The organism is Peptoniphilus faecalis (genome assembly GCF_012976305.1).
GTDB lineage: Bacteria > Bacillota > Clostridia > Tissierellales > Peptoniphilaceae > Peptoniphilus_A > Peptoniphilus_A faecalis.
On sequence record NZ_JABDSR010000009.1, the window covers coordinates 1 to 101,572 of the forward strand.

Consider the following 101,572-nt stretch of genomic DNA (forward strand, 5'->3'; position numbering starts at 1 on the left):
TAGGCGCCTTGTCCTAAATTTATTCTATTTAAGTAAGCTTCTAAAATTTCATTTTTATCTAGCACATCTTCCACTCTTAAGGACAAATAAGCTTCTTGAATTTTTCTGCCAAGAGTTTTTTGATTTGTTAAATAAACTGAACGAACGAGTTGTTGTGTAATAGTAGAGCCACCACGCATAAGGGACCTTGACTTTATATTTGCGGCAATAGAAGATGCAATGCCAATTGGGTCTAGACCTTTGTGTTTATAAAACCTGTGGTCTTCAATTGCTATAAAGGCATTCTTTACATTGTCGGGGATGTCATCTATATCCACGAGAGTTCTATATTCAAGTGATTCAATTTTTTCAATTAAATTTCCATCCTTAGAATAAATATAGGAGCTCTGATTAAAGGAAGAACTCAAATTATTTAAATTTGTGGTAGGAGTTTTTGAAATTATTGAAACAATAAGTGCTGAAAAAAGTGAAATAAATAAAACAAAAACTAAAAGCAGGATTAGAAGTGCAATTTTAATTTTTTGAGTTTTATTTAAAGTTTTAAAATTATATTTTAAGATTGCAAAATTTTTCATAATTACTCCTTTTTTTAATTATATCATTTTAGCGAGCCAAATACTATTATGGGAGTTTTTTAATCTTAGCATTATGTAGTATAATATAACTATGGATAATGTTTATTTAGAGAATTTAAATTCAAATAAAAAATTAGAGAGAGTAATTATTGTGGGTACTAATATTGGCGCTTACCCTCACAGCTTAGAGACGTCAATGAAGGAGTTGTCCGATCTTGTCTTTGCAGATGGTGCAGAGGTCGTAGGTGAAGTTACGCAAAATATTTATAAATTTAATCCAAAATATTTAATTGGATCTGGAAAGGTTGACGAGATAAAGGAAATGGTTAAACTCTTGGAAGTCGATGCCGTTGTTTTTAACGATGAACTCTCTGGGATTCAAGTAAGAAATTTGGAAAAGAGAATAAAAAAGAAGGTAATCGACAGGACAAATCTAATATTAGATATTTTTGGACTTCGAGCTACAACTTACGAGGCAAAGCTTCAAGTTGAACTTGCAATGCTAGAGTATCAACTACCTAGACTTCTTGGCATCGACGGATGGTCAAGAACTGGTGGTGGAATTGGTACAAGAGGTCCTGGTGAGCAAATTATTGAAACCGATAGAAGAAGGTTAAGAAGAGAAATCGACAAGATTAAGGAAAAACTTGATAAGGCAAAAAAGACTAGAGATACTACTAGAACTAGAAGACTTAATAGCAATACTCCAATTGTATCACTTGTTGGCTATACAAATGCAGGAAAGTCCACGATCTTAAATAGATTAAAGGAAGAAGACTCTGGAGAGGTTTCTGTAAGAAATATGCTTTTTGAAACTCTAGATCCATCTTCAAGAAAGGCGAGACTTTTGTCTGGACGTGAATTTATAATATCTGATACCGTTGGTTTTGTTTCAAAACTTCCGACAAAACTCGTTGAAGCTTTTAAATCAACTCTTGAAGAAATAAAATATTCGGATTTAATTCTTCATGTCATTGACGCATCAAGTGAAGATTTAGAAATTCAGTACAAAACTACTATGGATATATTAAAGGATATTGACGTATTGGATAAAAATATAATCACGGTTTTTAACAAGGTGGACAAGGTAAATGTATATGACATAAATTTACCTCTTCGAGTTCTTCCAGATAAAAAAGTGTATATTTCTGCAAAAAAAGATGAAAACATGGATGAACTGCTAAAAATTATAGAAAAAAATCTCGAGGAAAAATATTTTGATGTAAAATTAAAATTTACTTATGGCGATACAGGTCTTTTATATAAGCTAGTAGAAAAATTTGATGCAAAGCCTATCTATGAAGAGGATGCTATTTATTTGGAATTAAGGCTTAATAAAGGCGAATATGAAAAAGTAAAGGATTATGTTGCAAATGTATAATTCGATTTTAAAAAATGGCAAAGCTGAAATAGAAATAAAAAAATCTATTTTCATTGGACGAGCTTTTTTTGTAAAAAGTGAAGATGAAGCCCTTGAAATTTTAAAAGATATTAAAGAATTAGAGAGATCTGCAACGCATAATTGCCACGCTTACATTATTGGAGAAGATGGACTTACACAGAGATACTCTGACAACGGTGAGCCTAGTGGCACAGCAGGCATTCCTATGCTTGAAGTATTAAAAAAAGAAGAAATGAAAAATGTACTTGTAATTGTAACTCGTTACTTTGGCGGAACAAAACTTGGTGCAGGTGGACTTGTCCGTGCCTACACTGATGCAGTTGTAAAGGCACTTGATGAATCGAAAAGAGTTGTGAGAAAAATTTTCACAAGGACAAAAATAATTTACGACTATACTTTTCACGGTGCTATAATAAATTTACTTGCCAATGAAAACTATAAAATCATTGAAGAAAATTATATAGATAAAGTTGAAATTACAATTGACATTGGAGAAGATAAAAGTATTTTAGATAAGATAAGAGATATGACAAGTGCAAACTTTAAAATTGAAATCTTAAAAGAAATAGAACTCCCAACAATTGGTGGAAAAATTATTTATTAGGAGAAACTATGGATTATAAAAAAGTTACAAAAGATTTAGTAAAGTGGACAGAAAATTATGCAAAAAAAGTTGGCGCAAAGGGATTTGTCTTTGGGCTTTCAGGTGGAATTGACTCGGCAGTTGTGGCGGCAATAGCAAAAAGAGTTTTCCCAGAAAATTCTCTTGGACTGATTATGCCCTGCGATAGCATTGATAAGGATAGAGAAGACGCCCTAAAAGTTGCAAAGGCAATTGATCTTGAAACAAAGACAATTGATCTTACAAGCACTTTTTATGAACTAATGAAGGCATCCTTCACATCAGAAAACAAGATGGCAAGATCAAATATTAAGCCAAGACTTAGGATGACAACATTATATTATTATGCACAAGACCTTGGATATTTAGTCCTTGGGCCATCAAATGCAAGTGAATGGTATCTGGGCTATTCGACAAAATACGGAGACTCTGGTGCAGACATCATGCCTATTGCAAATATTTTAAAGACAGATATTTTTGAAATCGCAAAGGAACTTGGACTTCCTGATTTTATAATAAATAAAAAACCATCAGCAGGACTTTGGGTGGGACAAACTGACGAAGATGAAATGGGTTTTACTTATGAAGTTCTCGATTCCTATATAAGGGGAGAAAAAGTTCCAGAAAAAGAAATCAAAGAAAAAATCGATAGAATGCACGAAAATTCAGCTCACAAAAGATCTATGGCTCCAAGTTTTAAATTTTAAAAATTTTATAAGAGAGATTATTTATGGGAAATCATCAACTTAGAAATTTGTCAATTTTATTAATTATAATGGCAATTTTTGATATTTATAAATATTTTACTTCTGGAATAGCGGTTTCAGATTTAATTTACAAGTATATTTTTGTCATAGGAGTATTCTTAATCACTTGCTTTATCATTTATGTAATTTCAAGGAGAAATGGTTAATTTAAAAGATTACATCAAAGGTTTCTTAGTTTTTTTGTTTAATTAATTCTAGTTAGGAAATTTTATATTTATAAATTTGGTACTTATGATGGACAAAAACTTGTAGTTACCCTAATAGTCTTTGCCTTGTACCTTTTAACCTACTTTGGAGTAGAAAAATAAAAAAGAAATTTAAAATTTTTCTTAATAGTATTAACTGCTAAGAGATTTGAATTATTAAAATTTACAAAAAATTTACTACTATTTAAATGCGATTTGACTTAAATATTATATTATTTAATAAATAAGTATGATATTATGTAAAAAATTTCGTTGGGAGCAGCTACAGGTAGCACAATGGCTGCAGGGATAGCGTATGTAGCAGAAAGAATAGTTATGGAACATTGGCCGAGAGTTTATTGGACTCAAAAATTATGGACATTTAATTTTAGAGATACCAGTCCTATCTATCCAAGTTGGATTTCAGGTGATAAATATAGGTATAAAACATACTTTTATTCAGATTCAAATAGAAAGGAATTAATAGGCGTAACAGATTATTGTGATTGTTAATGAGAAAAATACTTAAAACTTTTAGCCTTTTAGCTTTATTAATGTTTATATTTAATATTTATTACTTTTATAGAAATGATTTTTTGAATATAAGCCTAATAAAACATGATATTTTTATACTGTTAGTATACGTTATATTCTCACTATTTTTATATAAATTTAAGAGGTAGATTCTGAAAATAATGTAATATTTATTAATTTGATAAAAAACACTTGACTTTAAATTTTTGTATAGCTATAATAGCATTTATAAAATAATAAATGCCATGAAAGAGAAAAAGATATTTAATGAGTCTTAAAGAGAGTGGGGATGGTGAGAGCCCACAGATAAGTTAGTATCATATATTCACTCTTAAGCATGAAGATTGAACACGAGTAGATCTTTACGGCAGTCACCGTTATCATAGACTAGAGATTGTTAGATCTTTAAAGAGGAAATATTTTTATTTCGAATTTAGGTGGTACCGCGAATCCTTCGCCCTATGTTGGGCGAGGGATTTTTTTATTATTTTAAATAATTTTTTTTGGAGGATAAAAATGAAGAATTTAAAGAAAATGGTTAAAATTGTTTTGGTAGGTGCCCTTGCTGCATCTCTTGTTGCTTGCAGTACAGATAAAAAGGCGGAAAAAAATGATGAAAAAATAAAAATTGGAGCTATCCAATATATTGAACACGTGTCTCTTGACAATGCACTTAAGGGTTTTGAAGATAGACTAAAAGAAGAGGGAATTGATGCAGAAGTTGAAGTGGAGAATTTGCAAGGAGACCAAGCTTTAACAACTACTGCGCCAAAAAAATTTGAAAAGGACGAATACAAATTAGTTTATGCGATTTCAACACCAGCTGCACAGGGAGCAAAGACAGCTCTTCCAAATAAAAATATTATTTATTCTGCAGTTACGGACCCAGTGGAAGCTGGTTTAATTGAAGCGCCAGATAAAATTACAAATATCACGGGAGTAAATGATGCAGTTTCTGCAAAGAATCAAATCGAATCCTTCCTAAGGATTTATCCAAATATAAAAACTATTGGTACAATTTTTTCTACTAACGAAGCAAATTCAAAGGTACAAGTTGAAGCTTTAGAAAGTGCTTGCAATGAGCTTGGGCTTAAACTTGAAAGTGTTGGAATAAATAATATTAACGACATTGGTCAAGCTCTTTCAACTTTAACTGGAAAGATCGATGTTTATTATGCACTTACTGATAATACTGTTGCTTCAGCTGGACCAATAGTTGCTGAAAACTTATTAAAGGTTAAAATTCCATCAATTTCTGCGGAAGAAGGACAAGTTTCAAAGGGACTTTTAATGAGTGAAGGCGTGGACTACTATGAGCATGGAAGACAAGCAGCGGATCTTGCAATAAGAATTTTAAAGGGAGAAGACATTAAAGGTGTTCACGCGGAAGACAATAAGACTGCAAAGAAAAAAGTAAATGAAAAAACTGCTAAGGCACTAGGACTTGACCTTAATAATGAAAATTTAAAGGATGCAGAGATTATAAAATAATTTTCATAACAGAAAAATTTAAAACTAAATAAAAATTTTGGGATAAAAATAAAAAAAGGCTTGACTTTGTTGTGCTACTAAATTATAATCATATTAATTTAAAAAAAGCGTTGAAAGAGAAAAAAGAATTTTTGATGATTTAAGAGAGTTGCCGCTTGGTGCGAGGCAATACACAGAAGTTTAATATACACTCTAAAGCTTATTTGTTGAATTTAGTAGGCAAGTACGGAAGCCACCGTTAACTGAGGCTAGAGGTTGTTAGACCTTAAAATGAGGTAATCTTTTTAGATTATAAAATCGGGTGGTACCGCGAAGTCAGTCTTTCGTCCCAATGTGGATGAAAGATTTTTTTTATTTTATGGAGGTTTTTATGAAATTTAGAAGAGTATTTGTTTTAGTTTTATTGTCACTATTTTTGGTTTCTTGCTCAGGTGCGAAAAATGGAAAGCCAGCAGAAGAAACTACGACAGAAAGTGCAGAAGGTGCAAAAAAAGTTGGAATAATTCAAATTGCCGACCACATTGCCCTTGAAAGAGCAAGAGAGGGATTTGTTGATGAACTTGAGAAGACAAATCCAGATGTGGAAATTATTTCTAAAAATGCAAATGGAGATCTTACAGTTGTTCCGTCAATTATAAAGTCTTTTCAAGATAAAAAAGTTGATTTGATTTATGCAATAGCAACTCCAGCAGCACAAGGTGCAAAAAATGGCGAAAAGGAAATTCCAATTATTTTTAACGCTGTAACTGATCCAGAAAGTGCAGATTTGCTAAAAAATCTTGAAACGCCAGAGGGAAATGTAACGGGAGTAAGCGATTATTTTTCAATCTCAGCACAACTTGAAGAAATGATTAGTATCTTCCCAGATATAAAAAATATTGGAGTAATGTTTTCTACTAACGAAGCAAATTCAAAATTCCAAATTGAAGAGCTAAAGAAATCTGCAGAAGGTTTTGGACTAAATGTAGTTGAAGTTGGAGTAAATAATATTAATGACGTATCAACGGCAATAAAGACAATTGAGCCAAAGATAGACATATTTATGGCTATTACAGATAACACAGTTTCATCTGCATCAACTATTATTGCAGAAAGCTTAAGGGAAGCAAAAATTCCTTCCTTTGCATCAGAAGAAGGACCGGTTGAAAATGGAATTTTAATTAGCTCAGGTGTGGACTATGCAGACCTTGGGAAGAAAGCAGCTGGTATGGCAAGTGAAATACTTGGCGGTAAAAAAGTAAGTGAAGTTCCAGTTTTATTTTCAACAGACACTAGAAAAGTTGTAAACAAAAAAACTGCTGAGGATTTAGGACTTAGCAAAGATGAAAAGTTGATGAAGGATGCAAAGGTAGTAGAATAGATTTAAAATTAGGAGGAAGAAAGTTGAATTCAGTAATAATGGAATCCATTGTTATGGGACTTATATTTTCCATATTGACAATAGGAGTAGTAATAACATTTAAAATTTTAGATTTTCCAGATATGTCTGTTGAAGGAACCTTTCCACTAGGAGCTTTTTCTTTTGCGAAGATGCTAACTCTAGGGATAAACCCAATACTTGCGATGGCAGTTTCATTAATTGCAGGAGGTATTGGCGGGTATATAACTTATATATTATTTAGAAAATTTAAAATTCAAGCAATACTTGCTGGAATCCTTACAATGACATTTTTATATTCAGTGAATTTAAGAATTACTGGCACGCCAAATGTTACTTTCTTTGATTTCAAAACTGTTTTTCAACTTTTTGAATCTGTGCCAAAGATTTTAATTCTAATAATTATTACAATAATTATAAAAATTGTTCTAGATTGGTTTTTAAAAACAGAAAAGGGATATTTGCTTTTAGCAACAGGAGACAATGAAACTCTAGTAAAAGCCCTTGGCAAAAATCCTGACAAGTACATTGCTATAGGTCTTATAATTTCAAATGCACTTGCAGCATTAGCAGGAGCACTTATGGCACAATCAAATGGATACGCAGACATTACAATGGGTCAATCCATAATAGTATCAGCACTTGCATCAGTAATTATTGGCGATGCCTTTTTAAAGAATTCAAACTTTTTAAATAGAACTACAAGAGCGATAATTGGCGCTATAATTTATAGAATTATATATGGAATTGCACTATACATTGGACTTGCTCCAAGCGATTTAAAGGGAATAACTGCAATAATAGTAGTATTCTTCATAGTTTATAACAATGTTTCATCAAAGGGACTATCTGTATTAAAGGAAAAGAGGGAAGAAAATGCTAGAAATTAAAAATATATCAAAAACTTTTTACAAGGGAATGGATGAAGAAAATCAAGTATTTGACAACTTTTCCCTTGAAATCGAAGAAAATAAATGTGTTGCTATCTTGGGACCAAATGGATGTGGCAAGTCCACACTATTTAATATGATTAGTGGATCACTAAATCCAGACTCAGGAGAAATTTTATTAGACGATGTCGACATTGCAAAATTATCTGAAGACAAGAGAGCAATTGACATTGGAAAGGTAAACCAAGATCCCTCAAAGGGAGTTTGTCAAAGCTTAAATATTTTAGAAAATATGTCAATGGCATTTAAGAAAGGTCATAAATTTACTTTTAAAAAATTGATTGACAAAAATAATAATGAAAAGATAATTGAAAAATTAAAGAGCATTGACCTTGGACTTGAAAATAAATTAAAGACGCAAGTAAAATTCCTATCAGGTGGTCAAAGACAATCACTTTCACTTTTAATGGCAACAGTAAAAAAACCAAAGATACTTTTACTTGACGAACACACGGCGGCTCTCGATCCAAAGACATCTAAGATAATAATGAATAAGACCAATGACCTTATTAAAAAAGAAAAAATCACAACACTTATGATTACTCACAACTTGAAAAATGCAATTGAGTATTCTGATAGAATTATTATGTTAAATAAGGGAAAAGTTGTACTCGACATACTCCCAAGTGAAGTTACGGAAGAAGAATTAAATAGAATTTACAATGAAAAAATCGAAGAATCAAATAATTTAGAATCAGAAAAATCAGAAAAATTAGAAAATTTAAAACAAATAAAAAAATTTGCTTAAGTATAGTATTCATAAGAATGATTACATTAAAAATCCTACCCGACAAAAGGTAGGACTTTTTCCATAATATAAATTTTTATTTTAAAGTGAGAGTAAACTCGTCACCAATTGCTTGTTCTCCAATAGGCATTTCTTTGTTGTCATAGCTGTTGACTGTCACTCTGTATAATTGGCATTTTAGTGTTTTGATTTCATTTAAAAGTTCATCGGCAGTGACCTTGCTAATGACTGGAGAGAAGTAAAGGTTGGATTTATTTTTCTCTGCTTCGCGAGTTTCAAAATAAACAAATCTGTTCTTGGAATCTCTTGCTTTTATTGAATAAAGATATCCATCTTCGCTGTCAGGATAGGTTAATAGGATTTTTTGTGAGGCTGGGCTTGTAGCAAGGCTTTCAATGACAATGTTATTTGTATCTGGAATAGTAAAGTCCTTTGCTATAAGATTTTTCTTCATTTTCATTTGTGACATATCTATATTTGTTGAGAGACTAATTTTTTTCTTGTTTCCTAAAAACTCATCAAAGAAAAATTCTAAATTAACTTTGCCTTCTTTTGGCAAAGATTCTTCTAAATCATATTTAAGAGTATAGACATTTACTTTTTCATCTTCAGGTAAAGTATATCCAGAGGCACTGGAGCTAAGAATTTGATTTTTCTTGCCATTAACTTTAAGTTCAGTTAAGGAAACTTCTCCAGAGAGCATTTTTTCTGAGTCATTTAGACTCAAAATTACAGTGTATAAATTATTATCTTCAACAACAAATTTATCAAAAATATATTTTTTGCCATTTATTTCAAAAGCTTCATTTAAATTTACGCTGTATTTATCAACTTCCCTTGAAAGACCCATGGCATCAGATAAAGTAATTTTAAAATTACTTGCTAGTTCTCTTGTCTTAGCTAAGACATAGCCACCGGATTTGTAGTTTGTTATTCCAAAAATCAATATAAGAGATGCTGCTATTGCCACCACTTTTTTATTAAACTTATTTTTCTTATTTTTTATTTTTAATGATCTCACAGTTTTTTTAAGATTTTCTATTTCAAAATCATTAAGAGGAACTTCTTCATATTCTATTTCCATGTCGTTTAATTCATCATAAATATTATTTTTCATAAAAACTTTCCCTCCATTTTTTTAAAAAATTTCTTCCTCTGCTAACTTTTTTATAGGCATTTGCTGTGGAAATATTTTGTTTAGATGCTGCCTCTTTATATGAAAGACCATTGATAAAAATATTTTCAAAAAGTTTTTTGTCTTCGTCATTTAAAAGTGAAAGGATTTCTTTTATTTCTAGATTTGAAGATAAATCTGAATCCACAATTTTCGAATCTTCATCTAATCTAAGGCTTTCAAATTTAATTTCTTTTCTAAGAATATCTATGGCTCTATACTTTGCAACAAGGGCACACCAATTTTTAAAAGTGGACCTACTTGGGTCAAAGTATTTAATATTTTGCCATATACTTAAGAGGGCATCATTCATGGCTTCTTCCCAAAGGTTTGGATATTTCCAAAGCGTTTTTGAAATAACTCCCTTTAATATTTTTCCGTAATCTTCAATAAATATATAAAGGGCATCTTCATCTTTCTTTTTTAGCCTTTCTATCAAGTCTTTATTATCCATATTTCCTCCTTCACTAATATATTCGTGATAGAGATAATAATTCTGACAAATTTTTAAAATTAGAATTTATGAAAAATAATTTTGAGCACAAAAAAACTACCTCGTTTTACAAGGTAGTTTCTAAAATTAATATTTAAGTTCTTTACTTGAATAAATTGAATAAGTCAATACTATCATTAGCACGAAGATAATTGCATTTGCAATTAAACCAATTAGGTTTAGATCTGCACTCACGAAGCTATATGGGCCAAAGACCTCATTAGGGAAGTAAGATATAACTAGTTCAAAGGAATCTCCAATAACTTTTCCTACTATTGTAAGTAATACAATTAGAAATACAAAAAGTGCGGCAATTGCATCTTGGTGTAGAGAAGATTTTGACATTGCAGAGAAGAAGAAACCAATGGACATAAACACAAGACCGGCGCCAAGTAGTCCAATAAAGACTTTTATAACTGCTTCAAAAATTTCAAAACTTGTTATTTGTATAGCTCCATCTCCAACAATTCCTATTGAAGAAATTCCAAGGACAAGCCCAACTGTTGCAAGTGCCATTATTATTAAAAATAAAATATAAATTAACAAGTTGGCAGCAATTTTACCAGTTACAATTTCTGACTTTGAAATTGGATTTGAATAAATGTATTCAATGTTACCAGAACTTTGTTCCTTTGCAAGAGAATTTGCTCCAAGTTGCATTGCAAATATAAAAATTAAAACTGCAAGATAATGATAAACAAGTGCAATGTAGTCGCCAATGTTTACTATATCAATTCCATCGTAAAGCCCTAAAATATTTCTAGCAGGCTCGTTAAAACCTTCTAACACTGAGTTAAACAGTGAGTTCATTTGAGATTCTGCAAGGAAGGGATAAAAGGCAAGCATAAGTCCAAGTAAAATTATTAGGACGATTGCCCAAGATATCATCTTTGCAAAATTTGATTTAAATTCCATATTAAATATCATTTTTATCCTCCTTTATCTTTGTCTCTTCTGTTACATTGAATACGTCATCAGAGGTTTTAAAAACAATTGTTTCATCAGATTTATTTTCATCTAAATTTTCTTTAGTTGATTCAACTTCATCATTCATTTCATTAGGCACAACTTTATTGTAGTCGTCATCTACAAAGAGATTTGTCTTTGTATTGTGGATTATATCTTTTTCAGAGTTTTCTAATTTTACGCCTTCCACTTCAGTGAAATTATTTTCTCCTTCATTAACTTTTATCGTGCCTTCTGTTACTCCATTGATATTAGAAGTTTCAACTGAATTTGCAGAAATTTTTTCTGTTGAATTTTCAGCTACTCCTTTATTTGGTGCTTCAGTTTTTTTCCTAGGAAGTTTTGCATTTTCTCCCTTGTAGTAGGCATTTATTTTATCGCTTAATTTTGCATCTTCAAGCACATAATTTTCAAGAGCTTCCTCGTAAATCACCCTTGAAAGTTCAGGAAGTGCTCCGTCAAAGTATAGCACAGTTTCCTCTTCATCCTTAATAACTCTTGCACCTATTGAAGTAAAGTAATTTAAATTTCCCCTATAAGAGTCAATTTTTAAAACTTTATCTTCAGCAGCTTTTACATTATTGTATTCAATATCTTGAATTTTACCATCAGATAGGTAAGCGATGCGTTGAGAATATTTTTTTGCTTCTCTTAGTGAATTAGATAGAAGTAAAACAGTTAAACTTTCTGTTTCATTTAATTTCTTAACATGAGAGAAAAGCCTATCAACATCCTTTTCTTCCAAAAATTTAGAAGGACTATCTAATATTAAAAGCCTTGGTTTAACAACAAGAGCATTAATAATAGCAAATAGTTTTCTATCTCTATCTCTTAAATCACAAATTCTTAGATTTGAATTAAATTCAAAATAATCACAGAGGGCATCAATATCTTCTGTGTTAGACATACTACGTGTACTAAGTGTCTTTTTTAATAAAGTATAAGATTTTATCTTTGAATCGAAAATCATATCTTCAGGTACGAAGGACACAGTTTCTTTTATTTCTTTTGATTCTTTAAAGGAATCCATATCATAAACCCTAATAGATCCGCTACCGGGTTTTAAGTATCCCATAATAATTCTTGCAAGAGTTGTTTTTCCGGATTTTTCTGTTCCAAGAAGAGAGAAAAATTCGCCATCTAAAATTTCTAAATTTAAATTAGATAAAATTTTTTCTTTGCCCTTGCGTTTTGTCAGGTCATTTATGACGATGGCACTCATACTGTTCACCTCTTTAATAATTGATAAACTCATTATACAATAAAAAACAGCTAATTAAAAGGATATAAAATTATAGTAAAGTGCATTATTTTTATTTAATCTAGTGATATAATAATAGTAGATGAATTATATATTTAGCAAAAAGAATCGATAAATCTTAAGGAGTTTTTTAAGAAAAAGAAAATTATACCTTTAATATTTTTAGTAAGTTCTTATTTGGGAATATTTACACTACTTGCAATGTTAACAAGTGTTTTGCCAGGAATGGCAAAAGGAGAGATTTTAATAGATAATGATACTGTAATGCGATTTTTTGTATTATTTCTAGCTTTATTAATTCTGGGCTATATTTTTGTTTTATACATATAATAATAAAGAAAAAATATTTTTCTAAAAAAATATATATCAGGTTTTGTTTATACAATCTTTATATTTTATTTAGAAGAATAAATAATTCTTATCCAAGGATTAATATTATTCCATTTAAATCTATTGTAAATTATCCTTACGATTTCATAACTATGACAGATGAATTAAGCTATTTTTCTTTTTTTAAATTTATAATATTGCCAATAGTTTACTTAATTCCAATTTTTATTTTAATTTTAAAAAAGAACAGTAAAAATTATTTTAAAATAACTTTTATCATTGTTGTTTTATTAGAAGTAATTAAGTTTTTATTATATAAAAATTTTAACGTAGACAATATATTGTTTGGAATATTATCATCTATACTAACCTTTGAAATATTTCAAAAGTTTTGTTTTAATAGCAATAATGCTATTAGTATGTTCTTTTAGTATATTTGCTTTAGAGAATGAAGTTGATAATGAAAAGAAAGTGACGATGGTATTTTTAATTGGACTAGTAGAGAAGAGAGGATGAACTCTGATGGTTCATTAGACTATTCCTTCTATTAAGAATTAAGATATGAAAAGATGATGCCTTATGGTGGACATAATCAATATGATGCTTATGATGTTTATATAGATACAGAAAAGGGAGCTTTAGTTAGCTTTAAGAAAAAGGGTATAGAGAAAGAGGAAATTTCTTTGAGAAGTTTTAGCCAAACTAGAAATCCAATCCCAAAAGATAAAGTCATAAGAATAGCAAATGAATTCTTGCAAAAATACAATAAAGGGGAAATTCAAGAAGTTAGTGTTGGAACTGCTATTCCCAATAAAGATTTTTTTAGGCTGATGGATGGAAAAGAAGAAACTGAACCTGTTATTATAAGTGAAGAAAACTTAGAAGATCAAATAATTAAGGAAGTTTATATCCTAAAAAATGAAAAAGTAGAAGTGCATGTAGATTTGTATTCTGGAGAGATTGTTGGAGGAGAGTTGTATCTATGATAATGCAGGGGCAGCATCTATAAATGATGACGCTATCCCTTACCCAAGAGAGTCTGTAACAGATGCTCAATCAGGACTAGCTAGAATGGGTTATGACTTAGTAGGGGGATATTTTAGCTATAATTATTTATGGCAATTTTGGAATTCTCCTTCTAGTAGTAAATCAGTACGTCAGGCTGCGCTCGATGCGGCAAATAAAGTACCTGAATACTGCCCAATTAGATTTTTCGGAAATCGAAGTTATAATGGATTTTATTAGAGTTTAGCAGGAGGACGCTATGATAAAACAATCGTTAAAAATTTTATTTATCTTCATACTGGGGGTATTTCTTATCCCCAGTATATCCCAAGCAAAAAGTAAAGAAATTTATGCAGTAAAGTGTGAAATAAATTATTGCGGAGAAGATATCCAAGCTTTTTATATGAAAGATGCCCTATTCATTAAATTAAGGGATTTCCTAGATTTTTTCGACAAACAAAATGATAGTTTTGTGAATTATGATAGTACATCAAATAGCGTAATGTTAAATATCCAACCAAAGATGTTGAAAATGAAGAATTCCATTAAAATTAAGCCTGTAAAATCTGATAAAAAAATAAAGATTTTTAATTCAAGTCATAAATTAATTGCTTATTCAAAAGAAAATAAAGATAATGGAAAGAAACAAGAAATTAAAGGAATGCAGATGTACTTGATTAATGGAGATAACTATGTGCCTTTAAAAGAAATTTGTGAAATTTATAAAATTCCAATGAATCAAAAGAGTGAATATATAACTTTAAACACAAGTGAAATAAGCAAAGTAAATGATAAAAAATTTACACTTGATAACAAGACTATTGGATGTCAATCTATGAATATAGAAGTAATTACAGATGAAGATCTAAATATTAAATCTTTTATTGTAATAGGTAAGTTGAAAGAAGATATTTTGGACACAATCATAAAAAACATTAGTAGTCAAGGACCAGAAGACCCACTAAAAAACGAACCATATAAGGGAACGGTTATAGTAAATATAAAAGCTGATAAGGATGATGATATAACCTTCACATTTATTCCAGAAAATAAAATTGGGAATAAATATTATGTATCATATGGAATAGGTAATGGCAAAACTAAGTACAAGAACCTGAGTGTTAATGTAGGAAAAAAGATATTAGGTCTGATAAATGGTTCTAAATAAAATATAATTTAAGTGTTAATCATAATAGTGTTAGTTGTAAAGACTGACACTATTTTTTTATTAATAGACCTATGCTTTTTAATTATGATATAATTTTAATTTGAATGGAGGTTTTCTAATGAAACTTGGAATCGTAGGACTACCTAATGTAGGTAAGTCAACTTTATTTAATGCTCTTACAAGTGCTGGTGCTGAAGCTGCAAACTATCCCTTTGCAACTATTGAACCAAATATTGGAGTTGTAAATGTGCCTGATGAACGATTAGATGTCCTTGCAAAATTAAGCAATTCACAAAAGATTGTTCACACAAATATAGAATTTTATGATATAGCAGGTCTTGTTAAAGGTGCAAGCAAGGGCGAAGGACTTGGAAATCAATTTTTATCAAATATTCGCGAAGTTGATGCCATTGTTCATGTGGTAAGATGTTTTGATGACGAAAATATTATTCATGTTGATGGATCTATTGACCCTATTCGTGATATTGAAAATATAAACTTGGAATTAATTTTTTCTGACCTTGAACAAGTTGAAAATAGATATTCAAAGGTTGTAAAAAAGGCTAGGGCAGAAAAATCTCTTGCAAAGGAAAGAGATCTTTTGGAAAAAATTAAAAATGCTCTTGAAAAAGGTAAGGCTGCAAGAGAAGTTGAACTTGACGAGGAAGAAGAAAAAATTATAAAAAATTATTCTCTTCTAAGTGCAAAACCTGTAATCTATGTATGCAATGTTTCTGAAGAAGAATTAAACAAAGAAGACAATGAATATGTGAAAAAAGTAAAAGAGTATGCAGAAAAAACTGGCGATGAAGTTGTTGTAATCTCTGCAGAAATTGAAGCTGAAATTGCTACTCTTGAAGATGATGAAAAGAAACTTTTCCTTGAAGAACTTGGTCTTGATTCATCTGGATTAGACAAATTAATTAAGTCGAGTTACAAACTTCTTGGTTTAATTTCTTTTTTAACTACTGGTGAAATGGAAACTAGAGCATGGACTGTTAAAAAAGGTTCAAAGGCGCCAACTGCTGCTGGAAAAATCCACTCTGATATGGAAAGGGGATTTATTAAGGCTGATACAGTTAGCTATAAGGATTTAGTTGAGTCAGGCTCTGTTGCTTCTGCAAGAGAAAAGGGACTCATTAGAAGTGAAGGAAAGGATTATGTCGTTGAAGATGGCGATGTAATTGTATTTAAATTTAATGTATAGGTGATTTATGATTAAAATTGTTTCTATGGATTTAGATGAAACTCTTCTAAGTACAGATAAGGTTATGACAAAGAGTTTTGAACCCTTTGTGGAAAAACTGAAATCTAATAATATTATTCCCGTAGTTGCTACTGGCCGTGAATATTATTCTGCTCACAAATTTGTGGGAAAGAATGTGGACATCGACCTCATATGCAATAATGGAAATGTAATTAGGAATAATCTTACTGGGAAAGTTGAGTATGTAAATCCAATTAGTAAAGAGGATTTAAAAAGAGTAATGAGTTTTGATGATAAAGACAATATCTACACATCACTTCATATTGAAAGAGATGATGGAATAGATCTTGTTTACAAGAAAAAGAATTTTGAAAGCTTTGAAGGTTCCTATGTCGATGCTTTTAAGGGAAGAAATCTTGTAGTAGATGATTTTGAAAGTATAAAGGGGAACCCACTTTCAATTGTATTTGCTGGAAATCATGATGATTTAGTTGCTCTTAGGAATAGAATGAGAGATGAAATTTCTGATAGATTTAATTTTCACATTATGAAAATTAGAAGAGAGCCAAAGTGGATGCTTGAAGTTTTACAAAAAAGCGGCGACAAATTTTTTGGGATAAAAAAATATGCGGAAAATAGAAATGTGGATTTAAAAAATGTTGCTGCTATTGGCGATGATTCCAATGATGTAATGCTAATAGAAAATGTTGGACTTGGAATTGCAATGAAAAATGGAGTAAAGAGACTTATAGAAGTTGCAGATGTAGTTTCCCAATACGACAATGACAATGATGGAGCAGTAAAAATTTTAGACAAGGTTTTATTTGGTGATTAAATGAATATTAACTGGTATCCAGGTCATATGAAAAAGACAATTGAGGATATTGAGAAAAAATTAAAACTCATAGATTTTGTAATAGAGATAATTGATTCTCGTATTCCCTTCTCAAGTAGAAATCCTCTTTTTGACGACCTTTTAAAAAACAAAAAAAGACTTTTAATATTTAATAAGTCAGATTTATCAAATCCAAAATTAAATGAAGATTGGATGAAAAGAATTATTGATGAAAATAATTTTGCAATTTCTTACAATGCAATGAAGCCAAATGTGGCTTTAGTCGTAAAAAGATCTGAGGAATTAATGTCTGAAGAGATAAAAAAATATGAGGATAAGGACCTTAACAAGGGACCACTTCGTGCAATGATTGTGGGCATACCAAATTCTGGAAAGTCAACTTTTATAAACTCAATTTCTGGCACAAAATCTGCAAAAACTGGAAATAGGCCGGGAGTTACAAAGACAAATCAGTGGATAAAAATTCACTCAAAGCTTCACCTATTAGATACGCCAGGAGTTTTGTGGCCAAAGTTTGAAGAAAAAGTTGGACTTAACCTAGCCTTTACTGGTGCGATAAAGGATGAAATTATGGATAGAGAAACCCTCTCTTTAAAATTAATTGAAAAATTAAAAAAGATTGCACCGAAGTCAATAGAAGAGAGATATAAAATTTCTAATGTCGAAAATATGGAGCCAATTGAAATTATGGAGGAAATTGGAAAAAATAGAGGTGCACTTATGCGTGGCGGATTAATAGATTATGAAAAAGTTTCTGGAATTATTTTAGACGAGTTTAGGAAGGGAACTCTTGGAAGAATAACTTTGGAGGAACCAGATGAATTTTTATAAATTTGAAGATGAATACTACGACAAGGGGTACAAAAATATTTGTGGAATTGATGAAGTTGGAAGGGGCTGTCTTTTTGGAGATGTAGTTTCTTGTGCAATTATTATGCCAAAGGACGAGTACATCGAGGGAGTAGATGATTCAAAAAAGTTGACACCTAAAAAAAGAGAGGCACTTTATACAAAAATTTTGGAGTCTTGCATTGCCGTTGGAATTGGAAGGGCAAATGCAGATATTATTGATAAAGTAAATATAAAAATGGCTACTCACATTTCCATGATAAATGCTCTTGAAAATTTGCGCGATAGGGAAAACAAAAAGGTCAATGCAGACTGTGTTTTAATAGATGCCGAAACTATAGAAACTGGGATTTTTCAACATGCAATTGTTAAGGGCGACGAGTCTTGTTATTCCATTGCCTGTGCCTCAATTATTGCAAAAGTTTATCGAGATGACCTTTGCAACAAGTGGGCGGAGAAATATCCTCATTATGGAATCGAAAAACACAAGGGCTATGCTACAAAATATCATAGAGATGCTCTAAAGGCTTATGGTCCAACGGATATGCATAGAAAATCTTTTTTGAAGAATATGAAATTATGGTAGGACACAATTTATTTTTTGGCAATCGTGGAGAAGATATTGCCACAAAATTTTTGGAGAAGAAGGGTTATATAATTTTAGAAAGGAATTATAGAGCCCTTGGTACAGAAATAGACATAATAGCAAGGGATAAAGATGAAATTGTCTTTGTTGAAGTAAAATCTCGAAACTCGAGAAAATATGGTGATGCCTGCGAAGCTGTCACGGAATTTAAAATGCAAAATATAATTCAAACTGCCACGGCGTATATTATGGAAAAAAATCTTTACGACATAATGGTTCGCTTCGATATAATTGAAATTTATTTTAATGAAAAGGAAATCAATCACATAGAGTCGGCATTTATGCTTTCATAAACTAGGTCAATCCTAGTTTTTTTATTTTTAATTATTGTTTAATTATTAAAAGAGTTGTGTTATTATAGTTAATAGAAAAAACATAGTAATTTTGTATGAATTATTTTTTATAAATGGAGGAAGTATGACAGAGTTATTGAGAATTGAAAATTTAAGTGCTGGCGTAGAAGATAAAGAAATTTTAAAAGATATAAATTTAAAAATTAATTACGGCGAGGTGCATGTAATTATGGGGCCAAATGGTTCAGGAAAATCCACACTTGCCAATGTAATCATGGACAACCCAGTTTACAATGTAACTAGTGGAAAAATATTTTTAGATGGAGAAGATATTACAGATCTTACAACTGATAAGAGGGCAAATAAAGGACTTTTTATGTCCTTCCAAACTCCTGAAGAAGTTCCAGGAATTTCGGTGGAGAACTTTATTAGAACGGCAAAATCTTTAAAGGAAGATAAGACAATTTCTATTTTAAAATTTAAAAAGGAAATAAAAAAGGAAATGGAAGAGTTAAAAATGGATTCTTCTTATGCTGAAAGATATCTTAATGTTGGCTTTTCTGGTGGAGAAAAAAAGAAAAATGAAATTCTTCAAATGCTTATGCTAAATCCAAAACTTGCAATTTTAGATGAAACTGATTCAGGGCTTGATGTCGACGCAACGAGAATTGTATCAAGAGGAATTGAAAAGTTCTTAAATAAAGATAATGCAGTTTTAATTATCACTCACCACAAAGAATTAATAGACAACATTAAACCAGACTTTGTTCACGTAGTTTTAGATGGACAAATTGTAAAAGAAGGAGACGCTTCTCTAATTGATAAAATCGAAAAGGATGGATTCAATTGGATAAGAGAAGAGGTGAAATAATTGACTAAGATAGATAAAACTTATGTAGAAGACATGGATCGTGGCGTCTATGATATTAAAAATAAATTTACCTTTAGATCAAAGACTGAAAAGGGTCTTACAGAAGAAATTGTAAGACAAATTTCAAAGGAAAAGGATGAACCAGAGTGGATGCTTGAAAGTAGACTTAAGGCATTAAAAATATTTAATGAAAAGACAAACCCAGAGTGGGGACCAGATTTATCTGAAGTCGATATGGATGAAATCACAACTTATATTAGGCCTGATGCAGATATGAGTGACGACTGGAAAAATGTGCCAGAGGAAATAAGAGATACCTTTGATAAGCTAGGAATTCCTGAAGCAGAAAAGGAATTTATGTTATCTGGAGTTGGGGCACAATATGATTCTGAAGTTGTATATCACAATATTCAAAAATATTTGTCCGACCAAGGGGTAATTTATACAGATTTTGAAACGGGGCTTAAAAAATATCCAGAAATTGTAAAAAAGTATTTTAGCAAATGCATCACTCCAAATCTTCACAAGTATGCAGCTCTTCACTATGCAGTTTGGTCTGGAGGATCCTTTGTATATGTTCCAAAGGGAGTAAATGTAGATATACCTTTACAATCTTACTTTAGACTTAACGCACCAGGAGCTGGGCAATTTGAACATACTCTTATAATTGTGGAAGAAGATGCTTATTGTCATTTCATCGAAGGCTGTTCTGCTCCAAAATACAATGTAATAAATCTTCATGCGGGAGCTGTTGAACTTTTTGTTGGAGAAAATGCAACTCTAAGGTACTCAACAATAGAAAATTGGTCGAGAAATATGTATAACTTAAACACAAAGAGAGCTATTGTTGAAAAAAATGGAAAAATTGAATGGGTTTCAGGTTCCTTTGGCTCAAAAGTTTCAATGTTATATCCTGCATCAATTTTAGTGGGAGAAAATGCAAGCAGTGAATTTACGGGGATTTCTTTTGCGGGTGAAGGGCAAAATCTAGATACAGGAGCACAAGTTGTTCACGCAGCACCTCATACTAAATCAACTATTAACACGAAATCAATTTCAAAATCCGGTGGAATTGCTATTTATAGAGGACTTGTTGAGATTAAGGAAAATGCAGTGGGCGCAAAGAATTCAACTTCCTGTGAATCATTAATGCTTGATAGCAAGTCTCGTTCAGACACAATTCCAACTATAAAGATCGAGAATAACGATATTGATATAGGACACGAAGCAAAAATTGGAAGAATTAGTGATTCTGTAATTTTTTATTTGATGTCTAGAGGAATTTCTGAACAAGAAGCAAGGGAAATGGTTGTAAGAGGATTTGCAGAACCAATTGCAAAGGAACTTCCTATGGAATATGCAGTTGAGATGAATAATCTAATTAACCTTGAACTTGTTGGAGCAATTGGGTAGGTGAAAGATGAATATAATTGGAAATGAAATTGCCTTTAAAACTTTTAGTTTTTTAAAGGTAAATGAAACAGAAATAAAAATCCCAAAAATCAGGGGGAAATTATATAGAGAAGAAGGGAAAAAAAATCCGGGAGAAATTTCTGAATTTGAAAAAATAAAATATGGAATTTCATCTGACGCATTGGAATTAAATAGAAAATATTTAAATTATTACAATTCCTATGTGGCAAAGGAAGGAGAAGTCAAAGAAGATTTCAAATTATTTGAACTAGATGATGAGTATTGTGAACTTTTTGATCTTCAACATATAATTGCAGAAAAAAATTCAAAATTGAAAGTTATACTTGACTACACTTCTTGTGGCAAGGGCGAAAAATTCAGAAATTCTGTTATAAAGGTTTTAGCAAAGGAAAACTCTCAAGTAGAAGTTTTTGTAATAGCAAGAGACGATGATAAATCCTTAGTCCTTGAATCTATTGGAATTTACACAGAAGATGACGCAAAGGTATCTGTTCACCAATATGAACTAGGCGCATCAAAACTATACACAAACTATAAAGCAGAACTTATTGGCGAAAGATCCTCTTCAGTTGTAGATTCAATTTATTTTGGACAAAAAGAGGAATATTTAAATATGAATTACGACATGATTCATAGAGGAAAAAAGACTGAGTCAGATATTTTGGTAAATGGAGCACTAAAGGACAAATCCTTTAAAAATTTTAAGTCAAACTTACAATTTATAGAAGGCGCAAAGGGTGCTGTTGGCTCTGAAGAAGAGTATTCAATTTTGCTTGACGACACAGTCAACTCAATTTCAGTGCCACTAATGCTTGCTCACGAAGATGATGTAGTAGGCAATCACGCATCAAGTGCAGGAAAACTCGACATGAATCAAGTATTTTATCTAATGAGCAGAGGAATTAGTTATGATGAAGCAGAAGCACTAATAGTTGAATCAAAATTTTCTCGAGCAATTGACGCACTGGCAGATGAAAAATTAAAAGAGGAAGTTTGGAATTCAGTTAGACAAATTATAAAGAGAGGAAATTAATATGTTTACAAATAAAGAAATAGAAAATATAAGAGGAGAATTTCCTTTTTTAAAATTGAAGCCTAATGGAAAGAATATTGTCTACTTTGACAATGGAGCAACAACTCAAAAGCCTCGTGAAATTTTAGAAAATATTCAAAATTTTTATGAAACTGAAAATGGAAACCCCCATAGGGGAGCTCACTATCTTGCAATGAAATCGACGGAAGTTTATGAAAATGCAAGGCAAAAAGTTGCTGATTTTGTAGGAGCAAAAAAGGCAAGTGAAATTGTATTTTTGAGAAATGCAACAGAGGCATTAAATTTAATAGCCTATTCCTATGGACTTAATAATTTAAGTGAAGGCGACGAAATTGTAATTTCAATAATGGAGCACCATTCAAATTTAGTTCCTTGGCAACAAGTTGCTAGAAAAACTGGCGCAAAATTAAAATATTTGTATATAGACGAGGACAAGCAAATTCCTTTTTCTGAAATAGAAGAAAAAGTTACGGAAAAGACAAAGATTTTATCTATTACAGGAGCATCTAATGTAGTAGGGACAAATCCAGATATTGAAAAAATTGTGAAGTATGTTAGAGAAAATTCAAGGGCAAAAATTATTTTAGACGGTGCACAACTTGTGCCTCATAGAAAAGTAAATGTAAGTGAACTTGATGTTGACTTCTTGGCATTTTCTGGTCATAAGATGTACTCTGCTCTAGGAATAGGTGTACTTTATGGAAAAGAAGACATATTAAATGAAATGGAACCCTTCCTAACAGGAGGCGATATGATAGAGTATGTTTATGAAGACCATACAACTTTTTTAAATGCACCGCAAAGATTTGAAGCTGGTACTGCAAATGTTGAAGGTGCAGTAAACCTTGCAGCAGCCATTGATTTTGTAAATAAATATGGCATGGAAAGGATTGACGAGTACGAAAGATATTTAACTGACTATTGTTATGAAAAGTTAATAAAATTAGAATATCTTGAAGTTTATACAACTAGCAACAAAAATAGAGCTCCAGTAATATCATTTAACTTTAAAGAGGCTCATCCCCACGATGTTGCATCAATCTTAGATACTTATGGCATTGCAATAAGGTCAGGACATCACTGTGCTCAACCTCTTCATAGATTTTTAGGCTCAAACTTCTCTTGTAGAGCAAGCTTTGCAATTTATAATACAGTTGAAGAAATTGATTATTTCGTGGATCATCTTGAAGATGTAAGGAGGATTTTAGGTATTGAATCTTGATAATATTTACACAGAATTAATTTTAGAACATTCTAGAAATAAACACAATAGACGTGATTTAGAGGATTATACTCACAAAGAGCTTGGACACAATCCAAGCTGCGGTGATGAAATCACTCTTCAGTTAAAAGTAGAAGATGGAATTATAAAAGACATTTCTTATACGGGACATGGTTGTGCGATTTCACAAGCATCCACATCAATTATGTGTGACAATGTAAGAGGGATAACTGTGGAAGAAGCTATTGAAAGAGCAAAGAAATTTATTGGAATGGTAAAGGGTGAAGTCAAAGATCCTGACGAGCTTGAAGAACTTGACGATGCCATAGCCTTTGAATCCATTAGCAATCTTCCAGCAAGGGTAAAGTGTGCAGTCCTTTCATGGTACACTTTAAAAGATATGTTAGAAAACAATAAAGAAGAAGGATCTTTTATTCCATCATAAGAGGTGATTAAATGAAACTTTCTACAAAGGGCCGTTATGGCTTAATGGCAATGTATAATTTAAAAGAAAATGAAGGGAAGGGTCCCATTGCACTAAAGGATATTGCAAAAGAAGAAAATTTATCAGAATCTTATTTAGAACAACTTTTTTCTCTTTTAAAAAAAGCTGGACTCGTTAAATCAATAAGAGGAGCAGGTGGAGGCTATGTTTTATCGAGAGCTCCAAAGGATATTGCCATTGGAGAAATAATAAATGCTCTTGAAGGCGATATTTCTCTTTCTTGCTGTGACCTTGGCAAAAATATCAATTGCGGAAAGCTAAAGGATTGTGCAACTAGAGATATACTATCTAAGTTACAAGGACAAATTGAAGATGTAATGGAGTCCATGACTCTGGCAGACATGTGAGGTTAATATGATTTACATGGATAATGCTGCTACTACAAAGATCACAGAGAATGTACTAAAGGCCATGCTTCCCTATTTGAGAGAAAATTATGGGAATGCATCGGCAATTTATTCTCTAGGACAAAAGTCGAGAGCGGCAATTGAAAACTCGAGAATAAAAATTGCAGAAAATTTAAAAGTAAAGCCAAGTGAAATTTATTTTACTTCATCAGGATCTGAATCTGACAACTGGGTTATAAAAGAAATATTGAATCCAAGGGAAAAAAATCATATAATATCATCAAAGATAGAACATCCAGCTATTTTAAATTCACTTAAATCAGTTGAGAGATTTGGCAATGAAACTTCTCTAATTTCAGTAGACGAAGAAGGCTTTGTGAATTTAGATGAATTAAGTGAAAAAATAAAGGACAATACAAAATTAATTTCCATAATGTTTGCGAATAATGAAATAGGAACCATTGAGCCAATTTCTGAAATTTCAAAAATTGCTCGAGAAAAAAATATTTTATTTCATACAGACGCAGTACAAGCTATGGGAAATGTTAAATTTAATCTAAAAGATATAGACGTGGACATGCTTTCTATATCAGGACACAAGCTAGGAGCTCCTAAAGGAATTGGAATTTTATACATTAAAGAAGGCGTAGAAATTTCGCCCTTTATAAATGGTGGAGAACAAGAAAGGGGCATGAGAGCATCCACAGAAAATATTGCATCCATAGTTGGCATAGCAAAAGCAATAGAAGACGCCTATGCAAATATGGATGAAAATATAAACTACACAAGTGATTTAAGAGATTATACTATTGAAAAACTTTTAAACATAGATGGAATTATTTTTAATGGTCCAATAGACAATAGACTTCCTGGAAATATTAATATTACGCTAAAGGATACTAAGCCACAAACAATGGTGCAATACCTTGATATGTATGATATATGTGTTTCATCTGGATCTGCTTGTGCAGCGGGAAGTATAAATCCATCCCATGTCCTTAGGGCAATTGGAAGAAGTGAAGAAGATTCTCTTTCAACGCTTAGACTTTCCATAAATCACAATAACACAAAAGAAGAGTGCGATTATGTAGTGGAGAAAATAAGTAAAGGGATGAAAAAGTTCAAGAACAGGTGATAATATGTTGGAACAAATTTCCGGTAATGCTGCGAGATTTATGATTTATGCCCTTGTAACATTATCTATACTTTTAATATTTTTGGCAATTTATTATCTAATAAATATTGGGAATAGATATATTGAAGGCAAAAAAAGAATAAATATAGATCTACATTACATTACAAAAATATTTTTAGGGATTTTAGCTTTCTATTTAATAACAATAATTTTTAACAAGTTCCCAATTCTAGGTTATACTCTTTCTTCTGCTATTATTGCAATTATTTTTGCATACATAATAGATCCAATAGTAAATTATTTAGAGAGAAAGGGAATAAAAAGACAGTTTGGAGTAATAATAGTTTATATTTCTGTTATTTTAATTTTTGGAATATTAATAATTTCTGTAATACCAAAAACTATTAATGAAGTTTCAAATTTACTCACAAGCTTACCTGCAATGGTGGACACGCTTACTAGAAACGTAAATGATTTCTTGACGCAGATTTTTGCAAATTTTAATATTAAATTACCAGAAAACTTTATAGACATCTATAAAGAGTCAAATCCAAAGGTTGGGGTGGATGTCAAGACGCCACAAATTGTATCAAATGTTTTAAATTCCATGACAAAAACTATTAACGATTTAGCTACAAAAATTCAAGGCTCACTTATGAGTTCACTTTCTGGAGTTTTTTCAAAGGTATATGGAGCATTGACTGGTGCCTTTAGATTAGTATTAATAATTTTATTTTCATTTTACTTTTCTGTGGACAAGGAAAAATTCACTCATAAAGTAAAAAAAATTATTCCAAACAAATATAGAGATGACATTACATTTTTGGCAAACAGAATAGACATAGCTCTTCAACAATTTATTAGAGGAAGAATGTTAATGGCAATTTTCGTTGGAGTACTCACTATGATTTATCTATTAATATTAGGAGTGGACTTTGCAATAATTATTGGACTTATCACTTGTATTGCAGATATTATTCCATATGTAGGACCTTTCCTTGGATGTGTGCCTGCAGTTTTATTTGCATTAGTAGATTCTCCAGTAAAAGCATTTTGGGTAATGGTTTTATTCATATTAGTTCAATGGATAGAAAATAATATTCTCGCACCGAAACTTATTGGAGATAGTACAGGGTTAAATCCATTACTTATTTTAATTTCAATAATCATTGGTGGAGGAATTTTTGGAGTTTGGGGAATGGTAATCTCTGTTCCAATCACGTCAATTATATTTATATTAATTGATTTTGCAAAAATAAAATACAACGACAAATATAGCTCTAATTGACATTCATATTCTTTATAATTATAATATTTATAGCACATCCTCCCAGGGAATGGGAGGATTTTTAATAGGAGTTGTTTATGAAGTATTTAGGTTTACACGATATAAGAACTGAGTTTTTAAATTTTTTTGAATCAAAAAACCATTTAATATTACCAAGTTTTTCGCTAATTCCAAAAAATGACAAGTCACTTCTTTTAATCGGTGCAGGAATGGCGCCAATGAAAAAATTCTTTACTGGCGAAGAGATCCCACCTGCAAAGAGAGTTACGACTTGCCAAAAATGCATTAGAACTGGTGATATAGATAATGTAGGATTGACAGATAGACACGCAACATTTTTTGAAATGTTAGGAAATTTTTCCTTTGGCGATTATTTCAAACACGAAGTGATTCCGTGGGCTTGGGAATTTTTAACAGTCAATCTTGAAATTCCAAAAGAAGATCTTTGGGTTACTGTTTATAAAGATGACGATGAAGCATACAATATTTGGAGAGATGTAATTGGAATCCCCGAAGAAAAAATTACTAGACTTGGAAAAGATGATAATTTTTGGGAACTTGAGGTCGGCCCAAGCGGTCCATGCTCAGAAATATATGTTGATAGAGGATTAGAATATGGTTCAGAAGATGAAAGACCTGGTGGAGAAGGCGACAGATTTATCGAGGTTTGGAATTTAGTTTTCACACAATTTGATAAGGACGAAAATGGAAATTACAATCCACTTTCACATCCAAATATTGATACGGGAATGGGTCTTGAAAGAATTGCCACAGTTTTACAAAAGACTGACAATATTTTTGAAATAGATGCAATAAAAGATATAATAGAAGAAATTGCAAAGGTTTCAGGCAAAAAATATGGCGAAGATAAAAAGGCAGATATTTCCTTTAGAGTTATAACCGACCACATAAGAGCAATGACTTTTATGATTTCTGATACAATAGTACCTTCAAATGAAGGAAGGGGTTATGTATTAAGAAGACTTATAAGAAGGGCTGCAAGACATGGAAGAAAACTAGGAATAAAGAGAGCTTTTCTTTTTGAAATTGCAGATATGGTAATTGATTCTTGGGGCGATCAATATAAAGAGTTAAAAGAAAATAGAGAGTCTATTAAAGAAATAATTAGAAGAGAAGAAGAAAAATTCTTAGAAACTATTGACGATGGACTCGTAAGGCTTAATGCTCACATTAAAGAAATGAAGACAAATAATGAAAGGTTGTTAGAGGGCAAAAAAGCCTTTAAACTATATGACACTTATGGATTTCCAATTGATTTGACAGAAGAAATTTTAAAGGAAGAAGATCTTGATGTCGACATGACTGGATTTGAAGAAGAAATGGAACTTCAAAGGAAAAGAGCAAGAGATGCAAGAGATGATAAAAATATAGGCTGGGCAAATCAAGACAATAAGCACCTATTTGAAGGAATTTCCAATGAGTTTTTAGGTTACGAAAAAAATGAATGCAAAGGACATATTATAAGAATTATTTATGATGATGAAATTGTCGATTGCATAGATAAGGGCAAAAGGGGAATTGTAATTCTAGACAAAACTACTTTTTATGGTGAAAGTGGTGGACAAGTAGGAGATACTGGAGAAATTATTTCCGACAAATTTAGATTAAGGGTAACTGATACTAAAAAGACTAAAGATGGGCTTCACCTTCACTTTGTAGAAGTTGAGGAAGGTAAACTAGAGAAAGCTCCTGTTAAAGCTATTATTGATGTTGTTAGAAGAAATAATATAAGAAGAAATCACTCTGTAACTCACTTACTTCACAGAGCATTAAAGGACGTGCTTGGAAATCATGTAAATCAAGCTGGTTCCCTAGTTATGCCTGACAGAATGAGATTTGACTTTTCTCATTTTGAGGCGATGTCAAAGGAAGAAATTGATAAGGTTGAAAAAATTGTAAATGAAAAGATTTTTGAAGCTCTTCCCGTTGAAACCAAGATTACAAATTTAGATGAAGCAAAAAAAATGGGTGCAATTGGCCTATTCGAAGACAAATATCACGAAGAAGTTAGAGTTCTTTCCATGGGAGATTATTCTAGGGAACTTTGTGGTGGTACTCATGTATCAAATACTTCTGAAATTTCCATGTTTAAAATACTATCTGAAAGTGGTATAAGTAATGGGATAAGAAGAATTGAATCTATAACAGGTCCTGCTGTTTTAAAATATTTAAATGAACTAAAAGAGGAACAAGAAGAAATAGCCAGGGAATTGAAATCAAATAAAGATGAAATTCTACAAAAGATAAAATTAAACAACAAAAATCTTAAAGAAGCAAATAAAGAAATTGAAAGACTTGAGCGCGACATGGCAAAGGATCAAATTTCAGGTCTTATTGATTTAGTAAAAGTTAAAAATGGCATAAATTATGTAATTAAAAAATTCGATGGGGTTGATGTAAACACACTTCGCGATTTAGCTGATGAAGTTAGAAATAAAGTTGGTTCAGTTGTAGTTTTATTTGCGACAATAAATGATGGAAAACTTAACTTTGTATGTGCAGTTTCAAAAGATTTAGTAGAAAAGAAAATTGCTGCTGGAAAAATTATAAAAGAAATAGCAAAAGTTGCTGACGGAGGCGGAGGCGGAAGGCCAGATATGGCAACTGCTGGTGCTAAGAATTTAAATAAAGTTGATGAAGCTCTAAATAAGCTAAGAGAACTATTATAATATTATCAAAGAAGATATTTTATGATATAATCTATCTGGGGGTAATTATGGATCAAAACAATAATACACAAATTTTTGAAAAAAGCAGTTTGGAACAAGAGAGAATTAAGAGTGTTTTAAAAGTTGTTTATAATGCTCTAGAGGAAAAGGGATACAATCCTTCTGACCAAATTATTGGATATATATTATCTGGCGATCCAACTTATATTACAAGTCATGATAATGCAAGATCCATGATTCAAGAAATAGAGCGCGATGAACTTTTACAAGAAATGTTGAAAGTTTATTTAGAAAAAAATTGAGATGGCTAGACCATCTCTTTTACATATTATATATGTACCTGTAAAGGTTGTGGTTATATGAATAAAGTTTTAGGCCTTGATGTTGGCGATGTATGGATTGGAGTAGCAATATCTGATGCTCTCATGCTTACAGCGCAGCCTCTTATGACTATAAAAAGAGAATCAAACAAAAGCGTCTATGATAAAATTCATGACATAATAAAAGAAAATAATATTGAAAAAATAGTGGTAGGTCTTCCAAAGAACATGAACAATACTATTGGGCCGCAAAGTGAAAAAGTCATGAAGTTTGCAGAAAAATTGAAAAACAAATTTGGTATTGAAATTGAGTATGTTGACGAAAGGATGACCACTTTGATGGCTGAACAAGTTTTAATAGCGGGTTCTGTTCGAAGAGAAAATAGGAAAAAATATATAGATAAAATTGCAGCAACATATATTCTGCAAAGCTATCTGGATAGATTAAATTTATAGGTGAAAAAATGAAAAAAATAAAATTATATGATGAAAATAATGTTGAAGTTGAATTTTTTGTGGATGCAAAATTTTCAATTGACGACACAGACTATGTTGCACTCTATACAGATGAAAAGGAACCAGAAATCTATATATTAAAAGTGATAGAAGATGAATTGGGTGAAGAGCTTCTTGCAGGGATTGATGATGATGAACTTGAAGAAGCAAAAGAAGCCTATGAAGAACTTTTAAATGAATTAGAATAGGTGAGAATATGGATTTAAAAATTGATCCTGTTAAAAAGATCTTAAAAGATAGTGGTTATAAATACACTAAACAAAGAGCTAAGGTTTATGAAATTTTTTTGGACAACAAAGATAAGCATTTGACTACTGAAGAAGTTTATAATTTAGTTGCAAAAAAAGATCCTGAAATGGGAATTGCAACTATATATAGGACTGTTCAATTATTTCACAAACTGGGAATTTTAGATCAAATTGTATTTGATGACAATATTATAAGATACGAACTCAGAATTCCAACAGAAGGTCATAGACACCATCATCTTATATGCATAAATTGCGGTAAAGTAGAAGAAATTGACATTGACAATTTAAATGAACTAGAAGCAAAAGTTGAAAAAGAAAAGAATTTTAAGATAGTTGACCACACTCTAAAATTTATGGGTTATTGCGAAGACTGCCGCCACAAATTTGAGGAGAAGGCAAATTAATGAAAAACACTAATAAAGTGAAGATTATTCCTCTGGGAGGACTTCACGAGATTGGAAAAAATCTTACAGTTATAGAGTACAGAGAAGATATTATTATCATCGACTGTGGTATGACTTTCCCAGAAGACGAAATGCTTGGTATTGATGTAGTAATACCAGATGTAACTTATTTAGAAAACAACAAAAATAGAATTAGAGGGCTTGTATTAACTCACGGTCATGAAGACCACATTGGTGCTATTCCATATGTTATGAGAAAACTAGATCTAGACATTTATGGGACAGGTCTTACTATTGGACTTTTAGAGAATAAGCTAAAGGAACATAGACTTTCAAGAGATAAGCTTCATGTAGTAAATGCTGGAGATGTAGTTAAACTTGGTAAAATGGAAGTTGAATGGATTAGCGTAAATCACTCTATACCTGATTCTTGTGCTCTTGCAATAAAGACACCTCTTGGATACATTTATCACTCAGGAGATTTTAAAGTTGACTTTACACCAATTAGTGGAGAGCCAATTAACTTGACTAGGATAGCGGAAATTGGTAAAAAAGGTGTGTTGGCGATGATTGGAGAAAGCACAAATGTGCTTAGGCCAGGATACACGATGAGTGAATCAAAAGTTGGAGAAACTTTTAATAGACTTTTCCAAAGTTTACAAGACAATAGAATTATAATTGCAACTTTTGCGTCAAATGTACACAGAGTACAACAAATTATAAATTCTGCGGAAAAATATGGCAGGAAGGTTGTTTTATCGGGTAGATCCATGGTAAATGTAACGGAAACTGCTAGAAGACTTGGTCAATTTAGAGTTAAGAAAGATACCTTTGTTGATATCAAGGATATGGATAAGTACGATGACAGCGAGCTTGTGCTAATTACAACAGGCTCACAAGGAGAACCAATGTCAGCTCTTACTAGAATTGCCTATGGGGAACATAGAAAGATCCAACTTACTCCAAATGATGCTGTTATTCTATCTGCAACGCCAATTCCTGGAAATGAAAATGCAGTTACAAAAGTTATAAATAGACTTCTTGAAAGAGGAGCAAAGGTAATTTATGAAACTCTTTCAGAAATTCACGTTTCAGGTCACGCTTGTCAAGAGGAATTAAAATTAATTTTAAGCTTAGTAAAGCCAAAGTATTTTATTCCTGCTCATGGCGAAGTTAGACATCTCATGGAGCACGCAAAGATTGCAACTCAAATGGGAATACCAGAAGAGAATATTTTCATAATGGAAAATGGAAACTGTCTTGAAATCTCACAAAAAGAAGCAAAAGTAGTTGGCGATGTACCTTCAGGAAATATTTTAGTAGATGGACTTGGCGTAGGAGATGTAGGCAATATTGTCCTAAGAGACAGAAGACATCTTTCTGAAGATGGATTAATTATTGTTGTAATAACTATTACAAAAGAAGGAAAAGTTGTATCAGGACCTGATATAATATCTAGGGGCTTTGTATATGTGAGAGAGTCTGAAGATTTAATAGAAGATGCAAAAAATGTTGTCAGAAAAATATTAAAAGAAGATTCAAGAGAAAATCTAAAGGATTGGAATGGCTTAAAGTCAGATATTAGGGACAATTTGAGATCATATATTTTCAAAAACACAAAGAGAAATCCTATGATTTTACCAATTATTATGGAGGTTTAGGATATTCAGGGAATCTATTAGGTTCCCTTTTTTAGAGGGATTATGCCAAATATAAATTACGATTATATAGAAAATTATTTGAGAAAATTAAAAGATATTAAAGATGAAAAACTTAGGGACATGAATGATTATGCAGAGAAAAACCATGTTCCCATAATTGAAAGAGAAAGCGAAGAATTTATAAATTTTTTAATATCAATGCAAAAACCAAAAAAAATTCTTGAACTGGGAACGGCAATTGGTTATTCATCAATTTCCTTTGCAAAGAGAAATAAATCAATAGAAAAAATTGACAGTGTTGAATTGAAAAAAGAAATGGCAGAGATTGCAAGAAAAAATATTTCTGACATTGGTTTGGAAAAAATCATTGAAGTTCACGAAAGTGATGCTTATGATTTTTTAGTAGATTTAGATGAAAAATATGATCTAATATTTATAGATGCAGCAAAGGGTCAGTACGAAAAATATTTTGACTTGGCACTTAAAAATTTAAAAGAAGAGGGAATTATTATTTGCGACAATGTCCTATTCAAGGGAATGGTTGCTGAAGATTCTCTAGTTAAGAGAAGAAAAATAACAATAGTAAAAAGACTTAGAAAATTTTTAAAAGATATTTCGGAAGATGATAGATTTATATCTTCTGTAGTGCCAATTGGAGATGGCATACTTTTAGTTAGGAGAAAAGATGAAGAAGATTGAACTTTTAGCACCAGCTGGTGATGTTAATAAATTAAAAACTGCAGTGGAATATGGTGCAGATGCAGTTTATCTTGGAGGGGAGAGTTTTGGGCTTAGAAAGGCTTCAAAGAATTTTTCCATAGAGGATATTAAGTGGGCAGCAGATTATTTACACGAAAAAGGAAAGACTCTTCATGTAACTTTAAATATAATACCTCACGACAAGGACATTGTTGGAGTGGAAGATTATATTAAAAATTTATATGAAATTGGAGTTGATGCATTAATAGTTGCAGATCCTGGAATGTTTATGAAAGTAAAAGAAGTTGCTCCAGATTTTCCAATTCACATTTCCACTCAAGGCTCGGTTACAAATGCTGAAACTGTAAAGTTTTGGGAAAAACTTGGAGCAGAAAGAGTTGTAATGGCGAGAGAATTAAGTTTAAAAGAAGTTTCTGATATAATTAAAAAAGTTGGAGACTCCATTGAAATAGAGACTTTTGCCCATGGAGCAATGTGTATGTCTTATTCAGGAAGATGTCTACTTTCAAATTACATGACTGGAAGAGATGCTAATATGGGCGATTGTGCACAACCTTGCAGATATAAATATCACTTAGTTGAAGAAAAAAGACCTGGAGAATATTTTCCAATTGAAGAGCATGATGAAGGTACTTTTATAATGAATTCAAAGGATCTTTGTATGATCAAGCATATTGACGATTTAATTGAAGCTGGTATTTCAAGCCTTAAAATTGAAGGTAGAGTAAAAAGTGAATACTACCTTGCAACTGTAATAAGATCTTACAGAATGGCGATTGATGCTTATTATGATGATCCAAAAAATTATAAGTACGATCCTTATCTTTTAAAAGAGATAAAGAAAGTAAGCCATAGAGATTTTACTACTGGATTTTTTTATGGAAAGGCAAACGAAAGCTCTCAAGTATATGAGGATAATTCTTATATAAGGGGCTATGACTTCCTTGGAATTGTGTTAGATTATGATGAAAATTCAAAGATTGCAACTATTGAGCAAAGAAATAGAGTTTTCCTTGGAGATGAAATAGAAATTTTTGGACCTGGAATAAAGCATTTTGACTACAAAATTGAAAAAATGTTAGATGAAAAGGATAATGAAATTGAAGTTGCAAATAAGGCGAAGCAGATTTTTAAAATAAAAATAGATAAACCTGTTAAAAAAGGATTTATTTTAAGGAGAGAAAATGAGCAATAAAGCCTGTATTATTGGCATATGTGGCGGAAGTGGAAGTGGGAAAAGTACTGTAACAAAAAAATTGATTGAACTTATTGGAAGGGAAAATGTGTCTGTGATTGAACAAGATTCCTATTATAAAGATCAATCAAACTTGGTATTTGAAGACAGAATAAAGACAAATTATGATCATCCCCTTGCCTTTGATAATGACCTTTTGTATGAACATCTAAAGATGCTAAAGGAAGGAAGAGAAATCGAAAAACCAATTTATGATTTTTCAATTCACAATAGAAAAAAGGAAAAGGAAATTGTAATCCCAAAGCCAATAATTATTTTAGAGGGAATTTTGATTTTTAGCGAAGCAAATTTAATTGACATAATGGATATAAAAGTCTTCGTCGATACAGATGCTGACGTGCGCATAATAAGAAGAATTAAAAGAGATATGAAGGAGAGGGGGAGGTCTTTAGATTCTGTAATTGAGCAGTATCTATCTACAGTTAGACCATCTCATCTTCAATTTGTTGAACCTTCAAAGAGGTATGCAGACATAATTGTGCCTGAAGGTGGAGAAAATGAAGTTGCGATTGATCTTTTATATCAAAAAATTAAATCTTTAGTGTAAAAATAATTGACAAGATAAAATCTATGTGTTATCATGTCTTTTGTTATTAAAGAAGAAGTCCGCTTCTCACCTAATGGCTAAGTCATTTAGGTTATTTTAAAATTACGATGAATTTGCGGGCATCTTTAGGTGCTCGCTTTTTTAATTTACGGAGGTGCTTAGAAATTAAAGAACTTCAAATTAATGAAGAGATAAGGGAAAAGGAAGTCAGATTGGTAGATGATGAAGGTAATCAATTAGGTGTTGTGCCTAAGTTGCAAGCCATTGATTTGGCTATATCTAAAAAACTGGACTTAGTGAATGTTGCGCCAAATGCAAAACCACCAGTATGTCGTTTAATGGACTATGGTAAATACAAATACGACACGGAGAAAAAAGAAAAAGAAGCTAAGAAAAAACAAAAGGTGATCAATATTAAGGAGCTTAGATTCACTCCAAATATTGAAGATCATGACTTGAATACTAAAGCCAATAGAGCTATTGATTTCTTAAAAAATGGTGATAGAATTAAGGTTTCAGTTAGATTTAGAGGTAGAGAAATGGGTCATACTGATCTTGGAAAAGAAGTTCTCGATAAGTTTTATGATTTAATTTCTGAGTATGGAGTTGTGGACAAAAAACCTAAAATGGAAGGAAGAAATCTTGTGATGTTCCTTTCAGAGAGAAAAGACAAGGATAAGTCTGATAATTAAGGAGGATTTTTATGGCAAAAATGAAAACTCACAGAGCTTCCGCGAAGAGGTTTAAGAGAACAGGTTCTGGAAAGCTTAGAAGATTTTATGCTTATAAAGGACATTTAACTGGAAAGAAAACTGCTAAAAGACTAAGAAAACTTAGAAAAGGTAGTTTAGTTTCTAAAGGTGATCAAAAGAGAATTGATCACATGATCCCTTAATAGGAGGTAAAGATGGCTAGAGTAAAAAGAGGCGTTAACGCTAAAAAAAGACATAATAATATCCTAAAACAAGCTAAGGGATATTTTGGTGCTAAATCAAAATTATTTAGAACTGCTAATCAAGCTGTTATGAAATCTCTTAACTATGAATATATTGGTAGAAAGCAAAGAAAAAGAGATTTTAGAAAACTTTGGATTACAAGAATTAATGCTGCTGCAAGACTTAATGGAATGAGTTATTCAAAATTTATCAGTGGTCTTAAGAAAGCTAATGTAAATATAAACAGAAAAATGCTTTCTGAAATGGCTATTAATGATCCACAAGGCTTTGCAAAATTAGTTCAAATTGCAAAAGAACAATAATAATGCTCCCTTTTGGGAGCTTTTTTGCATAACAAATATATGAATACATTATAATGAGGGTACTATGATTAGAAAATTAAAAAAGAATCCGCCTCTAATAGTTTGCCTTTCTTTTTTTGCGTTAATTTTTTTGGGAGCATGTCTATTAGATCTTCCAATTGCAAGTATGAATGGTGAGAGGATTGGATTTTTAGATGCATTTTTTACATCTACATCGGCGTCTTGTGTTACAGGACTTATTGTTGCAAACACGGCGAGTCAGTGGACTGCTTTTGGCAAAGTTGTAATTATTCTTTTAATTCAAATTGGTGGGCTTGGCACAATGGTATTTTTGTCCCTTGTTGCTATGGTGTTTAACAAGCGAATTGGAATTACAGAGAGAAGAATTATAAGAGAACAAACTAATGCAGACACAAGCAAGGGAATTATTAGACTTGTAATTTATATTATAAAATTTAGTTTAAGCGTTGAGTTAATTGGAGCAATTTTACTTGCTACAAAATTTATTCCTGATTTTGGCATTGAAAAGGGAATTTTATTTTCAATTTTTCATTCGATTTCTGCTTTTTGTAACGCAGGGTTCGATATTACAGGAAATTCTCTTGTAGACTATGTATCTGATTTCACAGTGAATATTGTAATTTCCCTTTTAATAATTTTTGGAGGATTAGGTTTTACGGTGTTTATTGATATTTTTAGAAAGAAAAATTTTAAAAATTTGAATTTACACTCAAAGATAGTTATTTCAGTAACTGCAATACTTCTTTTAGTTGGGGCAATTGCTTTTTTCTTAATAGAAGGTAATAGTGCTGCTATGGAAGGTTTGACATTAAAGGGAAAAGTTTTATCATCTTTTTTTATGTCAGTTACAGCAAGGACGGCTGGATTTAATTCTATTGATATTTCAAAAATGCAAGAAAGCTCTTTAATTGTAACTATTATGTTGATGTTTATCGGTGCATCTCCAGCATCAACTGGTGGTGGGATAAAGACAACAACTTTTGGAGTTTTATTATTTTCCACTATTTCGTTTTTAAGAGGAAACAAAGAGACAGAAATATTTCACAAGACAATATCTCACGAATCACTTATTAAATCACTTTGCATATTTACCTTGAGTTCTACCTTGGTAATTTTTTCTTCTCTATTGATTACAATTGATGAGCAAGGAAAATTTTTATACTTGGACATTCTTTATGAAATAGTATCTGCTTTCGGAACAGTTGGTATTAGTAGAGGCATTACTGCAAATTTAAGTTCTCTTTCAAAAATTATTTTAATAATTTTAATGTACCTTGGAAGAGTTGGAGCTGCAACTTTAGGCATTGGTATTTTAAATAGAAAAACAAAAAAACATACAAAATATTCAGAAGGAAAAATTATAGTGGGGTAATTATGAAGACATTTATTGTATTTGGCTGCGGAAGATTTGGTTCAACTGTTGCCACAAGATTATATGATTTAAAAAATGATGTTGTCATTGTAGATAATGATGAAGAAAAAATTGATGCGATTTCACAAAATGTTACTGAAGCAATTATATGTGATCTTGAAGATGAAAAATCAATGATAGAACTTGCGCTAGGAAATTATGATATTGCAATAGTTGCTATTGGAGAAAATTTGGAAGCGGCTATTATGGCAGTCCTTGCATCAAAGGAAGCAGGAATTGAAAAAGTTATTGCAAAAGCACCTAATTATAGATTTGGCAAAATTTTATTAAAATGTGGTGCAGATAAAATTATTTTTCCTGAAAGAGATATGGGATATAGGCTTGCAAATAATTTGTCAAATGATTCTTTATTAGATTCTAATGAAATTTCTAAAGGCTATACAATTTTTGAGTTTAAAGCAAGTGCAAAGATGAATGGAAAAGAAATGAAGGACTTAAAACTTAGAGAAGATTATAATTTTAATGTTCTAATGGTTAAAAGAGATGGGGAAAATTTTGTAAACCCAACTGCTTCTTTTAAAGTCAAGGAAGAGGACACTTTAACGGTTTTAGGATCAGAAAAAGATATTAAAAAGTTCACAGAGAACAATTAATTTTATGGCTACAGATTTAATTTTGTAGCCTTTTTTGTTCAAAAATTAAGAAATTTGAATTATAAAAATTTACTTTATTTACAGAATCAAACTTTTAAATTACAATTAAATTAATACATATGAAAAGAGGTAATCTAATGAAAAATCTAAAAAAACTTTTGCTTGTTGGTTTAATTACAACTTTTTTAGTCGCCTGCAACAAGACAAGCTCTACTAATAAAACAAAAGAAGAGCAACCTAAAGAACCAGAAAAAATAGTTTATTACACACCACTTACTCATGAAGAAAGAGAAGACAAGGAGCAAGAAAAGAACAAAATCTTTGCTGTAATGCTAGACAATCACGACGATGCAAGGCCGCAAGCACAAATTTCTAAAGCCGACATAATATACGAGTATAGGGTTGAAGGTGAATACACAAGATATATGGCACTTTTCCAAAGTAATTTACCTGAAGGTGTGGGACCAGTTCGCTCTGCAAGACCTTACTTTGTACAGACTGCGAAGGAATACAATGCAATATATGCTCATTGGGGTGGATCTGAAGCAGGACTTGCTGAAGTTAGACATAGAAATGTAGTCGATCTCGACGGAATTGCCCTAGAAGGAATTGTTTTTCACAGGAACAAAAATGTTGAAAAGCGTGCACCACATAATGGATACATTTCACTTCCTGAACTTGAAAATTATTTGATAAAAAAGGGAATTGATGTAAAGGACAACACTGCATCACTTAATTTTTACAATGAAGACGAAAATATTGTTGGAGAAGATGTAAAGGAAATAACTTTAAACTTCAACAGAAATTATAAAACTAATTTTGTATACGATGAAGCAAATGGTAAATACAAATATATTCGTCAAGGACAAGTTGTAACTGATGAAGCAAGTGGCGAAGAATTTACAACAGATAATTTAATAATTTTGTTCCAAAAGGGTGTGGTAGCTGGACCTAAGGGTACTTTAAAACTTGCAAACATAGGAGCTGGCACAGGGCTTCTTCTTCAAAGGGGAAAACTTGCACCAATTACATGGGAAAAATCAAATGAGGATGCGAGGACAATTTTTAAAGATGCTGAAGGTAAGGAAATTAAATTTTATCATGGAAGAACTTTCGTATCTGTAGTTGATGAAGAAAAAGATGCAGTTTATGAAAAGCCACAGGCAGAAAATCCTGAAGGAGAACAAAACCCTAGTTCAAATGCAAAAGTTGAAAGTGAAGGCGTAAAAAAATAAAATTTTTAAAATCTTTCTTTTGGGTAAATATTTTTTGAGGTGATATTATGATTAATATGACAAAAATTGATTATGTTATAAATACAACTGGAGCAAGGTATGAAATAGTTAGAAAAGCACTTTTAGATAGTGATGGCGATGTAGATCTTGCCATAGAATTTATAAAAGAAGGAAGGTATAAGGAAAAAGTTGAACCTTCCAAGGTTTTTGAAAGCGAAGAAGAAAAAGCATCTTATGAAAATAGTGAAAATAAAAGTGGCAGAGAATATATCGACGGAGTTATAAAGTATCTTGATGAAATTGTTGATGCAATAAAAGAAATTTGGAGAAAGGGAAATGCAAGTAGACTTCTTGTTGAAAAGGGCAATGAAACAGTTCTCTCTCTTTCATTAACAACATCTGCAATTGGAATGATTTTAGCACTGCCGGCATCACTTATTGGAATTTCCGCAGCTTATATCTATGACTATTCCTTTAAAATTGTCATGGAAAATGGCGAAGTAATTGATGTAAAAGAGTATTTAAAGGACAAGAGTAAATTTTTATAAAACTTGAATATTAAAGCCCTTAGGGGCTTTTTTCTTTAATATTGCGAGGAGAAAAATGGTAATTACAAGTAAAAATAACGATACATATAAATTTTTAAAAAATTTAAAAGAAAAAAAATATAGACAAGAGTATGGGCTTTTTATGGTGGAAAAACCTGTTGTAATAGAAGAAGCAAGAGACTTTATGCCAAAATACATTGCTATAAATGAGTCTTCCTATAAAGAAAATAAATTTAAAGATATAATAAAAAATATTGAGGAAGAAAATATATATATTTTTTCAGATAATATCTTTAAAAATCTTTGCGACACAGTAACATCTCCAGGCATAATTGCATATTACAAAGAAGTTCACAGAAATTTTGAAAAAAATCATGGTAAATTTTTATATTTAGATGATATTAGAGAGCCAGGAAATCTAGGAGGAATTATTAGATCTGCTCATGCCTTTGAACTTGATGGAATAATAATTTCGCCAAACTCCTGCGACCTTTACAATCCAAAAACAGTTAGATCTTCTATGTCTTCTATTTTTAGAGTTCCAATTTATTTTATGAGTAGAGAAGATTTAGTAGATTTAGATTTTAATATTATTGCAACAGCCCTTAATAGTTCAACTTCCATAAGGGATTATAAATTTAAGGATAAAGACATCGTGGTAATAGGAAATGAAGCAAAGGGAGTTTCGGAATTTTTAATGGATAATGCAGATAGCTATTTGAATATTCCAATTAGTAAGACTGTGGATTCATTAAATGCAAATGTTGCGGCATCAATTATAATTTACGAGATGATGAAATGAATTATGTAATAGTAGCAGAAAACATTCCTGAAAAATCTGCAAAAAAATTAGAAAAATATGGAAAAATAATTAGAACAAAGAAAAATAAAAAAGTAATGGAAGGGCTAAACACACATCCTGATATTTTAGTTCATCCGCTGCCCAGTGGAGAGATTGTGGTAGATAAAGACAACTTTGACTATTACAAAGAAATTTTTAAAGATAGAAAAATTATTTCATCTCATTCACAATTATCTGGCAAATATCCAAGGGATGTAGCACTAAATGCCTTTACTTTTAAAAATTATTTTATTCATAATTTAAAACACACTGACAAAAAACTTCTTGAATATTATAAAGAAAGAGGATATGAATTAATCCATATAAAACAAGGGTATTCAAAATGCACTACACTTGTAACAGATAATTTTTTAATAACAAGTGATGGAGGAACTTATGAGAAATTAAGGGATATTCTTCCAATATATAGGATAAATCACAAGGAAATAAAACTTCAAAACTTTAATTATGGCTTTATCGGCGGAGCAAGTGGAAGTCTTGATAGAAAAATATTTTTCACTGGTAGCATTAAAGAGCACAGTTCCTACAAAGAAATTATGAAGATTATCGAAAAATACAATTATGAAATAGAAATCCTTTCAAAGGAACCTATTGAAGATTATGGCTCTATTTACTTTATATAAGGTGATTGTGCATAATAGAAAACTCTATTTTACTAGTCAAATTTATTAAGTATTTGAATTAGCTATTATATTTTTATTATAATTAATTGTATCGAAAAAGCGAGGACATTAGCTTCCTCGCCTTTTTTTGTGGGCTTTGCAATAGCCCTATCTAATATAGTATTGGGATATTTAAAAACTTATATTATTTATTTAATTTTTGAGTAAATTTTTTATACAAAAACTTATCATCCAGATAATCAAACATTAACTTGCTAAGTACGTCTTTAAATTCAAAATCTTCTTTATCATAGGATTCTTGAGAAATGCCTGAAAAGTAAACCATCTCTATTAAAAGTCTGTTATTGTTACTATTGCAGCACATATATTTAGTCTTTTCTTCAAATACAAAGAAGAGAAAATTACCCCACTCACTTTCAAGGGGATCTATATAATCTATACTTTTTTCATTTTCTATAATTTTAAAAACACGAAATGACATATCTTTTATCTCAACATTTAATTTTGAATTTTTTACGCAATATTTTGCATTTGTTCTATGCATTTCTTTTTTATAAGAAGGTAATTCTGAGAAGTTAATTTCAATAGTATCAAATTTATTTTTAAGATAATCGATTATCTCTTCAGAACTTTTCTCACCAATAGGAATTAAATGCTTGAACATTTTCACTTGAATATGATAACTCATTTTACTTTTAGATAATAAAAATTATTTTATACCAACAAGACCAGGATGAAGATCTGCGGACAGCCAATAACCACGATTCATATTATATCCCTTTAGATTTGAAAATCTTAGAATGACATTTTTTTGAGTGTAAGGTATAGATACAGCACCTAATTTTACTGAACCCATAGTAGAGCCGCTAGTTTTGATAGTTTTTCCACTTCGAGAAACAGATGCTTTTAATATTGTTTTACCATATATATTTCTAGAGAGTTCATTATTATTATTATTATTATTATAATTCGATATATTTCCTATTTCAATTTCAAAACTTTCTTTATCTTGATAATTTTCAATAGGAATAATTGTAATTTCTTCATAATTTTTATTTTTTTCTAGGGTTTCTCTATTTGCTGATACTGGCGTAAATATAGAAAACACTAAAATAAATATTATAAAAAAGTTAAAAATTTTCTTTTTCATAAAGTACTCATTTCGCATTAAATATCCTAATAGCTATTAACAAATTACTATAATAAAAGCATATCAAAATAACCACTTAATATCAACAATTAATATTTATAATACTTGAAAAATAATAAAAATATGATATAATAAAAATAATTTTTAAATAAACTTTGATAAGAAGAGTAAATTATATAAAATTTTAAGAGAGGAAATGGAAGGTGCAAATTTCTAATTTTATATTTTTGAAAACTAACTTGGAGTTCCATAGCAAACTATGGCGTAAGGATGCGTTAAATCCCTTGAGTTTAATTAAGGTGGAACCACGGTCATCGTCCTTTGGGATGATGACTTTTTTTATTTATTAATTTTAGGAGGAAAAAATGATTATTAAATTACCAGATGGATCACAAAAGGAATATGAGAGTGGAGTAAAGGTAAAAGAAATTACTGGAGACATCTCACAAGGACTTCTTAGGGATTCTCTTGGAGCAGTTGTAAATGGTGAAATACTTGGACTTGACGACGAAGTTTTCGAAGATTGTGATTTTAAAGTTGTAAAATTTGAAGACATTGAAGGGAAGAAAATTTTATGGCATACTGCATCACATTTAATGGCTTATGCAATTCAAGAACTTTATCCAGAAACAAAATTTGCAATTGGACCTTCAACTGAAACAGGATTTTATTATGATTTAGATCTTGAACATAGATTTGTAGATGAAGACCTCATGGCAATTGAAGACAAGATGAAAGAAATTGCTAAAAGGGATCTTCCAATAGAAAAAATTGAAATTTCAAGAGAAGAGGCAATTAATTATTTTAAAGAAAAGAAACAAGACTATAAAGTTGAACTAATTAAAGATTTACCAGAAGATGAAAAAATCACAATGTACAAGATTGGCGATTTCGTTGATCTTTGTAAGGGACCACATCTTCTTTCAACTAAAAAAATTAAGGCAATAAAACTTCTTTCAATTGCAGGAGCATATTGGAGAGGCGATTCAAAGAACAAGATGCTTCAAAGAATTTACGGCATTGCCTTTGAAAAACAAAAACAATTAGATGAATATATAAAAAGACGTGAAGAAGCTGAAAAGAGAGACCACAGAAAACTCGGTAGGGAACTTGACTTATTTAGTATGCACGAAGAGGGACCAGGATTTCCATTCTTCCATCCAAATGGAATGATTTTAAGAAATAATCTTCTTAACTGGTGGAGAGGCGTTCTTGAAGAAAATGGATATGGCGAAATCCAAACTCCAATTATCTTAAACGAAGCATTATGGCACAGATCAGGTCACTGGGATCATTACAAAGACAATATGTACTTCACAAAAATTGACGGTGACGACTACGCAGTAAAACCAATGAATTGTCCAGGATCAATTTTAGTTTATAATTCTAGCAATCACTCTTACAGAGATCTTCCAATTAGACTCGCTGAATATGGAATTGTTCATAGACACGAACTTTCTGGAGCATTACACGGATTATTTAGAGTAAGAACTTTTACTCAAGACGATGCCCATGTATATTGCTTATTCTCACAAGTTAAAGATGAAGTATTTAAGATGATAGACCTTGCAGATTATTTATATTCAACTTTTGGATTTAAATATTCAATTGAACTTTCAACAAGACCAGATGATTTCATGGGAGATCTTGAATCATGGAATTTAGCTGAAAAATCACTTAAAGAGGCACTAGAAGAAAAGAATCTTCCATATACAATTAATGAAGGCGATGGAGCATTTTATGGTCCAAAGATCGACTTCCACCTAGAAGACGCAATTGGAAGAACTTGGCAATGTGGCACTATCCAACTTGACTTCCAACTTCCAGAAAACTTTGACTTAACATATGTTGACGAAGATGGAGAAAGGAAGAGACCAGCAATGCTCCACAGAGCATTACTTGGCTCAGTTGAAAGATTTATGGGTATACTAATTGAACACTTTGCAGGTAAATTCCCACTATGGTTATCTCCAGTACAAGTGGAAGTAATCCCTGTATCTGACAAATTTAAAGATTATGCACAAAAAATTGCAGATGCACTTCATGCAGAAGGACTTAGAGTTCATCTTGACGCTCGTGCAGAAAAAGTTGGTTATAAAATTAGAGAAGCACAAGTTAAGAAAATCAATTATATGCTAGTAATTGGAGAAAAAGAAGAAACTTCTGGCAAACTTTCTGTTAGAAAGAGAAATGGAGAAGAAGTAGCAGATGTCGATTTAGATGAATTTATAGCATCACTTAAAGAAGAAATCAAAAATAAGACTATCACTGAATAATTTTAGAATTAATATTGAAAGTTTTATAATATAAAGATAAAGTGTAAGCAGGCGAGAGTCTGCTTATTTTTTATAAAATCATATTAGTTCTAAATAATTTATTGCAACAAGTTTAACAAAAAATTCATATACAAAATATTTTTCATAACAGAAAATATAAAAATCATAAAATTTCTTTACAAAGATTAGTTCGTGTGATAAAATACATTGATGTAACCGCACAGAATAGGTTTTAAACTAGAGTGCCTATAATGGCGAGTCTTGTAATGAGGAGGTGCTACAATGTACGCAATTATTGAAACAGGTGGAAAACAATATGTTGTTGAAGCTGGTGACAAAATTAAAGTTGAAAAATTAGATGCAAAAGAAGGCGACAATGTAACTTTTGACAAAGTTCTTTTCGTATCTGGAGATGAACCTAAAATTGGTGCTCCCTTTGTTGATGGTGCAAAGGTTGAAGGCAAAGTATTAGCTCAAGGCAAAAACAAAAAAGTTATTGTTTATAAATACAAATCTAAGAAAAATGAAAGAAAGAAAAATGGACACCGTCAACCATACACTTTAGTTGAAATTTCAGGTATTAACTAATGACTAATATAGACCTTTACAAAAAGGGTGATTATTATTATGGATTTAAGTCTTGTGGACACGCTGAGGGAGAATTTGATAAAATTGTCTGCTCTAGTATTTCAATCCTCACTCAAACTTTTTATTTTACACTTATAAATAAATTGGGAATTAGTGAAAGTGAAATTGTGGACACACAAGGTGACGGATTGTTAAAAATAGAAATTTTAAATAGTAATGTTTTTAAAAGAAAAGATATTCAAATTTGTTTTGAATTTATGATAATGGGAATTGAGCTTATTGATGAAGCTTACCCAGAATATTTGACACTAAAGAATGTGGAGGTGTAAAATGATTAAATTTGATTTATTACTTTTTTCTTCAAAAAAAGGAGCAGGTTCTTCTAAGAACGGTCGTGACTCAAACTCAAAGAGACTTGGAGTTAAAAGGGGAGACGGTCAATTTGTACTAGCAGGAAATATTCTCGTTAGACAAAGGGGAACTAAAATTCATCCAGGTGAAAATGTTATGAGAGGTTCAGATGACACTCTATTTGCCACAGCTGATGGAATTTTAAGATTCACAACTAAGGGCAAAGGCGGAAAGAAATTTGCTAATGTTTACGAAAAAGAAAAAGTTGAATTAGCATAAAGATAAAGCAAGGGGAACCTTGCTTTTATTTTTTGTTTTATTTCTTTATAAAACCTAAAAATTTCACCAAGATTTTACATATTTAACATAAGGTTCAAGTTTTCACTACAATTCTGTGTTAATTCTATGATATAATTTTAAAAAATGCGAGGTAAAAATGTTTATAGATATAGCAAAAATAAAATTAAAAGCTGGAAAAGGTGGAGATGGTGCTGTCGCTTGGAGACGAGAAAAATATGAACCAGCTGGAGGGCCTGCTGGTGGCGATGGTGGAAGAGGCGGAAATGTAATTGTAATGACGGACTCTGGACTTCACACCTTGATGGATTTTAGATACAAAAGAGAATACAAGGCCGAAAATGGACAAAAGGGCATGAACAAATTAAAATTTGGAAGAGATGGCGAGGATATAATACTAAAAGTTCCCGTTGGCACTCTAATTAGAGATGCAAACACAAAGGGAGTCATCTACGATTTAAAGGAAAACAATATGTCTGTAACTGTATGCAAAGGTGGCAAAGGAGGACTAGGAAATGCTAGGTTTAAAACTTCTACAAGACAAGCACCAGCTTTTGCACAAGCTGGAAATATTGGAGAAGAGAGGGAAGTAATATTAGAATTAAAACTTCTAGCCGATGTAGGACTTGTTGGGTTTCCTAATGTAGGAAAGTCAACGCTTCTTTCCATAGTAACATCTGCGACTCCAAAGATTGCAAATTATCACTTCACGACACTTACGCCAAACCTTGGAGTTGTAAAAATTGGAGAAGGTGAATCCTTTGTAATTGCAGATATTCCTGGACTTATCGAAGGTGCATCAGAGGGAATTGGCCTTGGCGATGAATTTTTAAAACATGTTGAAAGAACTGGAATTTTAATTCACGTCCTTGATATTTCTGGCTCTGAATACAGAGATCCTGTTGAAGATTTTTATAAAATCAACGAAGAACTTGTAAAATATAATGAAAAACTTGGTGAAAAGAAGCAAATTATTTTTGCAAACAAAATGGATATGCCGGGAGCCGAAGAAAATTTAAAAAAATTAAAAGAAAAACTTGGCGAAAAATATGAGATTATTGCAGGATCTTGTGCCACAACAAAAAATTTGGACAAATTAATGAAGCTAACATATAATAGTCTAAAAGAAGTAGATTACAAAAATCACGAAACTTACGATGAAGAGCATGTTGAGGAAATTACACGAGAAGAAGGGATAAAAGTATTTAAAGATAATGGCGAATACTTTGTTGAAGGACCTTATATTGATAAACTTATTCGCTCGACAAATTTTGATGATTACGATTCACTTAAATATTTCCAAGAAAATCTTAGAAAGAATAAAGTTGTTGAAAAGTTGGAAAAACTTGGCGCTGAAGATGGCTGTTCAGTATTTATCGGCGGTTATGAATTTGAATTTTTTGAATAAAATATATAGGAGAAAGAATGTTAACAGGAAAACAAAGATCATATTTAAAGAGCCTTGCTCACAACATGGATCCACTTATCCAATTGGGAAAAGATGGCATAAATGAGGGATTTTTAAACCAAATAGATAAACTTTTAGAGGATCATGAAATTGTTAAAATAAAAGTTTTGCAAAATGTACCAGTTGAAGTTGAGGAAATAGTTGACGAAATAATAGAGGCAACAGGTGCTGAATTTGTACAAAAAATTGGCAAAAAACTTACAATTTATAGAGAGTCTAAAGAAAATAAAAAAATAGAATTATAATGAAAAAGTACGGAATTTTTGGAGGAACCTTTAATCCCATCCACTACGGTCATTTAATGATTTGCGAATATTTAAAGGAAGAGCTTAATCTCGATAAAGTTATTTTTATTCCAACTGGCAGTCCTCCACACAAGGACTTATATGTATCAGCAAAAGACAGGTACGAGATGGTAAAACTTGCCATTTCATCTAATCCAAGTTTTGAGATAAGTAACATAGAGACTAATCGTGTGAAATTATCCTACACAGTTGATACAGTTAAAGAACTGAAAAAAATTTATAAAGAAGAAAAATTATATTTTTTAATTGGTCTCGACACTTTGTTTGAACTTAAAACATGGAAAAAGATCGAAGAGCTTTCCAAAGAAATTGAATTTGTAGTGGCACTTAGACCTAAATATATTGACATTGAAGAGATCAATAGAGAATTAAAATTTTTGCAAGAGAATTATAACACAAAGGTAAAAATAATCCACACGCCTCTCTATGAAATTTCTTCTACTGAGCTTAGAGAGAGAATCAAAGATAAAAAATCTGTAAAATATTTAATTCCTGAAAAAGTAGTGAATTATATTAAGGAAAGCGGGTTTTACAAAAGTGAACTATAACTTAAAAAAATATGAATCAGAAATTCGCAAAAGAATTGGTGAAAAGAGATTTCTTCACACAATTAGAGTTAGAGATACATCAATTGAACTTGCAAAAATTTACCATGTAGATGTGGAGAAAGCAGAAGTTGCAGGTTTTTTACACGACTGTGCAAAAATAAAGGATAAAGACTGTCTTATAAAGAAAGCTAAAGAAAATGGACTTCTCCTTACAAGAGAAATGCAAAAAGCTCCACAAATTATCCATTCATATCTTGGTGCATTATTCGCAAATAAATTTTATGGCATAGAAGACGAAGATATTTTAAATGCCATAGCCTATCACACTACTGGCAGAGCAAATATGTCTGATCTTGAAAAAATAATTTTTTTGGCAGATTATATTGAGCCAATGAGAAATTTTGACGGCGTGGAAAAGGCAAGGGAGCTTGCAAAAAAAGATTTGGACGCTGCCATGTATTTCGCACTAAATAACACTCTAAAATTTTTAGTAGAAAGGGACAGATACATTGTTCCAATGACTGTTCTTGCTAGAAATTTTTATAAGGAGATAGATACATGAAAAGTTTTTTTAAAGCCTTTATCACAACAATAATTGTGATTTTAATATTGGCACTTGCTGGCATCGCAGGATATTTTTATTTCATCGGAAATGAAGATATTAACAAGGTGGATCAAGGAGGAGAAGACCTCCAATTTTTAATGCTTGGAGTCGATTCCTTGGACTCAAAAAAAGCAGATAACGCAAGGTCTGACACCATTATGATAGTAAATGTTGATGGAGAAAGCAAAAAAGTAAATATTATTTCTATACCTAGAGATACTTACACAAAAATCAAAGGATATAAAAAGACAAAGATTAACCACTCCTTTAAATACGGTGGAAGTGAACTAACCCTCGACACAGTGAACAATCTCCTTGGCACAAATATAAAATATTATGTAACAGTTGATTATAGGTTCGTAGAAGATGTAGTAAACAAAATTGGAGGAGTAACAGTAGATGTTCCAATTGATATGAAATATGAAGATCCCACGGCGGATCCCCCTTTAAAGATAGACATTAGAGAAGGGACACAGACATTAAAGGGATATGATGCCATTGGATTTTTGAGATTTAGAAAGGGCTACAAAGATGCCGACCTTGGAAGAGTAAAGGCACAACAACAATTTATGTCAGCGCTTTTGTCAAAAATGAAGGAGCCAAAAACATTAATTAAGTCGCCTCTACTTCTCGGATCTTATATAAATTATTCTGAAAACAATATACCCGTAAAAAAATTGGTAAAAATAGCAATAAATATGCGTGGCATAGGAACAGAAGATATCACTACAAATACACTTCCTGGAACGCCAAAATATATTGGGGGAGTATCTTACTTCATACCAAATGAAAATAAAACAAAGGTAATGCTTTTAGAAAATAATTTTAAATAGGAGGTAAAATGACAGTACAAGAAAAGTTAGATATTATTATTAAATCATGTGAATCAAAAAAGGGAATTGATACAAAAGTTTTGGATATAAGGGGAATGACTTCTATCGCAGATTATTTTGTAATCGTAAGTGGAAATTCATCAATACAAGTAGATGCTCTAGCACGTGAAATTGACGAAAAACTATCAGAACAAGGTGAAGCACCAATTCACAGTGAAGGAAAAAATTCTAGTAGATGGATAATTTTAGATTTTGGTGATATAATAGTACATGTATTCCACAAGGATGAAAGAGAATATTATAATCTCGAAAGATTGTGGGAAAATGACGAAAACAAAGAAAACCATGACCATGAAAATGAGGAGGAATAATAATGGTTAAAATTCTACACACAGACAAAGCACCTGCAGCAGTAGGTCCTTATTCACAAGCTACAGAAGTAAATGGATTTATTTTTACATCAGGACAACTTCCACTAATTCCTGAAACAGGAGAACTTATAACTGACGATATTAAAAAAGCAACTGCTAGAAGTCTTGATAATATCAAAGCAATTCTAGAAGAAGCAGGATCAAGTATGGATAAAGTTGTAAAAGTAAATATATTTTTAGATGACATAAAGGATTTTGCAGCAGTAAATGAAGTGTATTCAGAGTATTTTTCTGAACATAAACCAGCAAGATCATGTGTTGAAGTAGCTAAACTTCCAAAAAATGGTCTTCTTGAAATTGAAGCAATTGCAGTAAAATAAACTTTATATGGACCCTTCGGGGTCTTTTTAGTACCATAAATAGTGTAAGAAAGGAAGTAATTCCTATCTTGCACTATTTTTGTATAATGAAGAAGTAGTATGACGAGGGTCTTTTAGGGTTAAAATATCCGTCATAAAAACTGTCATCTACCTCTTCATTATTCATATTCGGTTAAGCAGGTTGGGAAAAACGTCCGTGTCACGAGCTAAAATGAGTGTAATGGTGCAGGTAGGAACTACAAAATAAAAAGAAAGAGGTAAAAAATATGATATCTGTAGGAATAGACATATCAAAAGAAAAAATTACAGTTTGTGCATTAGAACAAGGAAGCAAAATAATCTGGAAACCATTTGATGTTTATCTAAACAAAAGTAAAGTAGAAGAACTTCTAGAGAAACTAGAAAAAGTAAAAGAAGAAATAAAAATAACAATGGAAGCAACAGGAAAATATCATCTACCAATACTTTATGAATTAAAAGATAGAGGGTATTTTGTATCAGTAATAAATCCACTAAAAATGAAACAATTTTGCCGAGCATTAAACTTTAGAAAAGCAAAAAATGACAAGATAGATGCAAAACAAATAGCAGAATATGGATTAATGTATTGGAAAGAATTAGAAGAATACAAGGTAGATGAAGAAAACTACAGAGTCCTAAAAGAATTAAATAGAAGCTACCAACATTACATGGATCTAAGAATCGACCAAATGAACTACATAGATCAAACAATACATCAAACATTTCCATGCATAAAAAAACTAATACCACATAATTCAGGAGACTTTTCAAAAGACAAACTATTAGACTTTTTAGAAAAATGGTGGCATAAAGACCTAGTACTAGAAAAAACAGAAGAAGAATTTATAGAAGAATATAAAAGGTGGGCAAAAGAAAAGAGATACCATCCAAATGCAAACAAAGCAAAAACCATTTACAAATTAGCAAAGGACAGTATCTCAACACAGCCTTCCCATAACTCAAAAATAGAAACGAATATCAGAGAAGGAATAAACCTGATAAAATAAATAAATCAGATTCTAAATAGAATTTTATCACAAATGATAGAAATATCCGAGCTCTTAGAAGAATATCAAGAAGCAAAAAAATTCTCAGGCATATCAGAAAAATTAGCAGTACAAATAGTAGCAGAATTTGGAGACCTATCAAAATTAAAAAACAAAAAAAGTCTAATATCCTTTATAGGAATAGACGCACCACCATATGAATCAGGAAACTTTAAAGCAGATCAAAGGAAAATAAGCAAAAGAGGGAACGCAATACTAAGAAAAGTAGGCTACCAGGCAATGAAGTGTATGATGAGTGCAAAAGATCCAGAAAACGAAATATATAATTACATGATTAAGAAAGAAAAAGAAGGAAAATCCAAAAAAGTTTGCAAATTTGAAGGTTTAAACAAATTCTTAAGAATCTACTATGTAAAAGTTATGGTATCAAAACAAGAAAATAAGTTGTTAAAAGTAGCCTAGAATCAAGAATATAATTATAAAAAAAATAAGCCGATAGTAACCGGTTTATTTGTTGTGCTCAAATTTAAACTCTAATTAACAAGGAGAAAAGCTAAATTAATTCTGCTTTTCTCTTTGACTTTTGTTAGCAGGTTTTATTTCAGAATATTTGATAAATAAACTTAAAGTTTCAATATACTTCAAAAAATATTTAATAATTTTTAAAAATAATGTTGTAATTTATTAAAGTATGTGATATATTTCAATTACAGACGGAAATACGAATTAGTTCCTAAGTACGAATAAACTAAATAAAGGAGGTTTCAAGAATTTATTTAAATATAATAGGATTTTGTATAACCGTTATTATCTAATGAAATGAGGTTTTATTGTGAATAAGAAAGAGGGAATATTTAAAAAACTTGTAGATGATTTTATAGAATTATTATCATCACTATTTTTACCATTTATTAACCTGATGATATCAACGGGGATTATAAAGGGAATAATTTCACTGTTATTGGCAACAAATGCTATTGACCAAACTTCTTCTACATATGAAATATTAAATGCTATTGGGGATGCTTTCTTCTATTTTATCCCTGTATTTTTAGCAATAACAGCGGCAAAAAGGTTTGGGGTAGAAACATTTACGGCAGCATTAATAGGATGCATATTACTTCATCCATCAATGACAAATTTAATGAGTTCAGATGGGACAGTAACTTTCTTTAATTTAGAAGTTCCAAAAGTAATATACTCTAGTTCTGTTATCCCTATAATATTAGCGATATATTTTACAAAATACGTTCAGAACTTCTGTTATAAGATCATACCAGAAACTTTTAAGGGATTATTTACTCCACCAATTTGTTTGTTAATTGTTACGCCTGTAATCCTATTTGTATTTGGACCAATTGGAAAAGTTGCTGGATCATGGTTAGCTAGTGGATATGAAAATATTTATAATTTGAGCCCACTTGTAGCTGGAATAATCGTAGGTAGTTTGCAACCGTTTATGGTTATGTTTGGTTTGCACTGGGGATTATTTACAGTAGCAATTAATAATATATCCTTAGTAGGATATGACACAATTTTAGCTTTGTTTGGTGCGGCTATATTTGCTCAAGGTGGAGCAGCATTAGCGGTTGCATTTAAAACTAAAGATAAGAAATTTAAGTCTCAAGCAATTTCTGCTGGACTTACAACACTGCTAGGTATTACAGAACCTGCAATGTATGGAGTTAATTTAAAACTTAAGAGACCTATGACCTGTGCTTGTATTGCAGGAGGAGTAGGAGGAGCAGTTGCTGGAATGTTTGGATGTAGAGCTACTTCATTTGCTTTACCAGCACTTACAACGCTTCCAGTGTTTATGAGTAAAGCTTTTATACAGTTTTTAATATCTCTAGTAATAGCGTTTGGATTGGCATTTGTTTTAACTCTATTTTCCTATAATAAAGATTTAGAGAAATTAGAAAATGAAACTGAGGAAGAAGTTTAAAATTTGTTTAAGGTAATTTTTTTAAAATAAAAACTATGGAGGGTACGATTATGAAAAAAATTGACGCACACGCACACATCTTTGAAAGTATTAGAAGCTTTGGTAAAAACGGTGAATTTAGACCGTTAGGAAATGGACTTTGCCGTTGGGCAAATGGTGATGAAATGGCAATTATTCCAAAAGGATATGGAGATAAAGAATTTGTTGCTGAGTCATTATTAAGCATCATGGATGAAAATGAAGTTGAAAAAGCAATTTTATTACAAGGAAGTTTATATGGTTTCCAAAATGAATATGCTATTGAAACAGCTAATAAATATCCAGATAGATTTAAAGCAGCTGTAACACTAGATCCTCACTGTAAGGAAGTGGATTCGATTCTAGATAGATTAATAAATGATCTAAAGGCTAAAATATTTAAATTTGAAATCAGTGTTGGTGGTGGAATGATGGGTTATCACAACAACTTTATTATCGATGACCCAATGATGACTAAGATTTATGACAGAATTGCTGAAGAAGAAAATATGACTTTAGTATTAGATATTGGAAGTCCTTCAATGGCAAGTTGTCAACCAGAAGCAGTGTATAGAATTGCAAATAAATATAAAAATCTAAACATTGTAATCTGTCACTTATTGGCTCCTACATTAGAAGATGGAGATTATTTAGAAAAAGCATTACCACTTCTAAAACATGACAATGTTTGGATTGACCTTAGTGCATTACCTTGGAACGTTGCTCCTGAAAAATATCCTTTCCCAACAGCTCTAGAATATATAAAAATAGCAAAAGATATTTTAGGAACTGAAAAGATTCTTTGGGGTACTGACACACCTACTGTAATGACTAAGTTCTCATATGAAGACCTGTATAAATTTATAACAGAATCAGACGTGTTCACTGAAAAAGAACTTGAAGATGTATTTTACAATAATGCATTAGACGCATATTATTTAAAATAATCTATAAAAAGTATAAAATAAAATTATAGACTAGAAAAACTGACAATCCCGTCGCCTATTGTAGGCGAGGGGATGTCTTGCTTAACAATTAATAAACGTTGAAAGGATTAAGATGGAAGCAAAAATAATAACACCAACAGTTACAATCTTTGATAATAATGGAAACATTGATATAGAAGGTAATAAGTTGCTAATTCAACACTTAATAGACAATGGTGTAAATGGAGCAGTACCACTCGGAAGTAGTGGTGAATTTACCGCATTATCAATGGACGAAAAGAAAAAGCTAATAAAACTTTATGTAGATGAATATAAAGGGCAACTTGAGTTAATCCCTGGAACAAGTTCTCTTAATGTAGAAGAATGTATAGAATTATCTAATTATGCAATCTCATTAGGAGTCAAGGGAGTTTTAATACTTCCTCCATTTTATTACGGGATAAGTCAAGAGGAGGCTTTCCATTATTATGATGTGCTTGCTCAAAAAATAGATGGAAATATTTATATTTATAATTTCACTGCAAGAACTGGGTTTGATATGAATGCTGAAACAACATTCAATCTTGCCAAAAAACATAAAAACATTAAAGGTATGAAGGACTCAACAGCAAATCTAACTCACACAAAAGAGGTTATTCTAAAAGCTAAAGAAATTAGAGATGACTTTGAGGTATATTCAGGATTTGATGATCATTTTGTTCCAAATGTCATAGCAGGAGGAAGCGGATGTATTGCTGCTATATCAAACTTTGAGCCTAAGTTGTGGTCAGAGTGGGTAGAAGCAATAAATAATGGGAACTTTGAAGAAGTTAAGGCAATAGGTAATATAATTGATAGACTTATGCCACTTTATAGTGTTGAAAAGAATTTCTCTCATATATTTAAAAAGTTTTTAATTGATGATGGTCTTAAAATAAACGATTATACGATATTCCCATTTGAGGAACTAAGTGAACAAAACTATGAGTTTGCAAAAAAATTAAGAAACAAGGTAATGGATGGGAGGTAATCATGAAATACGCTCTTAAAGTTGATGATAAAGATAATGTGGTTACAGTATTAAGCCCTATAGAAAAAGGCGAAACTGTAAGCTATTTAGATAATGGAGATACAAAGGAAGTTGTGGCACAAAATGATATTCCAATATATCATAAAATAGCAATAAGAGACATAAAAATGGAAGAAGATATTGTAAAATATGGAGAACATATAGGAAGAGCTAGTAAAGATATTATTAAAGGATTTCATGTTCACACACATAACATTAAAGATCACAGAGAAAATCTTGAAGAAAAAGAATGAGGTGGTATAGTGAGAACTTTTTGGGGTTATAAAAGAAAAGACGGTAGAGTTGGGATTAGAAATCATGTTTTAATATTACCAGCAAGTATATGTGCATCAGACACAACAAGATTAATTTCACGAGGAGTTCAAGGTACAGTAACATTTAACTTGCAGCTTGGATGCTCACAGGTAGGTGCAGATCTTGATTTGACTCTAGATACTCTAGCAGGGTATGGTGCAAATCCAAATGTTTATAGCGTAATAGTTGTGGGTCTTGGCTGTGAATCGGCCCAAGCTAATATTGTTAAAGAAAGAATATTAGAAAGAACTAACAAACAAGTAGAAACTCTTATTATTCAAGAGGAAGGTGGCACTCTAAAGACCATAGAAAAAGCACAAAGACTTGCAAAAAAAATGGTTGGCGAAGCTGCATTAATTAGAAGAGAAGAATTCCCACTTTCAGAGCTAATTCTTGGAACAAATTGTGGAGGATCTGATACAACATCAGGACTTGCAGCAAACCCAACAATTGGAAAAGTTAGTGATAAATTAGTAGAAATGGGTGGAACTTCTGTACTTTGTGAAACTACTGAATTTATTGGAGCAGAACACATTCTTGCTAGAAGGGCAAAAAATAAAGAAATTCATGATAAAATTTATGAAATTATTAAAAACTATGAAACTAAAATAAAGAATGATACAGGGCTGGATGTTCGTGACGGAAACCCTTCACCAGGAAATAAAGAAGGTGGACTTACTACCTTAGAAGAAAAATCACTTGGATGCATTCATAAAGGGGGAACTTCCAGCATTAACAATCTTTACGATTATTCTCAACAAATTAAAGGAAAAGAAGGACTTGTAATTATGGATACGCCAGGAAATGATGCTTCGTCTGTTGGGGGTATAATTGCTGGAGGATGTCAATTAGTTGTATTTTCTACAGGTAGAGGAACTCCAACTGGACATGCCATAGCGCCTGTTTTGAAAATTACTGGAAACAGCGAAACCTATGCTAAAATGAGCGACAACATAGATTATGATGCAAGCGGAATAATTACAGAAAACAAGGAAATTGAGCAAGCAAGTGAAGAATTGCTAGACTTAATTGTGGAAGTATGTAACGGAAAACAAGTTCAGGCAGAGCTTCTTGGTTATACAGAAACAGCAATTCAAAGAGCATCTGCTTTTGTTTAATTATAATATTAAGAGCCTTCGGGCTCTTTTAATATTTTTAGGGTTAATATATAATATAAAATAATAGTTATAAAATCTTTGATAAGGAGAACAATATGCATAAGCCAACTGAAAGAGTTCTTAGAATACTTTTAACTTTAGCTTCTGAAAAAGAAGATCTTACATTAACAGAAATCTCTGAAAAAACAAAAATACCTAAGAGCACTATATCACCAATACTCTCGACTCTTGTGGATATGAGGTTTTTAGCCAAAAAATCTGAAATGAAGTATAGGATTGGAATAAATTCCTTCATAGTAGGCGAGGCATATATAGAGTCAACATCTTTTCTTGAGATGATAAAATCCTATATGACAGAAGTAGTTAAGGAATGTAACGAAATATGTCAATTAGGGATACTACAAGATAATAAGGTTTTCTATATTGCTAAAAAAGATCCAAAACAATCAATTCAGCTAATGAGCTATGTTGGAAAATTTTTACCAATTTATTCAACAGCACTAGGAAAAGTTTTGGTTTACAAAAACAGTGAAGAAGAAATTAAAGACATTGTTGGAGATAATATGGTTCCTTTGACAGAGAGAACTATTACAGATATAGATGATTTTTTGAATGAAATAGAGACTGTGAAAAATAATGGGTACTCATTTGATTTACAAGAAACAAGTTTAGATTCAAAGTGTGTTGCCGTTCCGATAGAAAAGGGTGGAAAAGTAATTGCCGCTATGAGTGTGTCGATTCCAAACTTTAGAAGTACAGATGAAAAATTAAAGAATGCTATTCAAGTTCTATTAAAATATAAAAAAGAAATAGAAAGTTATTTCACTCACAATATTTATAATGAAGAAGATTTAATCTAAACTAAAAAGAAATAGTAACCAAGTTCTTCTGTCTCAAATAAACAAAAAGTCAAATTTAGGCCTTAGTAATCATACAAGGGTCTTTTTTAATATCAATAGCAAAATAAAAGTATTTTTTATTTGTATTTTATATCAATAAGAATTTAATCGGGAAGAAAAATTAGACTTATTAAATCTAATAAAAGTTGAAGATACTCCTTATTATAAATATTTTATAGATGAGTAAAATATGTGCTTGCATAAGTCAAATAAATGTAATATTGTAAGATGCATTTTAAAAAGCAAGCAAAAGAAAATATTTACAACTAAACTTAAACAAAGAAATTAAAAAATTAATAAATAATATATAAGTTAAATTAAATGCTTGGAAGGAGTTTTTAATTGAGGGACAAAATAATAAGAGAAGATTTTTAAAAACAGTTTGAAAACGATTTAAATTAGTGGTATACTATTTAAAACACATTTATATTATATTGCACTAAAGTATGCACGATGCATATTGATTAAAATAAAATTTAGGTGGGAAAATGAAAATAAGTTTAAAAGTTAATGGTGAAATCTATAATTTTGATGTAGACGAAAAGAAAAGATTAATAGATTTACTTAGAAATGATTTAAAGCTAACAGGGACTAAAGAAGGTTGTAGCGAGGGCGAATGTGGAGCATGTACTGTATTAGTGGATTCATTAGCGGTTACATCGTGCACGATGCTTGCAGCACAGTTAGATGGAAAAGAAGTTATAACCATAGAAGGATTAGAACATGATGGTCAATTGGATATTTTACAAAAAAAGTTCGTGGAATGTGGTGCTGTTCAATGTGGCTACTGTTCTCCAGGCTTCATTATGAGTGCAAAATCTTTGATGTTAAATAATATAAACCCAACAACTTATGAAATAAAAAGATATATTGAGGGAAATCTTTGTAGATGTACTGGATTTATAAAAATTTTAGAAGCTATTGAAAAAGCTTGTGAAGAGGTGGAAAAATGATATTCGCACCAAAGGATTTAAGTGAACTTTGTTATATTTTAGAAAATAAGGGCGACAATTATTATATCCTTGCTGGAGGAACTGATTTAATAATAAAAATAAAGAATAAAAAAATTGTCAATTACAATATCATTGAAATTACAAAGATAAATGAATTAAAGGGATTTAAGGAAGATGATATTAATTTTTATATAGGACCTCTTATGACTATGACAGAAATCATTAATGAGAAAAGCATTAAAGAAAATCTAGGGTCTCTTTATGAAGCTGCTTATAAATTAGGTTCAAATCAAATTAGAAATCTTGCGACTATTGGAGGAAATGTTGCCAATGCTTCTCAAAGTGCAGATTGTGTATTGGCACTTTTTGCATTAGATGCAAAAATTAAAATTTTAGATTCAATGGAAAATGAAAAGATTGTTTCTATTGAAGATTTTATTACTGGAAGAGAGAAAACAATTTTAAGTCAAAATGAAATTATAAAAGAAATAATAATACCTAAAAAAAATAGTATAAACATTTTTAATAAAATTGGATCTCGTACAGGAGTAACGATTTCTAAAATTAGCTGTGCTATGAATTTTATTTTAAATGAAGATGGAAAGAAGGACACTAGAATATTTTTAGGTGCTGTTGGAATTAAACCTGTTAGGGCATTTGATTTGGAAAAAGTTTTTGCTAATCACGATTTTAAAAATATAAACTTGGAAATTCTACAACAAACTGGATTTAATGAGATTGAGAAAGCTATTCCAGAAAGAAGCTCTAAGTATTATAAGAGAATTGCTATACAAGGATTATTAGAGGATATGCTCGAGGAATTGATAAGTTATGAAAAATAATTTGAAATATGTTGGAAAAAGATTAATAAGAGATGATGCTTATGATCGCGTTCAAGGGAAGACAAAATACATAACAGACATAAAGTATAATGACATGTTATATGGAAAATTAGTTTTAAGTGAAAAGCCTCATGCCGATTTTAAGTTTGATTTTTCAGAAGCTCTAAAAACTAAGGGAATATATAAAATACTAACCTATAAAGATGTGCCTCACAATAAATACAATTCCATGGAATGGTTTACTGGTATTAATGGTGTAAAAGATGAGATGATTTTAAACGACAGGGCTAGATTTGTAGGAGATAGAATAGCTTTAGTATTAGGAGATAGTATAGAAAGTGTAGAAGAAGCAATAAAAAAAGTTGTGGTTATTTACGAAGAACTTCCAGTAGTAGCGACAATTGATGATGCAATGGAAGATGTAAATATTATCACAGGTAATACAAATGTTGCTTATGAAAACACTAAATCATGTGGAAATGTTGAAAAAGCTTTTGAAGAAGCAGATTATATAGTAGAAGACGAGGGAAACACAAGTAGAACTCATCATTTAGCAATAGAACCACATTCCGCCATGGCTACTGTTGATGAATTTGGAAATTTAGTTGTATCTAGCGGAAGTCAAATAGTATTTGCTATACAGATGCACTTGAGCAGGATTTTGAATTTACCTTATAGTAAAATACGAGTTAAAAAAACTAATATGGGTGGTTCTTTTGGTGGCAAACAACAACCTATGCTTGAGTTTATTGCAGGCTTCGTTGCCTATTCTGAAAAGAGACCAGTTCAAATTTATATGGATAGGGAACAAACTATAAAGGGAACAACTACTAGAAATCCAATGAGAATTCACATTAAAACTGCAGTGAATAAGGATGGAAAAATTTTAGGTAGAAAAATAGATACTCTTGTTGCTGGAGGAGCTTATGCTACAAATGCTTCGAGCATTGTAAATGCATATGCAAAAAAACTTTTTAGACTATATAAAATTTACAATCAAGAAGTTAATGGTACTGCATATTATACTAATACTTTACCAGGTGGAGCTTTTAGATCCTATGGAGGTTCTCAAGCTCATGCAGTTTCAGAGATTAATTTGGATAATGTTGCAAGAAAAATAGGAATGGATCCATGTGAACTTAGACTTAAAAATTTAGTTGATCCATACTGTGAGGATCCAGTAGGAGGACCTAATATTGGCGATGCTGGAATTAAGAGATGTGTAATTGCTGGTATGGAAAAAATAAATTGGAAGTACAATTATGAAAATTTAAAAAACAAAAATACAGATAGATATGCCTATGGTATTGGAATGGCTTGCGCATCTCATGGCAATGGTTATCTTGGAGCTTTTCCCGATTTTATAAATGTAGAAATGGTTTTAAATGCTGATGGGAATGTTTTGTGCAAAATAGCTGTTCACGAACAAGGTTGTGGAACTTTGCAAACATTAAAACAAGTTGCTGCAGAAGCTCTTGATTTAAACCCTAAAAATATATTTTTAACTGAAGCAGATACTTTCATTACGCCATATGATGCTGCGGGAACTCAAGCTAGTAGAGTAAGTTTTGTAGCAGGAGGGGCTTTGAAAGAAGCTTCTGAAAAATTAATTGATTTACTATTTGACACTTTAAATAAAGTAAAAAATATAAAAATTGAAGATATGTATGTTGAAAATGGATTCGTAAAAATAAAAAATAGCGATGAGAAATTTAGCTATGGAGAAATTTCTCAAATTAGAGAAAAAAATTTATTTGATCATACTTCAGTATATGTAAAACACATACCAAAGGGAAATCCTGCAGTATTTGCGGCAAATTTTGCTCAAGTGAGAGTTGATAAAAAAACAGGTTTTGTAAAAGTTGAAAGATTAGTATGCGTTCACGATATTGGAAAAGCGATTAATCCAGCACTTGTAGAAGGTCAAATAGAAGGTGGAGCAGAGTTTGGAATAGGAATGGCTCTATCAGAAAATATTGAAATAGATAATAAAGGATATGTTAAAAACTCAACATTATCAAAATATCATGTCATTAATGTATGGGATATGCCAGATGTAGAAGTAGTTTTGGTGGAAACAAATGATAAATCAGCACCTTATGGAATTAAAAGTGTTGGGGAGATATCAGCAGTTGCACCTGCACCAGCAATAATAAATGCAATTAATCATGCTTTGGGAACTAATATAACTAATTATCCGGTAACTCCAGAAAAAATTATAGAAGCATTAAGTGAAAAAAATTAAGAGAGGTGAAAGAATGGAAAAGCTTATTTTAAAGGGAGAAGCATTGTCCTTGGAAGAAATATATCAAGTTGCCTATGAGAATAGACTAGTAGATATATCTGAAGATGCTAAGGAAAGAGTTAAAAAAGCTAGACAAATTCTGTTTGACATGGCTGCAGAAGGGAAACCTGTTTATGGTTTAAATAGAGGTGTTGGATGGAATAAAGATAAAGAATTTGATGAGGATTTTTTTGAACAGTATAATAAAAATCTTTTAAATTCACATTGTTTGGGAGTTGAGCCCTATCATACAGATGAACAAGTAAGAGCTATTCTATTGATAAGACTTAATAAAGCTTTGATCGGTTGTACGGGATTAAGTTTAGATTTACTCGAACATTATAAAAAATTTTTAAATTATAGAATTCATCCAAGAATCCCAATGCGTTCATCTATAGGTGAAGCGGATATTACAACTTTGTCTCATATTGGACTAGCTTTTATTGGAGAAGAAGATGTTAGTTTCAATGGTAAAATTATTAATTCAAAGCTTGCAATGGAACGAATAGGTTTAAAACCTGCAAAATTAGGACCAAAAGATGGATTAAGTATTGTTTCTTCAAATGCACAGGGCGAGGCAATGGTCGCCACTATAATAAAAGAAGTAAGAGAAGTTGCCAAAATGACAAATTTAATTTTTTGTATGAGTTTAGAAGGATTAAATGGCGTTACGGAGCAGCTTCGTGAAGATGTAAATGCACTTAGAGGTTTTAAAGGTCAAGTTGAATCTGCAAGAATGTGTAGAAAGTTTTTAGAGGGAAGTTATCTCTATGATTATGATGAAAATAGAGCACTTCAAGATCCCTTATGTTTTAGATGTGCACATGCTGTAAATGGAACAATATACGATGTTTTGGATTATGTCGAAAAACAATTGCTAATTGCCATGAATTCAACTGATGACAATCCATGTATAGTATTAGAAGAAGGATCTTCCTTTGTGAGTGCAAATTTTGAAGTAACATCTCTTGCTGTTGGCGTTGAAATGATAGCAACTGCATTAAGTCATTTATCAAAGACTTCATGTTATAGAATGATAAAACTTGCAGATCCAAGTTTTACAGGTCTCACAAGATTTTTAACTCCTAAGGAAGTAACAACAATTGCCTTTGGTACTATTCAAAAAACTTATACAATGTTAGATACTCAAAATAGAGGGCTTGCTAATCCATCTTCAATGGATTTTTACGCACTAGCTGGAGGAATTGAAGATCATGCATCAAATTTACCTTTGGCATGTTACAAAATAATGCAAATGCTTGATAATATTTATTACATATTGGGAATAGAGGCAATACACGCTTGTCAAGCAATAGATTTAAGAGGGGATATTAAGCTTGGCAAAGGCACTAAAAAAGCTTACGAAATTTTTAGGAGATATGTTAAATACTATGATAAAGATAGAAATGTATCTAAAGATATTAAAAAAGCCTATGATTGTATTAAATCAAAAGAATTATTAAATATATGAGGTAAAATATGGAAAAGAAAAACTTAAATAAAAAAGAGATAAGATGGCAAGTATTTATACCGGGGTTCATACTTATATTATCAGCTGCAATAATTGGCATTGTAAACAACAAAGCATTGTCTACAATATCAAATAAAATTTTTACTTGGTCCTTAGATAATTTTGGATGGTTATATCAAATTTTAACAATTTTCGTACTTATTCTAACTTTTGTAATATTGTTTTCTAAAGTTGGAAAAATTAGACTTGGCGGAGCTGATGCAAAACCTAAATATTCTTTTAAAACTTGGTTTGCAATGACATTAACTGGTGGAGTTGCTACAGGTATAGTAACTTGGGGAGTTAATGAGCCCTTAATTTATTATGGAAATATATGGGGAGAATTGGACAAATTAAATATTGCTCCATTTTCTGAAGAGGCTTTAAGATTTGCTATGGGAAGGTGCTTTTATAATTGGACTTTTGCACCTTATGCTATTTATGCACTTATTGGCGTATTAACTGCTTATATGTATTTTAACAAGAAACAACAATTGTCAGTTACAGCTACTCTTACACCTCTATTTGGAGAAAAAATAAAGACTTCTAAAGCTTCAACAGTAATTGATGTTTTATCAATGCTTGGTATAGCTTTAGGTTTGTCCTCTGGATTCACTGTATGTTTAGTTCTTTTGACAACTGGACTAAAATCAGGGTATGGAATTGAACCGACGATGCCATTATTTATAGGGATCGGAGTTTTAATTGTAATCTTATTTTGTATGTCATCATATGCAGGATTAAGCAAAGGATTGGCAAAAGTTGGAAATTTAAATGCTTATTTTTACTATGGATTGTTAATTTTCTTATTTGTAGTTGGACCAACTTTATTTATTTTGAGAAATTCAACAGCAGGCATGGCGGAATGGCTAAGTAATTTTTGGAAATGGGGATTAGATCCAATAGATATTGGTGGAGAACCCCTTGTTAGATCGTGGACATTATTTGATTTTGCAGTTTGGATTGCCTATGCACCAGTTACAGGAATATTTTTAGCACAAATTTCCTATGGTAGAACTATAAGAGAATTTTTGACAATAAACTTATTATTACCAGCAGTTTTTGGAATAATTTGGTTTGGAGTTTGGGGCAACAATGCTTTATTTATGCAAATGAAGGGTGAACTCGATCTAGTTAGTGCTATCGCTAATACTAATGCAACAATGGCATTGTTTGAATTTATAAAAAGTTTGCCGCTATCAGCTATATTAATACCTATAAATTTATTTGTAATATTAATGTCTTTTGTTACAGCTGCAGATGCAACTTCAACATCTATTGCATCAATGTGTATGAAAAATATTCCTATAGGTTCTGAAGCTCCAGGAGTTATGAAAATAATCTGGGGTTGTACAATAGCTTGTATAGCTATAATAATGGCGGCATTTGGCGGCGGAGAACAAGGAGTTCAAGGAGTTAAAGATTTAGCGGCAGCAGGAGGCTTTGTAGTATTATTTATCTTTATTCTACAAGTGATTTCTGCAATCAAAACTTTCTTCTTTGATGATATAATAGAATAGAATGAAAATATAACTTTAAACGCTTTAATGGTGTTTAAAGTTATATTGAATTTATAATGTTTAAAAAATTTAAGGAGTATTTTAATGAAAATAAGCAGACTGAGCATTCGAGATCAAGTTTTTGATTTGATAAAAGAAAAAATTTTAACTAAAGAATATAAATTAGGGCAAGATGTCAATATATCTGAACTAACTAGAGAATTTTCTGTAAGCAATACTCCTATTAGGGAAGCACTATCATCTTTATACTCATTAGGACTTATTGAAATAAGAGAAAACAATAAGTATAAAGTAATTTCATTATCTGAAAAGGAAATAGTTGATCTTAATAAGACGATTTTAATATTACTTTTAGGTGCTTTGAATATTATTTTAGAAAACAATCAAGAAAAACATTTAGAACAGCTACTTGAAAAAGCATATGAAGAGAACAAAGAACAACATGATTACAATAATAAATTTGACTACAAATATATAAAGACATCAATAAACTTTGATAGACAATTTGTTGTTGCTACAAATAATAAATATTTAATAAAGGAGTTTGACGACTTATCTGATTTATTAATACTGGCGTCTTCATATAATAAGGGAATATACAAAGATAAGCATTTTGAAGAGCATAAGCTCATGCTAGAGTATACTAAAAAAGATAATATGTCAGAAGTAAAAAAACTATTAAAAAGTCATTTTAACAAAGGATTAGCTGATATGAATTATAGTGAGCAATAGAAAAATTTTTGAAGGGATGATAATTTGATAGATATTGTAAAAGATGCTATATACTTATGTAGAAAAAAAGAGCCTTTTGTAATGGCATCTATAATTTTCAAACATGGCTCTGCTCCAAGAGAAGTTGGAGCAACTATGATAATAACTGAAAAGGGATATTATTCTGGCACTATTGGTGGCGGAGAACAGGAATTTCAAGCTATAAATCATGCAAAAAATTTAATTTCTACAAAAAAATGTGATCAACAATTTTATGAAGTTTCTAAAGAAGTTGCTGCTGAAAAGGGAATGGTATGTGGTGGACAGACTAGAGTTCATTTTCAATATATAGACATAGAAAATTACAAAAATGAGGAATATTTTGAGAAACTCTTATCAGAAGTAGAAGATCATAATGTTTATCTTGTGTATGATATTTCAAAGGAAGATTCTAATTTTGGAATTGCAATTGAAATTGACGGAAAAATTTTTCCCTTTACAGGAGAAGAAAATCCAAAGAGAAATTTATTTAAGATAAAAATAAAAAGACCCATGAGGGTTTTTATCTTTGGAGGAGGTCATATATCGAGGGCTACTGTTAAGGTGCTTGATTTTTTAGGTTTAAATATAAATGTAGTTGACGATAGAGAAGACTTTATAAGCCAAAAAGAGTTTGAAAAAACTAAAAGGATAGTAATAGATTTTGATAAACTTGATTCTATTGATATTGAGAAAAGTGACTATGTACTTATTATGACTAGAGGGCATAAATACGATATTAAAGTTTTGGAAAGTGTATTAAAGAAGGAACCTTATTATATTGGCGTTGTGGGAAATAAAATAAAAGCTAAAAAATATAGAGAACATTTTTTAGGCGGAGACTTAGAAGGTGAATATGAAAAGAAAGTTCACTTGCCAGTGGGAATAAAAATATCAGCTCTAACTCCAGAGGAAATTGCAATAAGTATTGCCGGTGAAATTATAGAAAGTTATAGGACAAATGTATGAATGATAAAATAAAAAGTTATGAAGTTAATGCTATTATTTTAGCTAGCGGACATTCAAATCGATTTAAGGGCAATAAGTTAAAGGCTGAAATTTCAGAGAAAAAGATTTACTCCTATGTTTTAGATTTAATTGAGTCAATTCCCTTTAAGGATAAAATTGTTGTAACTAATGATTCTGAGATTATAGAATACGCAGTTAAAAGGGAAATTAATTATGAAAAAAATCTAAATGCAAATTTAGGGAAGAGCGAGTCCATAAAGCTTGGAATCAAAAATTCAAAAATTAACTCAAAGGGCTATATGTTTTTTATGGCAGATCAGCCCTTTTTAAAAGAAAAATCAGTAGTTAAATTATTAAGCGAATTTGAAAAAAATCCTGATAAAATTATTTTACCTAGATTCGCAGGCAAAAAAGGTTCTCCTGTTATAATGCCAATTTCATTAAAGGAAAAACTTTTGGAATTAAAAGGTGAAGAGGGCGGATCTATATTTATCACAGAAAAAAACTCTATTTCTGTTGAAATAGAAAGTGAAATTGAAGGTAAGGATATTGATAGTTTAGAAGATTATAATAGTATTTTAAATTATTTTGATGGGAAAAATTAAAGGGAAATAAGTATAATATAAAAGTGTATTTAAACATAATATAGGAGAAGATTTATAGGGATGAAAGAAGTTCCAGTAGAAAAATCAGTTGGAATGGTACTTGGTCACGATATAACAGAAATTATAAAAGATAAATTTAAGGGGCCAAGGTTTAAAAAGGGACATATTATTAAAGAAGAAGATATTCCAATCTTAAAAAAAATTGGGAAAAAAAACATATATATTTTTGAATTAGAAGAGGGCATGATCCACGAAGATCAAGCAGCGGAATATTTAAGAGATATGTGCATGGGCAAAAATATGTATGCTAAAGGTCCTAGTGAAGGTAAATTTGATGTGTTTTCAGAACTAGATGGATTATTAAAGGTTGATATTGAAAGACTATTAAAAATTAATATAGATCCTCAAATGATGGTAGCAAGCAGGCACAATAATATGCCCGTTAGAAAAGATGATAAAATTTTTGGAACTCGAATTATACCTTTAGTAATTGAAAAAGAAAAAATGGAGTCTAAAAAGGCAGAAATCGGAAGAGAAGCGATTTTTAATATTTTACCTTTTATACATCAAAAAATTGGACTAATAACCACTGGTTCAGAAATTTTTTCAGGGTTAATAAAGGACACTTTTAGTCCAGTAGTAAAAGAAAAGGTAAAAAAATACAATTTAGAAGTTACAGAGCATGTTTTAGTTTCAGACGATAGTGAAGATATTGAAAGAGAAATAAAAAAGATGCTTGATAAAGATGTAGATATTATAATCTTGACTGGCGGAATGAGCGTTGACCCCGATGATAAAACGCCAAAAGCCATTACAAATGTAAGTAAAAATCTAGTTACTTATGGGGCACCAGTGCTTCCAGGTGCAATGTTTTGCTTAGGATATTCAGATGAGGGAAAACCTATTATGGGTTTACCAGGTTGCGTAATGTATGAAAGGTCAACTATTTTTGATATTATTCTTCCAAGGATAGCTGCAAAAGATTTAGTTAAAGCTGAAGAAATTGCAAGGCTGGGACATGGTGGACTTTGTCTACAATGTAGAACTTGCACATATCCAGAATGTTCTTTTGGAAAGGGAGTTTAAAATGGATTTAAGTCATTTTGATAAAGACGGCAGAGCAAGAATGGTCGAGATTTCTGAAAAAGATGTAACTAAAAGAATTGCAGTTGCTAAGGGTAGAATTTACACATCTAGAGAAGTTATTAAAAAAATTGAAGAAGGAACTGTTAGCAAGGGCAATGTTTTAGCTGTGGCAAGAGTTGCTGGCATAATGGCTAGTAAAAGGACAGCGGATTTAATTCCCATGTGCCACACGCTTATGTTAACTGGCTCTGACATAGATTTTGTTATCAATAGAGAAGAATCCTATGTTGAATCGGAAGTTTCTGTAAGAACTGTAGGCAAGACTGGAGTAGAGATGGAAGCGTTGACGGCTTGCTCAGTTTCACTTCTTACAATTTACGATATGTGTAAGGCCATAGATAAAAATATGGAAATTTCTAACATTAAACTAATTCATAAATCGGGAGGAAAGTCAGGCGATTTTTATAGGAGTTTATAAATGAGAGATAGCTTTGGAAGGAAAATTGATTATATTAGGATATCTTTAACAGATAGATGTAATTTGAGGTGTAAATATTGTATGCCTGAAGAAGGCGTAAAACTACTTAACCATGAAGATATCTTAAGTTATGAGGAAATTTTAATCTTGGCAAAAATATTTATCTCTCTAGGGATTAAAAATTTTAAATTGACAGGAGGAGAGCCTTTAGTAAGACGAGATGTTTGTAATTTGATAAAAGAGCTAAAAAAACTAGAGGGCATTGGAGAAGTTACAATAACAACTAATGGTGTTTTACTTGAAAATTATGGAAAAGATCTTATTGACTCGGGAATTGATAGAATTAATGTTAGTTTAGACAGTTTAAATCCAATTAAATACGAAAAAATCACTGGAAGAAATTTACTTGATAAAGTTCTTGGAGGAATTAAATTACTTTTAGAACATGATTTCGAGAAAATAAAAATTAATACAGTTCCTATTAGACCTTTAGATAGAGAAGATATGGAAAATTTAATTAATTTAGGTAAAGACAATCCAATAGATATTAGGTTTATAAAAGTCATGCCAATAGGAATTGCAAATTCAGAATTAGGGTATAGCAAAAAAGAATTGCTACAAATAATTGAAAGTATTTTAGGAAAATCCAGCCACTTTGACGGAAAAAAGGGAAATGGACCAGCTGAATACTATTCTTTTCAAAATTATAGATCCAATATAGGCTTTATAGATGCCATTGATAATAAATTTTGTAGTGAATGCAATAGAATTAGATTATCGGCAACTGGATTTTTAAAACTTTGCCTTTACTATGATTTGGGCGAGAATATTAGACCCTATATTTATTCTTTAAGTGAAAATGAGCTAAGAGAAAAAATTAAAGATATTATTTATAATAAACCTCTTATGCATCATATGAATGAAAGTTTAATTCAACGTGATAAAAAAAATATGAATCAAATAGGAGGATAAAATGCCAAAAATCTGTGCTTTATGTATAAGTGAAAAAAAGGGCACACAAAAACACGCGAAAGAGTCCGTAGAAGTTGTAAAGGGATTTGGACTTTTAAATGATGCACATGCTGGAAATTGGCACAGGCAAGTCTCACTTTTGTCAAAGGATTCCGTTGAAGAATTTGAAAAAATAAAAGAGGGATTAAAAATTCCTGAAGGAGCATTTGGTGAAAATATTTTAATTAAGGGATTAGATTTTGATAAAATAAAAGTTGGAACTGTACTAGTCTCAGGAGATGTCAGACTACAAGCTACACAGATTGGAAAAGAATGTCATAAGGGATGTAGCATAAGAAATAGCCTTGGAGATTGTATTATGCCAAGAGAAGGCGTTTTTGCAAGAGTTTTGCATGGAGGGGTTCTTAAAAGAGGCGATGATATTTCTGTTGAATTTTATACGCCCTATAAATTAGGAATTATTACAGTTTCAGATAAAGGTTCAAGAGGAGAAAGACTTGACGAATCAGGAGACGAAATCGAAAGAATTTTTTCTGAAAGGGGATTTAAAATTTCAGCTAGAACAATAATCCCAGATGATAGAGAAATTATTTCTGAAACTATAAAAAATTTTACAGATAAATTAAAACTAAATTTAGTCCTAACTACTGGTGGAACAGGTTTCTCACCAAGAGACAATACTCCAGAAGCGACATTAGCTGTTTTAGAAAAAAATGTACCTGGGATTGCTGAAAGCATGAGGCTATATAGCAGTAAATTTACAGATAAGGCAATGTTGTCAAGAGCAGTTTCTGGAATTAGAAAAAGCTCGCTTATTATAAATTTGCCAGGTTCATTAAAAGCTGTTAGAGAAAATATTAAAGCTTTTGAAGGACCACTAATTCATGGTTTAGATATATTAAATGAAAAAGCAAAAGATTGTGGAGGAAAATAAAATGAAAAAAATATTTTTTATTGTATTGATTGCTACAATGACATTAGGATTAGTTGCCTGCGGAAAAGATGAAAAAAATTCAGACAAAAAGGCGGAAAGTGGCGAACTATATATATCAGCAGCGGCTTCATTACAAGACGCATTAAAGGAAATCACTGAAAACTTTAATAAGGATAATAAAGTAGATTTTAGACTTAATTACGGTGGTTCAGGAGCATTACAAACTCAAATAGAAGAAGGAGCAAACGCAGATATATTTATGTCTGCTTCTTCAAAACAAATGGACGCACTAATTAAGGGAGGCTTTATTGATGAAAATGAAAAAGTAAATTTATTGTTAAATGATGTAGTTTTAATCACTCCCAAAGAAAATAAGAGCAAAGTAAAATCAATTGATGATTTAGCCACAGATAAGGTAAAATTAGTTGCCCTTGGAGATCCACAAAGTGTTCCAGTAGGTCAATATTCACAAGAAATATTAAACTTTTATAAAATAGCAGACAAAGTCAACTCAAAAACATCCTATGCAAGTGATGTTAGACAAGTCTTAAATTGGGTTTCCAGCGGTGAAGTAGATGCAGGATTTGTTTACAAGACAGATGCTATGCTAAAGGATGCAAATGTAGAAATAATTGAATCAGCGCCAAAGGATTCACACAAACAAGTTATTTATCCTGTGGCACCATTAAAAGAATCTAAAAATAAAGAACTTGCTGAAAAATTTATCCAATATTTAAAATCTGAAGAAGTAATGAAGATTTTTGAAAAGTATGGATTTGGAAAAGTTGAAGCATGAGTCCCTTATTAGTTTCACTTTTAACAGCTCTTTTAGCTAGTATTATAAATTTTTTCTTGGGAATTGGTTTAGCTTATTTAGTTATGAATATGAAGAAGGGGAGGTCCTTAGTAGATGGTTTTCTAACTCTATCGATGGTTCTCCCTCCAACTGTTGTTGGATTTTTTTTATTAATAATATTTGGGAAAAATTCTATAATAGGAAAGTTTTTAAAAAGTTTAGGAATCAGCATCATTTTTACTCCAACAGCTGCAGTTATATCTGCCATTGTTGTAAGTCTTCCAATAATGTATAGGACGAGTTTAGGAGCTTTTGAACAAGTAAGTGAAGATATATTATTTGCTGCTAAAACCCTTGGGATCTCAAAAATGAAAATTTTTTGGAAAATTTTACTGCCACTTTCAGTACCAGGTGTATTTTCTGGCTTAATACTTACTTTTGCCAGAGCACTTGGTGAATTTGGTGCGACAATAATGATAGCGGGAAACATTCCTGGAAAGACACAAACAATGTCTACAGCTATTTATTCTGCAGTGCAGGCAGGCAATAGATTATTAGCTTTTAAATGGTCAATAACTATAATAGTTATATCCTTTAGTTCAATGATACTTGCAAACATATTGTCGCAGAAACTTTTTAGAGAAAATTAGTATGATAGAAATAAAAATAAAAAAGCAAATTGGAAATTTTAATTTAGATGTTAATGTAAAGAGTCAAAATAAAATTTTAGGGATTTTAGGCGAATCTGGCTCTGGTAAAACTATGATTTTAAAGTGCATTGCAGGTCTTATAGATCCAGATGAAGGTTATATAAAATTCAATAATGAGTATTACGACTCTTCAAAATCCTTTTCTATGAAAACAGAAAATAGAAAAGTAGGCTATATGTTTCAATCTTATGCCTTATTTCCAAATATGACGGCAGAAAAAAATATTTATTTTGTTTGTAAAGATAAGAAAAAGACAAAGGAATTATTAAAAAAAGTTGGATTGTATGAAAAAAAAGATTTATTTCCAAAAAATTTGTCTGGAGGTCAAAAACAAAGACTTGCTATGGCAAGAATGTTATCTATAAATCCAGAGGTTATTCTTTTAGATGAATCATTTTCAGCCTTAGATTCTGTTTTGCGAGATGAAATGGAGAAATTTATCAAGGATTTAATTACTAATTATGATATACCTACTATTTTGGTTTCACATAACAAAGAAGAAGTTTATAGATTTAGCGAAGATGTTTTAGTAATAAAAAATGGACATATAGAGGATTTAGGAAGTAAAGAAGAAGTATTTTTTAATCCTAAAAATAAATATTCAGCTAAACTTGTGGGCTTTGATATTTTTTTAAGTCAAGAAGAAAAGAAAGATTTTGAATTTAAAAATAAACCAGGTCCAAATATTGCCATTAAGTCAAAAAATATAAAGTTAAAAGAGGGTAGCAATTTTATCATCGAATCTAAGGAAGAGGATTTAGAAGGATATTTTTATAATGTTAAAAATAAAGATACAAAAAAAACCTTTAGAATAAAATCAAATTTAGATTTAAAAATAGGATTTAAAATAAATATTGAAGTAACTAATTTTGTTAATATTTCCTTTTAAATTTTCTATATTTAATAAAAATTTTAAAAACTAATATTATCAATTCTATAGTTTCTCTAATAGTCTTGAAAAAACAATTTATAAATAATATACTAAAACTACATAAACTAGAATAATTATAGGTGGTTTTTATAATAAAATGAAAGAAATAAATGTAAATGACATTGATAACATCAAAGACGCTTACATCATTGATGTTAGAGAAGATATAGAATTAAAGGAAACAGGGACTATCAAGGGCGCTATACACATTCCAATGAATATGGTGCCAAATAATTTAAATAAAATCCCAAAGGATAAAGAGATTTATATTTTATGCAGAAGCGGCAGGCGTTCTTACGAAGTTGCGAGCTATCTTCGTGAACTTGGATACGACGCCGTTAATTTAGCTGGAGGAATTTTAGAATATAAAAAAGAATTAATAAAATAAATTCATAAGAATAGAAAATTTATTTTATTTAATTTGATTATTTCAAGATTTTTTATTATTTATGTGTTATAATACTTAAAGAAAGAACTTGAAGGCCGAGTGAATCTCGGTCTTTTTTTGTTCAAAAAAAAGAAATAGGAGAATATATTGAGATTTAACGAATTAAAATTATCTAGTGAAGTTTTACAGTCAATTGAGGAAATGGGTTTTGAAAATCCATCGGAAGTACAGGAAAGTACTATTCCAGAAATATTAGAAGGTCATGACCTTCTTGCACAAGCACAAACTGGAACAGGTAAAACTGCTTCCTTTGGCATTCCAATGATTGAAAAAATTGAAGATAATAATTATGAAAGTTTGCAAGCTCTTGTCCTAGTTCCTACTAGGGAATTAGCAAGACAAGTGTCTAATGAATTGCAAAAACTTTCAAGAAATAAAAAATTTATAAAAGTCGTAGCTATTTATGGTGGCGCTGATATGGGCAAACAACTTAGAGAGCTAAAGAGGGGTGCAAGTATTGTCGTTGGTACTCCTGGAAGAATTATGGATCACATGAAAAGGAAAACTATTAAACTAGATGATTTGAAATTCTTAACACTTGATGAAGCAGATGAAATGTTCGATATGGGCTTTAGAGATGATATGAAGACTATTATTGAAAAGACAAATATAGATAGACAAACTTTATTTTTCTCAGCAACTTTTGATAATAATATTAAGGAGTTTTCAAAACTATATCAAAAAAACCCTAAAAAAGTTATTATTGAAAAGAAAGAATTAACTGCGGAAAAAATTAAGCAATACTATTTAGAATTAAGCCGAAACATGAAAACTGAAATTTTAAATAGATTGATTTTAATTAACAAACCAAAAAAATCAATTATTTTTTGTAACACAAAGAGAATGGTTGAAAGTCTTGAGGGTGAAATTGCACAAAAAGGATATAAAGTTGATTCTCTTCACGGCGATATGCGTCAATCTTCAAGAGATAATGTCATGAAGAAGTTTAGGAATAACTCAATTGACATTCTCATAGCAACAGATGTCGCTGCACGTGGTCTTGACATTTCTGATATTGACATAGTTTTTAACTATGACCTTCCACAACAAGCGGAGTATTATGTCCATAGAATTGGACGTACAGCAAGAGCTGGAAAAAAGGGACTTTCTTTTACTTTTATTACTAACAAAGATTACTCCAAGTTTAGAGAAATCGAAAAGTATGCAAATATCAAAATGGAAAAGATGGAGTTGCCTACTAAGTACGATGTCGAAAGAGAAAATATGGAAAACTTATTTAATAAAGTTAATAGTAATATTTTAAAAGCTAAAGATAATGTTGATTATACTGAAGTTTTAAATAAACTTTTATCTGAAGGTTACAGTCTTTACGATATAAGTGCATCACTTTTAAAGATGGTGAATGAGTCCTCAAAAAGCAAAAGAATCACTGAACTTGACAAAGTTGACTTTGGCAAAAAATTTGAAATGAGTAAGTCCAATAAATCAGAAAATTCTAATAGAAAAAGTAGAGATAAAAATAATGGGAAAATAAAAAAAATCAAGGGACCAAAAATTTTTATAAATAAAGGCAAGAGAGATGGCATTGATTCTAGAGAAATTATTAGGCTTTTAGGTAAGCATACAAATGTAGCTCCAAGTGAAATTGGGAAAATTAATATAATGCAAAACTTTACTTTTGTAGAGATTCCAAAAAATATGATTAAAGATGCAATAAGAGATTTAGATGGTAAAAAAGTCAAAGGCAAATCACTTAAAGCTGAATATTCAGAAAAATAATTTAAAAAATTGACAAAAACTCCTCGTGTGAAAAAATCACATAGAGGAGTTTTTGTTACACTAAATATTATTTTTTAATTAAAAAAACAAAGAAAATTAAAAAAATTACTTGACAACGTTTACTCTATAAGATATATTATAAGCAAGTAATTCGTATATACATTTTAAATACGTAAATGCGAACTAAAAAAGCAAGATAGTTTTATAATTTAAAAGTGACTAATTATAAGGAGGTCAAAAATGCCAAGTAGATTTGTTTTGAATCCAGTAAGTTATCATGGTTATGGTGCTTTAGCTGGAGTAAAAGATGTAGTAGAGGATAAAAGACTAAAGAAGATAGTTATTTTTGTAGATAGATTCTTAAAAGAAAATAAGATATCTGATAAAGTAGTCAAATATTTAGATCAAGTTGAAGGCTTAGAATATACATATTTTACAGATATTAAACCAAATCCATCAATTAAAAACGTACTTGATGGGCTAAAAGTTTTAAAAGACTTTGAAGCTGATGGAATAGTTGCCATAGGTGGTGGTTCAGTAATGGATTGTGCAGCAGGTGCAGCTATTATAAATACAAATCCTGAATTTGAAGATGTAAGAAGCTTAGAAGGAGTCGCTCCAACCAAGAATCCTTCAACACCAATTATTGCAATTCCTACTACAGCAGGAACGGCGGCAGAAGTTACAATAAATTATGTTATAACAGATGAAGAAAACCAAAAGAAAATGGTATGTGTAGACCCACATTCAATTCCAGTAGCAGCAATAGTAGATCCTGAAATGATGGAATCTATGCCATATGGTCTAACGGCATCCACAGGAATGGACGCTTTAACACATGCAATAGAAGGATATATAACAAAAGATGCTAATGATCTTTCAGATATGTTCCATATTAAAGCTATAGAATTAATTGCAAAATATTTACCTAAAGCTTGTGAAAATGATAAAGAAGCTAGAGAAAAATTAGCACTAGCTCAATATGTGGCAGGAATGGGATTTTCAAATGTAGGACTTGGATTAGTTCACTCAATGGCTCATCCACTTGGTGCATTATATGACACTCCACATGGAGTTGCCAATGCAATACTTCTTCCAACAGTTATGGAATATAACGCAGGAGCAACTGGAGAAAAATATAGAGAAATAGCAAGGGCGATGGGAGTTAAAGGTGTAGACGAAATGAGCGAGGATAAATATAGAAAAGCTGCAGTAAAAGCTGTAAAAGACTTATCTATAAGCGTGAAAATTCCAGAAGATTTAAAAGATATAGTTAAAGAAGAAGATATAGAATTTTTAGCTCAATCAGCTATGGATGATGCATGTAGGCCAGGAAACCCAAAAGATCCTACAAAGGAAGAAATAATTGAACTTTATAAGAAACTTATATAGAAAACAAGTAAAATAAAGGATAAATAAAGGAGATAAAAATGGATTTAAATTTAAAAGACAAAGTATATATAGTAACAGGTGGTTTAAAAGGAATCGGTAGAGCTATAGCTTTACAATTAGCAAGAGAAGGTGCAATTCCAGTTGTATTGAACAGAAAAAATAATGTAGTTGAAGACTTCAAGGCTGAAATGGAAAAAATCACTGACAATTATTCTCTTTACTTTATAGACTTAAATAATACTGAAGAAATAGAAGGAATAGTTAAAGATGTAGTTGAAAAATATGGGAAAATCGATGGTGTTGTAAACAACGCTGGCAAGAATGACAACTTATCTCTTGAAGAAACAAGTTGGCAAGAATTTGAAAAATCAATCCATTCAAATTTAACTCATTATTATGAATTAGTCCATCAAGCTATTCCTTATATAAAGGCTGTAAAAGGATCTATAGTAAATATTTCATCAAAAACAGCTGTTACAGGACAAGGGAAAACTTCAGCTTATGCAGCAGCAAAAGGAGCTATATTAGGATTAACAAGAGAATGGGCAGCGGCTTTGGCAAAAGATAGCGTAAGAGTTAATGCTATAGTTGTATCAGAATCTTGGACGCCTCTTTACAAAGAATGGATCAAAACATTTGGAGATGAAGAACAGCAAAAAGCAAGATTAAAATTAATAACAGATAAGATACCTTTTGAAAATAGAATGACAGATCCAGAAGAAATAGCTGATACAGCTTGCTTCTTATTATCAGAAAGAGCTTCACATACAACAGGACAATGGGTTTACGTTGATGGAGGATATGTACATTTAGACAGAGCGTTAAGCTAATGGCGAACTGAAAAGGAAACTTAAAATGACTGATAGAATAAATAAAAATAAACAATCTAAAGCCAAAATTGCCATATACTTGGTGACATTTTTATTTTTTGCTTGGGGACTTACAATGAATCTAGTTAATGCTTTAAATACTCCAATGGCAAATTACATGGAAATATCATCAACAAAGGCAAGCTTATTACAGATGGCTTACTATGGAGCTTACTTTTTTCTAGCTATACCTGCATCAGTAGTAGCTAGAAAGCATGGCTACAAAGCAGGAATGATGATGGGACTATTACTATTTGTAATAGGTGCTGTTTTGACAATTCCGGCAACTTACAAAATGAGTTATGGAACATTCTTATTTGCAATGTTCGTAACAGCATCAGGAGCTGCAACACTTGAGACAAATTGTAACCCATATATAACAAAGCTTGGAGATCCAGAGAAAGAATCCTTCAGATTAAACTTAGCTCAATCATTTAATGGTGTAGGAAATATAGTTGGGCCATTTATACTTGGATCATTGATAGGAGAAACAGTAGCTTCTAATCAACCAGGGTTTGAACAAGCAAAAGTTGAATTTTTATCTGGAACAAGAATTATATATATTGGAATTGCCATAGCGCTTGCTATAGTGTTCTTATTATTCTTCTTTATAAAACTTCCAAGTCCAGATAATGACGAAGAAATAGTGAATAGTGAATCGACATCTGCTGCTCTAAAGAGACTTTTTAAAATCAAACATTTTAAACTAGGCGTAATTGCAGCCTTTGTATTTATAGGATTACAAGTGGTAGGCATGTCTTTATTTTCAGCATATGCAATGGAATTTTGGGAAGGAATGAGTGCAGGAACTGCTACTAAATATCTTTCAATAGTTTCATTATTATTCACTATGGGAAGATTTATAACTACACCATTAATGAATAAGATAGAACCCAATAAAATCTTAGGTGTATATATGGCTATAACAGCAGCCTTAATGATTATAGTAAGTATAGGACTAGGTAAATTCTCAGTAATAGCCTTCATAATAGCATACCTATTTATATCCATTGGTTTTCCAACAATTTATTCATTGGCTTTGGTTGGAATAAAAGGAAATGATGCCAAGACAGGAGCATCAATTCTAACGATGAGTATAGTAGGAGCTGCTCTTATACCAGTTGTTATATCTGCAATAGGAGAAAGATTTAATCTTCAAATAGCTATGGCAACAACTATAATAGGATTTATATACTGTGCTTGGTATGGATTTGTTGGTTCAAAAAGGAGTTAATAATGACAGATAAAATTAAACTTATAGATACACACTTTCACATTTGGAACCTAGATAAGCAAAACTTACCTTGGCTGAAAGATGTAGAAGAGTTAAAAAAGAGCTATTCTATAGATGATTATATTAATGAATATAAAAAGATTGATAATGTAGATTTTGTAGGAGGGGTTTATGTAGAAGTTGACTCAGATGACCCTATCTTAGAAGATGAAATACTTTATAAAGAAAAAGCAAATAATGACAAAATACTTGCCATAGTAGCAAGAGCAAAAGTATCACCAACTATGAGAGTACCTCTTCTCGCAACAGGAATAAGAGAACCACTTCATACAGAAGATGCTCCAAAAGGAATGTGTCTTGAAGATTCTTTTATAGAAGGTATCAAAGAACTTACTAAAAACAATATGACATTTGACTCTTGTAATAGAGTAGATGAGCTTTCAGATTTGGTAAAAATGATGGAAAAAACTCCAGATGCCAAAGTTGTTTTAAATCATTTGGGAAATGTTGAAGAATTGACAGAAGAGTACAAAAATAATATGAAAGCTTTGGCAAAATTTCCAAATCTTTATGTAAAAGTATCAGGATATAAAACAGAAAATAAAGAATTTGTAAGAGATTTGTTAAGTTTTACAAAAGATACATTTGCAAAAGATAGGTTAATATATGCATCAAACTGGCCAGTTATTAATATTTACTCTAATTTAAAAGAGCATATAGATTTACTGATAGAAGCATTTGGTAATGATGAAGACTTCTTCTATAACAACGCAAAAAAATGCTACAGTCTATAAAATAATTAAATAGGTTTATGGCCACACTTAAATTGTTTAAATAGTTAGGAGGATATATGATTTTAAAATTTTTGAAAAAAGTTCCAGCTGGAATGATGATAGTACCAATGTTTCTATCGGCTCTCATAAATACATTCTTTCCAGAGATGTTACAAATAGGTTCATTTACTACGGCAGTATTTACTAGTGCAGGAACAGCAGCTGTACTTGGAGTTCAGCTTGTATGTATGGGAGCTCAACTAAGAGTAAAAGAACTTGCAGAAGTAGTTAAAAGAGGAGGGGTTTTACTTGTTTCAAAATATGCCATAGGAGCTGTTCTTGGCATAATAATTGGAAAATTATTTGGAATGGAAGGAATACTCGGTCTAACAACACTTGCAGTTATAAGTGCTATAACTAACTCCAATGGTTCAATGTACTTGGCTTTAAACGTAGAATATGGAGATGAGGTAGACCAAACAGCTATGAGTTTATTGGCTATAAACGATGGTCCTTTTTTAACACTTATTACACTAGGAGCTAGTGGACTTGCTCAAATTCCCATAGTATCTTTAATTGCGGTAATAGTTCCTATTTTATTTGGTATGCTTATAGGAAATATAGATAAGAAAATGAGTGAGTTTTTAGAACCAGGAATAGGATTGCTACTTCCTTTCGTAGGGATAACGCTAGGTGCAGGAATAGATGTAAAGGGAATAGTTGCAGGTGGAGCACCTGGAATATTACTAGGAATAATCACGGTATGCATAAGTGGTCCTTTCGTAGTACTTTGTGACAGGATATTTAATAAGAGACCAGGATATGCTGGTTGGGCAGTTTCATCGACAGCTGGCAATGCTATAGCAGTTCCAGCAGTAGTAGCATCTATTGACCCTTCATGGACTCCATATGTAACAGCTGCTACAACTCAAGTAGCTGCTTCAACAGTTATGACAGCTATATTAATACCAATTATAACAGCTTGGTGGGCTAAGAAATATGGTTGTCCAAAATATCCATTACCAGGACAAGATTTTAGTAAGAAAGATTGGAAAGCAAAATGATAGGAGAATAATATGATAAATGCAGTAATTATAAATGAAAAAGATAATGTTATAGTAGCAATAGAACCAATAAAAAAAGGCGACATAGTAGAATTTAAAGACTTAAATGGAAATATTAAAAGTATAAAAGCTATTGATGATATAAAAATTTATCATAAATTAGCTTTGACTGATATTAAAAAAGGAGAACCTGTCATTAAGTATGGAGAGCATATTGGATTTGCACTAAATGATATAAAAATAGGGGAACATGTTCATGACCATAATATTGAAGGCAGACGTGAAGATTTAGAAGCTATAGAATAAATAGGAGGATTAATCAAATGACTAGGACATTTTGGGGATATAAAAGAAGCGATGGTAGAGTGGGAATAAGAAACCATATATTAATTTTGCCATGCTCAGTATGTGCATCAGATACAACTAGAATTATTGCGGGACAAGTTAAAGAGGCAGTTACATTTAATATGCAATTAGGCTGTTCACAATTAGGAAAAGACTTTGAATATACATTAGATACAATTTCTGGATTTGCAGCTAATCCTAATATATATGCTACAGTTTTAGTTTCTTTAGGCTGTGAAAATGCTCAACTTAACTTAGTTAAGGCAGAAATTGAAAAAAGAACAAACAAACCACTTAGATCTGTTATAATTCAAGAAGAAGGTGGAACTTTAAAAGCAATTGAAAAAGCGACAAGATACGCTAAAGAATTTGTAGCAGAAGCCAGTATGGAAAGAAGAGAAGAGTTTCCAGTTTCTGAACTTATAATGGGAACAGAATGTGGTGGATCAGATCCAACAAGTGGATTAGCTTCAAACGTATTAATAGGAAATCTTTCAGATAAAATGGTTGAAAACGGAGGTACAACAGTACTTAGCGAAACAACTGAATTTATTGGAGCGGAGCATATTTTAGCAAGAAGAGCTAAAAATGAAGAGGTAAAGAAAAGAATTTATGATATAGTTCATAGATTCGAAGATCATATCCAAATGAATACAGGGGAAGAAGTTAGAGAAGGTAATCCATCGCCGGGAAATAAAGAGGGTGGACTTACAACGCTTGAAGAAAAATCATTAGGTTGTATTCATAAAGGTGGTACAACTACTGTAAATGCAGTATATGATTATTCAAAACAACTTAAAACTAAAGAAGGATTAGTTATTATGGATACACCTGGGAATGATCCGTCATCAGTAGCAGGAATGATTGCTGGTGGTTGTCAAATAGTAGTATTTTCTACAGGAAGAGGAACTCCAACAGGAAATCCTATAGCACCAGTTATTAAAATTACAGGAAATAGAGAGACTGCAAAAACTATGTCAGATAACTTAGATTGGGATGCTAGTCCAACGATTTATGGAGAAAAAACCATGGAAGAGCTTGCAGATGAATGTTTTGACGAGTTAATTGATTTCTGTAATGGAAAATTAACAAAATCTGAAGCTCTAGGTTATACGGAAATAGCTATTCAAAGAGGGGCAAATTTTGTTTAAAAACATTAGGAGGATTTTATGTGTGAAATAATAGTACCAGTTGTTACAATATTTGATGAAAATGAAAAACCAGATTTTGAAGAAAATAAGAAAGTCATAGATTTTCTTATTGAAGGTGGTGTAGATGGGATTCTAGTACTTGGAAGTACTGGAGAGTTTACAGTTTTAGATTATGAAGATAAATTGCAATTTGCTAAAGATTACTACGAGTATACAAAGGGTAGGGTTGATCTATATTTTGGAAGTAATTGTGCTTCCTTTGAAGATACTGTAAAACTTAGCAATGAGGCTATAAAAATAGGCTATAAAGGTGTTATGGTTATGGGACCATATTACTTCGCCATGGATGATGAAAAAATCTTCATTTATTATAATGAATTAGCCAAAAAAGTTAAGGGAAATGTATATATTTATAATTTTCCAGCTAGAAGTGGCTACTCTGTAAGTGGAGAGGTCTATGCAAAACTTATAGAGGAGAATTCAAATATAGTGGGTCTTAAAGATTCAGTTGCAGATCCAATTCATACTAATAAGCTATTAAGGGCTACGGAAGGTCATAGGACAAAAGTTTACTCAGGATTTGATGACCAATTCTTATATAACCTTTCGACAGGTGGTTCAGGATGTATAGGTGCTCTTTCAAATTTAGTACCAGAAATATGGTCAGACCTTGTTAAATCAACAAAGGAAGAGAACTTTGATAGAGTGTATAAATTGTCTAATTTAATTCATAAATTAATGCCTTTATATGATTTAGATAGTAATTTCTCACACTTATTCAAAAGACTAATGGCGGTTAGGGGCGTAGATATTTCTCCTAAGTCAATATTTCCATATAATCAACTTTCAGATGAAGTATTTGAAAGGGGTAAGTCTATCTTAGAAAAAGTAATTAAAGAGTACGAAGAAATCAAGTAATTATGATATAATATTTCATGATTGGAGGAATCATGGAATATAAATTGCACAATCCTACTCTTAGAGTAGTAAAAATTCTTGATTTAATAAATAATTATGAAAATGGTCTTTCATTTTTAGAGATATCGACAAAATTAAAAATTCCAAAAAGCACATTAAGTCCAATATTAAAAACATTAGAGATGACTAATTTTATTGAAAAAAATGATAAGGGATGCTACATGGCATCCTTTAAGCTTTTTCAATTAGGCTTATCTTATTCAGGAAGACTAGATAGTCTTTCGATGATTAAAAAACAAATGGAGATAGTTGTTGATAAAATTGGAGAAATAGTTCAATTTGGGGTTCTTGTTGATAATATGGTTTTATATTTAGAAAAGGTAAACTCACCAGATAATATTGAGATAGTAAGTTCTGTGGGCAAGAAAATTCCAGCTATATATACGGCACTTGGAAAGGCACTTTTATCTGGATTTAGTGATGCAGAAATAATAGAAAAATTTAAAGATTATGAATTTGTAAAATATACAGAAAACTCAATAACAAATATTGATAGGCTACTTGATGAAATACATAAGGTAAGAGAAAGGGGATATGCGGTAGAAAACCAAGAATTTACCCATAACACTTCATGTGTAGCTGTGCCTATTAGAGAAGATGGGATAATTAAGGGGGCAATGTCTGCTACCTATCCAATTTTTAGAAAAACTGAAGATACAGAAGATTTTATCTCTAAAGTTTTATTAGAACAAAAAGAAATTATAGAGGATATTATAAAAATTCAAAATTTGAAATTAGATTTTACTAACAGTGAGCAATAGAGGTAGATTATGAAATTGTTTTTTATAGAAATAAAAGGCTACAAAGAAATAGCTGTTGAAATAGACTATAAATTATACCTTCTTAAAGACTTTGGATATGATTTTAAAGACATAAATGAATTAATAGATAGTGAAACAGACCTCAAAAACCTATGTTTTAAAAATCAGAAGGAAATTAAAAATGAATATAAGATTTTAAGTCCTATTGAATATCCAAAACAAGATATAATATGTATAGGAATGAATTATATAGACCATCAAGATGAAGTAGAAAAAGTATCAAAAAAAGACTTTTCCAAAGATGTAGATACTATATATTTTTCAAAAAGAGTTAATAAAATCTTAGGAAATGAAGATTTTATTCCAATAAATAGTGAAATAACAGAAAAACTAGATTATGAGATTGAGCTTGCTGTAATTATTGGAAAAGATGGGAAAAACATAAAAAAAGAAGAGGCAAGTAACTATATATTTGGTTTTTCAATTTTTAATGATTTATCAGCAAGAGATTTACAAACTAAATATAAGCAGTGGTACTATGGAAAAAGTTTTGATGGATCATCTGTAATGGGACCATGCATTCTTTTAAAGGATAAAAGCTTCGACTATAATAATCTTGACTTAAAACTTTCTATAAATAGTGAAATAAGGCAAGATAACAATACCAAGAATATGATTCTAAGTGTTGATGAAATTATAGAAGACTTGTCCAAAGCCATGACACTTAAAAAGGGAACAATAATAGCTACGGGAACTCCATCGGGAGTTGGCATGGCTTTAAATCCTCCAATATTTCTTCAAAGTGGAGATATGCTAGAACTTGAGATAGAAAAGATAGGGGTCTTAAAAAATACAATTAGATAATATATTAATTATTATATGCCAGGGTTTTATAAACTTTGGTATTTTTTATTTGTATCCAAATCATATATAGGAGTTTTATTTGCAAATTTTATTTATTTAAATCTCTGTTATAATGTAGTAAGGAGGTTTTTATGGATAACAAATTTTTAATTATAGATGGAAGTTCGCTTTTTTTTAGGGCATTTTATGCTCTGCCACTTTTAAAAACTAAGAGGGGTCTTTATACTAACGCAATCTATGGCTTTGTAATGATGGTTGAAAATGCAATTGAAAAGATAAAACCGACTCATGTTGCTGTTTGCTTCGACATGAAGGGCAAAACTTTTAGATCCGAAATATATAAAGATTACAAGGGCACAAGGCAAAAAACTCCAAACGAACTTGAACAACAATGGCCTTTAGTTCGCGATATTTTAAATTACATGAATATTAAAATTTTGGAATCACCTGTTTACGAGGCGGATGATATTGCAGGGACTCTTTCTAAACTTGCGTCAGAAGAAAATTTTGAAACCTATTTACTCACTGGCGACAAGGACTATTTCCAACTAGTGAATGAAAATACAAAAGTCCTATTAACTCGCAAGGGAATTACTGAAATGGACATAATAACTGTGGAAAGCATTGAGAAGGATTATGGTATTGAGCCAATTGAATTCATAGATCTAAAAGCTTTAATGGGCGATCAGTCCGACAATATTCCAGGAATTTATGGTATTGGAGAAAAAACGGGACTAAAATTAATTCGCGAGTTTCACAACATCGAAAATCTTTACGATAATATTGAAAATGTAACAGCAAAAAAGCTTAAAGAAAAATTAATTGATGGTAAAATGTCTGCCTTTATGAGCAAAAAGTTGGGTACAATTGTAAAAAATGTGCCAATTGAAGAAAATTTAGAAGATTTAAAAAAAGTCGACTATGATTATGAAAAGCTTTCACAAATGTATCGTGAATTTGAGTTCAATTCAATGCTTGCAAGACTTCCCAAGGAATATCAAAAGGAAGAAGTGAAAGAAATCTCGGAAGATAATTTTAAATTTGAGGAAATAAAAAACCTAGATGAAGCTATAAAAAAAATTCACATCAACAAGTCCTTTGCCTTTAAATTTATTACTGATGGAAAAATTTATGAAGATGTAAATCCAATTTATCTTGCAATAAAAGTTCCTGATGAAGTTGTGAATTTTATTTTATGGGATAATATTGATAAAAATAAATTAAAAGAAATCATGGAAGATGAAGACATAGAAAAACTTGGATATGAACTTAAAGAGGATATTATAATCTTAATGAGTCTTGGCATTGATATAAAAAATTATTGTCATGATGTTAAAATCGCCGAATATATTTTAAATTCTACAAAAAGTGATTATGATATAAATAAAATTTCTATGGATTATTTTAAAAAGGGATATATTGATCAAGATGATTTTTTGGGCAAGGGAGTCAAGAAAAAAACTTACTCTGAAGTGAAAAAAGAAGATCTATTTAAATATTTTGCCTTTGTGTTAAATTCAATTTACAAATTGGAAAGAGTGCAAAGGGACAAAATCGGCGAGGAAAACATGACTTCCCTATATGAAGATATGGAGCTACCTTTAGTTGAAGTTCTTGCCTCTATGGAGTATGTTGGCATAAACACTGATGAGGCAGTTTTAGATGAAATTGACGAGAAAATTTCATTAAAACTAAAGGATTTAGAAGAAAAAGTATATTGTGAAGCAGAAGAAGAGTTTAACATTAATTCTCCTAAGCAACTTGGCGTTATTTTATTTGAAAAAATGGACTTCCCAGTGATAAAAAAGACAAAAACAGGCTATTCAACTTCTGCAGATGTTCTTGAAAAGCTTCGTGGCGAGGGAGAAATTATCGACTATATTTTAGATTACAGGAAATTCTCTAAATTAAAGTCAACTTATATCGATGGTTTAAAAGCTGTTATAAACAAGAAAACTAATCGGATTCACTCAAGATTTATGCAAACAGTAACTGCAACAGGAAGAATTTCATCTACGGATCCAAATTTACAAAATATACCAATAAAAACTGAAGAGGGAAGATTAATTCGAAAGGCATTTTTGGCATCAAAGGGTTGTATGCTTGTAGATGCTGACTACTCACAAATTGAGCTTCGTGTTCTTGCGGCACTTTCTAAGGATAAAGAAATGCTTGATGCCTTCAAAGAGGGATTAGACATTCACAAAAAAACGGCATCAGAAGTATTTCATGTGGATTATGACGATGTAAATGCACTTCAAAGGTCTGAGGCAAAAGCAGTAAACTTTGGAATAGTCTATGGAATTTCTGATTATGGCCTTTCACAAAACTTAAATATACCAAGAAAAGCAGCAAAGGAATACATTGACAATTATCTTGGACATTTTGTTGGAATAAAAAATTATATGTCAGAAGAAATTGAAGAAGGAAAGAAAAAGGGTTATGTAGAGACGATTTTTAACAGAAGGAGATACATTCCTGAGCTTAAGGCAAAGAATTTTAATATAAGAAGTTTTGGAGAAAGAATTGCACTTAACACGCCAATACAAGGTTCAGCTGCTGACATAATAAAAATTGCCATGGTAAAAGTTTATAATGAATTAAAGAAGAGAAACTTAAAATCAAAATTGATAATTCAAATTCACGACGAGCTTGTAGTTGATGCAGCAGAGGGCGAAGTTGAAGAAGTTAAAAAAATAATGAAGGATTTAATGGAAAATTCTGTGGACTTGAATGTAAAACTTTCTGTGGATATGAATACAGGTGAAAATCTTTATGAATCAAAATAAAGTAATTGGACTCACAGGTTCTATTGCAACGGGAAAGTCTCAAGTTTCTAGATTTTTAAAGAATAAAGGAATAAAAGTTGTTGACGCAGATTTAATTGCAAGAGATGTGGCAAATTTTGAATTTGTAAAAAATAAGATTAAAGAGGAGTTTGGAGAAGATTTATATAAAGATGGAAACCTTGACAGAAAAAAACTTGCAGAAGTAGTTTTTAAAAATGGAAAAGCAAGGGAAAAGTTAAATCAAATCATGCATCCAGAAATTTATAAAGAGATAAAAAGACAAATTGAAGACTCAGATGAACTTGTATTTGTCGACATACCCCTGTTTTTTGAAAACGAAGATTTGAACAAAAAATATGGACTGAATTTCGATGAAATTTGGCTTGTATATGTTGACAGAGCTACACAAATAAAAAGACTAATGAAAAGGGACGACATTTCAAGAGAATATGCAAAAGAGAAAATAAATTCACAGCTTTCAGTTGAAGAAAAAAAAGAAAAAGCAGATGTAATAATCGACAATAGAGCAACATTATATGAAACTTTTGCACAAGTAGATAGTAAATTAAAGAAGATGTGTTAAATTTAGCACATCTTCAAAGCTTTTAATTTAATGAAAAATTTACAAATCACAAAAATGACTTTACATTTAATAAATTCTTTGTTAAGATATAACTTGTTCTAGGGGTATAGTTCAGTTGGTAGAACATTGGTCTCCAAAACCAAGTGCCGTGGGTTCGAGTCCTGCTACCCCTGCCATTAATATTTAGCCGTACATTACCGTAACGGTTCAAACTAGCCATTCTTTCGAGAGTGGCTTTTTTATTTCATCCCTATTTGACCATATAACCTTGTTTTTTGATAAAATCCAACTTTTTATGACACCTGTAAAAGGGCTTTAAATAGAATTTATTTTTTAATTTAATTACATATTAATTGTGATTATATTTGTAAATGGTATTATTGTGTATTATTTTTATTAAAATGCAGTTGTTACGCAGATGATTGTAGCTTTTTAAAGATTTTTTTGCGTAGAAGAGTCTAAAGCATTCTTCTTAAAAAAAAATTATAACTATGATATAATTATATATTATGAATTGGAGGTCAACATGAAAGAAAAATTACTTGAAATCAAAGATGAATCCATGAAACTTTTAACTAAAGCTAATACAATTAAAGAAATAGATGAACTTAAAGTTAAATATTTAGGAAAGAAGGGCGAACTTACTCAAATCTTAAAGGGGATGAAGGACCTTTCAAAGGAAGAAAGACCTATTATGGGAGCTCTTGCCAATGAAGTACGTGAAGATATTGAAAGGTCAATTGAGAAAAAAAAGGCTGAAATTAATGATAAGATTTTGGAAAAGAAACTTCATGATGAGAGAATTGATGTTACTTTAAAAACTGATGATATTTTCTTGGGACATAGACATCCTTTGAAGAAAACTCTTGAGAATCTTGAAGATTTATTTACTCATATGGGCTTTACTGTTTACGATGGTCCTGAAATCGAAACTGTGAAAAACAACTTTGATCTTTTAAATGCTCCCAAAGATCACCCTTCAAGAGATATGTCTGATACTTTTTATTTTGACGAAAATACAATTCTTAGATCGCAAACATCTCCTGTTCAAATAAGGGCAATGAAGGAACATGGTGCTCCAATTCGCATGATATGTTCTGGTAGAGTTTTTAGATCTGATGAAGTTGATGCTACTCATTCACCAATGTTCCATCAACTTGAAGGTCTTGTTGTTGATGAAAAAATTTCTGTTGCAAATTTAATTGATACTTTAAACTATTTTGTAAAATCTTTCTTTGGCGAAGATATGAGTACTAGATTTAGACCACATTATTTCCCATTTACTGAGCCAAGCCTTGAAGTGGATACAACTTGTCCAAACTGTGGGGGCAAGGGTTGCAAGTCTTGCAATTATACTGGATGGAGCATGGAACTTTTAGGCTGTGGCATGGTTCACCCAAATGTTCTTAAAAATTGTGGGATTGACCCTGAAAAATATTCTGGTTTTGCCTTTGGTATGGGAATTGACAGAATTGCAATGGTAAGATATAAAATTACAGATATTAGAATGATGTTTGAAAACAACAAGAAGTTCTTGGAACAATTTTAAGGAGATAGAAATGTTATTACCGATTAAATGGCTTAAAGATTATGTTGATTTCGATTTTGATGTAAAAAAACTTGCAGATGGACTTTCCGATTCTGGTTCTCATGTTGAATCAATTATCATCCCGTCACAAGGTTTAGATAAAATTGTAGTTGGACAAATTGAAAAAATTGAAAAACACCCAGATGCAGATAAACTTGTTATTTGCACTGTAAATGTTGGCACTGAAGTTTTACAAATTGTAACTGGTGCACCAAATGTTTTTGAAGGGGCAATAGTTCCCGTTGCACTTCACGGCTCAAGTGTTGCTGGTGGAGTTAAGATAAAAAGGGGAAAACTCAGAGGGGTTGAATCCAATGGAATGCTTTGTTCTCTAGAAGAACTTGGTTTTGAAAATTCAGTTATACCTAAGGAAGCAAGAAATGGGATTTTTATTTTTCCTAAAGGCACTGAAATTGGAAAATCTGCTTTGGAAACTCTTTTTATGGATAATGAAATTCTTGAGCTTGAGATCACACCAAATAGACCAGATTGTTTAAGTATAATGGGAATGGCTGTGGAAACTGCGGCATCCTTTGATATAAAAACTAAACATAATGATGTAAATATAAAGAACGAAGTTGGAGATTTTTCTGAAAACTTTGACGATATAATTATTGAAACTGAAAATTGTAAGAGGTATTATTCAAAAATTCTTAAAAATATAAAGATTGGACCATCTCCACTTTGGATGCAGGCATATCTTATGCAAGCAGGAGTTAGACCGATTTCAAATATTGTCGATTTAACAAACTTTGTAATGTTAGAATACGGTCAACCTCTTCATGCCTTTGACTTAGATACATTAAAAAACAAAAAAATTGTAGTTAGAATGGCAAAAGATGGCGAAGAAACTGTAACCCTTGATGGCGAAACTAGAAAGCTTACTAGCGACGATATTTTAATTACTGATGGCAGTGAAATTATTGGTCTTGCTGGAGTAATGGGTGGTCTAGATTCTGAAATTACAGAAAAAACTGTAAATGTGCTTTTAGAAGGTGCAAATTTTAATAAAGAAAACATTAGAAAGACTTCAAGAAGACTTAATTTAAGAAGTGAGGCTTCCTCAAGATTTGAAAAGGGAATTGATGTAAATCTTGCAAAAACGGCTGTTGACAGAGTTTGCGAACTTGCAGAAATGTTAGGGATTGCTGAAGTTGTTGGAGGAAGTAAAGATGTTGGCTCTTTTTCAAAAGAAGAAAGGGAAATAAAACTCAGAAAAGAAAAGGTTAATGATTTAATTGGCGTAGATTTTAGCATGGATGAAATTTCAAATATTTTAAACAGACTTGAAATTGAAACTGATGTTAAAGATGATTATTTAATTGCAAAAATACCGAGCATAAGACTTGACCTTGAAATTGAAGAAGATTTAATAGAAGAAATCGCAAGAATTTACGGTTACCACAATGTTAAACCTCAAAAATTAAGAGGAACATTAACTGTTGGAAGAAAGCCTAAATTTAGAAATGTGGAAGATAGACTTAAAAACCTTTTAATTGGTCTTGGATATTCCGAATTTATGACTTATTCCTTTGTTAGCCCATCTTCCTATAAAAAATCAAATTATGATGAAGATGAAAATAATATTATAAAAATTTTAAACCCACTTGGAGAAGATTATTCAATTATGAGGACTACTATAGTACCTTCAATGATAGAGGCTCTTGCTAAAAATTATGCCAGAGGAAATGAAAATGTCGGTGGATTTGAAATTGGAAATACATTTTTCCCAACAGATGATGAACTTCCAGCTGAAAAGTTAAAACTTACAATGGGATTTTATGATTTAGGAGATTTTTATTACTTAAAGGAATCCATTGAAAAAATTTTATGGTATCTTGGAATAAATGAACTTGAAGTTAAAAGAAAAAAAGTGAGTTTCCTACATCCAGGAAGAAGTGCTGAATTTATTTTAAAGGGAGAAAGTCTTGGAGTATTTGGAGAGGTTCATCCAAAAGTTCTTGAAAATTATGGTTTGAAGAAAAAAGCCTATGTTGCTGAACTTGATTTCGATAAAATTGTTGAAAACACAATTGACAATTACATTTATAAAGAACTTCCAAAGTATCCAACTATGAAGAGAGATTTTGCTTTTGTAATGGATAGAGATGTTGATTCAGTTGAACTTGAAAAAATTTCCAGAAAATATGGCAAAGATCTCTTGGTATCCTTTAAGGTATTTGATATTTATGAAGGCGAAAATATAGAAGTTGGAAAGAAGTCTGTGGCTTTTTCACTTGTATTTAGAGCAGCAGATAGAACTTTAGAAGACAGCGAAGTTACAGAAATTTGTGAAAAAATAGTTGCTGAAATTGAAAGTGAAATTAAGGCTAAATTAAGATCCTAAGGAGGCTATTATGTCCGATGCAAAAAGAATCGAAGTTACAATTGACGGCATGAAATTTATTGTCATGGGAAGTGACAACGAAAAGTATGTTAAGGACCTTGCAGCAGATCTTGATGAAAAAATCAAAGAAACTGCAAAAAGTAATTACAAATTAAATCAAGTGCAGACTCTTGTGCTCTGTGGCTTAAATATTTTAGACGATTTGGAAAAAATGAAATCTGACAAAATGGATTTGGCGAGCATGGATGATGATAAGAGAGAAATCATTGAAAAAATGGAAGAAATTAAAGATTTAAAAAAACAACTTTCAATTTTTGAAGAAGAAAATAAAAAGGTTAATAAAAGTTTTAGAGAACTTCAACAGAAATCTCTTGATGTAGAGGACAGAAATAGAAAGGTAAATAGAGATCTTCTTGAAAAAAATAAAGAAATTCTAGATTTAAAAGAAGAAATAAATAAACTTGAAGGAAATATTTCATCATTAGAAGAAAAAAACAATAGTGCATCGAGAAGAATAATTGATTTAACAAGAGAACTGGAAAATCTTTATGAAGAAAAATAAATATGAATTACTAGCACCTGCTGGTGATATGGCTTGTCTAAAGGCAGCTGTATCGGCAGGTGCTAATGCTGTTTATTTGGGTTATGATGAATTTTCTGCAAGGGCAAAGGCAAAAAATTTTAACAAAGAAGAATTAATTGAAGCAATAAACTACGCTCATCTTAGAAATGTAAAAATTTATGTTACTTTTAACATTTTAATTGCGGATTTTGAAGTAAAAAGAGCTATGGAAAGTGTGAAGATGTTATACGATATCGGTGTAGATGCGTTAATCTTACAAGATATTGGTATTTCAAGTGAAATACGTAAAAATTTTCCGGATTTTGAAGTTCATGCATCAACACAAATGGCTGTAAATAATTTTTATGGTGCAAAACTTTTAAAAAATATGGGATTTTCAAGAGTTGTACTTGCTCGTGAAACTCCAATTTTTGAGCTTGAAAAAATAAAAGAGCTAGATATAGAAGTAGAAACTTTTATTCATGGAGCACTTTGCGTTTCTTATTCAGGCGAATGTTTAATGTCATCTATGATTGGTGGCAAATCTGGAAATCGTGGCGAATGTGCTCAAGCTTGTAGAAAGTCCTATGAAATTTTAGATTTTAATGGAAACATAATTGGCAAAAGACTTTATTATATTTCGCCAAAGGATCTAAATACACTAGATGATGTTGCAAAAATTATAAAATCTGGTGGATATTCACTAAAAATCGAAGGGCGAATGAAAAATCCAGAGTATGTTTACACTGTTGTTTCGTCATACAAAAAGTCTTTGGAGAACAAATTAACTTTAGAGGACAGAGAAGACACAGAACAAGTTTTTAATAGAGGATTTACCAAGGGACTTTTTAATGGCGACTTTGGAAATAATTTTATTTCATCAGACAGACCTGATAACAGGGGTGTGGAAGTTGGGAAAGTAATTGAGGTAACAAAAAATTTGGCAAAAGTTATTTTTGATGTGGATATTTACCAAGGAGATGGAATTGAATTTTTGTCCAATAAGGGAAGATTTGGAATGAGATCGGTAAAACTTTATACTTCCAAAATTCCTCACGAAATAAGTTTATCTAAAACTCCAATTTTAAATTCCAAAATAAATAGAACTTACTCGAAAAGATTATATGGAAAAGTCGATGAAAAAATTGAGAATTCTAATTACAAAAGAGATTTAGATGTGAATTTAAAGATAAAAATTGGAGAAAAGCCGACTATTAAGGTTAGATCAGGAGATCACAGGGCATTTTACGAGCTAGATAAAATTGTTGAAATTGCAAAAAAATCTGGGCTTAATAGAGAAAGAGTAGTAGAAAATATTTCAAAGACTGGCGACAGCATTTTCAAAGTGAAAAACATTTCTATGGACTTAGACGAAAATGCTTTTCTTTCAATTTCTGCCATTAACGAACTTAGAAGAGAAGTAATTGGAATTTTAGAAAGCAAAATTTTAAAAGATTCCATAAATAGAGTTGAAATACAATGTAATTTAGAAAATAAAAAAATAGAAAACAAAGATAAAAAAAGTAAAATTAAAATTTTCTTCAATAAGTTTAAGAATTTAGAAAAGTCTAATTTAGAAAATATTGACGAAATAATAATTAGAGCAAAAGATCTCAAAAAGTTTAGTGAAAAATACAATAAAGAAGTTTCAATATATCTCGATAAATTCTATTCTTACAATGAGCTTGAAAACTTAAGAGAATATCTTTTAAAAATCGAGAATGTAAAGGGTATTTGGATAAATAATCTCTCTGAATACTATATCTTTAAGGACGACGGCATAAAAATAAATGGAGATATTGGACTAAATGTATTTAACAAACTTTCATTAGACTTTTTTAAGAATTTGGGTTTTAATTCAATTACACTATCTCCAGAATTAAATAGTGGACAAATTCAAAAAATTACCATAAATTCAGATGCTGAGATAAATGTGATTTCCTACGGACGAGTGCCAGTTATGACGATGAAACACTGTCCCTTCTCAGTTATAAAAAATTGCGTTGATGAGAGAAATTGTCCAAGCTGTAAATTTAAGAATTATTTATTGAGGGACGAGAAATCAGTGGATTTTGAAGTATTAAGACAGAATACTTTTACAGAAATTTTTAATTCTTATCCAATTTTGTTAGATGGTTATGTAAAAAAACTCGTTGAAAACAATGTAAGTTTGCTCCTCTTGGCAGATGAATTTACAGATGAAGTAGTTGAACTTTATAAAAACTATGAAGAAGAAAATTTTAAAAGGATAAAAAAGGAACTAGAAGACAAGTACCGACAAGTAACTAAGGGACATATAAACAGGGGGATTGTCAGTGGATAATTCTTTTAATAGAGCATCAAAAACTTTGGAGTTTGACAAAGTTTTAGGTGAACTTAAAAAACTTGCTAGTGCAAGTATTACAAATGAATATATCGAAAGCGTGGAAATTTCCACGGATTTTAATGAGGTAAAGGAAAGGCTTAACGAAACTAACGAGGCTCTTAAATTAACTTTAGCAAAGGGAGAACCTCAGCTTTTTGGCATTGTAAACATAAAAGATATTATTAAGCGTGTTGAAATTGGTGGGGCTCTTTCTGCTGAGGCACTTTTAAAGGTTTCGGACTTTTTAAGAGTGTCAAGGGGATTGAAGACTTATCTTAAGAAGGATTCAAATAGCGGAGAAGAAATAAGATTAAATTACATCGACAAATTAATCGAAGATTTGTACACAGAAAAAAGCCTCGAAGATGAAATAAATTCAAAAATTATTTCTGAAGAAGAAATTGCCGACGACGCTTCTCGTGAATTGCTTAGAATTAGAAGAGGTATTGCAGCAAAAAAGGATTCTATAAAAAATAAATTAAATGGAATTTTAAGCTCCCACGCAGATTTTTTACAAGATGCTCTTGTTACTCTTCGCGATGGAAGATATGTTGTACCAGTAAAAATTGAGAATAAATCTAGAGTAAAAGGTCTGGTTCACGATATATCTGGCAGTGGTCAAACTGCATACATTGAACCAATGGCAGTTGTTGATGCAAACAATGAACTTAAAGAACTTTATGTAAAAGAAAATATTGAAATTGAAAAAATACTTAGAGAATTATCAGAATTAGTTGCAAATTCTGCCGAAGATATTAAATCTAATCAAGACAAATTGATTGAATTAGATTTTATTTTTGCAAAGGCGAAACTTGCCATAAATTATCGGGCAAATATGCCAAAGATAAACAACGAAGGAAGAATTAATTTAGTAAGTGCTTACCATCCTTTCTTAGATAGGAAAACTGCAGTTCCTATTGACATAAATCTCGGGATTGATTTTTCTTCGCTAATTATTACAGGACCTAACACTGGAGGTAAGACTGTAAGCTTAAAGACAGTTGGACTTCTTTCACTTATGACGCAGTATGGACTTCTAATTCCAGCAGAAGAATCCTCTGAAATTGCAGTTTTTGAAAAAGTTTTTGCAGACATTGGAGACGAACAGTCAATTGAGCAGTCGTTATCAACTTTTTCATCTCACATGGTAAACATTGTTTATATTTTAAAAAATGTGACGAGAAACTCTCTTGTCCTATTTGACGAATTAGGTGCAGGAACTGATCCAACAGAGGGTGCGGCACTTGCTAGGGCAATAATGGAATTTATGCTAGAGAAAAATATTAGATGTATCTCCACAACTCACTACAATCAATTAAAGGTCTATGCACTTACAACAAAGGGTGTTGCCAATGCGAGTATGGAGTTTGATGTTGATAGTCTTTCTCCAACTTATAGACTTTTAATCGGCGTTCCGGGCAAGTCTAATGCCTTTGAAATTTCACGAAGACTTGGACTTCCAGATGAAATTATAGATAAATCAAAAAAACTTTTAAGTTCAGAGAATATTGAATTTGAAAGCGTCTTGCAGTCAATTGACGAAGACAGAACTAAAATAAGAGAATATAAGGAAGAACTTGAGAGAGAAAGAACCGACTTAGAAAAGGAAAACAAAAGATTACAGTCTAAGATTAAAAGCTTAGAGGATCAAAAAGAAAAAATCTTGGAAAAATCTCGCGAAGAAGCAAAAAGACTGCTTCTAAATGCAAAAGAAAATGTAGATATAATTTTATCTGAAATAAATGAAGTTAGAGACAATATTAGTTCTGAAAATTCAAAGAGAATTCAAGAAGCACAAGATCTTTTGCGTGAAAGCTTAAAAAATTCTAGAAATAATTCTGAAATCGAAATAAAAAAAGCAGCCAACCCTATTAGAGAGATAAAAGTTGGCGATAAAGTTAGGACATCTCTCGGGAATATAGCCACAGTAGTTGAACTTCCTGATAACAAAGGAAATGTATTAGTTCAGTCTGGCATTATGAAAATGAAAATGCCTAAGGAAAGTTTAACGAGAATAGATGTGCAAGAAGATACTACTAAGCACAATACTAGAAAAATACTTAAAAACAAAGCATCAAATATTAGTAGTGAAATAGACATTAGAGGCAAAAATTTTGAAGACGCACGAGATATTGTGGACAAATATTTAGATGATGCCTATCTTTCTGGATTAAAATCAGTTAGAATAATTCATGGAAAGGGCACAGGTGTCCTTAGACAAAAGTTACGAGGACATTTTAGAAATATAAAAACTGTCAAATCTTTTAAAGATGCAGAGTACAATGAAGGTGGCGACGGAGTCACTGTGGTAACATTAAAATAAGGAGTCAAGATGATAAATTTTAGAGAAGAAATAATAAAAATACTTGATGAAAAAGTTGAAAGTTTAGAGCCAAAGGAAATTGACAAAATGATAGAAGTTCCACCAAATTATGAACTTGGCGACTTTGCTTTCCCAGTTTTTAGTTTGGCAAAAATTTACAGAAAAAACCCTGCTGTGATTGCAGAAGAACTTGCAGCAGAAATTAATTCAAAATATTTTGAAAAGATTGAAAACAAAAATGCTTACTTAAACTTTTATATCAACAAAAGTATTTTAACTGGAGAAATTTTAAAGGAAAGTGTTGAAAAAAGAGAGGACTTTGGCAAGGAAAATTACGGAGAAAATAAAAATGTAGTTGTGGAATATTCCTCTACAAATATTGCCAAGCCTTTTCACATCGGTCACATTAGATCTACTGTAATAGGCGATTCGCTAAAGAGAATTTACAAATTTTTAGGCTTTAATACTATTGCCATAAATCACTTAGGCGATTATGGAACTCAATTTGGAATGTTAATCTACGCATATAAAACATGGGGGAGTAAGGAAGCAATTGAAAAGGATCCAATTAACGAACTCTTAAAATTATATGTAAAAGTCAATGCAGTTTGTGAAGAAGACCAAGAAGTCAAAGACGAATGTAGATATTGGTTTAAAGAACTTGAGAATGGAAATGAAGAAGCTGTAGAAATCTGGAAATGGTTTAAAGAGGTTTCCCTCAAAGAATTTAATAGGGTTTATGATATGCTCGACATTCAGTTTGATTCTTACAATGGAGAATCCTTCTATTCAGACAAAATGCCTGCATTAATAGAAGAATTGCGCGAAAGAAATGTGCTTGAAGAATCAGAAGGTGCTGAAGTTATTAACTTAGATGAATATAATCTTCCGCCAGCAATAGTTGTAAAAAGTGATGGAACGACAATTTATTTTACAAGAGATTTAGCAGCGGCAAAATATAGACACGAAAATTACAAACCTTACAAAAATATCTATGTAGTTGGAAGTCAACAAAGTCTTCACTTTAAACAGCTTAAAGCTGCACTAAAAAAAGCAGGTTTCGATTGGTATGACGAGATAATTCACGTTCCTTTTGGAATGGTTTCACTTGAGGACGGAACACTCTCCACGAGAAGAGGAAAGGTAGTTTATCTTGAAGATGTTTTAAACAAAGCTACGGATAAAGTTCGTGAAATTTTAAATGATAGAGAAAAAGAACAAAATCAAAAGATAGAAAATAAAGAAGAACTGGCACAAACAGTTGGAATAGGCGCAATTAAATTTCAAGAATTATTCAATGGAAGAATTAAGGATTACACATTTAATTGGGATAAAACCTTATCCTTTGAAGGCGAAACTGGTCCCTATGTACAATATGTTCACGCTAGGATTTGTTCATTATTAAAGAAGGGCAACTTCGACATAAATAATGAAATAGACGCAACTCTTCTAACAGAAGAAAGCGAAATAAATATAATTAGAAGTCTTTACAACTTCACTAATATAGTAGAAGATGCTTGTGAAAAATGCGAGCCATATTTTATAACAAGATACACAGTTGAACTTGCAAAGAACTTCAACAAATTTTATAATCAAACACAAATTCTAGTCGATGATGAAAAATTAAAGAACACAAGACTTTTACTTTGTTACACAGTTAAAAATGTAATAGCAACAGGACTATATCTTCTTGGAATAAAAGCACCAGAAAAGATGTGATTAAATGAATTTTTTTGAAGATTTAAAATTAGTTTACACAAAGGCAATTAAAGACACCTTTGTAAAAATAAAAGCTTCGCCAATAATTTTAATACTTCCATTTATCTATGGAATTATTTATGCAATAGGATTATTTTTAATTAGTAATTTACTTGCACAAACTATAGGTGGACTAGTGGGCTTTGTAATTCCACTATTGACATCCTTAATTTTATCGAGTTACTTTTCAATATTGAGTGATTTAATTTATTATAACAGAATAAGTTTTAGGAATTTTAAAAACACCTTTATGGCATACTTTGCATCAATTTACTCAATATATTTTATATTGATGATAATATCCTTTTTACTTCCAGCTTTTGGAAGAAATCAAGGCATTTATTTAATAGTATCTGCTGCGATAACTATTGCATTAAATCCAATAGCAGAGTCCATCTATATAAGTGGAGATTATTACACAAGCGCCTACATTAATTCCTTTGAATTTATTAAAGAAAATTTAATTCTTTGGACACTTCCATATTTAATATATTTAGTAATTCTTAACATGTTTGGATTTAATTTTTTCTTAATGATTACATCAAATAGCATAGTAGATATTCCTCTTGGAGAAAATCTTATAAATGGACTTAATTATTTAAATCCTTTGGATCCTTACAATTTAAAAATTCTACTTGCAAGCATAATAACAGCAGTTTATGCAGTATTTAGAGGTAATTTATATAGAATTTTAAAGGGCTCAACTAGGAGAAAAAGAGCTTACATGGGAGAACTTTAATGGAAAATCTTTTTAGAAAAGAAATAAAGGAAAAATTAAAAAATATAGTTTTTATAGAACTAAAAAAAGAATACCAACTGGGAGAATTAAAACTTCCCGTTGGTTTCTCTTTACCCATAAAACTAGATTATATTATAGAAGGAATAAAGAGTAAAGAATTAGAAGAAAAGATAAATTTAGAAAAAATTGTAGAAGCGATGATTTATCTCTTTGGAATAGATCCTGAATTTAAGTATAATAAAAAATATAAAGAAATACTAAAAAAATTAAATATAAATCTAAAAAATTATGCAATGCACAAAGCATTTATAAATCAAGAAAAAAGCCCTTTGGATTCTTACATTTTTTTAAGAGGATGTGAAGAATTAATTGGCAAAGATGTAGACATAATTTTTAAAAAAGCAAATATTTTAGAATCACTTTATAATAAAAACAAAGAAGAACCTGAAAAAAGTGAAAAACTAATAAATATAATTATAAAAAAGTATAATGAAGTTTTAAATTTAGATGAAAAGTACAGCCTTGCCTATTATAGGCTTGCATACATCAATCTAGCATTACAAAAATATATAAAGGCAAATATGTACTTTGAAAAATTTATAAATTTATCAGATAACGAAGAATTAAAAGACGAAGTCAGAAAAGAAATAGAAATAATAAGAGACTATGTAAATTTTGACTCAGCAAAAACCTACTTGTCCTATGGCGAATACAACAAAGCACTAAACTTATTAAAAGACATTTCTCAAAATTTTAATAAAGATGAAAGCTTTTATTATGTATTTGCAATAACATTTTATAACTTAGGTGACCTAGAAAGAGCAGAAGAGTATGCAAGACTATCAGTTGATAAAAAAGTATTAGAAGAAAATATAAACTTACTATCAACACTTTATGCAACGGAAAATAAATTTGATGAAGCAATAGAAATTTTAAAAATGGGACTTTTAGAAAAAGAAAACAGTTATCCACTAAATTATAATTTGGGAATAATATATTTGAACAAAAAAGAAAGTGGAAAAGGAATAGAATATTTAGAAAAAGCCAACAAATTAAATCCTAACAAAGAATTAGAAAAATTCATAAAAAACTTAAAAGAAAGTATTGACACTAAATAAAAACCATTGTATACTATACAAGTTGTCTTATGAGGCAGCCTTCTTAAAAACCAAGTAAAATAATTAAAAAAATTGTAAAATTTGCTTGACAAAGATTTTTTAAGAAGTTATAATAAATAAGCTACTTCAAAAGAGTAGCAAGAAACATGATAATTAAATAGTGTGAAGATAAAAGATTCATAAAGAATCAAGATTCGTAAAAGAATCACAAAGCAAACCAGAAATTCGTTTAGTTGAAAAAACAAATGAGTCATACAAAT

General features: G+C 31.0%; 106 protein-coding genes, 1 tRNA gene and 4 other annotated features. Of the genes, 100 read left to right on the top strand and 7 right to left on the bottom strand.

Annotated features, from left to right (window positions below; all coding sequences use genetic code 11):
* A partial coding sequence (locus tag HKO22_RS07220) for a biosynthetic peptidoglycan transglycosylase (RefSeq protein ID WP_169969623.1) occupies positions 1–575 on the bottom strand: 575 nt, incomplete at its 3' end.
* A gap of 91 nt (positions 576–666) precedes the next feature.
* Here HKO22_RS07220 and hflX point away from each other — a divergent pair.
* The 9 genes from hflX to HKO22_RS07265 all read left to right on the top strand — a co-directional run bounded on the left by hflX (position 667) and on the right by HKO22_RS07265 (position 8,652).
* Entirely contained in the window at positions 667–1,956 is a 1,290-nt protein-coding gene (gene hflX / locus HKO22_RS07225) for a GTPase HflX (RefSeq protein ID WP_169969625.1), read from the top strand.
* A complete protein-coding gene (locus tag HKO22_RS07230; RefSeq protein ID WP_169969627.1) occupies positions 1,949–2,581 on the top strand; it encodes a YigZ family protein in 633 nt (210 codons plus the stop codon). The genes hflX and HKO22_RS07230 overlap by 8 nt, the downstream gene beginning before the upstream one ends.
* Positions 2,582–2,589: 8 nt before the next feature.
* The gene (gene nadE / locus HKO22_RS07235) at positions 2,590–3,306 is read left to right on the top strand and encodes an NAD(+) synthase (protein ID WP_169969629.1); all 717 of its coding nucleotides are present in this window, start codon (positions 2,590–2,592) and stop codon (positions 3,304–3,306) included.
* 23 nt (positions 3,307–3,329) lie between these two features.
* Positions 3,330–3,512: a hypothetical protein gene (locus HKO22_RS07240; RefSeq protein ID WP_169969631.1), complete on the top strand. Its 183-nt coding sequence runs from the start codon at positions 3,330–3,332 to the stop codon at positions 3,510–3,512.
* 336 nt (positions 3,513–3,848) lie between these two features.
* Positions 3,849–4,064, top strand: a complete 216-nt coding sequence (locus HKO22_RS07245; RefSeq protein WP_169969633.1) for a hypothetical protein — start codon at positions 3,849–3,851, stop codon at positions 4,062–4,064.
* Positions 4,065–4,321: 257 nt separating this feature from the next.
* Positions 4,322–4,550, top strand: a binding site (T-box leader).
* Positions 4,551–4,601: 51 nt separating this feature from the next.
* Positions 4,602–5,576 carry an ABC transporter substrate-binding protein gene (locus HKO22_RS07250; protein ID WP_169969635.1) on the top strand — a complete coding sequence of 325 codons (975 nt, stop codon included), beginning with the start codon at positions 4,602–4,604 and terminating at the stop codon, positions 5,574–5,576.
* A 101-nt stretch (positions 5,577–5,677) separates the two neighbouring features.
* Positions 5,678–5,910, top strand: a binding site (T-box leader).
* A gap of 36 nt (positions 5,911–5,946) precedes the next feature.
* A complete protein-coding gene (locus HKO22_RS07255; protein WP_075659294.1) occupies positions 5,947–6,936 on the top strand; it encodes an ABC transporter substrate-binding protein in 990 nt (329 codons plus the stop codon).
* 23 nt (positions 6,937–6,959) lie between these two features.
* A complete protein-coding gene (locus tag HKO22_RS07260; protein WP_075659293.1) occupies positions 6,960–7,844 on the top strand; it encodes an ABC transporter permease in 885 nt (294 codons plus the stop codon).
* Positions 7,831–8,652, top strand: coding sequence for an ABC transporter ATP-binding protein (locus HKO22_RS07265; RefSeq protein WP_075659292.1), 822 nt, complete (start codon positions 7,831–7,833; stop codon positions 8,650–8,652). The genes HKO22_RS07260 and HKO22_RS07265 overlap by 14 nt, the downstream gene beginning before the upstream one ends.
* A 76-nt stretch (positions 8,653–8,728) precedes the next feature.
* Here HKO22_RS07265 and HKO22_RS07270 read toward each other — a convergent pair whose 3' ends face one another.
* From HKO22_RS07270 to HKO22_RS07285, 4 genes are all read right to left on the bottom strand, one after another.
* Positions 8,729–9,769, bottom strand: a complete 1,041-nt coding sequence (locus HKO22_RS07270; protein ID WP_169969637.1) for a DUF4179 domain-containing protein — start codon at positions 9,767–9,769, stop codon at positions 8,729–8,731.
* Positions 9,759–10,280, bottom strand: coding sequence for a sigma-70 family RNA polymerase sigma factor (locus HKO22_RS07275; RefSeq protein ID WP_169969639.1), 522 nt, complete (start codon positions 10,278–10,280; stop codon positions 9,759–9,761). Before HKO22_RS07275 ends, HKO22_RS07270 begins: the two co-directional genes overlap by 11 nt.
* Before the next feature lie 126 nt (positions 10,281–10,406).
* A complete protein-coding gene (locus HKO22_RS07280; protein WP_169969641.1) occupies positions 10,407–11,246 on the bottom strand; it encodes an ABC transporter permease subunit in 840 nt (279 codons plus the stop codon).
* Positions 11,236–12,507 (bottom strand): ATP-binding cassette domain-containing protein, encoded by a 1,272-nt coding sequence (locus tag HKO22_RS07285; RefSeq protein ID WP_169969650.1) that lies wholly within the window; start codon positions 12,505–12,507, stop codon positions 11,236–11,238. Before HKO22_RS07285 ends, HKO22_RS07280 begins: the two co-directional genes overlap by 11 nt.
* 938 nt (positions 12,508–13,445) lie before the next feature.
* Here HKO22_RS07285 and HKO22_RS07290 point away from each other — a divergent pair.
* From HKO22_RS07290 to HKO22_RS07455, 34 genes are all read left to right on the top strand, one after another.
* Positions 13,446–13,862, top strand: a complete 417-nt coding sequence (locus HKO22_RS07290) for a hypothetical protein (RefSeq protein ID WP_169969652.1) — start codon at positions 13,446–13,448, stop codon at positions 13,860–13,862.
* Positions 13,840–14,121, top strand: coding sequence for a hypothetical protein (locus HKO22_RS07295; RefSeq protein WP_075659288.1), 282 nt, complete (start codon positions 13,840–13,842; stop codon positions 14,119–14,121). Before HKO22_RS07290 ends, HKO22_RS07295 begins: the two co-directional genes overlap by 23 nt.
* A 19-nt stretch (positions 14,122–14,140) precedes the next feature.
* The gene (locus tag HKO22_RS07300) at positions 14,141–15,049 is read left to right on the top strand and encodes a hypothetical protein (protein WP_169969654.1); all 909 of its coding nucleotides are present in this window, start codon (positions 14,141–14,143) and stop codon (positions 15,047–15,049) included.
* 118 nt (positions 15,050–15,167) lie between these two features.
* A complete protein-coding gene (ychF, locus tag HKO22_RS07305; protein ID WP_169969656.1) occupies positions 15,168–16,256 on the top strand; it encodes a redox-regulated ATPase YchF in 1,089 nt (362 codons plus the stop codon).
* Between the two features lie 7 nt (positions 16,257–16,263).
* On the top strand, positions 16,264–17,091 hold the full coding sequence (locus tag HKO22_RS07310) for an HAD-IIB family hydrolase (RefSeq protein WP_169969658.1): 828 nt from the start codon (positions 16,264–16,266) through the stop codon (positions 17,089–17,091).
* Entirely contained in the window at positions 17,092–17,943 is an 852-nt protein-coding gene (gene ylqF / locus HKO22_RS07315) for a ribosome biogenesis GTPase YlqF (protein WP_169969660.1), read from the top strand.
* The gene (locus HKO22_RS07320; protein WP_169969663.1) at positions 17,930–18,547 is read left to right on the top strand and encodes a ribonuclease HII; all 618 of its coding nucleotides are present in this window, start codon (positions 17,930–17,932) and stop codon (positions 18,545–18,547) included. Before ylqF ends, HKO22_RS07320 begins: the two co-directional genes overlap by 14 nt.
* Positions 18,541–18,900 (top strand): YraN family protein, encoded by a 360-nt coding sequence (locus HKO22_RS07325; RefSeq protein ID WP_169969665.1) that lies wholly within the window; start codon positions 18,541–18,543, stop codon positions 18,898–18,900. The genes HKO22_RS07320 and HKO22_RS07325 overlap by 7 nt, the downstream gene beginning before the upstream one ends.
* A 124-nt stretch (positions 18,901–19,024) precedes the next feature.
* Positions 19,025–19,771: a Fe-S cluster assembly ATPase SufC gene (gene sufC, locus HKO22_RS07330; protein ID WP_075659281.1), complete on the top strand. Its 747-nt coding sequence runs from the start codon at positions 19,025–19,027 to the stop codon at positions 19,769–19,771.
* The gene (gene sufB, locus HKO22_RS07335) at positions 19,772–21,184 is read left to right on the top strand and encodes a Fe-S cluster assembly protein SufB (protein WP_235932837.1); all 1,413 of its coding nucleotides are present in this window, start codon (positions 19,772–19,774) and stop codon (positions 21,182–21,184) included. It abuts the gene before it with no gap.
* A gap of 7 nt (positions 21,185–21,191) precedes the next feature.
* Entirely contained in the window at positions 21,192–22,238 is a 1,047-nt protein-coding gene (locus tag HKO22_RS07340) for a SufB/SufD family protein (protein WP_169969667.1), read from the top strand.
* Position 22,239: 1 nt separating this feature from the next.
* The gene (locus HKO22_RS07345; RefSeq protein ID WP_169969669.1) at positions 22,240–23,481 is read left to right on the top strand and encodes a cysteine desulfurase; all 1,242 of its coding nucleotides are present in this window, start codon (positions 22,240–22,242) and stop codon (positions 23,479–23,481) included.
* Positions 23,471–23,926, top strand: a complete 456-nt coding sequence (gene sufU / locus HKO22_RS07350) for a Fe-S cluster assembly sulfur transfer protein SufU (RefSeq protein ID WP_075659278.1) — start codon at positions 23,471–23,473, stop codon at positions 23,924–23,926. Before HKO22_RS07345 ends, sufU begins: the two co-directional genes overlap by 11 nt.
* 11 nt (positions 23,927–23,937) lie before the next feature.
* Positions 23,938–24,333, top strand: coding sequence for an RrF2 family transcriptional regulator (locus tag HKO22_RS07355; RefSeq protein ID WP_075659277.1), 396 nt, complete (start codon positions 23,938–23,940; stop codon positions 24,331–24,333).
* Between the two features lie 7 nt (positions 24,334–24,340).
* Entirely contained in the window at positions 24,341–25,468 is a 1,128-nt protein-coding gene (locus HKO22_RS07360) for a cysteine desulfurase family protein (RefSeq protein WP_169969671.1), read from the top strand.
* Between the two features lie 4 nt (positions 25,469–25,472).
* Positions 25,473–26,756: an AI-2E family transporter gene (locus HKO22_RS07365; protein WP_169969673.1), complete on the top strand. Its 1,284-nt coding sequence runs from the start codon at positions 25,473–25,475 to the stop codon at positions 26,754–26,756.
* A gap of 77 nt (positions 26,757–26,833) precedes the next feature.
* Positions 26,834–29,446 (top strand): alanine--tRNA ligase, encoded by a 2,613-nt coding sequence (gene alaS, locus HKO22_RS07370; protein WP_169969675.1) that lies wholly within the window; start codon positions 26,834–26,836, stop codon positions 29,444–29,446.
* A gap of 47 nt (positions 29,447–29,493) precedes the next feature.
* The gene (locus HKO22_RS07375; protein ID WP_075659275.1) at positions 29,494–29,748 is read left to right on the top strand and encodes an IreB family regulatory phosphoprotein; all 255 of its coding nucleotides are present in this window, start codon (positions 29,494–29,496) and stop codon (positions 29,746–29,748) included.
* Positions 29,749–29,805: 57 nt separating this feature from the next.
* Positions 29,806–30,222, top strand: coding sequence for a Holliday junction resolvase RuvX (gene ruvX / locus HKO22_RS07380; protein WP_075659274.1), 417 nt, complete (start codon positions 29,806–29,808; stop codon positions 30,220–30,222).
* Between the two features lie 8 nt (positions 30,223–30,230).
* Positions 30,231–30,470: a DUF1292 domain-containing protein gene (locus HKO22_RS07385; protein WP_075659273.1), complete on the top strand. Its 240-nt coding sequence runs from the start codon at positions 30,231–30,233 to the stop codon at positions 30,468–30,470.
* Positions 30,471–30,478: 8 nt separating this feature from the next.
* Positions 30,479–30,937 carry a Fur family transcriptional regulator gene (locus tag HKO22_RS07390; protein ID WP_169969677.1) on the top strand — a complete coding sequence of 153 codons (459 nt, stop codon included), beginning with the start codon at positions 30,479–30,481 and terminating at the stop codon, positions 30,935–30,937.
* On the top strand, positions 30,937–32,598 hold the full coding sequence (locus tag HKO22_RS07395) for a ribonuclease J (RefSeq protein WP_169969679.1): 1,662 nt from the start codon (positions 30,937–30,939) through the stop codon (positions 32,596–32,598). Before HKO22_RS07390 ends, HKO22_RS07395 begins: the two co-directional genes overlap by 1 nt.
* Before the next feature lie 42 nt (positions 32,599–32,640).
* Complete coding sequence (locus HKO22_RS07400; RefSeq protein WP_169969680.1) at positions 32,641–33,297, top strand: O-methyltransferase; 657 nt, start codon at positions 32,641–32,643, stop codon at positions 33,295–33,297.
* Positions 33,284–34,513: a peptidase U32 family protein gene (locus HKO22_RS07405; RefSeq protein ID WP_169969683.1), complete on the top strand. Its 1,230-nt coding sequence runs from the start codon at positions 33,284–33,286 to the stop codon at positions 34,511–34,513. The genes HKO22_RS07400 and HKO22_RS07405 overlap by 14 nt, the downstream gene beginning before the upstream one ends.
* Positions 34,503–35,120 (top strand): uridine kinase, encoded by a 618-nt coding sequence (udk, locus tag HKO22_RS07410; protein ID WP_075659268.1) that lies wholly within the window; start codon positions 34,503–34,505, stop codon positions 35,118–35,120. The genes HKO22_RS07405 and udk overlap by 11 nt, the downstream gene beginning before the upstream one ends.
* A gap of 107 nt (positions 35,121–35,227) precedes the next feature.
* A complete protein-coding gene (gene infC / locus HKO22_RS07415) occupies positions 35,228–35,812 on the top strand; it encodes a translation initiation factor IF-3 (protein WP_075659267.1) in 585 nt (194 codons plus the stop codon).
* An 11-nt stretch (positions 35,813–35,823) separates the two neighbouring features.
* Positions 35,824–36,015, top strand: a complete 192-nt coding sequence (rpmI, locus tag HKO22_RS07420) for a 50S ribosomal protein L35 (RefSeq protein WP_019107680.1) — start codon at positions 35,824–35,826, stop codon at positions 36,013–36,015.
* 12 nt (positions 36,016–36,027) lie between these two features.
* A complete protein-coding gene (gene rplT, locus HKO22_RS07425) occupies positions 36,028–36,378 on the top strand; it encodes a 50S ribosomal protein L20 (RefSeq protein ID WP_075659266.1) in 351 nt (116 codons plus the stop codon).
* Between the two features lie 64 nt (positions 36,379–36,442).
* Complete coding sequence (locus HKO22_RS07430) at positions 36,443–37,771, top strand: TrkH family potassium uptake protein (protein WP_075659265.1); 1,329 nt, start codon at positions 36,443–36,445, stop codon at positions 37,769–37,771.
* A gap of 2 nt (positions 37,772–37,773) precedes the next feature.
* The gene (locus tag HKO22_RS07435; RefSeq protein ID WP_075659264.1) at positions 37,774–38,424 is read left to right on the top strand and encodes a potassium channel family protein; all 651 of its coding nucleotides are present in this window, start codon (positions 37,774–37,776) and stop codon (positions 38,422–38,424) included.
* 137 nt (positions 38,425–38,561) lie between these two features.
* On the top strand, positions 38,562–39,659 hold the full coding sequence (locus tag HKO22_RS07440) for a DUF3048 domain-containing protein (RefSeq protein ID WP_169969685.1): 1,098 nt from the start codon (positions 38,562–38,564) through the stop codon (positions 39,657–39,659).
* A 47-nt stretch (positions 39,660–39,706) separates the two neighbouring features.
* Positions 39,707–40,207, top strand: a complete 501-nt coding sequence (locus HKO22_RS07445) for a DUF4342 domain-containing protein (protein ID WP_075659262.1) — start codon at positions 39,707–39,709, stop codon at positions 40,205–40,207.
* Positions 40,208–40,262: 55 nt separating this feature from the next.
* Entirely contained in the window at positions 40,263–41,009 is a 747-nt protein-coding gene (locus HKO22_RS07450; RefSeq protein ID WP_169969687.1) for a TrmH family RNA methyltransferase, read from the top strand.
* Complete coding sequence (locus HKO22_RS07455; protein WP_169969689.1) at positions 41,006–41,692, top strand: DUF6873 family GME fold protein; 687 nt, start codon at positions 41,006–41,008, stop codon at positions 41,690–41,692. The genes HKO22_RS07450 and HKO22_RS07455 overlap by 4 nt, the downstream gene beginning before the upstream one ends.
* Positions 41,693–41,876: 184 nt before the next feature.
* On the opposite strand, the gene HKO22_RS07460 is transcribed toward HKO22_RS07455, so the two are convergent.
* Together HKO22_RS07460 and HKO22_RS07465 are read right to left on the bottom strand one after the other, a co-directional pair.
* Complete coding sequence (locus tag HKO22_RS07460) at positions 41,877–42,362, bottom strand: hypothetical protein (RefSeq protein ID WP_169969691.1); 486 nt, start codon at positions 42,360–42,362, stop codon at positions 41,877–41,879.
* 39 nt (positions 42,363–42,401) lie between these two features.
* Positions 42,402–42,842 carry a hypothetical protein gene (locus HKO22_RS07465; protein WP_169969693.1) on the bottom strand — a complete coding sequence of 147 codons (441 nt, stop codon included), beginning with the start codon at positions 42,840–42,842 and terminating at the stop codon, positions 42,402–42,404.
* 146 nt (positions 42,843–42,988) lie between these two features.
* Positions 42,989–43,167, top strand: a binding site (T-box leader).
* Between the two features lie 40 nt (positions 43,168–43,207).
* Here HKO22_RS07465 and thrS point away from each other — a divergent pair.
* The 57 genes from thrS to HKO22_RS07745 all read left to right on the top strand — a co-directional run bounded on the left by thrS (position 43,208) and on the right by HKO22_RS07745 (position 101,312).
* A complete protein-coding gene (gene thrS / locus HKO22_RS07470) occupies positions 43,208–45,118 on the top strand; it encodes a threonine--tRNA ligase (protein ID WP_169969695.1) in 1,911 nt (636 codons plus the stop codon).
* Between the two features lie 204 nt (positions 45,119–45,322).
* Positions 45,323–45,390: a sequence feature (ribosomal protein L21 leader region), on the top strand.
* A gap of 10 nt (positions 45,391–45,400) precedes the next feature.
* Positions 45,401–45,706 (top strand): 50S ribosomal protein L21, encoded by a 306-nt coding sequence (rplU, locus tag HKO22_RS07475; RefSeq protein ID WP_075659256.1) that lies wholly within the window; start codon positions 45,401–45,403, stop codon positions 45,704–45,706.
* Complete coding sequence (locus tag HKO22_RS07480) at positions 45,706–46,035, top strand: ribosomal-processing cysteine protease Prp (protein ID WP_169969697.1); 330 nt, start codon at positions 45,706–45,708, stop codon at positions 46,033–46,035. Before rplU ends, HKO22_RS07480 begins: the two co-directional genes overlap by 1 nt.
* Before the next feature lies 1 nt (position 46,036).
* Positions 46,037–46,336, top strand: coding sequence for a 50S ribosomal protein L27 (rpmA, locus tag HKO22_RS07485; protein ID WP_075659254.1), 300 nt, complete (start codon positions 46,037–46,039; stop codon positions 46,334–46,336).
* 157 nt (positions 46,337–46,493) lie between these two features.
* A complete protein-coding gene (obgE, locus tag HKO22_RS07490; protein WP_169969699.1) occupies positions 46,494–47,762 on the top strand; it encodes a GTPase ObgE in 1,269 nt (422 codons plus the stop codon).
* 17 nt (positions 47,763–47,779) lie between these two features.
* Positions 47,780–48,067 (top strand): ribosome assembly RNA-binding protein YhbY, encoded by a 288-nt coding sequence (gene yhbY / locus HKO22_RS07495; protein ID WP_169969701.1) that lies wholly within the window; start codon positions 47,780–47,782, stop codon positions 48,065–48,067.
* Positions 48,067–48,675: a nicotinate-nucleotide adenylyltransferase gene (gene nadD / locus HKO22_RS07500; RefSeq protein WP_075659251.1), complete on the top strand. Its 609-nt coding sequence runs from the start codon at positions 48,067–48,069 to the stop codon at positions 48,673–48,675. The genes yhbY and nadD overlap by 1 nt, the downstream gene beginning before the upstream one ends.
* Entirely contained in the window at positions 48,665–49,237 is a 573-nt protein-coding gene (gene yqeK / locus HKO22_RS07505) for a bis(5'-nucleosyl)-tetraphosphatase (symmetrical) YqeK (RefSeq protein WP_169969703.1), read from the top strand. The genes nadD and yqeK overlap by 11 nt, the downstream gene beginning before the upstream one ends.
* Positions 49,234–50,112 carry an LCP family protein gene (locus HKO22_RS07510; protein ID WP_169969705.1) on the top strand — a complete coding sequence of 293 codons (879 nt, stop codon included), beginning with the start codon at positions 49,234–49,236 and terminating at the stop codon, positions 50,110–50,112. Before yqeK ends, HKO22_RS07510 begins: the two co-directional genes overlap by 4 nt.
* A gap of 8 nt (positions 50,113–50,120) precedes the next feature.
* The gene (gene rsfS, locus HKO22_RS07515; protein WP_075659248.1) at positions 50,121–50,483 is read left to right on the top strand and encodes a ribosome silencing factor; all 363 of its coding nucleotides are present in this window, start codon (positions 50,121–50,123) and stop codon (positions 50,481–50,483) included.
* Positions 50,484–50,485: 2 nt separating this feature from the next.
* On the top strand, positions 50,486–50,863 hold the full coding sequence (locus HKO22_RS07520; RefSeq protein ID WP_169969707.1) for a RidA family protein: 378 nt from the start codon (positions 50,486–50,488) through the stop codon (positions 50,861–50,863).
* A 266-nt stretch (positions 50,864–51,129) separates the two neighbouring features.
* Positions 51,130–51,891 carry an IS110 family transposase gene (locus HKO22_RS10870; RefSeq protein WP_235932838.1) on the top strand — a complete coding sequence of 254 codons (762 nt, stop codon included), beginning with the start codon at positions 51,130–51,132 and terminating at the stop codon, positions 51,889–51,891.
* A gap of 33 nt (positions 51,892–51,924) precedes the next feature.
* Entirely contained in the window at positions 51,925–52,353 is a 429-nt protein-coding gene (locus HKO22_RS10875) for an IS110 family transposase (protein WP_235932839.1), read from the top strand.
* Positions 52,354–52,723: 370 nt separating this feature from the next.
* Positions 52,724–53,836, top strand: coding sequence for a PTS transporter subunit EIIC (locus HKO22_RS07530; protein WP_211660224.1), 1,113 nt, complete (start codon positions 52,724–52,726; stop codon positions 53,834–53,836).
* Positions 53,837–53,886: 50 nt separating this feature from the next.
* Positions 53,887–54,801 carry an amidohydrolase family protein gene (locus HKO22_RS07535; protein WP_169969709.1) on the top strand — a complete coding sequence of 305 codons (915 nt, stop codon included), beginning with the start codon at positions 53,887–53,889 and terminating at the stop codon, positions 54,799–54,801.
* A gap of 112 nt (positions 54,802–54,913) precedes the next feature.
* Positions 54,914–55,810 (top strand): dihydrodipicolinate synthase family protein, encoded by an 897-nt coding sequence (locus HKO22_RS07540; RefSeq protein ID WP_169969711.1) that lies wholly within the window; start codon positions 54,914–54,916, stop codon positions 55,808–55,810.
* Positions 55,811–55,812: 2 nt separating this feature from the next.
* On the top strand, positions 55,813–56,103 hold the full coding sequence (locus HKO22_RS07545; protein ID WP_169969713.1) for a UxaA family hydrolase: 291 nt from the start codon (positions 55,813–55,815) through the stop codon (positions 56,101–56,103).
* Positions 56,104–56,112: 9 nt separating this feature from the next.
* Positions 56,113–57,282 carry a UxaA family hydrolase gene (locus HKO22_RS07550; protein WP_075659241.1) on the top strand — a complete coding sequence of 390 codons (1,170 nt, stop codon included), beginning with the start codon at positions 56,113–56,115 and terminating at the stop codon, positions 57,280–57,282.
* Positions 57,283–57,377: 95 nt separating this feature from the next.
* Positions 57,378–58,142 (top strand): IclR family transcriptional regulator, encoded by a 765-nt coding sequence (locus HKO22_RS07555; RefSeq protein WP_075659240.1) that lies wholly within the window; start codon positions 57,378–57,380, stop codon positions 58,140–58,142.
* Positions 58,143–58,669: 527 nt separating this feature from the next.
* On the top strand, positions 58,670–59,134 hold the full coding sequence (locus HKO22_RS07560; RefSeq protein WP_075659239.1) for a (2Fe-2S)-binding protein: 465 nt from the start codon (positions 58,670–58,672) through the stop codon (positions 59,132–59,134).
* Positions 59,131–59,976, top strand: coding sequence for an FAD binding domain-containing protein (locus HKO22_RS07565; protein WP_169969714.1), 846 nt, complete (start codon positions 59,131–59,133; stop codon positions 59,974–59,976). The genes HKO22_RS07560 and HKO22_RS07565 overlap by 4 nt, the downstream gene beginning before the upstream one ends.
* Positions 59,966–62,221 carry a xanthine dehydrogenase family protein molybdopterin-binding subunit gene (locus tag HKO22_RS07570; RefSeq protein ID WP_169969716.1) on the top strand — a complete coding sequence of 752 codons (2,256 nt, stop codon included), beginning with the start codon at positions 59,966–59,968 and terminating at the stop codon, positions 62,219–62,221. Before HKO22_RS07565 ends, HKO22_RS07570 begins: the two co-directional genes overlap by 11 nt.
* A 13-nt stretch (positions 62,222–62,234) precedes the next feature.
* On the top strand, positions 62,235–63,731 hold the full coding sequence (locus HKO22_RS07575; protein ID WP_169969718.1) for an HAL/PAL/TAL family ammonia-lyase: 1,497 nt from the start codon (positions 62,235–62,237) through the stop codon (positions 63,729–63,731).
* 8 nt (positions 63,732–63,739) lie between these two features.
* Complete coding sequence (locus tag HKO22_RS07580; RefSeq protein WP_169969719.1) at positions 63,740–65,290, top strand: BCCT family transporter; 1,551 nt, start codon at positions 63,740–63,742, stop codon at positions 65,288–65,290.
* Positions 65,291–65,374: 84 nt separating this feature from the next.
* The gene (locus tag HKO22_RS07585; RefSeq protein WP_169969721.1) at positions 65,375–66,022 is read left to right on the top strand and encodes a GntR family transcriptional regulator; all 648 of its coding nucleotides are present in this window, start codon (positions 65,375–65,377) and stop codon (positions 66,020–66,022) included.
* A 24-nt stretch (positions 66,023–66,046) separates the two neighbouring features.
* The gene (locus HKO22_RS07590; RefSeq protein WP_169969723.1) at positions 66,047–67,009 is read left to right on the top strand and encodes an XdhC family protein; all 963 of its coding nucleotides are present in this window, start codon (positions 66,047–66,049) and stop codon (positions 67,007–67,009) included.
* The gene (locus HKO22_RS07595; protein WP_169969725.1) at positions 67,006–67,614 is read left to right on the top strand and encodes a nucleotidyltransferase family protein; all 609 of its coding nucleotides are present in this window, start codon (positions 67,006–67,008) and stop codon (positions 67,612–67,614) included. Before HKO22_RS07590 ends, HKO22_RS07595 begins: the two co-directional genes overlap by 4 nt.
* Positions 67,615–67,674: 60 nt before the next feature.
* Positions 67,675–68,700: a molybdopterin-binding protein gene (locus HKO22_RS07600; protein WP_169969727.1), complete on the top strand. Its 1,026-nt coding sequence runs from the start codon at positions 67,675–67,677 to the stop codon at positions 68,698–68,700.
* Between the two features lies 1 nt (position 68,701).
* Positions 68,702–69,178, top strand: coding sequence for a cyclic pyranopterin monophosphate synthase MoaC (moaC, locus tag HKO22_RS07605; RefSeq protein WP_169969729.1), 477 nt, complete (start codon positions 68,702–68,704; stop codon positions 69,176–69,178).
* Positions 69,179–70,150, top strand: coding sequence for a GTP 3',8-cyclase MoaA (moaA, locus tag HKO22_RS07610; protein WP_169969731.1), 972 nt, complete (start codon positions 69,179–69,181; stop codon positions 70,148–70,150).
* Position 70,151: 1 nt separating this feature from the next.
* Positions 70,152–71,084 (top strand): MOSC domain-containing protein, encoded by a 933-nt coding sequence (locus HKO22_RS10880; RefSeq protein ID WP_169969733.1) that lies wholly within the window; start codon positions 70,152–70,154, stop codon positions 71,082–71,084.
* Position 71,085: 1 nt separating this feature from the next.
* Positions 71,086–71,880 carry a molybdate ABC transporter substrate-binding protein gene (gene modA / locus HKO22_RS07620; protein WP_169969735.1) on the top strand — a complete coding sequence of 265 codons (795 nt, stop codon included), beginning with the start codon at positions 71,086–71,088 and terminating at the stop codon, positions 71,878–71,880.
* Positions 71,877–72,530 carry a molybdate ABC transporter permease subunit gene (modB, locus tag HKO22_RS07625; protein ID WP_075659227.1) on the top strand — a complete coding sequence of 218 codons (654 nt, stop codon included), beginning with the start codon at positions 71,877–71,879 and terminating at the stop codon, positions 72,528–72,530. Before modA ends, modB begins: the two co-directional genes overlap by 4 nt.
* A gap of 1 nt (position 72,531) precedes the next feature.
* Positions 72,532–73,479 carry a sulfate/molybdate ABC transporter ATP-binding protein gene (locus HKO22_RS07630; protein WP_169969746.1) on the top strand — a complete coding sequence of 316 codons (948 nt, stop codon included), beginning with the start codon at positions 72,532–72,534 and terminating at the stop codon, positions 73,477–73,479.
* Between the two features lie 139 nt (positions 73,480–73,618).
* Entirely contained in the window at positions 73,619–73,909 is a 291-nt protein-coding gene (locus HKO22_RS07635) for a rhodanese-like domain-containing protein (protein WP_075659225.1), read from the top strand.
* Positions 73,910–74,056: 147 nt separating this feature from the next.
* A complete protein-coding gene (locus HKO22_RS07640) occupies positions 74,057–75,709 on the top strand; it encodes a DEAD/DEAH box helicase (protein WP_169969748.1) in 1,653 nt (550 codons plus the stop codon).
* Positions 75,710–75,949: 240 nt separating this feature from the next.
* Positions 75,950–77,101: a lactaldehyde reductase gene (gene fucO, locus HKO22_RS07645; RefSeq protein WP_169969750.1), complete on the top strand. Its 1,152-nt coding sequence runs from the start codon at positions 75,950–75,952 to the stop codon at positions 77,099–77,101.
* 38 nt (positions 77,102–77,139) lie between these two features.
* Complete coding sequence (locus tag HKO22_RS07650) at positions 77,140–77,931, top strand: SDR family oxidoreductase (protein WP_169969752.1); 792 nt, start codon at positions 77,140–77,142, stop codon at positions 77,929–77,931.
* 25 nt (positions 77,932–77,956) lie between these two features.
* Positions 77,957–79,204, top strand: a complete 1,248-nt coding sequence (locus tag HKO22_RS07655; protein WP_169969754.1) for a sugar MFS transporter — start codon at positions 77,957–77,959, stop codon at positions 79,202–79,204.
* A gap of 2 nt (positions 79,205–79,206) precedes the next feature.
* Positions 79,207–79,998, top strand: a complete 792-nt coding sequence (locus tag HKO22_RS07660) for an amidohydrolase family protein (protein WP_169969755.1) — start codon at positions 79,207–79,209, stop codon at positions 79,996–79,998.
* A 56-nt stretch (positions 79,999–80,054) separates the two neighbouring features.
* A complete protein-coding gene (locus HKO22_RS07665) occupies positions 80,055–81,041 on the top strand; it encodes a 2-keto-3-deoxygluconate permease (RefSeq protein ID WP_075659219.1) in 987 nt (328 codons plus the stop codon).
* Positions 81,042–81,053: 12 nt separating this feature from the next.
* A complete protein-coding gene (locus HKO22_RS07670; RefSeq protein WP_169969757.1) occupies positions 81,054–81,347 on the top strand; it encodes a UxaA family hydrolase in 294 nt (97 codons plus the stop codon).
* A gap of 17 nt (positions 81,348–81,364) precedes the next feature.
* Complete coding sequence (locus tag HKO22_RS07675; protein ID WP_169969759.1) at positions 81,365–82,537, top strand: UxaA family hydrolase; 1,173 nt, start codon at positions 81,365–81,367, stop codon at positions 82,535–82,537.
* Between the two features lie 18 nt (positions 82,538–82,555).
* The gene (locus HKO22_RS07680) at positions 82,556–83,455 is read left to right on the top strand and encodes a dihydrodipicolinate synthase family protein (protein ID WP_169969761.1); all 900 of its coding nucleotides are present in this window, start codon (positions 82,556–82,558) and stop codon (positions 83,453–83,455) included.
* Positions 83,456–83,487: 32 nt separating this feature from the next.
* A complete protein-coding gene (locus HKO22_RS07685) occupies positions 83,488–84,276 on the top strand; it encodes an IclR family transcriptional regulator (RefSeq protein WP_169969763.1) in 789 nt (262 codons plus the stop codon).
* 9 nt (positions 84,277–84,285) lie between these two features.
* Positions 84,286–85,140, top strand: coding sequence for a fumarylacetoacetate hydrolase family protein (locus HKO22_RS07690; RefSeq protein ID WP_075659214.1), 855 nt, complete (start codon positions 84,286–84,288; stop codon positions 85,138–85,140).
* 131 nt (positions 85,141–85,271) lie between these two features.
* A complete protein-coding gene (gene polA / locus HKO22_RS07695) occupies positions 85,272–87,929 on the top strand; it encodes a DNA polymerase I (RefSeq protein ID WP_169969764.1) in 2,658 nt (885 codons plus the stop codon).
* Complete coding sequence (coaE, locus tag HKO22_RS07700) at positions 87,916–88,512, top strand: dephospho-CoA kinase (RefSeq protein WP_169969767.1); 597 nt, start codon at positions 87,916–87,918, stop codon at positions 88,510–88,512. Before polA ends, coaE begins: the two co-directional genes overlap by 14 nt.
* A gap of 100 nt (positions 88,513–88,612) precedes the next feature.
* Positions 88,613–88,688, top strand: a tRNA-Trp gene (locus HKO22_RS07705).
* A gap of 350 nt (positions 88,689–89,038) precedes the next feature.
* Complete coding sequence (gene pheS / locus HKO22_RS07710) at positions 89,039–90,061, top strand: phenylalanine--tRNA ligase subunit alpha (RefSeq protein ID WP_169969769.1); 1,023 nt, start codon at positions 89,039–89,041, stop codon at positions 90,059–90,061.
* Positions 90,062–90,071: 10 nt separating this feature from the next.
* Positions 90,072–92,447 carry a phenylalanine--tRNA ligase subunit beta gene (pheT, locus tag HKO22_RS07715; RefSeq protein ID WP_169969770.1) on the top strand — a complete coding sequence of 792 codons (2,376 nt, stop codon included), beginning with the start codon at positions 90,072–90,074 and terminating at the stop codon, positions 92,445–92,447.
* Positions 92,448–92,457: 10 nt separating this feature from the next.
* Complete coding sequence (gene zapA / locus HKO22_RS07720) at positions 92,458–93,009, top strand: cell division protein ZapA (RefSeq protein WP_169969772.1); 552 nt, start codon at positions 92,458–92,460, stop codon at positions 93,007–93,009.
* Positions 92,996–95,332, top strand: coding sequence for a U32 family peptidase (locus HKO22_RS07725; protein ID WP_169969774.1), 2,337 nt, complete (start codon positions 92,996–92,998; stop codon positions 95,330–95,332). Before zapA ends, HKO22_RS07725 begins: the two co-directional genes overlap by 14 nt.
* Positions 95,325–97,697: an endonuclease MutS2 gene (locus HKO22_RS07730; protein WP_169969776.1), complete on the top strand. Its 2,373-nt coding sequence runs from the start codon at positions 95,325–95,327 to the stop codon at positions 97,695–97,697. Before HKO22_RS07725 ends, HKO22_RS07730 begins: the two co-directional genes overlap by 8 nt.
* Positions 97,698–97,706: 9 nt before the next feature.
* A complete protein-coding gene (gene argS, locus HKO22_RS07735; RefSeq protein WP_169969778.1) occupies positions 97,707–99,416 on the top strand; it encodes an arginine--tRNA ligase in 1,710 nt (569 codons plus the stop codon).
* Positions 99,417–99,420: 4 nt separating this feature from the next.
* Entirely contained in the window at positions 99,421–100,194 is a 774-nt protein-coding gene (locus HKO22_RS07740) for a hypothetical protein (protein WP_169969780.1), read from the top strand.
* Positions 100,194–101,312: a tetratricopeptide repeat protein gene (locus HKO22_RS07745; protein ID WP_169969782.1), complete on the top strand. Its 1,119-nt coding sequence runs from the start codon at positions 100,194–100,196 to the stop codon at positions 101,310–101,312. Before HKO22_RS07740 ends, HKO22_RS07745 begins: the two co-directional genes overlap by 1 nt.
* The last annotated feature ends 260 nt before the right edge of the window (positions 101,313–101,572 follow it).

Excerpts from the sequence above, each read along its gene's own strand:
- hflX (WP_169969625.1), top strand. The coding sequence starts at position 667 with ATGGATAATGTTTATTTAGAGAATTTAAATTCAAATAAAAAATTAGAG.
- HKO22_RS07230 (WP_169969627.1), top strand. The coding sequence starts at position 1,949 with ATGTATAATTCGATTTTAAAAAATGGCAAAGCTGAAATAGAAATAAAA.
- nadE (WP_169969629.1), top strand. The coding sequence starts at position 2,590 with ATGGATTATAAAAAAGTTACAAAAGATTTAGTAAAGTGGACAGAAAAT.
- HKO22_RS07240 (WP_169969631.1), top strand. The coding sequence starts at position 3,330 with ATGGGAAATCATCAACTTAGAAATTTGTCAATTTTATTAATTATAATG.
- HKO22_RS07245 (WP_169969633.1), top strand. The coding sequence starts at position 3,849 with ATGGCTGCAGGGATAGCGTATGTAGCAGAAAGAATAGTTATGGAACAT.
- HKO22_RS07250 (WP_169969635.1), top strand. The coding sequence starts at position 4,602 with ATGAAGAATTTAAAGAAAATGGTTAAAATTGTTTTGGTAGGTGCCCTT.
- HKO22_RS07255 (WP_075659294.1), top strand. The coding sequence starts at position 5,947 with ATGAAATTTAGAAGAGTATTTGTTTTAGTTTTATTGTCACTATTTTTG.
- HKO22_RS07265 (WP_075659292.1), top strand. The coding sequence starts at position 7,831 with ATGCTAGAAATTAAAAATATATCAAAAACTTTTTACAAGGGAATGGAT.
- HKO22_RS07270 (WP_169969637.1), bottom strand. The coding sequence starts at position 9,769 with ATGAAAAATAATATTTATGATGAATTAAACGACATGGAAATAGAATAT.
- HKO22_RS07275 (WP_169969639.1), bottom strand. The coding sequence starts at position 10,280 with ATGGATAATAAAGACTTGATAGAAAGGCTAAAAAAGAAAGATGAAGAT.
- HKO22_RS07280 (WP_169969641.1), bottom strand. The coding sequence starts at position 11,246 with ATGATATTTAATATGGAATTTAAATCAAATTTTGCAAAGATGATATCT.
- HKO22_RS07285 (WP_169969650.1), bottom strand. The coding sequence starts at position 12,507 with ATGAGTGCCATCGTCATAAATGACCTGACAAAACGCAAGGGCAAAGAA.
- HKO22_RS07290 (WP_169969652.1), top strand. The coding sequence starts at position 13,446 with ATGATGCCTTATGGTGGACATAATCAATATGATGCTTATGATGTTTAT.
- HKO22_RS07300 (WP_169969654.1), top strand. The coding sequence starts at position 14,141 with ATGATAAAACAATCGTTAAAAATTTTATTTATCTTCATACTGGGGGTA.
- ychF (WP_169969656.1), top strand. The coding sequence starts at position 15,168 with ATGAAACTTGGAATCGTAGGACTACCTAATGTAGGTAAGTCAACTTTA.
- HKO22_RS07310 (WP_169969658.1), top strand. The coding sequence starts at position 16,264 with ATGATTAAAATTGTTTCTATGGATTTAGATGAAACTCTTCTAAGTACA.
- ylqF (WP_169969660.1), top strand. The coding sequence starts at position 17,092 with ATGAATATTAACTGGTATCCAGGTCATATGAAAAAGACAATTGAGGAT.
- HKO22_RS07320 (WP_169969663.1), top strand. The coding sequence starts at position 17,930 with ATGAATTTTTATAAATTTGAAGATGAATACTACGACAAGGGGTACAAA.
- HKO22_RS07325 (WP_169969665.1), top strand. The coding sequence starts at position 18,541 with ATGGTAGGACACAATTTATTTTTTGGCAATCGTGGAGAAGATATTGCC.
- sufC (WP_075659281.1), top strand. The coding sequence starts at position 19,025 with ATGACAGAGTTATTGAGAATTGAAAATTTAAGTGCTGGCGTAGAAGAT.
- HKO22_RS07340 (WP_169969667.1), top strand. The coding sequence starts at position 21,192 with ATGAATATAATTGGAAATGAAATTGCCTTTAAAACTTTTAGTTTTTTA.
- HKO22_RS07345 (WP_169969669.1), top strand. The coding sequence starts at position 22,240 with ATGTTTACAAATAAAGAAATAGAAAATATAAGAGGAGAATTTCCTTTT.
- HKO22_RS07355 (WP_075659277.1), top strand. The coding sequence starts at position 23,938 with ATGAAACTTTCTACAAAGGGCCGTTATGGCTTAATGGCAATGTATAAT.
- HKO22_RS07360 (WP_169969671.1), top strand. The coding sequence starts at position 24,341 with ATGATTTACATGGATAATGCTGCTACTACAAAGATCACAGAGAATGTA.
- HKO22_RS07365 (WP_169969673.1), top strand. The coding sequence starts at position 25,473 with ATGTTGGAACAAATTTCCGGTAATGCTGCGAGATTTATGATTTATGCC.
- alaS (WP_169969675.1), top strand. The coding sequence starts at position 26,834 with ATGAAGTATTTAGGTTTACACGATATAAGAACTGAGTTTTTAAATTTT.
- HKO22_RS07375 (WP_075659275.1), top strand. The coding sequence starts at position 29,494 with ATGGATCAAAACAATAATACACAAATTTTTGAAAAAAGCAGTTTGGAA.
- ruvX (WP_075659274.1), top strand. The coding sequence starts at position 29,806 with ATGAATAAAGTTTTAGGCCTTGATGTTGGCGATGTATGGATTGGAGTA.
- HKO22_RS07385 (WP_075659273.1), top strand. The coding sequence starts at position 30,231 with ATGAAAAAAATAAAATTATATGATGAAAATAATGTTGAAGTTGAATTT.
- HKO22_RS07390 (WP_169969677.1), top strand. The coding sequence starts at position 30,479 with ATGGATTTAAAAATTGATCCTGTTAAAAAGATCTTAAAAGATAGTGGT.
- HKO22_RS07395 (WP_169969679.1), top strand. The coding sequence starts at position 30,937 with ATGAAAAACACTAATAAAGTGAAGATTATTCCTCTGGGAGGACTTCAC.
- HKO22_RS07400 (WP_169969680.1), top strand. The coding sequence starts at position 32,641 with ATGCCAAATATAAATTACGATTATATAGAAAATTATTTGAGAAAATTA.
- HKO22_RS07405 (WP_169969683.1), top strand. The coding sequence starts at position 33,284 with ATGAAGAAGATTGAACTTTTAGCACCAGCTGGTGATGTTAATAAATTA.
- udk (WP_075659268.1), top strand. The coding sequence starts at position 34,503 with ATGAGCAATAAAGCCTGTATTATTGGCATATGTGGCGGAAGTGGAAGT.
- infC (WP_075659267.1), top strand. The coding sequence starts at position 35,228 with ATGAATTTGCGGGCATCTTTAGGTGCTCGCTTTTTTAATTTACGGAGG.
- rpmI (WP_019107680.1), top strand. The coding sequence starts at position 35,824 with ATGGCAAAAATGAAAACTCACAGAGCTTCCGCGAAGAGGTTTAAGAGA.
- rplT (WP_075659266.1), top strand. The coding sequence starts at position 36,028 with ATGGCTAGAGTAAAAAGAGGCGTTAACGCTAAAAAAAGACATAATAAT.
- HKO22_RS07430 (WP_075659265.1), top strand. The coding sequence starts at position 36,443 with ATGATTAGAAAATTAAAAAAGAATCCGCCTCTAATAGTTTGCCTTTCT.
- HKO22_RS07435 (WP_075659264.1), top strand. The coding sequence starts at position 37,774 with ATGAAGACATTTATTGTATTTGGCTGCGGAAGATTTGGTTCAACTGTT.
- HKO22_RS07440 (WP_169969685.1), top strand. The coding sequence starts at position 38,562 with ATGAAAAATCTAAAAAAACTTTTGCTTGTTGGTTTAATTACAACTTTT.
- HKO22_RS07445 (WP_075659262.1), top strand. The coding sequence starts at position 39,707 with ATGATTAATATGACAAAAATTGATTATGTTATAAATACAACTGGAGCA.
- HKO22_RS07450 (WP_169969687.1), top strand. The coding sequence starts at position 40,263 with ATGGTAATTACAAGTAAAAATAACGATACATATAAATTTTTAAAAAAT.
- HKO22_RS07455 (WP_169969689.1), top strand. The coding sequence starts at position 41,006 with ATGAATTATGTAATAGTAGCAGAAAACATTCCTGAAAAATCTGCAAAA.
- HKO22_RS07465 (WP_169969693.1), bottom strand. The coding sequence starts at position 42,842 with ATGAAAAAGAAAATTTTTAACTTTTTTATAATATTTATTTTAGTGTTT.
- thrS (WP_169969695.1), top strand. The coding sequence starts at position 43,208 with ATGATTATTAAATTACCAGATGGATCACAAAAGGAATATGAGAGTGGA.
- rplU (WP_075659256.1), top strand. The coding sequence starts at position 45,401 with ATGTACGCAATTATTGAAACAGGTGGAAAACAATATGTTGTTGAAGCT.
- HKO22_RS07480 (WP_169969697.1), top strand. The coding sequence starts at position 45,706 with ATGACTAATATAGACCTTTACAAAAAGGGTGATTATTATTATGGATTT.
- rpmA (WP_075659254.1), top strand. The coding sequence starts at position 46,037 with ATGATTAAATTTGATTTATTACTTTTTTCTTCAAAAAAAGGAGCAGGT.
- obgE (WP_169969699.1), top strand. The coding sequence starts at position 46,494 with ATGTTTATAGATATAGCAAAAATAAAATTAAAAGCTGGAAAAGGTGGA.
- yhbY (WP_169969701.1), top strand. The coding sequence starts at position 47,780 with ATGTTAACAGGAAAACAAAGATCATATTTAAAGAGCCTTGCTCACAAC.
- nadD (WP_075659251.1), top strand. The coding sequence starts at position 48,067 with ATGAAAAAGTACGGAATTTTTGGAGGAACCTTTAATCCCATCCACTAC.
- HKO22_RS07510 (WP_169969705.1), top strand. The coding sequence starts at position 49,234 with ATGAAAAGTTTTTTTAAAGCCTTTATCACAACAATAATTGTGATTTTA.
- rsfS (WP_075659248.1), top strand. The coding sequence starts at position 50,121 with ATGACAGTACAAGAAAAGTTAGATATTATTATTAAATCATGTGAATCA.
- HKO22_RS07520 (WP_169969707.1), top strand. The coding sequence starts at position 50,486 with ATGGTTAAAATTCTACACACAGACAAAGCACCTGCAGCAGTAGGTCCT.
- HKO22_RS10870 (WP_235932838.1), top strand. The coding sequence starts at position 51,130 with ATGATATCTGTAGGAATAGACATATCAAAAGAAAAAATTACAGTTTGT.
- HKO22_RS10875 (WP_235932839.1), top strand. The coding sequence starts at position 51,925 with ATGATAGAAATATCCGAGCTCTTAGAAGAATATCAAGAAGCAAAAAAA.
- HKO22_RS07535 (WP_169969709.1), top strand. The coding sequence starts at position 53,887 with ATGAAAAAAATTGACGCACACGCACACATCTTTGAAAGTATTAGAAGC.
- HKO22_RS07540 (WP_169969711.1), top strand. The coding sequence starts at position 54,914 with ATGGAAGCAAAAATAATAACACCAACAGTTACAATCTTTGATAATAAT.
- HKO22_RS07545 (WP_169969713.1), top strand. The coding sequence starts at position 55,813 with ATGAAATACGCTCTTAAAGTTGATGATAAAGATAATGTGGTTACAGTA.
- HKO22_RS07555 (WP_075659240.1), top strand. The coding sequence starts at position 57,378 with ATGCATAAGCCAACTGAAAGAGTTCTTAGAATACTTTTAACTTTAGCT.
- HKO22_RS07560 (WP_075659239.1), top strand. The coding sequence starts at position 58,670 with ATGAAAATAAGTTTAAAAGTTAATGGTGAAATCTATAATTTTGATGTA.
- HKO22_RS07565 (WP_169969714.1), top strand. The coding sequence starts at position 59,131 with ATGATATTCGCACCAAAGGATTTAAGTGAACTTTGTTATATTTTAGAA.
- HKO22_RS07570 (WP_169969716.1), top strand. The coding sequence starts at position 59,966 with ATGAAAAATAATTTGAAATATGTTGGAAAAAGATTAATAAGAGATGAT.
- HKO22_RS07575 (WP_169969718.1), top strand. The coding sequence starts at position 62,235 with ATGGAAAAGCTTATTTTAAAGGGAGAAGCATTGTCCTTGGAAGAAATA.
- HKO22_RS07580 (WP_169969719.1), top strand. The coding sequence starts at position 63,740 with ATGGAAAAGAAAAACTTAAATAAAAAAGAGATAAGATGGCAAGTATTT.
- HKO22_RS07585 (WP_169969721.1), top strand. The coding sequence starts at position 65,375 with ATGAAAATAAGCAGACTGAGCATTCGAGATCAAGTTTTTGATTTGATA.
- HKO22_RS07595 (WP_169969725.1), top strand. The coding sequence starts at position 67,006 with ATGAATGATAAAATAAAAAGTTATGAAGTTAATGCTATTATTTTAGCT.
- HKO22_RS07600 (WP_169969727.1), top strand. The coding sequence starts at position 67,675 with ATGAAAGAAGTTCCAGTAGAAAAATCAGTTGGAATGGTACTTGGTCAC.
- moaC (WP_169969729.1), top strand. The coding sequence starts at position 68,702 with ATGGATTTAAGTCATTTTGATAAAGACGGCAGAGCAAGAATGGTCGAG.
- moaA (WP_169969731.1), top strand. The coding sequence starts at position 69,179 with ATGAGAGATAGCTTTGGAAGGAAAATTGATTATATTAGGATATCTTTA.
- HKO22_RS10880 (WP_169969733.1), top strand. The coding sequence starts at position 70,152 with ATGCCAAAAATCTGTGCTTTATGTATAAGTGAAAAAAAGGGCACACAA.
- modA (WP_169969735.1), top strand. The coding sequence starts at position 71,086 with ATGAAAAAAATATTTTTTATTGTATTGATTGCTACAATGACATTAGGA.
- modB (WP_075659227.1), top strand. The coding sequence starts at position 71,877 with ATGAGTCCCTTATTAGTTTCACTTTTAACAGCTCTTTTAGCTAGTATT.
- HKO22_RS07630 (WP_169969746.1), top strand. The coding sequence starts at position 72,532 with ATGATAGAAATAAAAATAAAAAAGCAAATTGGAAATTTTAATTTAGAT.
- HKO22_RS07635 (WP_075659225.1), top strand. The coding sequence starts at position 73,619 with ATGAAAGAAATAAATGTAAATGACATTGATAACATCAAAGACGCTTAC.
- fucO (WP_169969750.1), top strand. The coding sequence starts at position 75,950 with ATGCCAAGTAGATTTGTTTTGAATCCAGTAAGTTATCATGGTTATGGT.
- HKO22_RS07650 (WP_169969752.1), top strand. The coding sequence starts at position 77,140 with ATGGATTTAAATTTAAAAGACAAAGTATATATAGTAACAGGTGGTTTA.
- HKO22_RS07655 (WP_169969754.1), top strand. The coding sequence starts at position 77,957 with ATGACTGATAGAATAAATAAAAATAAACAATCTAAAGCCAAAATTGCC.
- HKO22_RS07660 (WP_169969755.1), top strand. The coding sequence starts at position 79,207 with ATGACAGATAAAATTAAACTTATAGATACACACTTTCACATTTGGAAC.
- HKO22_RS07665 (WP_075659219.1), top strand. The coding sequence starts at position 80,055 with ATGATTTTAAAATTTTTGAAAAAAGTTCCAGCTGGAATGATGATAGTA.
- HKO22_RS07670 (WP_169969757.1), top strand. The coding sequence starts at position 81,054 with ATGATAAATGCAGTAATTATAAATGAAAAAGATAATGTTATAGTAGCA.
- HKO22_RS07675 (WP_169969759.1), top strand. The coding sequence starts at position 81,365 with ATGACTAGGACATTTTGGGGATATAAAAGAAGCGATGGTAGAGTGGGA.
- HKO22_RS07680 (WP_169969761.1), top strand. The coding sequence starts at position 82,556 with ATGTGTGAAATAATAGTACCAGTTGTTACAATATTTGATGAAAATGAA.
- HKO22_RS07685 (WP_169969763.1), top strand. The coding sequence starts at position 83,488 with ATGGAATATAAATTGCACAATCCTACTCTTAGAGTAGTAAAAATTCTT.
- HKO22_RS07690 (WP_075659214.1), top strand. The coding sequence starts at position 84,286 with ATGAAATTGTTTTTTATAGAAATAAAAGGCTACAAAGAAATAGCTGTT.
- polA (WP_169969764.1), top strand. The coding sequence starts at position 85,272 with ATGGATAACAAATTTTTAATTATAGATGGAAGTTCGCTTTTTTTTAGG.
- coaE (WP_169969767.1), top strand. The coding sequence starts at position 87,916 with ATGAATCAAAATAAAGTAATTGGACTCACAGGTTCTATTGCAACGGGA.
- pheS (WP_169969769.1), top strand. The coding sequence starts at position 89,039 with ATGAAAGAAAAATTACTTGAAATCAAAGATGAATCCATGAAACTTTTA.
- pheT (WP_169969770.1), top strand. The coding sequence starts at position 90,072 with ATGTTATTACCGATTAAATGGCTTAAAGATTATGTTGATTTCGATTTT.
- zapA (WP_169969772.1), top strand. The coding sequence starts at position 92,458 with ATGTCCGATGCAAAAAGAATCGAAGTTACAATTGACGGCATGAAATTT.
- HKO22_RS07725 (WP_169969774.1), top strand. The coding sequence starts at position 92,996 with ATGAAGAAAAATAAATATGAATTACTAGCACCTGCTGGTGATATGGCT.
- argS (WP_169969778.1), top strand. The coding sequence starts at position 97,707 with ATGATAAATTTTAGAGAAGAAATAATAAAAATACTTGATGAAAAAGTT.
- HKO22_RS07740 (WP_169969780.1), top strand. The coding sequence starts at position 99,421 with ATGAATTTTTTTGAAGATTTAAAATTAGTTTACACAAAGGCAATTAAA.
- HKO22_RS07745 (WP_169969782.1), top strand. The coding sequence starts at position 100,194 with ATGGAAAATCTTTTTAGAAAAGAAATAAAGGAAAAATTAAAAAATATA.